The organism is Streptomyces sp. SCA2-17, from assembly GCF_044336695.1.
Genome location: NZ_CP117521.1, coordinates 2,054,402 through 2,164,971, shown reverse-complemented (window position 1 = coordinate 2,164,971; position 110,570 = coordinate 2,054,402). Strand labels below are relative to the sequence as shown.

Annotated in this window: 109 protein-coding genes, 5 tRNA genes and 1 riboswitch (2 of these 115 running past the window's edge); of the genes, 60 read left to right on the top strand and 54 right to left on the bottom strand. The window is 72.3% G+C overall.

Annotated elements, in window-relative coordinates; translation table 11 throughout:
* Window positions 1-267, top strand: partial view of a 4-hydroxyphenylpyruvate dioxygenase gene (gene hppD, locus PS271_RS09690; RefSeq protein ID WP_398381561.1) — the end only. Its footprint begins 876 nt before the window's first position; 267 of the gene's 1,143 nt are visible here — the last part of the coding sequence; its start codon lies beyond the left edge, outside the window; its stop codon occupies window positions 265-267.
* A 63-nt stretch (window positions 268-330) separates the two neighbouring features.
* Window positions 331-1,704: an FAD-binding oxidoreductase gene (locus tag PS271_RS09685; RefSeq protein WP_398381560.1), complete on the top strand. Its 1,374-nt coding sequence runs from the start codon at window positions 331-333 to the stop codon at window positions 1,702-1,704.
* Between the two features lie 34 nt (window positions 1,705-1,738).
* Here PS271_RS09685 and PS271_RS09680 read toward each other — a convergent pair whose 3' ends face one another.
* The gene (locus tag PS271_RS09680; RefSeq protein WP_398381559.1) at window positions 1,739-2,152 is read right to left on the bottom strand and encodes an SsgA family sporulation/cell division regulator; all 414 of its coding nucleotides are present in this window, start codon (window positions 2,150-2,152) and stop codon (window positions 1,739-1,741) included.
* A gap of 342 nt (window positions 2,153-2,494) precedes the next feature.
* Between PS271_RS09680 and PS271_RS09675 the strand changes: the two genes are divergently transcribed.
* Entirely contained in the window at window positions 2,495-3,904 is a 1,410-nt protein-coding gene (locus PS271_RS09675) for an RDD family protein (RefSeq protein ID WP_398381558.1), read from the top strand.
* A gap of 55 nt (window positions 3,905-3,959) precedes the next feature.
* Window positions 3,960-4,664, top strand: a complete 705-nt coding sequence (locus tag PS271_RS09670; RefSeq protein ID WP_398381557.1) for an RDD family protein — start codon at window positions 3,960-3,962, stop codon at window positions 4,662-4,664.
* Here PS271_RS09670 and PS271_RS09665 read toward each other — a convergent pair.
* A complete protein-coding gene (locus PS271_RS09665) occupies window positions 4,650-4,907 on the bottom strand; it encodes a hypothetical protein (RefSeq protein WP_398381556.1) in 258 nt (85 codons plus the stop codon). The genes PS271_RS09670 and PS271_RS09665 overlap by 15 nt on opposite strands.
* 370 nt (window positions 4,908-5,277) lie before the next feature.
* On the opposite strand from PS271_RS09665, the gene PS271_RS09660 reads away from it, so the two are divergent.
* Both PS271_RS09660 and PS271_RS09655 read left to right on the top strand, forming a co-directional pair.
* Window positions 5,278-7,689 carry an immune inhibitor A domain-containing protein gene (locus tag PS271_RS09660; RefSeq protein WP_398381555.1) on the top strand — a complete coding sequence of 804 codons (2,412 nt, stop codon included), beginning with the start codon at window positions 5,278-5,280 and terminating at the stop codon, window positions 7,687-7,689.
* A gap of 135 nt (window positions 7,690-7,824) precedes the next feature.
* A complete protein-coding gene (locus tag PS271_RS09655; RefSeq protein WP_398381554.1) occupies window positions 7,825-8,151 on the top strand; it encodes a hypothetical protein in 327 nt (108 codons plus the stop codon).
* A gap of 196 nt (window positions 8,152-8,347) precedes the next feature.
* Here the strand turns inward: PS271_RS09655 and PS271_RS09650 are convergent, their stop codons facing one another.
* Both PS271_RS09650 and PS271_RS09645 read right to left on the bottom strand, forming a co-directional pair.
* On the bottom strand, window positions 8,348-8,941 hold the full coding sequence (locus PS271_RS09650) for an isochorismatase family protein (RefSeq protein WP_398381553.1): 594 nt from the start codon (window positions 8,939-8,941) through the stop codon (window positions 8,348-8,350).
* A 185-nt stretch (window positions 8,942-9,126) separates the two neighbouring features.
* Window positions 9,127-10,455: a nicotinate phosphoribosyltransferase gene (locus tag PS271_RS09645; RefSeq protein WP_398381552.1), complete on the bottom strand. Its 1,329-nt coding sequence runs from the start codon at window positions 10,453-10,455 to the stop codon at window positions 9,127-9,129.
* A gap of 123 nt (window positions 10,456-10,578) precedes the next feature.
* Here PS271_RS09645 and clpS point away from each other — a divergent pair, with 123 nt between their 5' ends.
* The 7 genes from clpS (at window position 10,579) to PS271_RS09610 (ending at window position 16,197) form a co-directional block, all read left to right on the top strand.
* On the top strand, window positions 10,579-10,890 hold the full coding sequence (clpS, locus tag PS271_RS09640; RefSeq protein ID WP_120758845.1) for an ATP-dependent Clp protease adapter ClpS: 312 nt from the start codon (window positions 10,579-10,581) through the stop codon (window positions 10,888-10,890).
* Window positions 10,890-11,492: a DUF2017 domain-containing protein gene (locus tag PS271_RS09635; RefSeq protein WP_398381551.1), complete on the top strand. Its 603-nt coding sequence runs from the start codon at window positions 10,890-10,892 to the stop codon at window positions 11,490-11,492. The genes clpS and PS271_RS09635 overlap by 1 nt, the downstream gene beginning before the upstream one ends.
* A 318-nt stretch (window positions 11,493-11,810) precedes the next feature.
* Window positions 11,811-13,289, top strand: coding sequence for an amino acid permease (locus PS271_RS09630; RefSeq protein ID WP_398381550.1), 1,479 nt, complete (start codon window positions 11,811-11,813; stop codon window positions 13,287-13,289).
* A gap of 131 nt (window positions 13,290-13,420) precedes the next feature.
* Window positions 13,421-13,843, top strand: a complete 423-nt coding sequence (locus PS271_RS09625) for a M67 family metallopeptidase (RefSeq protein ID WP_398381549.1) — start codon at window positions 13,421-13,423, stop codon at window positions 13,841-13,843.
* A gap of 120 nt (window positions 13,844-13,963) precedes the next feature.
* Complete coding sequence (locus PS271_RS09620) at window positions 13,964-14,245, top strand: MoaD/ThiS family protein (RefSeq protein WP_398381548.1); 282 nt, start codon at window positions 13,964-13,966, stop codon at window positions 14,243-14,245.
* Between the two features lie 15 nt (window positions 14,246-14,260).
* Window positions 14,261-15,211: a PLP-dependent cysteine synthase family protein gene (locus PS271_RS09615; protein WP_398381547.1), complete on the top strand. Its 951-nt coding sequence runs from the start codon at window positions 14,261-14,263 to the stop codon at window positions 15,209-15,211.
* Window positions 15,212-15,444: 233 nt separating this feature from the next.
* Window positions 15,445-16,197, top strand: coding sequence for an MBL fold metallo-hydrolase (locus PS271_RS09610; protein WP_398381546.1), 753 nt, complete (start codon window positions 15,445-15,447; stop codon window positions 16,195-16,197).
* Window positions 16,198-16,287: 90 nt separating this feature from the next.
* Here PS271_RS09610 and PS271_RS09605 read toward each other — a convergent pair whose 3' ends face one another.
* A complete protein-coding gene (locus PS271_RS09605; RefSeq protein ID WP_398386777.1) occupies window positions 16,288-17,499 on the bottom strand; it encodes a PTS transporter subunit EIIC in 1,212 nt (403 codons plus the stop codon).
* 366 nt (window positions 17,500-17,865) lie between these two features.
* Entirely contained in the window at window positions 17,866-19,191 is a 1,326-nt protein-coding gene (locus PS271_RS09600; RefSeq protein WP_398381545.1) for a PTS transporter subunit EIIC, read from the bottom strand.
* 215 nt (window positions 19,192-19,406) lie between these two features.
* Here PS271_RS09600 and PS271_RS09595 point away from each other — a divergent pair, with 215 nt between their 5' ends.
* From PS271_RS09595 to rdgB, 4 genes are all read left to right on the top strand, one after another.
* Window positions 19,407-19,640 (top strand): PTS sugar transporter subunit IIB, encoded by a 234-nt coding sequence (locus PS271_RS09595; RefSeq protein ID WP_367138700.1) that lies wholly within the window; start codon window positions 19,407-19,409, stop codon window positions 19,638-19,640.
* 105 nt (window positions 19,641-19,745) lie between these two features.
* Entirely contained in the window at window positions 19,746-20,477 is a 732-nt protein-coding gene (rph, locus tag PS271_RS09590; protein WP_398381544.1) for a ribonuclease PH, read from the top strand.
* A 111-nt stretch (window positions 20,478-20,588) separates the two neighbouring features.
* Window positions 20,589-20,978 (top strand): hypothetical protein, encoded by a 390-nt coding sequence (locus PS271_RS09585; RefSeq protein WP_398381543.1) that lies wholly within the window; start codon window positions 20,589-20,591, stop codon window positions 20,976-20,978.
* A gap of 28 nt (window positions 20,979-21,006) precedes the next feature.
* Window positions 21,007-21,609, top strand: a complete 603-nt coding sequence (gene rdgB / locus PS271_RS09580) for an RdgB/HAM1 family non-canonical purine NTP pyrophosphatase (protein WP_398381542.1) — start codon at window positions 21,007-21,009, stop codon at window positions 21,607-21,609.
* 53 nt (window positions 21,610-21,662) lie between these two features.
* On the opposite strand, the gene PS271_RS09575 is transcribed toward rdgB, so the two are convergent.
* Both PS271_RS09575 and PS271_RS09570 read right to left on the bottom strand, forming a co-directional pair.
* Window positions 21,663-21,746, bottom strand: a tRNA-Leu gene (locus PS271_RS09575).
* 80 nt (window positions 21,747-21,826) lie between these two features.
* A complete protein-coding gene (locus PS271_RS09570) occupies window positions 21,827-23,359 on the bottom strand; it encodes an MFS transporter (protein WP_398381541.1) in 1,533 nt (510 codons plus the stop codon).
* Window positions 23,360-23,606: 247 nt separating this feature from the next.
* Here PS271_RS09570 and PS271_RS09565 point away from each other — a divergent pair, with 247 nt between their 5' ends.
* A complete protein-coding gene (locus PS271_RS09565) occupies window positions 23,607-24,140 on the top strand; it encodes a hypothetical protein (RefSeq protein WP_398381540.1) in 534 nt (177 codons plus the stop codon).
* A complete protein-coding gene (locus PS271_RS09560) occupies window positions 24,140-25,408 on the top strand; it encodes a sensor histidine kinase (RefSeq protein ID WP_398381539.1) in 1,269 nt (422 codons plus the stop codon). The genes PS271_RS09565 and PS271_RS09560 overlap by 1 nt, the downstream gene beginning before the upstream one ends.
* A gap of 31 nt (window positions 25,409-25,439) precedes the next feature.
* Here PS271_RS09560 and bcp read toward each other — a convergent pair whose 3' ends face one another.
* Window positions 25,440-25,907, bottom strand: a complete 468-nt coding sequence (gene bcp / locus PS271_RS09555; protein WP_398381538.1) for a thioredoxin-dependent thiol peroxidase — start codon at window positions 25,905-25,907, stop codon at window positions 25,440-25,442.
* A 141-nt stretch (window positions 25,908-26,048) separates the two neighbouring features.
* On the opposite strand from bcp, the gene PS271_RS09550 reads away from it, so the two are divergent.
* From PS271_RS09550 to PS271_RS09540, 3 genes are all read left to right on the top strand, one after another.
* A complete protein-coding gene (locus tag PS271_RS09550; protein ID WP_398381537.1) occupies window positions 26,049-26,369 on the top strand; it encodes a DUF3618 domain-containing protein in 321 nt (106 codons plus the stop codon).
* A 160-nt stretch (window positions 26,370-26,529) separates the two neighbouring features.
* A complete protein-coding gene (locus PS271_RS09545; protein WP_058046871.1) occupies window positions 26,530-26,832 on the top strand; it encodes a GroES family chaperonin in 303 nt (100 codons plus the stop codon).
* A 14-nt stretch (window positions 26,833-26,846) separates the two neighbouring features.
* A riboswitch (guanidine-III (ykkC-III) riboswitch) is annotated at window positions 26,847-26,911 on the top strand.
* A 31-nt stretch (window positions 26,912-26,942) separates the two neighbouring features.
* Window positions 26,943-27,263, top strand: a complete 321-nt coding sequence (locus tag PS271_RS09540) for a DMT family transporter (RefSeq protein WP_398381536.1) — start codon at window positions 26,943-26,945, stop codon at window positions 27,261-27,263.
* A gap of 98 nt (window positions 27,264-27,361) precedes the next feature.
* Here PS271_RS09540 and PS271_RS09535 read toward each other — a convergent pair whose 3' ends face one another.
* Entirely contained in the window at window positions 27,362-29,719 is a 2,358-nt protein-coding gene (locus PS271_RS09535) for a transglycosylase domain-containing protein (RefSeq protein WP_398381535.1), read from the bottom strand.
* Between the two features lie 387 nt (window positions 29,720-30,106).
* Here PS271_RS09535 and PS271_RS09530 point away from each other — a divergent pair, with 387 nt between their 5' ends.
* On the top strand, window positions 30,107-30,790 hold the full coding sequence (locus PS271_RS09530) for a DUF1707 SHOCT-like domain-containing protein (protein ID WP_398381534.1): 684 nt from the start codon (window positions 30,107-30,109) through the stop codon (window positions 30,788-30,790).
* 48 nt (window positions 30,791-30,838) lie between these two features.
* On the opposite strand, the gene PS271_RS09525 is transcribed toward PS271_RS09530, so the two are convergent.
* A complete protein-coding gene (locus tag PS271_RS09525) occupies window positions 30,839-32,164 on the bottom strand; it encodes an SGNH/GDSL hydrolase family protein (protein WP_398381533.1) in 1,326 nt (441 codons plus the stop codon).
* 303 nt (window positions 32,165-32,467) lie between these two features.
* Between PS271_RS09525 and PS271_RS09520 the strand changes: the two genes are divergently transcribed.
* From PS271_RS09520 to PS271_RS09500, 5 genes are all read left to right on the top strand, one after another.
* On the top strand, window positions 32,468-33,844 hold the full coding sequence (locus tag PS271_RS09520; protein ID WP_398381532.1) for a DUF445 family protein: 1,377 nt from the start codon (window positions 32,468-32,470) through the stop codon (window positions 33,842-33,844).
* Window positions 33,845-34,038: 194 nt separating this feature from the next.
* Entirely contained in the window at window positions 34,039-34,236 is a 198-nt protein-coding gene (locus PS271_RS09515) for a DUF3311 domain-containing protein (protein ID WP_398381531.1), read from the top strand.
* A gap of 41 nt (window positions 34,237-34,277) precedes the next feature.
* On the top strand, window positions 34,278-35,738 hold the full coding sequence (locus PS271_RS09510) for a sodium:solute symporter family protein (protein WP_398386775.1): 1,461 nt from the start codon (window positions 34,278-34,280) through the stop codon (window positions 35,736-35,738).
* Between the two features lie 345 nt (window positions 35,739-36,083).
* Window positions 36,084-37,190: an amidase domain-containing protein gene (locus PS271_RS09505; RefSeq protein WP_398381530.1), complete on the top strand. Its 1,107-nt coding sequence runs from the start codon at window positions 36,084-36,086 to the stop codon at window positions 37,188-37,190.
* A gap of 125 nt (window positions 37,191-37,315) precedes the next feature.
* Window positions 37,316-38,173 (top strand): fumarylacetoacetate hydrolase family protein, encoded by an 858-nt coding sequence (locus PS271_RS09500; RefSeq protein ID WP_398381529.1) that lies wholly within the window; start codon window positions 37,316-37,318, stop codon window positions 38,171-38,173.
* Between the two features lie 290 nt (window positions 38,174-38,463).
* On the opposite strand, the gene PS271_RS09495 is transcribed toward PS271_RS09500, so the two are convergent.
* Together PS271_RS09495 and PS271_RS09490 are read right to left on the bottom strand one after the other, a co-directional pair.
* Window positions 38,464-38,697 (bottom strand): DUF397 domain-containing protein, encoded by a 234-nt coding sequence (locus PS271_RS09495; RefSeq protein ID WP_398381528.1) that lies wholly within the window; start codon window positions 38,695-38,697, stop codon window positions 38,464-38,466.
* Window positions 38,694-39,734, bottom strand: coding sequence for a helix-turn-helix domain-containing protein (locus PS271_RS09490; protein WP_398381527.1), 1,041 nt, complete (start codon window positions 39,732-39,734; stop codon window positions 38,694-38,696). The genes PS271_RS09495 and PS271_RS09490 overlap by 4 nt, the downstream gene beginning before the upstream one ends.
* Here PS271_RS09490 and PS271_RS09485 point away from each other — a divergent pair.
* The 3 genes from PS271_RS09485 to PS271_RS09475 all read left to right on the top strand — a co-directional run bounded on the left by PS271_RS09485 (window position 39,636) and on the right by PS271_RS09475 (window position 41,873).
* On the top strand, window positions 39,636-40,286 hold the full coding sequence (locus PS271_RS09485; protein WP_398381526.1) for a DUF6255 family natural product biosynthesis protein: 651 nt from the start codon (window positions 39,636-39,638) through the stop codon (window positions 40,284-40,286). The genes PS271_RS09490 and PS271_RS09485 overlap by 99 nt on opposite strands.
* Before the next feature lie 933 nt (window positions 40,287-41,219).
* Entirely contained in the window at window positions 41,220-41,642 is a 423-nt protein-coding gene (locus PS271_RS09480; protein WP_398381525.1) for a peptidase inhibitor family I36 protein, read from the top strand.
* An 84-nt stretch (window positions 41,643-41,726) separates the two neighbouring features.
* Complete coding sequence (locus tag PS271_RS09475) at window positions 41,727-41,873, top strand: hypothetical protein (protein WP_398381524.1); 147 nt, start codon at window positions 41,727-41,729, stop codon at window positions 41,871-41,873.
* A gap of 32 nt (window positions 41,874-41,905) precedes the next feature.
* Here the strand turns inward: PS271_RS09475 and PS271_RS09470 are convergent, their stop codons facing one another.
* The gene (locus PS271_RS09470; RefSeq protein ID WP_398381523.1) at window positions 41,906-42,895 is read right to left on the bottom strand and encodes a helix-turn-helix transcriptional regulator; all 990 of its coding nucleotides are present in this window, start codon (window positions 42,893-42,895) and stop codon (window positions 41,906-41,908) included.
* 93 nt (window positions 42,896-42,988) lie between these two features.
* On the opposite strand from PS271_RS09470, the gene PS271_RS09465 reads away from it, so the two are divergent.
* Complete coding sequence (locus tag PS271_RS09465) at window positions 42,989-43,414, top strand: VOC family protein (protein WP_398386773.1); 426 nt, start codon at window positions 42,989-42,991, stop codon at window positions 43,412-43,414.
* Here the strand turns inward: PS271_RS09465 and PS271_RS09460 are convergent.
* Complete coding sequence (locus tag PS271_RS09460) at window positions 43,408-43,803, bottom strand: winged helix-turn-helix transcriptional regulator (protein WP_398381522.1); 396 nt, start codon at window positions 43,801-43,803, stop codon at window positions 43,408-43,410. The genes PS271_RS09465 and PS271_RS09460 overlap by 7 nt on opposite strands.
* 59 nt (window positions 43,804-43,862) lie before the next feature.
* Between PS271_RS09460 and PS271_RS09455 the strand changes: the two genes are divergently transcribed.
* The 3 genes from PS271_RS09455 to PS271_RS09445 all read left to right on the top strand — a co-directional run bounded on the left by PS271_RS09455 (window position 43,863) and on the right by PS271_RS09445 (window position 45,440).
* A complete protein-coding gene (locus tag PS271_RS09455; RefSeq protein ID WP_398381521.1) occupies window positions 43,863-44,468 on the top strand; it encodes an NAD(P)-dependent oxidoreductase in 606 nt (201 codons plus the stop codon).
* Window positions 44,465-44,896 carry a nitroreductase family deazaflavin-dependent oxidoreductase gene (locus tag PS271_RS09450; protein WP_398381520.1) on the top strand — a complete coding sequence of 144 codons (432 nt, stop codon included), beginning with the start codon at window positions 44,465-44,467 and terminating at the stop codon, window positions 44,894-44,896. Before PS271_RS09455 ends, PS271_RS09450 begins: the two co-directional genes overlap by 4 nt.
* 112 nt (window positions 44,897-45,008) lie before the next feature.
* Window positions 45,009-45,440 (top strand): hypothetical protein, encoded by a 432-nt coding sequence (locus PS271_RS09445; protein ID WP_398381519.1) that lies wholly within the window; start codon window positions 45,009-45,011, stop codon window positions 45,438-45,440.
* 64 nt (window positions 45,441-45,504) lie between these two features.
* On the opposite strand, the gene PS271_RS09440 is transcribed toward PS271_RS09445, so the two are convergent.
* Both PS271_RS09440 and PS271_RS09435 read right to left on the bottom strand, forming a co-directional pair.
* The gene (locus PS271_RS09440) at window positions 45,505-45,942 is read right to left on the bottom strand and encodes a hypothetical protein (protein ID WP_398381518.1); all 438 of its coding nucleotides are present in this window, start codon (window positions 45,940-45,942) and stop codon (window positions 45,505-45,507) included.
* Between the two features lie 138 nt (window positions 45,943-46,080).
* Entirely contained in the window at window positions 46,081-46,476 is a 396-nt protein-coding gene (locus PS271_RS09435; protein ID WP_398381517.1) for a PPOX class F420-dependent oxidoreductase, read from the bottom strand.
* 152 nt (window positions 46,477-46,628) lie between these two features.
* On the opposite strand from PS271_RS09435, the gene PS271_RS09430 reads away from it, so the two are divergent.
* A complete protein-coding gene (locus PS271_RS09430) occupies window positions 46,629-47,792 on the top strand; it encodes an AAA family ATPase (RefSeq protein ID WP_398381516.1) in 1,164 nt (387 codons plus the stop codon).
* A gap of 76 nt (window positions 47,793-47,868) precedes the next feature.
* Here PS271_RS09430 and PS271_RS09425 read toward each other — a convergent pair whose 3' ends face one another.
* The 4 genes from PS271_RS09425 to PS271_RS09410 form a co-directional block, all read right to left on the bottom strand.
* Window positions 47,869-48,807: a phosphotransferase gene (locus tag PS271_RS09425; protein WP_398381515.1), complete on the bottom strand. Its 939-nt coding sequence runs from the start codon at window positions 48,805-48,807 to the stop codon at window positions 47,869-47,871.
* Window positions 48,808-48,884: 77 nt separating this feature from the next.
* On the bottom strand, window positions 48,885-49,541 hold the full coding sequence (locus tag PS271_RS09420) for a hypothetical protein (protein WP_398381514.1): 657 nt from the start codon (window positions 49,539-49,541) through the stop codon (window positions 48,885-48,887).
* A gap of 111 nt (window positions 49,542-49,652) precedes the next feature.
* Window positions 49,653-50,135: a heme-degrading domain-containing protein gene (locus PS271_RS09415; protein ID WP_398381513.1), complete on the bottom strand. Its 483-nt coding sequence runs from the start codon at window positions 50,133-50,135 to the stop codon at window positions 49,653-49,655.
* Window positions 50,132-51,289: a Gfo/Idh/MocA family protein gene (locus PS271_RS09410; protein ID WP_398381512.1), complete on the bottom strand. Its 1,158-nt coding sequence runs from the start codon at window positions 51,287-51,289 to the stop codon at window positions 50,132-50,134. The genes PS271_RS09415 and PS271_RS09410 overlap by 4 nt, the downstream gene beginning before the upstream one ends.
* A 56-nt stretch (window positions 51,290-51,345) precedes the next feature.
* Here PS271_RS09410 and PS271_RS09405 point away from each other — a divergent pair, with 56 nt between their 5' ends.
* Window positions 51,346-52,542 (top strand): ROK family transcriptional regulator, encoded by a 1,197-nt coding sequence (locus PS271_RS09405; RefSeq protein ID WP_398381511.1) that lies wholly within the window; start codon window positions 51,346-51,348, stop codon window positions 52,540-52,542.
* Here PS271_RS09405 and PS271_RS09400 read toward each other — a convergent pair.
* Both PS271_RS09400 and PS271_RS09395 read right to left on the bottom strand, forming a co-directional pair.
* Window positions 52,508-52,951 (bottom strand): hypothetical protein, encoded by a 444-nt coding sequence (locus PS271_RS09400; protein WP_398381510.1) that lies wholly within the window; start codon window positions 52,949-52,951, stop codon window positions 52,508-52,510. The genes PS271_RS09405 and PS271_RS09400 overlap by 35 nt on opposite strands.
* Before the next feature lie 2 nt (window positions 52,952-52,953).
* Complete coding sequence (locus PS271_RS09395) at window positions 52,954-53,166, bottom strand: DUF5988 family protein (protein WP_398381509.1); 213 nt, start codon at window positions 53,164-53,166, stop codon at window positions 52,954-52,956.
* Between the two features lie 256 nt (window positions 53,167-53,422).
* Between PS271_RS09395 and PS271_RS09390 the strand changes: the two genes are divergently transcribed.
* From PS271_RS09390 to PS271_RS09370, 5 genes are all read left to right on the top strand, one after another.
* A complete protein-coding gene (locus tag PS271_RS09390; protein WP_398381508.1) occupies window positions 53,423-54,286 on the top strand; it encodes a hypothetical protein in 864 nt (287 codons plus the stop codon).
* 202 nt (window positions 54,287-54,488) lie between these two features.
* Complete coding sequence (locus tag PS271_RS09385; RefSeq protein ID WP_398381507.1) at window positions 54,489-55,271, top strand: HAD-IIA family hydrolase; 783 nt, start codon at window positions 54,489-54,491, stop codon at window positions 55,269-55,271.
* Between the two features lie 194 nt (window positions 55,272-55,465).
* The gene (locus PS271_RS09380) at window positions 55,466-56,134 is read left to right on the top strand and encodes a hypothetical protein (protein WP_398381506.1); all 669 of its coding nucleotides are present in this window, start codon (window positions 55,466-55,468) and stop codon (window positions 56,132-56,134) included.
* 151 nt (window positions 56,135-56,285) lie between these two features.
* The gene (locus tag PS271_RS09375; RefSeq protein ID WP_398381505.1) at window positions 56,286-56,942 is read left to right on the top strand and encodes a class F sortase; all 657 of its coding nucleotides are present in this window, start codon (window positions 56,286-56,288) and stop codon (window positions 56,940-56,942) included.
* Window positions 56,943-57,094: 152 nt separating this feature from the next.
* On the top strand, window positions 57,095-58,144 hold the full coding sequence (locus PS271_RS09370; RefSeq protein WP_398381504.1) for a glycoside hydrolase family 6 protein: 1,050 nt from the start codon (window positions 57,095-57,097) through the stop codon (window positions 58,142-58,144).
* Between the two features lie 60 nt (window positions 58,145-58,204).
* On the opposite strand, the gene glxA is transcribed toward PS271_RS09370, so the two are convergent.
* The 3 genes from glxA to PS271_RS09355 all read right to left on the bottom strand — a co-directional run bounded on the left by glxA (window position 58,205) and on the right by PS271_RS09355 (window position 62,405).
* Window positions 58,205-60,166: a radical copper oxidase GlxA gene (gene glxA / locus PS271_RS09365; protein WP_398381503.1), complete on the bottom strand. Its 1,962-nt coding sequence runs from the start codon at window positions 60,164-60,166 to the stop codon at window positions 58,205-58,207.
* Window positions 60,163-62,025, bottom strand: coding sequence for a glycosyltransferase family 2 protein (locus PS271_RS09360; RefSeq protein WP_398381502.1), 1,863 nt, complete (start codon window positions 62,023-62,025; stop codon window positions 60,163-60,165). Before PS271_RS09360 ends, glxA begins: the two co-directional genes overlap by 4 nt.
* Window positions 62,026-62,331: 306 nt before the next feature.
* A tRNA-Lys gene (locus PS271_RS09355) sits at window positions 62,332-62,405 on the bottom strand.
* A gap of 166 nt (window positions 62,406-62,571) precedes the next feature.
* Here PS271_RS09355 and PS271_RS09350 point away from each other — a divergent pair.
* A complete protein-coding gene (locus tag PS271_RS09350) occupies window positions 62,572-63,093 on the top strand; it encodes a C40 family peptidase (protein WP_398381501.1) in 522 nt (173 codons plus the stop codon).
* A 342-nt stretch (window positions 63,094-63,435) separates the two neighbouring features.
* Window positions 63,436-64,026: a lytic polysaccharide monooxygenase auxiliary activity family 9 protein gene (locus tag PS271_RS09345; protein WP_398381500.1), complete on the top strand. Its 591-nt coding sequence runs from the start codon at window positions 63,436-63,438 to the stop codon at window positions 64,024-64,026.
* Between the two features lie 274 nt (window positions 64,027-64,300).
* Here the strand turns inward: PS271_RS09345 and PS271_RS09340 are convergent, their stop codons facing one another.
* The 6 genes from PS271_RS09340 to PS271_RS09315 all read right to left on the bottom strand — a co-directional run bounded on the left by PS271_RS09340 (window position 64,301) and on the right by PS271_RS09315 (window position 68,071).
* The gene (locus tag PS271_RS09340) at window positions 64,301-65,137 is read right to left on the bottom strand and encodes a cytochrome c biogenesis CcdA family protein (protein ID WP_398381499.1); all 837 of its coding nucleotides are present in this window, start codon (window positions 65,135-65,137) and stop codon (window positions 64,301-64,303) included.
* Between the two features lie 10 nt (window positions 65,138-65,147).
* Entirely contained in the window at window positions 65,148-66,011 is an 864-nt protein-coding gene (locus PS271_RS09335; RefSeq protein WP_398381498.1) for a DsbA family protein, read from the bottom strand.
* Between the two features lie 76 nt (window positions 66,012-66,087).
* Window positions 66,088-66,507, bottom strand: coding sequence for a hypothetical protein (locus PS271_RS09330; RefSeq protein WP_398381497.1), 420 nt, complete (start codon window positions 66,505-66,507; stop codon window positions 66,088-66,090).
* Between the two features lie 57 nt (window positions 66,508-66,564).
* Window positions 66,565-67,023 carry a hypothetical protein gene (locus PS271_RS09325; RefSeq protein WP_398381496.1) on the bottom strand — a complete coding sequence of 153 codons (459 nt, stop codon included), beginning with the start codon at window positions 67,021-67,023 and terminating at the stop codon, window positions 66,565-66,567.
* Window positions 67,024-67,163: 140 nt separating this feature from the next.
* Window positions 67,164-67,237: transfer RNA gene (locus tag PS271_RS09320), tRNA-Lys, on the bottom strand.
* A gap of 75 nt (window positions 67,238-67,312) precedes the next feature.
* Window positions 67,313-68,071 carry an IclR family transcriptional regulator gene (locus tag PS271_RS09315; protein WP_398381495.1) on the bottom strand — a complete coding sequence of 253 codons (759 nt, stop codon included), beginning with the start codon at window positions 68,069-68,071 and terminating at the stop codon, window positions 67,313-67,315.
* A 257-nt stretch (window positions 68,072-68,328) separates the two neighbouring features.
* On the opposite strand from PS271_RS09315, the gene PS271_RS09310 reads away from it, so the two are divergent.
* Window positions 68,329-69,420: an LLM class flavin-dependent oxidoreductase gene (locus tag PS271_RS09310; protein WP_398381494.1), complete on the top strand. Its 1,092-nt coding sequence runs from the start codon at window positions 68,329-68,331 to the stop codon at window positions 69,418-69,420.
* A 257-nt stretch (window positions 69,421-69,677) separates the two neighbouring features.
* Here the strand turns inward: PS271_RS09310 and PS271_RS09305 are convergent, their stop codons facing one another.
* Window positions 69,678-71,435, bottom strand: coding sequence for an EAL domain-containing protein (locus PS271_RS09305; RefSeq protein ID WP_398381493.1), 1,758 nt, complete (start codon window positions 71,433-71,435; stop codon window positions 69,678-69,680).
* A gap of 407 nt (window positions 71,436-71,842) precedes the next feature.
* Here PS271_RS09305 and PS271_RS09300 point away from each other — a divergent pair, with 407 nt between their 5' ends.
* A complete protein-coding gene (locus PS271_RS09300; protein ID WP_398386771.1) occupies window positions 71,843-73,066 on the top strand; it encodes a M6 family metalloprotease domain-containing protein in 1,224 nt (407 codons plus the stop codon).
* A 73-nt stretch (window positions 73,067-73,139) separates the two neighbouring features.
* On the opposite strand, the gene PS271_RS09295 is transcribed toward PS271_RS09300, so the two are convergent.
* The 7 genes from PS271_RS09295 to PS271_RS09265 all read right to left on the bottom strand — a co-directional run bounded on the left by PS271_RS09295 (window position 73,140) and on the right by PS271_RS09265 (window position 79,836).
* Window positions 73,140-73,213: transfer RNA gene (locus tag PS271_RS09295), tRNA-Lys, on the bottom strand.
* 151 nt (window positions 73,214-73,364) lie between these two features.
* Window positions 73,365-74,009 (bottom strand): hypothetical protein, encoded by a 645-nt coding sequence (locus PS271_RS09290; protein ID WP_398381492.1) that lies wholly within the window; start codon window positions 74,007-74,009, stop codon window positions 73,365-73,367.
* A gap of 188 nt (window positions 74,010-74,197) precedes the next feature.
* Window positions 74,198-74,566: a DUF8844 domain-containing protein gene (locus PS271_RS09285; protein ID WP_120758804.1), complete on the bottom strand. Its 369-nt coding sequence runs from the start codon at window positions 74,564-74,566 to the stop codon at window positions 74,198-74,200.
* 207 nt (window positions 74,567-74,773) lie between these two features.
* Entirely contained in the window at window positions 74,774-76,153 is a 1,380-nt protein-coding gene (locus tag PS271_RS09280; protein WP_398386770.1) for an AAA domain-containing protein, read from the bottom strand.
* 11 nt (window positions 76,154-76,164) lie between these two features.
* Complete coding sequence (locus PS271_RS09275; protein WP_398381491.1) at window positions 76,165-77,706, bottom strand: hypothetical protein; 1,542 nt, start codon at window positions 77,704-77,706, stop codon at window positions 76,165-76,167.
* Entirely contained in the window at window positions 77,697-78,932 is a 1,236-nt protein-coding gene (locus PS271_RS09270; RefSeq protein ID WP_398381490.1) for a PD-(D/E)XK nuclease family protein, read from the bottom strand. The genes PS271_RS09275 and PS271_RS09270 overlap by 10 nt, the downstream gene beginning before the upstream one ends.
* Window positions 78,847-79,836: a phosphatase PAP2 family protein gene (locus PS271_RS09265; RefSeq protein ID WP_398381489.1), complete on the bottom strand. Its 990-nt coding sequence runs from the start codon at window positions 79,834-79,836 to the stop codon at window positions 78,847-78,849. Before PS271_RS09265 ends, PS271_RS09270 begins: the two co-directional genes overlap by 86 nt.
* A 364-nt stretch (window positions 79,837-80,200) precedes the next feature.
* Between PS271_RS09265 and PS271_RS09260 the strand changes: the two genes are divergently transcribed.
* The 5 genes from PS271_RS09260 to PS271_RS09240 all read left to right on the top strand — a co-directional run bounded on the left by PS271_RS09260 (window position 80,201) and on the right by PS271_RS09240 (window position 85,829).
* Window positions 80,201-80,794, top strand: a complete 594-nt coding sequence (locus PS271_RS09260) for a histidine phosphatase family protein (RefSeq protein WP_398381488.1) — start codon at window positions 80,201-80,203, stop codon at window positions 80,792-80,794.
* A 159-nt stretch (window positions 80,795-80,953) separates the two neighbouring features.
* On the top strand, window positions 80,954-82,336 hold the full coding sequence (locus tag PS271_RS09255) for an extracellular solute-binding protein (RefSeq protein WP_398381487.1): 1,383 nt from the start codon (window positions 80,954-80,956) through the stop codon (window positions 82,334-82,336).
* A 19-nt stretch (window positions 82,337-82,355) separates the two neighbouring features.
* Window positions 82,356-83,348: a carbohydrate ABC transporter permease gene (locus PS271_RS09250; RefSeq protein ID WP_398381486.1), complete on the top strand. Its 993-nt coding sequence runs from the start codon at window positions 82,356-82,358 to the stop codon at window positions 83,346-83,348.
* A 189-nt stretch (window positions 83,349-83,537) separates the two neighbouring features.
* Window positions 83,538-84,350: a carbohydrate ABC transporter permease gene (locus tag PS271_RS09245; RefSeq protein ID WP_398386769.1), complete on the top strand. Its 813-nt coding sequence runs from the start codon at window positions 83,538-83,540 to the stop codon at window positions 84,348-84,350.
* A 90-nt stretch (window positions 84,351-84,440) separates the two neighbouring features.
* Window positions 84,441-85,829, top strand: a complete 1,389-nt coding sequence (locus tag PS271_RS09240; protein ID WP_398381485.1) for a GH1 family beta-glucosidase — start codon at window positions 84,441-84,443, stop codon at window positions 85,827-85,829.
* 22 nt (window positions 85,830-85,851) lie between these two features.
* Here PS271_RS09240 and PS271_RS09235 read toward each other — a convergent pair whose 3' ends face one another.
* Both PS271_RS09235 and PS271_RS09230 read right to left on the bottom strand, forming a co-directional pair.
* The gene (locus PS271_RS09235) at window positions 85,852-86,721 is read right to left on the bottom strand and encodes a spermidine synthase (protein ID WP_398381484.1); all 870 of its coding nucleotides are present in this window, start codon (window positions 86,719-86,721) and stop codon (window positions 85,852-85,854) included.
* Window positions 86,722-86,752: 31 nt separating this feature from the next.
* Window positions 86,753-87,199, bottom strand: coding sequence for a hypothetical protein (locus PS271_RS09230; RefSeq protein WP_398381483.1), 447 nt, complete (start codon window positions 87,197-87,199; stop codon window positions 86,753-86,755).
* 221 nt (window positions 87,200-87,420) lie between these two features.
* Here PS271_RS09230 and PS271_RS09225 point away from each other — a divergent pair, with 221 nt between their 5' ends.
* Window positions 87,421-88,749 (top strand): NsdA family TPR-like regulatory protein, encoded by a 1,329-nt coding sequence (locus PS271_RS09225; RefSeq protein WP_398381482.1) that lies wholly within the window; start codon window positions 87,421-87,423, stop codon window positions 88,747-88,749.
* A 100-nt stretch (window positions 88,750-88,849) separates the two neighbouring features.
* Here the strand turns inward: PS271_RS09225 and PS271_RS09220 are convergent.
* The 4 genes from PS271_RS09220 to PS271_RS09205 form a co-directional block, all read right to left on the bottom strand.
* Window positions 88,850-88,922 (bottom strand) — tRNA-His (locus PS271_RS09220).
* Window positions 88,923-89,021: 99 nt separating this feature from the next.
* Window positions 89,022-89,630 (bottom strand): oligoribonuclease, encoded by a 609-nt coding sequence (orn, locus tag PS271_RS09215; RefSeq protein ID WP_356280020.1) that lies wholly within the window; start codon window positions 89,628-89,630, stop codon window positions 89,022-89,024.
* A gap of 5 nt (window positions 89,631-89,635) precedes the next feature.
* Entirely contained in the window at window positions 89,636-91,018 is a 1,383-nt protein-coding gene (locus PS271_RS09210; protein ID WP_398381481.1) for a helix-turn-helix domain-containing protein, read from the bottom strand.
* Between the two features lie 424 nt (window positions 91,019-91,442).
* Window positions 91,443-91,775: a hypothetical protein gene (locus PS271_RS09205; protein WP_398381480.1), complete on the bottom strand. Its 333-nt coding sequence runs from the start codon at window positions 91,773-91,775 to the stop codon at window positions 91,443-91,445.
* A 380-nt stretch (window positions 91,776-92,155) separates the two neighbouring features.
* Here PS271_RS09205 and PS271_RS09200 point away from each other — a divergent pair, with 380 nt between their 5' ends.
* Window positions 92,156-92,677 (top strand): universal stress protein, encoded by a 522-nt coding sequence (locus PS271_RS09200; RefSeq protein ID WP_030369762.1) that lies wholly within the window; start codon window positions 92,156-92,158, stop codon window positions 92,675-92,677.
* Between the two features lie 319 nt (window positions 92,678-92,996).
* Here the strand turns inward: PS271_RS09200 and glmS are convergent, their stop codons facing one another.
* From glmS to PS271_RS09185, 3 genes are all read right to left on the bottom strand, one after another.
* Window positions 92,997-94,817, bottom strand: coding sequence for a glutamine--fructose-6-phosphate transaminase (isomerizing) (gene glmS, locus PS271_RS09195; protein WP_398381479.1), 1,821 nt, complete (start codon window positions 94,815-94,817; stop codon window positions 92,997-92,999).
* A 75-nt stretch (window positions 94,818-94,892) separates the two neighbouring features.
* On the bottom strand, window positions 94,893-95,168 hold the full coding sequence (locus tag PS271_RS09190; RefSeq protein WP_194960160.1) for a hypothetical protein: 276 nt from the start codon (window positions 95,166-95,168) through the stop codon (window positions 94,893-94,895).
* Between the two features lie 86 nt (window positions 95,169-95,254).
* Window positions 95,255-96,166 carry a DUF4429 domain-containing protein gene (locus tag PS271_RS09185; RefSeq protein WP_398381478.1) on the bottom strand — a complete coding sequence of 304 codons (912 nt, stop codon included), beginning with the start codon at window positions 96,164-96,166 and terminating at the stop codon, window positions 95,255-95,257.
* 151 nt (window positions 96,167-96,317) lie between these two features.
* On the opposite strand from PS271_RS09185, the gene PS271_RS09180 reads away from it, so the two are divergent.
* A complete protein-coding gene (locus tag PS271_RS09180) occupies window positions 96,318-97,952 on the top strand; it encodes a beta-N-acetylhexosaminidase (RefSeq protein ID WP_398386767.1) in 1,635 nt (544 codons plus the stop codon).
* Window positions 97,953-98,156: 204 nt separating this feature from the next.
* On the opposite strand, the gene PS271_RS09175 is transcribed toward PS271_RS09180, so the two are convergent.
* From PS271_RS09175 to PS271_RS09160, 4 genes are read right to left on the bottom strand one after another with little or no spacing between them, the layout of a single operon-like run.
* Window positions 98,157-99,317: an acyl-CoA dehydrogenase family protein gene (locus PS271_RS09175; protein ID WP_356280142.1), complete on the bottom strand. Its 1,161-nt coding sequence runs from the start codon at window positions 99,315-99,317 to the stop codon at window positions 98,157-98,159.
* A gap of 9 nt (window positions 99,318-99,326) precedes the next feature.
* Complete coding sequence (locus tag PS271_RS09170; RefSeq protein WP_398381477.1) at window positions 99,327-100,265, bottom strand: hydroxymethylglutaryl-CoA lyase; 939 nt, start codon at window positions 100,263-100,265, stop codon at window positions 99,327-99,329.
* Entirely contained in the window at window positions 100,262-102,313 is a 2,052-nt protein-coding gene (locus tag PS271_RS09165; RefSeq protein WP_398381476.1) for an ATP-binding protein, read from the bottom strand. The genes PS271_RS09170 and PS271_RS09165 overlap by 4 nt, the downstream gene beginning before the upstream one ends.
* Before the next feature lie 8 nt (window positions 102,314-102,321).
* Window positions 102,322-103,953 carry a carboxyl transferase domain-containing protein gene (locus PS271_RS09160; protein WP_398381475.1) on the bottom strand — a complete coding sequence of 544 codons (1,632 nt, stop codon included), beginning with the start codon at window positions 103,951-103,953 and terminating at the stop codon, window positions 102,322-102,324.
* 148 nt (window positions 103,954-104,101) lie between these two features.
* Between PS271_RS09160 and PS271_RS09155 the strand changes: the two genes are divergently transcribed.
* From PS271_RS09155 to PS271_RS09140, 4 genes are all read left to right on the top strand, one after another.
* The gene (locus PS271_RS09155) at window positions 104,102-104,740 is read left to right on the top strand and encodes an SACE_7040 family transcriptional regulator (protein ID WP_398381474.1); all 639 of its coding nucleotides are present in this window, start codon (window positions 104,102-104,104) and stop codon (window positions 104,738-104,740) included.
* A gap of 178 nt (window positions 104,741-104,918) precedes the next feature.
* Window positions 104,919-106,079: an acyl-CoA dehydrogenase family protein gene (locus tag PS271_RS09150; RefSeq protein ID WP_398381473.1), complete on the top strand. Its 1,161-nt coding sequence runs from the start codon at window positions 104,919-104,921 to the stop codon at window positions 106,077-106,079.
* 23 nt (window positions 106,080-106,102) lie between these two features.
* Window positions 106,103-107,047, top strand: coding sequence for an acyl-CoA thioesterase II (gene tesB / locus PS271_RS09145; protein WP_398381472.1), 945 nt, complete (start codon window positions 106,103-106,105; stop codon window positions 107,045-107,047).
* 88 nt (window positions 107,048-107,135) lie between these two features.
* Window positions 107,136-107,333: a hypothetical protein gene (locus tag PS271_RS09140; RefSeq protein WP_398381471.1), complete on the top strand. Its 198-nt coding sequence runs from the start codon at window positions 107,136-107,138 to the stop codon at window positions 107,331-107,333.
* A gap of 15 nt (window positions 107,334-107,348) precedes the next feature.
* On the opposite strand, the gene PS271_RS09135 is transcribed toward PS271_RS09140, so the two are convergent.
* Complete coding sequence (locus PS271_RS09135) at window positions 107,349-108,137, bottom strand: phosphatase (protein ID WP_398381470.1); 789 nt, start codon at window positions 108,135-108,137, stop codon at window positions 107,349-107,351.
* A gap of 181 nt (window positions 108,138-108,318) precedes the next feature.
* Between PS271_RS09135 and speB the strand changes: the two genes are divergently transcribed.
* Both speB and kdpB read left to right on the top strand, forming a co-directional pair.
* Complete coding sequence (speB, locus tag PS271_RS09130; protein ID WP_398381469.1) at window positions 108,319-109,290, top strand: agmatinase; 972 nt, start codon at window positions 108,319-108,321, stop codon at window positions 109,288-109,290.
* A 416-nt stretch (window positions 109,291-109,706) separates the two neighbouring features.
* On the top strand, window positions 109,707-110,570 hold the 5' portion of the coding sequence (gene kdpB / locus PS271_RS09125; protein ID WP_398386766.1) for a potassium-transporting ATPase subunit KdpB. Its footprint extends 1,119 nt past the window's final position; 864 of the gene's 1,983 nt are visible here — the first part of the coding sequence; it begins with the start codon at window positions 109,707-109,709; the stop codon falls past the right edge of the window.

Here is a 110,570-nt window from a genome sequence, read left to right as displayed (position 1 = left end):
GACACCCCCGACTCGTACTACGACACGCTGGGCGAGTGGGTCGGCGAGACCCGCGTCCCCGTCGACACCCTGCGCGAGCTGAAGATCCTCGCCGACCGCGACGAGGACGGCTACCTGCTCCAGATCTTCACCAAGCCGGTGCAGGACCGGCCCACCGTCTTCTTCGAAATGATCGAGCGGCACGGGTCGATGGGCTTCGGCAAGGGCAACTTCAAGGCGCTCTTCGAGGCCATCGAGCGGGAGCAGGAGAAGCGGGGCAATCTCTGATCCGGCTCGCGGGCCGACCTCTGATCCGGTTCACCCGTGGGGAGCCCGGGGAATGAGCTCCCCATGGGTGATCTGATCAAGCTCCTGCGCGAAGGCCTCCCCGGGGAAGCGGTCCTCACCGACCCCGACGTCACGGCCGCGTACGCCAACGACATGGCGAGCTTCTGCGCGGCGGGCGCCCCCGCCGTCGTCACGCTGCCGCGCACCGTGGAGCAGGTGCAGCACGTCATGCGCACCGCCACCGCCCTGCGGGTCCCCGTCGTCCCGCAGGGCGCCCGCACCGGCCTGTCCGGCGCGGCCAACGCCGCCGACGGCTGCATCGTGCTCTCCCTCGTCAAGATGGACCGCATCCTGGAGATCGACCCCGCCGACCGCGTCGCCGTCGTCGAACCGGGCGTCGTCAACGCCGTCCTCTCCCGCGCCGTCGCCGAACAGGGCCTCTCCTACCCGCCCGACCCCTCCAGCTGGGAACAGTGCACCATCGGCGGCAACATCGGCACCGCCTCCGGCGGCCTGTGCTGCGTGAAGTACGGCGTCACCGCCGAGTACGTCCTCGGCCTCGACGTCGTCCTCGCCGACGGCCGGCTGCTGAAGACGGGCCGCCGCACCGCCAAGGGCGTCGCGGGCTACGACCTCACCCGCCTCTTCGTGGGCTCCGAGGGCAGCCTCGGCGTCGTCGTCCGGGCCGTCCTCGCGCTGCGGCCCGCCCCGCCCCGGCAGCTCGCGCTCGCCGCCGAGTTCCCCTCGGTCGCGGCGGCCGGCGACGCCGTCGGGCGGATCATGGCCCGCGGCACCGCCCCGTCGCTGCTGGAGCTCATGGACGGCACGACGATCCGCGCCGTCAACGCCATGGCGAAGATGGGCCTCCCCGAAAGCACCGAAGCCCTCCTGCTCGCCGCCTTCGACACCCCCGACCCGGCCGCGGACCTCGCCGCCGTCGCCGAGCTGTGCACGGCCGCCGGCGCCGACCAGGTCGTCCCCGCCGAGGACGCCGCCGAGTCCGAGATGCTCCTGCAAGCCCGCCGGCTCTCCCTGACCGCCCTGGAGACCCTCCGGCCCGCCACCATGATCGACGACGTGTGCGTCCCCCGCTCCCGCCTCGCCGCCATGCTGGACGGCACCGCGGAGATCGCCCGCAAGTACGGGCTCACCATCGGCGTCTGCGCCCACGCCGGCGACGGCAACACCCACCCCGTCGTCTGCTTCGACCCCGCCGACGCCGACGAGTCGCGCCGCGCCCGCGAGTCCTTCGACGCGATCATGGCCCTCGGGCTGGAGCTGGGCGGCACGATCACCGGCGAGCACGGCGTGGGCGTCCTGAAGAAGGAGTGGCTGGCGAGGGAGCTGGGCCCCGTGGGCCTGGAGATCCAGCGAGGCATCAAAAAGACCCTCGACCCCCTGAACCTCCTCAATCCGGGCAAAGTGCTGGACGTGTAAGGGACTTGACGCGCCGGTACGGGGCGCCGGCGCGTCACGTGCCGAGAATCTCCCGCAGCGCGGCGTCCAGTTCCAGCCGCTCCCGCTCCGACCCCGGCGCCACCACCAGCAGCGTCCGCTCCAGCCACGCCGCCACCGCCGGCGCCGGGGCCTCCAGCAGCGCGGCGCCGTCCGGCGACGACAGCGCCATGCACACCACGTTGCGCCCGTCCGTCCGCGTCGGCCATACCCGCACGTCCCCGCTGCCGCACGGCCGGAACACCCCCTCCACCAGCAGCTCCCGCGCGAACGTCCAGTACACCGGGGCCTCCGAGGTCACGTGGAAGGCGATGTGCACCGCGTACGGGTCGGCCGTCCGGTAGCTCAGCCGCGACGGCACGGGGATGCTGCGCTCGGGCGACAGCACCAGGTCGATCTCCAGCTCTCTTTCCACCACGGTGGTGTGCATGAAGTGCGCCCTCTCTCGCTCTGCTTCCCTCGGTCCGTGGCCCCTCGCGAACGGGCCCGCACCGACAGAGAGCGCAACGACCCCCACACCATTACGCGACTTCGCCGAACCGGTGCGCCGGTCGCACGTGTGAGTGGTCCCGCCCGCGGGACGGCCGCAGAGTGGAGAGCCGTCTGGTAGACCTGTGTGCAGCGCGCCCGGTTGCCTTTTGTGCATAGAGGTCATGAGGCAGGGGAGCAGCGCGCCCCACGTCGCTCGAGTGCGGCAGACTGCTTGTCGTCGCCCGCCCCACCGAGCACCGACACCGCAGTACGGCCGAGCAGATACGGGACATCGGAGACCATGAGCGCCCCTTCCTCAGGATCCGCCGACAACAGCCCCGTGGAAGGGTTTTATCCGGACCCTTCCATTCCTGGCTATATCCGTTACTGGAGCGGCACCGCCTGGGTGCCCGGTACGAGCCGGCCGGCGCCCGCCGAGGGCGAGCCGATGCCCGCGCCGCCCGCCGGTGTCGCCAAGCCCGCGGCGCCCGCCCTCGCCTCGCCCGTGCCGCCGACGCCGCGCCGCTCCGGCCCCGACCGGCAGCCGCCCGCGCAGCGCCCCGACGAGACGGGGCCCATGTTCCTCGACGAGGAGGCCGCCCCGCGCGAGGCCCGCACGGAGCCGGCGCCCGCCTGGCGGGCGGAGCCCGCGCGGCAGGAGGGCTTCGGCGGCGAGCAGGACCGGCGCGTCTCCTGGGGCGAGAGTTCCGGCGCCGCGCTGCCCGGGCCCCGCGACCCGCGCGTCCCCTCTCCCGCCGCCGGTGACCCGGCCCGCTCCGAGCCGCGCCGCCCCGAGCCGCAGCGCGCCGAGGACCCCGCGCCCGCGGGCCGGCCGGAGGGTGGCGTCCCCGCCGTGCGCCCCGGCGGCACGATGCAGCTGCGCACGTCCGGCAAGCCCGTTCCGCCGGCCGGCGCCCAGGGCCGGCCGGACGCCCGCGCGGAAGAGGCGCAGGCCATGCCGCCGGAGCGGCGGGCCCTGCCCGCCACGGCCCCGGCGGCCGCGCTGCCCGCCCCCGCGCGGTCCGCGTCCGCCGCCCTGCCCGAGGCCCGCCCGCAGGAGCAGCCCCGGCCGCGCACCGCGGAGCAGCCCCGGCCCGGGGCGGGCGGCTGGGCCCAGCAGGTGCAGCAGCTCGCCCAGCAGCAGCCCGCGGCCTCCTCCGAGGCGGTCGCGCCGTGGAAGCCCCCGAAGGACGACCCCTTCCTGCGGGCCGCGCAGGAGCAGGGCCGCCCCGCGTCGCTGGGCCGCCGGCTCGCCGCCCGCCTCATCGACACCGTCGTCCTGGGTGCCGTCGTCGGTGCCGTGGCCGTGCCGCTGTGGGCCAAGGCCGTCACCCACATCGACGACAAGGTCGCGCAGGCCAAGCAGTCCGGCGAGACCGTCACGGTCTGGCTCCTCGACGGCACGACCGGCACGTATCTGGCCGTCGTGCTGGGCGTCCTGCTCGTCGCCGGCGTGATCCTGGAGGCGCTGCCCACCGCCAAGTGGGGCCGCACCCTGGGCAAGCGCCTGTGCGGCACGCGGGTCCTGGACATCGAGTCGCACGACAAGCCGGGCTTCGGGGCGGCGCTGCGCCGCTGGCTGGTGTACGGGGGGCTCGGCGCGCTGGGGATCGGCGTGATCGGTGCCCTGTGGTGCGTGTTCGACCGGCCGTGGCGGCAGTGCTGGCACGACAAGGCGGGCCGTACGTTCGTGGCGGCGGGCAAGCGCTGACCCGAACGGCACAACGCCGGATGCGGCGCGCGGAACCCTGCGTTCTACTCGGGCCATGAGCACCGAGCCGCCGCCCGACAACGACCCGTTCCAGAAACGGCCGACGGAACCGCCGTCGCCGGAGCCCCCGCCGGGCACCCCGCCCCCACCGGGCCCCGGCACGGCCCCGGAAGGCGGCGCGTACGCGGGCGGCGGCCGCCCGCCCGGCGCGGAGGCGCCCTACGGCGGCGGCCCGTACGGGGGCGCTCCCGGCCCGGGCGGCGGCCCCGGCAATCCCTACGGAGACCAGTTCGGTGCCGCCGACCCGCTCGCGGGCATGCCCCCGCTCGCGAACCGGTTCAAGCGGCTCGTCGCCCGCATCATCGACGGGCTGCTGGTGTCGATCCCGGTCACCGCGGTCTTCAAGGCCGCGATGTGGGACTGGGACCCGGCGAACTGGAACGACGGCCGGTCCACGAGCCTCGGCATCATCATCGCCGTCGTCTACTTCCTCTACGAGGGGCTGATGCTCACCAAGCGGGGGCAGACGGTCGGCAAGATGGTGATGAGCATCCGGGTGGCGATGCTGGAGAACGGCGCGATCCCCCAGGGGAGCCCGGGCTGGACGCGCGCCGCCGTGTACAACCTGCCGCAGGTGGTGCCCTGCTGCGGCTTTCTCTTCTGGCTGGTCAACGTGCTCTGGTGTACGTGGGACATGCCGTACCACCAGTGCATTCACGACAAGGCGGCCAAAACAGTGGTGGTCTCAACCGTGCACTGAGTGCTCGCTCAGTCTCGGCTCGGCGGGAAGGGGGGCGCGCTCCCGGGGCACCCGGGGCCTGCGGGAGCCGGTGCGCGGTACGGGGAAGGCGACGGCGACGAAGAGGCCGAGCGCAAGCGCGGCGACGGCGATGACCGCGATCCCGAACCCCGAACTCGTCTGCGAGAGCAGCAGCATGGCGAGGGTCGAGAAGACGACGGTGGCCGATCCGTAGGTTATCTGTGCGGGGGTCGGACGCGGCATGGCGGGATCCGTCCTCGGAGCAAAGGTGTGGGGTGCGGAGCCGGCTGGTGCGTGGGGCGTGCGTGGTGCCTGGAGGGCGTGCGTAGTGCGTGCGTACAGCAATGGTGTACACCAAAACGACTCTACGGTCCTGTCTGCCCGAGCGGAACTGCCGGTAAGCGTGACCTAACACACGGTGCCGGAGCACAGGGGGCGCACGGGGTCATCCACCGGTCCAAGCGGTGAGACGCGCGCGCCCGTTGTTGTCCGAAATCCGCAACATAAAGGCCGGATAACGTACTTGCTGTTTCGCTCGTAGTCAAGGTCTGTCTTTTCCGGCGTCACTCCGGTCAAATACCTCCACAGTTGTCACTGGGGAGGACATTCACAAGTGAAGAGCAGCCAACGGAGGCACGCCAGATCCGCCGCCGTGGCCACGGCCGTCGCGCTCGCCGCGACGGCCCTTGTCACGGGGACCACGGCCGGGATCGCGCAGGCGGCCACCACTGCCGGCACGCCGTCGAGCATCGAGCGCCACGACCCGGAGCAGGCCGGGAAGGGCGTCGAGCACGACCTCAAGGGGCCGTACGCGAAGAAGCAGGAGGCGCAGCGCAAGGCCGCCCTCGACAAGGTCATATCCGGCGACGCCCGCGTGGAGCAGCGCGGCGCGTCGAAGGTCGTCCAGCTCGGCAAGGGGAAGTACGTCGAGCTCGCCCGGGAGAAGACCGACCGGATCTTCACGATCCTCGTGGACTTCGGCGACAAGGTCGACGACACCACGATGTACGACCCGGACGGGCCGGACGGGCCCAAGCCGCCGGTGAAGAAGTACGGCGGGCAGGCGGGCCCGGCGCACAACCAGATCAAGCAGCCGGACCGCAAGAACGACAACAGCACGGCCTGGCAGAAGGATTACAACCGGGACCACTTCCAGGACCTGTACTTCTCGCACGACAAGGACAAGGAGTCCCTGGCGAAGTACTACGAGAAGCAGTCCTCGGGCCGCTACTCGGTCGACGGCACGGTCACCGACTGGGTCAGGGTCCCCTGGAACGAGGCCCGTTACGGCTCCAACTACTGCGGCTCCACCAACTGCCCCTCCGCCTGGGACCTGGTGCGCGACGGCGTCAACCAGTGGGTGAAGGACCAGAAGGCGGCCGGCCGCAGCGATGCCGACATCAAGGCGCAGCTGGCCACGTACGACCAGTGGGACCGCAACGACTACAACGGCAACGGCAACTTCAACGAGCCCGACGGCTACATCGACCACTTCCAGATCGTGCACGCCGGCGAGGACGAGTCCGCCGGCGGCGGCGCGCAGAAGACCGACGCCATCTGGGCCCACCGCTGGTACGCCTACGGCTCGGACGCCGGCAAGACCGGCCCCGGCAACAACAAGGCCGGCGGCACGCAGATCGGTGACACCGGCATCTGGGTCGGCGACTACACGATGCAGCCCGAGAACGGCGGCCTCGGCGTCTTCGCCCACGAGTACGGCCACGACCTGGGCCTGCCCGACGAGTACGACACCACCGGCACCGGTGAGTCCTCCGTCGCCTACTGGTCGCTGATGTCCTCCGGTTCCTGGCTGGGCCGCGGCAAGGACACCATCGGTGACCTGCCCGGCGACATGAGCGCCTGGGACAAGCTGCAGCTCGGCTGGCTCAACTACGACAAGGCGAAGGCGGCGACGAAGTCGACGCACAAGCTGGGCGTGGCCGAGTACAACACCAAGGACAAGCAGGCGGTCGTCGTCGACCTGCCCGCCAAGGCGGTCAAGACCGACGTCGTCCGCCCTGCTGAAGGCTCCAAGCAGTGGTGGGGCGGTCAGGCCGACGACCTGAAGAACACGCTCTCCCGCCCGGTCGACCTCACCGGCAAGTCCAAGGCGAGCCTGGACTTCTCGGGCTGGTGGGACATCGAGGCCAACTACGACTACGCCTACGTCGAGGTCTCGACCGACGGCGGTCAGAACTGGACCCCGGTCGACGGCACGGCCGACGGCAAGTCCATCCCGCGCGACGGCGGCGACAAGCCCGCGCTGACCGGCCAGTCCGGCGCGTACAAGAAGCTCGCGTTCCCGCTCGACGCGTACGCCGGCAAGAAGATCGACCTGCGCTTCCGCTACTCCACGGACGGCGGCACGACCGGCAAGGGCTTCACGGCCGACGCCATCACCCTCACCGCCGACGGCGCGGCCCTCTTCACCGACGGCGCCGAGGGCGACGACAACGGCTGGACGGCGAAGGGCTTCTCGCGCATCGGCGAGTCCTTCACCAAGGAGTACGCGCAGTACTACATCGCCGAGAACCGCCAGTACGTCTCGTACGACACGACCCTCAAGTCCGGCCCGTACAACTTCGGCTGGAAGAAGGACCGCCCGGGCTGGGTCGAGCACTACCCGTACCAGAACGGCCTGCTGATCTGGAAGTGGGACACCTCGCAGGCCGACAACAACGTCGGCGTGCACCCCGGTGCCGGCCGCATCCTGCCGGTCGACGCGCACCCGCAGATCGAGAAGTGGGCCGACGGCTCGGTCATGCGCAACCGCTTCCAGGCGTACGACTCGCCGTTCAGCTGGTTCCCGAGCGACGGCTACACCGTCCACCAGGACGGCGTCGCCGCCCGGGTGAAGGCGAAGCTCGGCGCGCCGTCCTTCGACGACCGCAAGGGCACGTACTGGAGCAAGGACAACCCGACCGGCGGTGTGCAGGTTACTGACACCAACACCCGGATCAAGATCCTGTGGCAGGCGCCGAACGGCTCCACGATGACCGTCCAGGTGAGCCCGTCGGGCAAGTAAACCCCGCATGATCTGCTTCTGAGCAGGTCAGAGCCGTGTCGGCCGTCGCCCTCTAGCGGGCGGCGGCCGATCGCGTTTAGATGACTGGCGTGACCCTGTTATTGACACCCCGGCCCGGGGAGAGGTGACGCGGGCATGGCAGGCGGTGGTTTCTGCAAGCTGCCGGGCGGCAGTGTGGTGGTGGCCCTGTACCTTCCCGGGCCGCCCGGCGGGGGCGCGTCGCCCGGGGCCAGGGTGCGGGTGCTGGTGCACGCCGCGAACCGGGCGCGCGCGCTCACGCGCCTGCGGAACCTGGGCCTGCGGGCCGTCTATCTGCGCGGCAATACGGAACCCCCGACGCCGGACGAGATAACCGCGGTCCTCCACCACCCCGACGGCCTGGTCTGGCGAGCGACCCCGGAGGACGACACGGAGTCGTGGCACGGGATAAGGACCCTCCTGCGGAGGGCTCCGGCGGCGTAGGCCTTTGCCTGCACGTACGGCTTGCGGCTGGTCCGGCACCGCCGGTCACGTGCGCGGTGGCTGGTCGCCGCCGCGGCGGAGGTGTGAGGCGAGGCCTCACAACATGGCTACGGGTCGCCGGGCACGTCATTCCGCCGCGACGGCGATCATCCACCGCCGACGTCACCGGCGGTGCCGAACCCCGCTCAGCCGGAGCTCACCCCGTCGCAACGACCGGCTTGCCGCTGAGCTCGACGCCCGCCTCGCGCAGCTCGCCGAGCGCCCGCTCCGTCGTCCCGGGGGCGACCCCCGCCGTGAGGTCGAGCAGCACCAGGGTCGAAAACCCCGCCCGCACCGCATCCAGCGCCGTCGCCCGCACGCAGTGGTCCGTCGCGATGCCGACGACGTCGACCTCCGTCACCCCCCGCTCCCGCAGCCAGTCCGCCAAGGACACCCCGTTCTCGTCGGTACCCTCGAACCCGCTGTACGCGGCCGCGTACGCCCCCTTGTCGAAGACGGCGTCTATCGCCCCGGAGGCGATGACCGGGGCGAAGTTCGGGTGGAACCCGGATCCCTCCGTGCCGGCGACGCAGTGCGGCGGCCAGGTCGTCTCGTAGTCCGGGTCGGCGGAGAAGTGCGCGCCGGGGTCTATGTGGTGGTCGCGCGTGGCGACGATGTGCCGGTACCCGGCTGTGGCCTCGCCGACGAGGTCGGTGATGGCCGCGGCCACGTCCGCCCCGCCCGCGACCGCGAGGCTGCCGCCCTCGCAGAAGTCGTTCTGCACGTCGACGATGATGAGTGCACGCTGCATAGTGCGGATCCTTTGTGGAAGGGCCCTCGGCCGACAGTGCGGATCACGACTGTACGGATGTACGGATGCGCTGATCCGTACGGATCGCCTCTCTGTGACCGAGGGTAGTGACTTCCGTTGCGCAATGGGAGAGGGACCCGGAGCGGACAAGGCCCACCCGGGCGCGCGGGGCCGCGCGCGGAGCGTCAGAGGTACTCGGTGGGGAGTACCGGCTCACCGCGCGAGAGCTGGGTCGCGGAGAGCGGGAGCCCCGCCCGGGCCGCGGCGTGCCGGTCGCGGACGGCGTCCAGGGGCTCGCGGGCGACGACCTCGCCGCCGCGGACGAGCTCCACGATCAGCTGGTGGCCGGCGAGCTCCGCCGGCACCGGTCCGGTGCCGACGACCTCGGCCTCGGCGACCCCGGCCGCGTCGGGCCGGCGCGCGGCCCACTTGCGGCCGCCGCGGGAGGCCTTGCTGCCCATGGACTTCTTGGCGACGGGCCGCAGCGGGGCGTCCGCGCCGGCCTCGTCCGCGCGGGCCACGAGCTTGTAGACCATCGAGCAGGTGGGGTGCCCGCTGCCGGTGACGAGCTGGGTGCCGACCCCGTACGCGTCGACGGGGGCCGCGGCCAGCGAGGCGATGGCGTACTCGTCGAGGTCGCTGGTGACGACGATCTTCGTCTTGGTGGCGCCCAGGTCGTCCAGCTGCTGCCGCACCCGGTGGGCGAGCAGCAGCAGGTCGCCGGAGTCGATGCGGACGGCGCCGAGCTCGGGGCCCGCGATCTCGACGGCCGCCTTGACGGCCTCGGCGACGTCGTAGGTGTCGACGAGCAGGGTCGTGCTGCCGCCGAGCGAGTCGACCTGGGCGGTGAAGGCGTCGCGCTCGCTGTCGTGCAGCAGCGTGAAGGCGTGCGCACTGGTGCCGACGGTGGGGATGCTGTAGCGGAAACCGGCCGCGAGGTCGGAGGTGGAGGCGAAGCCGCCCACGTACGCGGCGCGGGCGGCGGCGACGGCCGCGAGCTCGTGGGTGCGCCGGGCGCCCATCTCGATCAGCGGGCGCCCGCCGGCGGCGACGGCCATCCGGGAGGCCGCGGCGGCGACGGCCGAGTCGTGGTTGAGGATCGACAGGATCACGGTCTCCAGCAGCACCGCCTCGGCGAAGGTGCCTTCGACGCGCAGGATGGGGGAGCCCGGGAAGTAGACCTCTCCCTCGGGGTAGCCCCAGATGTCGCCGCGGAAGCGGTAGTCCGCGAGCCAGGCGAGGGTCGGCTCGTCCACGATCTTCCGGCTCGCGAGGAAGTCCAGGACCCCGCTGTCGAAGCGGAAGTTCTCCACCGCGTCCAGGACGCGGCCGGTGCCCGCCACGACGCCGTAGCGGCGCCCCTCGGGCAGCCGGCGGGTGAAGACCTCGAAGACCGAGCGGCGGTCGGCGGTGCCGGAGCGCAGCGCGGCCTGCAGCATCGTGAGTTCGTACCGGTCGGTGAAGAGGGCCGTCGACGGAACGTCCACCGGCGGCCTCAAGTCCGCAGCGTTCATGAACACAGATGCTACCCCCAATACTCGTCAGATTGACGATTTCTATGCCGTGACCCGGGGCACCCGGCCGACGCGCGCCCCGGCGGCACCCCCTTTGTGCGTCGCAGCCCCCCGAGTGGCAGCATGGGAAGGGTGAGTGTTGCACCGGTCGAGATCGAACGCCCCGAGTCGAGCGAAGCCCCGTACGCGGTGGCCGAGCCCGACGTCCCCTGGGTCACGCTGGTCCACAACGACCCCATCAACCTCATGAGTTATGTGACGTATGTCTTTCAGGCGTACTTCGGCTACTCCAAGGACAAGGCCCACAAGCTGATGCTCGACGTCCACCACAAGGGGCGCGCCACCGTCTCCAGCGGCAGCCGCGAGGAGATGGAGCGCGACGTGCAGGCGATGCACGGCTACGGGCTGTGGGCGACGCTGTCGCAGGACCGTTGATGGCCGGCCACTTCGAGCCGCTCTCCGGCGGCGGGGCCGCCGCGGCCCTGGACGACGTCGAGGTCTCCATCCTCCGCAGCCTGACCGTCCAGCTCCTGGAGCTGATCGGCCCGGGCGACGCCGCGGGCCCCGACGGCGCCGATCCGCTCGCGCGGCTCTTCGCCGAGGGCCCCAGCGAGCCGCCGTCCGACCCCGCGCTCGCCCGGCTCTTCCCCGACGCCTATGGCGACCCGGGCACCGCGCAGGACCCGCAGGAGCGCGCGTACGCCGCGGAATTCCGCCGCTACACCGAGAACGACCTGCGCGACCGCAAGCGCGAGGACGCCCTCGCCGTCGTCCGCTCGCTCGACGCGCTCACGGTGGCCGGAAGCGCCGGGGACGACGTCGCCGTCCTGCGCCTCGCGCCCGAGGACTGCCGCCGCTGGCTGGGCACGCTCAACGACCTCCGGTTGACCATCGGCGCGCGGCTGGAAATCACCCATGAGGACGACGGCGAGGCGCTGCTCCGGCTGCCGGACGACGATCCGCGCAAGCCGATGGTCATGGCCCATCTCTGGCTCGGCGGACTACAGGAAACGCTGGTAGATGCACTGATGGGATGATCGATCAAAAGCGTCCGGGCGCCCGCTCAGGGAACAATCAAGTCCGGATAACGATCGGATCACCGTAACGGTGCCTATTAACGCTCCTTTTCCTTATTGTCCGCATTTCTTTGTGGTGTGGGTCACGAACCCATGATCGTTCTTCGGACGATCTACCGGCCACTCGTGATACATCTTTCCGACCTGCCTCCGTGACGCCACCCATGTTCACGGCGGGAGCGCTGAGCCGGCCGACCGTCGGCATTCGCAGGACTCCATCCGGGGGGATCGGAACCCGATCCGGAGCAACCGGATCGGTATGGAGAAAGGCGCACCACCATGACCTCTGAGCAGGTCGCGGCACGTACCGCGGACGCAGTCGCGGAACCGGGCCACAAGGGAAGCGGCAAGGCAGCTTCCGAGGGTTACGAGCGGGGACTCGGTAACCGCCAGATTCAGATGATCGCCATTGGTGGCGCCATCGGCACCGGCCTCTTCCTCGGCGCGGGGAAGGCCATTTCCAAGGCCGGACCCAGCCTGATCCTGGCTTATGCCATAGCCGGTCTGGTCATCTTCTTCATCATGCGAGCGCTCGGTGAGCTGCTCATGTACCGCCCGGTGTCGGGCTCCTTCTCGGACTACGCCCGGGAGTTCCTCGGCCCCTTCTGGGGCTATGTGACCGGATGGACGTACTGGCTCTTCTGGGTCGTCACCGGAATCGTCGAGGTGACCGCCGCGGCCTCCTATGTGCAGTACTGGAACCATTCCATTCCGCAATGGGTCTCCGCGCTGGTCTTCACCGTCATCCTCTACTTCGCCAACCTGATCTCCGTGAAGCTCTTCGGTGAGCTGGAGTTCTGGTTCTCCATGGTCAAGGTCACCGCCATCATCGGCATGATCCTGATCGGTATCGGCGTGCTGACCATCGGCTTCTCCGACGCCGGTGACACCGCCACCGTCACCAACCTCTGGAACGACGGCGGCTTCTTCCCGCACGGCATCGGCAACACCCTGATGACCCTGCAGATCGTGATGTTCGCCTTCCTCGCCGTCGAGCTCGTCGGCGTCACCGCGGGCGAGGCCAAGGACCCGGAGAAGACGCTCCCCAAGGCGATCAACACCGTGCCGTGGCGCATCGCCGTCTTCTACATCGGCGCGCTGATCATCATCCTGGCCGTGGTCCCGTGGGGCGAGTTCATGCCGGGCGTGAGCCCGTTCGTGGCCGCCTTCCAGAAGATCGGCCTGCCGGCCGGTGCGGGCATCGTCAACTTCGTCGTCCTCACCGCGGCGCTGTCGTCCTGCAACTCGGGCATGTACTCCACCGGCCGCATGCTGCGCGACCTGTCGCTCAACGGCCAGGGCCCGAAGTTCTTCGGCCAGCTGACCAAGCGCGGCCTGCCGCTGCGCGGCACCACCTTCTCGGCCGCGCTGATGCTGGTCGGCGTCGTCATCAACTACGAGTGGCCGGGCAAGGCGTTCGACTACGTCGTCTCCTTCGCGACCATCTCCGGCATGTGGGCGTGGATCGTGATCCTCGTCGCCCAGCTGCGCTACCGCCGCAAGGCGAACCGCGGCGAGCTCCCGCAGTCCGCGTTCCGCGCCCCCGGCGCCCCGTGGACCAGCCTCTTCGCCCTCGCCTTCATCTTCATGGTGATCGTGATGATGGGCATCGACAAGGACGCGCGGATCTCGCTGTACTGCGCCCCGGTCTGGGCCGCGATCATGTGGGTGTCCTACCGCGTCCTCAAGGCCCGCAACCCGCAGGCCTTCGAGCGCAAGGACTACACGCAGGCCGTCGAGGTCGACCAGGCCGCGTAAGCGGACGTCGTCCCTGCCGGAAGCAGTCACCCGCCGGTCCGTCCGGCATCCGGGCCCTCCCGTACCACCCCTCGGTACGGGAGGGCCCTTCCCTTTACTCCGGCGATTCCCGCGTGCCTATCCTGGGCCGCATGCTGACCATCACCCAGGACCTGTACGACCGGATCGTCGCGCACGCCCGCGCGGACCACCCCGACGAGGCCTGCGGCGTGGTCGCCGGGCCGGCCGGCAGCGACCGCCCCGAGCGGTTCGTCCCCATGCTCAACGCCGCCCGGTCGCCCACGTTCTACGAGTTCGACTCCACGGACCTGCTGAAGCTCTACCGCGAGATGGACGACCGCGACGAGGAGCCCGTCGTCATCTACCACTCGCACACCGCCACCGAGGCCTACCCGTCCCGCACGGACCTCACGTACGCCAACGAGCCCGGCGCCCACTACGTGCTCGTGTCCACGGCCGACACCGACGGCGAGGGCCCCTTCCAGTTCCGCTCGTTCCGCATAGTGGACGGACAGGTGACCGAAGAGGACGTCACCGTAGTGCCTGCTTACTGAGCCACGACCCTCCGGCGGTCCACCGCTGTCCGCATGCCGGTACGAACCTCCGGCGGCCGCACACGGAATCGATACGATCGCCCCAGGTGTCCCACCCGTACGCCGACAGGAGCCCGCATCATGGCCATCGAGGTCCGCATTCCGACCATCCTCCGCACCTACACCGACGGGCAGAAGGCCGTCGAGGGCAGCGGAGCCACGCTCGACGAGCTCTTCAAGGACCTCGACGCCCGGCACGCGGGCATCCGCGAGCGCCTCGTCGACGAGTCCGGCGAGCTGCGCCGCTTCGTGAACGTCTACCTCAACGACGAGGACGTCCGCTTCCTGGCCGGCATCGGCACCGAGCTGGGCGACGGCGACAGCGTCACCATCCTCCCGGCGGTCGCCGGCGGATCGGTCTGAGGCTCGGTCCGGAGCATGCGTTACGACAGCCACCTGGCCTCGGTCGGCAACACCCCGCTGGTGCGGCTGCCCCGGCTCTCCCCGTCCGGGTCGGTCCGGATCTGGGCCAAGCTGGAGGACCGCAACCCCACCGGCTCGGTCAAGGACCGCCCCGCCCTGCACATGATCGAGCAGGCGGAGCGGGCCGGGCGGCTGACCCCGGGCTGCACCATCCTGGAGCCCACCTCCGGCAACACCGGCATCTCGCTCGCCATGGCCGCCCGCCTCAAGGGCTACCGCATCGTGTGCGTCATGCCCGAGAACACCAGCGAGGAGCGGCGGCAGCTGCTCGCCATGTGGGGCGCGGAGATCATCTCCTCGCCGGCGGCGGGCGGCTCCAACACCGCCGTCCGCGTCGCCAAGGAGCTCGCCGCCGAGCACAGCGACTGGGTGATGCTCTACCAGTACGGCAACCCCGACAACGCCGGCGCGCACTACGCCACCACCGGCCCCGAGATCCTCGCCGACCTCCCCGAGATCACCCACTTCGTCGCCGGGCTCGGCACCACCGGCACCCTCATGGGCGTCGGCCGCTACCTGCGCGAGCACAAGCCCGGCGTGAGCATCGTCGCCGCCGAGCCGCGCTACGACGACCTCGTCTACGGCCTGCGCAACCTCGACGAGGGCTTCGTCCCCGAGCTCTACGACGCCTCCGTCCTCACCACCCGCTTCTCGGTCGGCTCGGAGGACGCGGTGCGCCGCACCCGCGAGCTGCTCACCGAGGAGGGCATCTTCGCGGGCGTCTCCACCGGCGCCGTCCTGCACGCCGCCCTGGGCGTGGCCCGCAAGGCCGAACGGGCGGGGGAGAGCGCCGACATCGCCTTCGTCGTGGCGGACGGCGGCTGGAAATACCTCTCGACGGGCATCTACACGGCCCCCACGACGGAAGCGGCCGTGGAGGCGCTCCAGGGCCAGCTCTGGGCGTAGCGCCGCCCGGGCCTCGCCGTACGTGGCCGCACGCCGCCGCACGCCGTCGTACGCTCCGGTTCCGGGGGCCGCGGGAGCCCCCGGAACCGCCCGGCGGGCGCGTGCCCAGAAGGGTCCGTACCGGTGACTTCAGCCACAACCCCACCTCACGGAGGAGCGGGCGTCCCCTTCGCGCCTTACGCTCGACGGACCGCATGGCCCCCCGTCACGAGTCAACGGAGGTTCAGGCCCGCATGAAGCTCACCGTCGTCGGATGCTCGGGGTCGTTCCCGTCCACGGAATCGGCCTGTTCGAGCTACCTCGTCGAGGCCGACGGCTTCCGGCTGCTCCTCGACATGGGCAACGGAGCCCTCGGCGAGCTGCAGCGCCACATCGGTCTCTACGACCTCGACGCCATCCTGCTCTCGCACCTGCACCCCGACCACTGCATCGACATGTGCGGCTATTTCGTGGCCCGCTACTACCGGCACGAGGGCGGCCGGGCCGAGGCCATCCCCGTCTACGGCCCGCGCGACACCGAGCACCGGCTGGCCACCGCGTACGGGGACGTGCCCGACGAGTCCTGCATGAGCGAGGTGTTCGACTTCCGCACCCTCGCCCCCGGCACCTTCTCCGTGGGCCCCCTGACCATCCGTACGGACCGGGTGCGCCACCCCGTGGAGGCCTTCGCCTTCCGCGTCGAGCACGACGGCAGCGCCCTCGTCTACTCCGGCGACACGGGCCCCTGCGAGGAGCTGCACGCGCTGGCCGCCGGCGCCGACCTGCTGCTCTGCGAGGCCTCGTTCACGCACGGCAAGGAGGACATCCCGGACCTCCACCTCAACGGCCGCGAGGCCGGGGAGCACGCCGCGCGGGCCGGCGCGGGCCGGCTGGTCCTCACCCACATCCCGCCGTGGACGGACCCCCTGACCAACCTCCGTGACGCGCGCGCCGTCTACGACGGGCCGGTCGAACTCGCCAGGGCCGGCGCGGTGTACGAGTTCTAAGTATTTCCCGGTCCTGCATTCCCAGGCCTGAAAGAAAAATGCCCCCGGAATCCCATGGATTCCGGGGGCATTTCCCTCTTGCTTATGAGGTCAGGCCTTCAATTCGGCCGACTCTTCCTCGGATTCGCGTCCGGGGGTCTTGAGGTCGAACTTCAGGATGGCGAAGCGGAAGACCACATAGTAGATCGCGGCGAAGCACAGGCCCACGAGGACCAGCAGCCACGGCTTCGAGGCGATGCCCAGGTTCAGCAGGAAGTCGATGACGCCGGCCGAGAAGCCGAAGCCGTCCTTCATGCCGAGCGCCCAGGTCAGAGCCATCGAGACACCGGTCAGCACCGCGTGGATCGCGTAGAGCACCGGCGCGACGAACATGAACGTGAACTCGATCGGCTCGGTGACGCCGGTGACGAAGGCGGTGAGCGCGAGGGAGAACATCATGCCGCCGACGACCTTGCGGTTCTCGGGGCGGGCGCAGTGCACGATCGCGAGGCAGGCGGCCGGGAGCGCGAACATCATGATCGGGAAGAAGCCGGTCATGAACTGGCCGGCGTTCGGGTCGCCGGCGAGGAAGCGGGCGATGTCGCCGTTGACGGCGCCCTTGGGGCCGTCGTACGAGCCGGCCTGGAACCACGGGAAGGAGTTCAGCAGGTGGTGCATGCCGACCGGGATCAGACCGCGGTTGGCGACGCCGAAGATGCCCGCGCCGACCGCGCCCGAGCCGACCAGCCACTCACCGAAGTTGTGCAGGCCCGTGCCGAGCACCGGCCAGATGTAGCCGAAGACGACGCCGATGAGCAGACCCGCGAAGGAGGAGAGGATCGGCACCAGGCGGCGGCCGCCGAAGAAGCCCGCCCAGTCCGGCAGCTTGGTGCGGTAGAAGCGCTGGTATATGAGCGCCACCACGAGGCCCATCACGACGCCGCCGAGGACCTTGGCGTCGACGGCCTGCTCCACCATGGCGACCTTGTGGTCGACCACGGCCTCCTTCTTCGGGAGGCTGCCGTCGGTGAAGGTGCCGAGCACCTTGGAGAAGACCAGGTAACCGGCCACGGCGGCCAGGGCCGTGGAGCCGTCCGACTTCTTGGCGAAGCCGATCGCGACACCCACGGCGAACAGCAGCGCCATGTTGTCGAGGATCGCGCCGCCGCCCGCGGACATGAATTCGGCGATCTTGTTGAGGAACGCCGGGAACGACTCCTTGCCCAGCATGTCGCCCTGGCCGAGGCGGACCATCAGCGCCGCGGCGGGGAGCACCGCGACCGGCAGCATGAGGCTGCGGCCGATGCGCTGGGCGACGGCCATGGCACCGGCGCCGAACTTCTTCTTCTCCGCCGGAGCCGCGGCCTTCTTCTTCGCGGAGGTCGCGGCCTTCTTCTCCGCCGCCTTCTTCTCCGCGTCCTTCTTCTCCGGCGAAGCGGCGTCGTCAGGCGCCGCCTTTGCCGCCTTGGCGCTCTTACTCATCGGATTCCTCCAGGTGAGGCGGGCGCTCGGGGGAAGGGGGGTGGCCCGCTTTTGGTCTACACCACTGAGTGGTTTAGACCATGTTGTAGCACGTGAGTCCGGGATAAAGGAATCCGTGCTTCCCGGTGGCTCCGGACACAGCGGAAAGCCCCCGGCCGGTGGCTCCGGGGGCTCGTGACGGGGAGCGATTACCCCTTCACGTCGCGGCTACTCCTTGACGTTGCCGCGCTCGATCTCCTCCGCGAGCTCTTCCGGTTCGCGCCCCGGAGTCGGCAGGTCGAACTTCGTGATCGCGAACCGGAAAATCGCGTAGTAGACGGCCGCGAAGCACAGCCCGATCGGAATGATCAGCCACGGCCTGGTCGCCAGTCCCCAGTTGATCACGTAGTCGATCAGGCCCGCCGAGAAGCTGAAGCCGTCGTGCACCCCCAGCCCCCAGCACACCGCCATCGACACGCCCGTCAGCAGCGCGTGCACCACGTAGAGCGCGGGCGCGATGAAGAGGAACGCGTACTCGATGGGCTCGGTGATCCCCGTGACGAACGAGGTCAGGCCCACCGAGAGCATCATGCCCCCGACCACCTTGCGCCGGTGCGGCTTCGCGCAGTGGGCGATGGCCAGCGCCGCGGCCGGCAGCGCGAACATCATGATCGGGAAGAAGCCGGTGGTGAACTGGCCCGCGTGCGGGTCGCCCGCCAGGAAGCGGTTGATGTCGCCGTGCACCACCGTGCCGTCCGGCTTCGTGTAGTCGCCGAACTGGAACCACATGAAGGTGTTGAGGAACTGGTGGAGCCCCACCACCAGCAGCGCCCGGTTCGCCACGCCGAAGACGCCCGCGCCCGCCGACCCCAGGTCCGACAGCCACTTGCTGAAGCTCGTCAGCGCGTCGCCGACCGGCGGCCAGACGGCCAGGCAGATCACCGCGAAGGCCAGCGCGACGAACGACATCAGGATCGGCACGAGCCGGCGCCCGTTGAAGAAGCCCAGCCAGTCCACCAGCCGCACGCGGTGGAAGCGCACCCAGAACCACGCGCTCAGCAGGCCGATCACGATGCCGCCGAAGACCCCCGGGTTCTGGAAGCTCGCCGGGGACGCCTGCCCGCCCATGGAGACGCACACCCCGCTCCACAGCCCCGCCCCGCCGAACTTCGACTCGCGCGGGCAGTCCTCCGGGAACTGGTGCAGCACGGAGAAATAGACGAGGAAGGCCACGACCGCCGCCAGGGCCGTCGAGCCGTCCGCCTTCTTCGCCATCCCGATGGCCACGCCCACGCAGAACAGCAGCGGCAGCCCGAGCGCCGAGTCCAGCAGCGCGCCGCCCGCGCCCGCGAAGACCTTCGCCACGTCCGTCCAGCCCAGCCCGTCCTTGCCGAAGACGTCCGGCTGGCCGAGCCGGTTCAGGATGCCCGCGGCCGGGAGCACCGCGATGGGGAGCTGGAGGCTGCGGCCCATCTTCTGCAGGTTCGAGAAGAGGGTCTGCCAGCGGGCTCGCCACCGGCTCTGACGCGGCGCGGCCGCGGCGTCCGTGCTCATCTGCGTCCTCCCGGCCGCCGCCCCGGCGGCGGTCCACTCGGTGCTTGCCGCATACTGGTGTAGACCACTTAGGCGCGCGTACGGGTACGCGTGCGGGTGTCGCCATCATTCGTCAGACGGCGGACATTCGCCCGCATAGTTGGGCTGAACGTGGTTTACCGTGGGGAAGCCGCTCGGTGGTACCGCCGAAGGGCCGAAGACAACCAGGAGTGCACATGGCCAGCAAGGCTGAGAAGATCGTCGCCGGCCTCGGCGGCATCGACAACATCGACGAGATCGAGGGCTGCATCACCCGGCTCCGCACCGAGGTGAACGACCCCGAGCTCGTCGACGAGGCCGCCCTCAAGGCCGCGGGCGCCCACGGCGTCGTCAAGATGGGCACCGCCATCCAGGTCGTCATCGGCACCGACGCCGACCCGATCGCCGCGGAGATCGAAGACATGATGTGAGCCGCTGAGGCTCACCGCCGAGGGCCCCGCCCGGAATGCGCGCTCACGCACCGCGATCCGGAACGGGGCCCTTCGCCTGTCCCCGATGCCAGTAGGCTCATCACCATGTCTCGCATCGACGGCCGCACGCCCGACCAGCTCCGCCCCGTGACCATCCAGCGCGGCTGGAGCAAGCACGCCGAGGGTTCCGTCCTCATCTCCTTCGGAGACACCAAGGTCTTCTGCACCGCCAGCGTCACCGAGGGCGTCCCGCGCTGGCGCAAGGGCAGCGGCGAGGGCTGGGTCACCGCCGAGTACTCGATGCTGCCGCGCTCCACCAACACCCGCGGCGACCGCGAGTCCGTCCGCGGCAAGATCGGCGGCCGCACCCACGAGATCTCCCGCCTCATCGGCCGCTCCCTGCGCGCCGTGATCGACTTCAAGGCCCTCGGCGAGAACACCATCGTCCTCGACTGCGACGTCCTCCAGGCCGACGGCGGCACCCGCACCGCCGCCATCACCGGCGCCTACGTCGCCCTCGCCGACGCCATCACCTGGGCCCAGGGCAAGAAGCTCATCAAGCACGGCCGGCAGCCGCTGACCGGCACCGTCAGCGCGATCAGCGTCGGCATCGTCGACGGCGTCCCGCTCCTCGACCTCTGCTACGAGGAGGACGTCCGCGCCGACACCGACATGAACGTCGTCTGCACCGGCGACGGCCGCTTCGTCGAGGTCCAGGGCACCGCCGAGGCCGAGCCCTTCGCCCGCGACGAGCTCAACGCCCTCCTCGACCTCGCCGTCACCGGCTGCACCGCGCTCGACGCGGCCCAGCGCGAGGCGCTCGCGGCGACGCTGTAAGCAGCCGCCGGAGCAACCTCCGGAGGGATCACCGGCGTTCTTACGGGCGTACGGACGGGACGAGCGCCCGGCCGTACGCCCGTAAGCCGTTGTCAAGGGGAGGGAACCCTCATGCCCGCACGCAGAACGCCGCTCGTGCTCGCCGCCACGGCGCTCGCCGCACTCGCCGTCCCGCTCACGGCCGGCTGCTCCACCGCCCAGAAGGCCGTGGACTGCGCCCGCTTCGGCATCGAGATATCGAACGACGTCGACGACCTCCAGCGCAGCGTCACCGGCACCGCGACCGACACCGGCAACGCCGGCAAGATCCTCGACAACCTCGAGAAGGACACGAAGAAGCTCAAGGACAAGAGCGGCAACGTCGACGTCGGCAAGGCCCTCGACCACCTCCAGAAGGCCATCGGCAACGTCCGCGACTCCCTGCGGGAGAACAAGACCCCGGACCTGACGCCGCTGACGGACGCCGCGGGGGAGCTGTCCAAGGTGTGCACGTCGAAGTAGCCCGGGCCCCCTCCGGGATAATCACCCCATGAAGCGCCTGATCCTCGCCACCCGCAACGCCAACAAGGTCACCGAGCTCCGCGCCATCCTGGAGGCCGCCGGCCTCGGCGTCGACCTGGTCGGCGCCGACGCCTACCCCGAGATCCCCGACGTCAAGGAGACCGGCGTCACCTTCGCCGAGAACGCCCTCCTCAAGGCCCACGCCCTCGCCCGCGCCACCGGCTTCCCGGCCGTCGCCGACGACTCGGGCCTGTGCGTCGACGTCCTCGGCGGCGCCCCCGGCATCTTCTCCGCCCGCTGGGCCGGCCGCCACGGCGACGACAAGGCCAACCTGGACCTGCTCCTGGCCCAGCTCGGCGACATCGCCGGCGAACACCGCGCCGCGCACTTCGCCTGCGCCGCGGCCCTGGCCCTCCCGGACGGCACGGAACGCGTCGTCGAGGGCCGCCTGGAGGGCACCCTCCGCCACGAGCCGGCGGGCGGCGGCGGTTTCGGCTACGACCCGATCCTCCAGCCGCTGGGCGAGACCCGCACGTGCGCCGAACTGACGGCGGACGAGAAGAACGCGATCAGCCACCGCGGCAAGGCCTTCCGCGCCCTGGTGCCGGTGGTCCGCGAGCTGCTGGGCTGACGACGCAAGCCGAAGGGCCGTCCCGCTTCGGCGGAACGGCCCTTCGTCGTCTGTGCGGCCGGAGGGACTCGAACCCTCACGGGTGTTACCCCACTGGGACCTAAACCCAGCGTGACTGCCAATTCCACCACGGCCGCCAGGTGCTGACCATGGTATCGGGCGGCCCGCCGGCCCTGTAGCCGGATCGGGCCAAGCCGGCCGAACCGGCCGCCGGTGGTCAGAACTTCGGGTCGGGTGACTGGGATGTCACGATCTCTTCGGCTTCTTCCCGCGTCGCCACCGCCGGCGGCGAGCCCTCCAGCGGCTGCCGGGCCGTCTCGCGCATGAAGGCGACGGCGATCATGCCGATCAGGGCCGCGCCCGCCGTGTAGTACGCGGGCGTCATGTCGCTGCCCGTGGCGTGGATCAGGGCCGTGATCACCAGCGGGGTCGTGCCGCCGAAGAGGGACGTGGAGAGGTTGTAGCCGATGGCGAGGGAGCCGTAGCGGACCTGGGTGGGGAAGAGGGCGGGGAGGGCGGCGGACATCGTGCCCAGGAGGCACACCAGGGGCAGGCCCAGCATCAGCATGCCGCCGAAGACGGCGGGCAGGCTGCCCTGTTTCAGCAGCAGGAACGCCGGGGCCGACAGGACCACGAAGCCGCCCATACCCGCCATCAGCAGCGGCTTGCGGCCGACGCGGTCGCTGAGCCGCCCCACGCACGTGATCACCGTCATCAGCAGCGCCATCGTGGCGATCAGGATCACCAGGCCGTGCGCGTCGTCGTAGCCGAGCTGGTCGGTCAGGTACGTCGGCATGTACGACAGCAGCATGTAGTCCGTGATGCCGTACGCACCGGCCAGGACCACGCACAGCAGCAGCCTCGCCCACTGGGTGGTGAAGATCTGCCTCAGCTCGGTGCCCCCGCCGCCCGCGTCCTCCTCCGCCGCCAGCTTCTGGAACGCCGGCGTGTCCTCCAGCCGCAGCCGCAGGTACAGGCCCACGAGCCCGAGCGGCCCCGCGACGAGGAACGGCACCCGCCAGCCCCAGTCCGCCATCGCCGTGCCGCCGAGCGCCGACGTCATGGCCGTCACCAGGCCCGCCGCGCCGATGTAGCCCGCGAGGGTGCCGCATTCGAGGAAACTGCCGAAGTAGCCGCGGCGCTTGTCGGGCGCGTACTCGGCGATGAACGTCGCCGCGCCCCCGTACTCGCCGCCCGTCGAGAAGCCCTGGAGCATCCGGAAGCAGATCAGCAGCACCGGCGACCAGAAGCCGATCGCCGCGTACGAGGGGATCAGGCCGATGGCGAAGGTGCCGGAGGCCATCAGCACCATCGTCAGGGCCAGGACGCGCTTGCGCCCCACCCGGTCGCCGAGCGGGCCGAAGAACATCCCGCCCAGCGGCCGGACGAGGAAGGCCACGGCGAAGGTCGCCAGCGACGACAGCAGCCGCACCGTGTCGTTGCCCGAGGGGAAGAAGACGTCCCCGAGGGTGACGGCGAGATAGCTGTAGATGCCGAAGTCGAACCACTCCATGGCGTTGCCGAGCGCGGCCGCCTTGACCGCCCGTCTCACCGTCCGCTCGTCCGTGACGGTGATGTCCGTACGCCGCAGCCGGGGGTTGCGGCGGCGGGCGACGGCCCGGAAGAGCGCCGGGTGGCGTCTGACCGCGGCCGGGTCGTGGCCGTTGCCATGCCCGTTGGCATGTCCGTTCGTATGCCCGTTGCCGTTCCCGTTTCCGGTCTCGGCTTCCGTGCTGCTGCCGTTGGGCACGGCTCGGCCCCCTCACGCTTCGGCGGTGACGTACGTACGCGCCTGCGTCTGCGCGCTGCGCCGCCGCTCAAACCGGTGCGCCCCCCGAGAGGGATATTGGTCACGCCCGGCGGCCGCCCCGCCGGGCAGGGGGCGGCGGAAGCTGATATAGGCATGAAGGGAACGCGCGGCCCGATTTCACCGTCCCTCACAGCGGGGACGCACAGCCGGACCCGTAAGACGTGCAGGACACCAGAGAGAGAGGCCGATGGCCGACCGTGTGGCGCCCCGCCGGCCCGGCATGCGCACCGCCCTGGCGATCTTCGCGGTGGTGGCGGTGCCGGCCGTCGGCGGCGTGTGGGTGAGCGCGGCCGGGGAGCGGTCGGACGCGGTGGCCGACGCCCCCAAGACGGCGGCGGCGCAGAAGTCGTACCCGCCCCAGGACCCGCAGCCGGCGAAGGCCGAGGACACGCCGGCGCCGCAGGAGCTGCCGGGCGTGCGTGAGTGCGGGGTCGGCAAGCCGGTCGTCGCGCCGAAGATCATCACGCTGAACTGCTCCAACGCGGGCGTGGTGGCCAGCGACATCAAGTGGGACTCCTTCGACGCCGACGGCGCGGACGGCTCCGGCACCGTGCTGGTCTCGGGCGCGGCGGGCAGCGGCGCCCCGGCCTCCTTCCCGGCGCGGCTGCGGCTGTACGACGTCAAGAAGGTCGACGGCATGACGGCCTTCACGGGCATCGAGGTCAGTTACACGCGGGCCACCCCCCATGCGAAGGCGAAAGAGGTGTACACGATCGCGTGATGGGTATCCGTGGCCGGATCGCCCTCGCGATCTCCTTCGTCACCGCGCTCGCCGTCGTGGTGCTGGGGCTGGCCGTGCACCACATCTCCGCGGCGGAGCGCGACCGGCAGGCCCAGGCCTACCAGGACGACCTGCTGAGCTCGGCCCTCCAGATCTACCAGCGCGACAGCACGCTCGCCCTGGGCGCCCAACTGGACGACGCCGCACTGCCGTTCCCGCTGGCCAAGGCCGCGGCGCGGGGCCGCTCGGGCACGTACATCAGCGGCGGGGAGGACCCGCGGGTGTGGGCGGCCACGGCCGTCGGCGGCGACAAGGTGCTGTCGGTGTCGGCCCCTTACCCGGACCGCGATCCGCTGATGACGGCGCTGGACAGGGCGCTGCTGGTGGCGGGCGCGGCGACGGTGGCGCTGATGGCGGTGGTCGCCTGGTTCGTGGCGCAGAGCCTGTCGCGGCGGCTGCGGCACAGCGCGGCCGCGGCGCGGCGGATCGCGGCGGGCGAGCCGCCGGACGCGGAGGCGCTGGCGGCGGGCGGCCGGGACGAGGTCGCGGAGCTGGGCCGCTCGGTGCACCACATGGCGACGTCGCTGGCGGCGCGGGTGGAGGCGGAGCGCGAGTTCACGGCGGACGTGGCGCACGAGCTGCGCACGCCGGTGGCCGGGCTGGTGGCGTCGGCGGAGCTGCTGCCGCACCCGCGGGCGGTGGAGATGGTGCGCGAGCGCGCGCAGACGATGCGGGTGCTGGTGGAGGACCTGCTGGAGGTCTCCCGGCTCGACGCCGGCCGCGAGCGCGCCCAGCTGGACGCGGTGGAGCTGCCGTCGCTGGTGCGGGGCATCGTCAAGCGGGCGCGGGGCCAGCGCGGGGTGGACGACGTGGCGGTCGAGGTGGTCGGCGAGGGCCGGATCGTGGCGACGGACGCCCGCCGGGTCGAGCGCATCCTCGTGAACATCCTGGCCAACGCGGCGAAGCACGGGAAGCCGCCGATCGAGGTCACGGTGGAGGGCACCCGGATCGTCGTACGGGATCACGGTGACGGCTATCCGCCGGACCTGGTGGACCAGGGCCCGCGCCGCTTCCGCACGGCGGCCCCGGAGCGGGGCACGGGGCACGGCCTGGGGCTGACGATCGCCGTGGGGCAGGCGGTGGTGCTGGGTGCGCGGCTGGAGTTCGGCACGGCGGAGGGCGGGGGCGCGCGGGCGGTCCTGGAGCTGCCGGAGTCGGAGCCGGACGCGGAGTCTCCTACGGAGGACGGGAACGCCGGACGGGCGTGATTCCTCCGCGCGCCCGCCCGGCGGCCGGGATCTACAGCCCCAGATCCTTGATGATCTTGGCGACGTGCCCCGTGGCCTTCACGTTGTAGAGCGCCCGCTCGACCCGGCCGTCCTCGTCGACGATCACGGTCGACCGGATGACGCCCGTGACGGTCTTCCCGTACAGCTTCTTCTCGCCGAACGCGCCGTACGCCTCCAGGACCTTCTTCTCGGGGTCGCCGACGAGCGTGACCTTGAGGTCCTCCTTCTCGCGGAACTTCGCGAGCTTCTCCGGCTTGTCGAGGGAGACGCCGATGACCTCGTAGCCGTGGCCGGCGAGGAAGTCGAGGTTGTCGGTGAAGTCGCAGGCCTGCTTGGTGCAGCCGGGGGTCAGCGCCGCGGGGTAGAAGTAGACGATCACCTTGCGGCCCTTGCGGTCCGCGAGCGAGACCGGGTTGCCGTCGGCGTCGGGAAGGGTGAAGGCGGGGGCGGTGTCGCCGGGCTGCAGTCGCTCGCTCATGGCTCTCCTCGGGTCGTGGGCCTGCGTCCCGAGCGTAGCCACCGGCCTGATCGGGGGTGCCGCGGGGCGCGGGGTCCGGTGAGCTGACAGACTGTCCTAATCAGTCATCATCACTCTTATCGAGACGACGGAGGCAGCGCGGTGTCGGAAGCCAGGACCCCTGCGCAGATCGAGGCGGACATCGCCCGCCGGCGGAGCGAGCTCGCCGTGACGCTCGACGAGATCGGCGTGCGCATGCACCCGGCCACGATCATGGGCGACGCGAAGGCGAAGGTCGCCGCGAAGGTCGACCACACCGCGGGCCGCGCCTGTGCCACGGCGCACCGGCTGGTGGCGGACGTGAAGGCCCGCTTCACGACGGAGGAGGGCGCGCCGCGCCTGGAGCGGATCGTGCCGGTGGCGATGGTCGCGGTGGGCGTGATCGGCCTGATCACGGTGTCCTCGCGCAAGCACAAGGCGTAAGCAGAGGCGTACGCGCGGGGCCCGGGCGGGACGTAGGCGGGCGTGGGCGGGGCGTAGGTCACATCCGCGGATCCGCGATCTATGGCCGCGGGGCCGGGCGCGGGCGGGTACGGTCATCTGCGTGAGTACGAACCCCACCCACGACAAGCTGCCCATCCGGATGCTGCACGACCGCGTGCTGGTCCGGACCGACATCCCGGAGGGCGAGCGCCGGTCCTCCGGCGGCATCGTCATCCCCGCGACGGCGGCGGTGGGCCGCCGGCTGGCCTGGGCCGAGGTCGTGGCGGTCGGGCAGAGCGTACGGACGGTGGAGCCGGGCGACCGGGTGCTGTACGACCCCGAGGACCGCGCGGAGGTGGAGGTCCGGGGCGTGGCGTACGTGCTGATGCGGGAGCGCGATCTGCACGCGGTGGCGGCGGAGCGGCTGGAGGGCTCCGAGGACTCGACGGGCCTGTACCTCTGAGTGTGCTCCGCGTGAGTTTGCTACGGTCGTAGACACCCGACGAGACGCGCCGTACCGGGTCACGACAAGACGACGCACCCCTGGAAGCTCTACTCCACGGAGGTGCCGTCATGGCATGGGTCCTGCTCGCCGTCGCCGGTCTGCTCGAAGTCGGCTGGTCGATCGGCATGAAGTTCACCGAGGGGTTCACGCGGCTGTGGCCGAGCGTGTTCACCATCGCGGGTATCGCCGCCAGCATGCTGCTGCTGTCCCAGGCGGCGAAGACCCTGCCCATCGGGACGGCCTACGGCGTGTGGGTGGGCATCGGCGCGGCCGGTGCTGCGGTCCTGGGCATGCTGGTCCTGGGCGAGCCGGCGACGGCGGCGCGGATCTTCTTCATAGCGCTGCTGCTGGTGGCGGTGGTGGGCCTGAAGGCGACCTCGGGCCACTGACGGGCTGGGGGTCCGGGGGTTACCCCCGGGAGATTGCAGCATAGCGCTGCTGCTGGTGGCCGTGGTGGGCCTGAAGGCGACCTCGGGCCACTGACCGCTCAGTAGTCGAGCAGCCCCCCGTCCAGCCCACCGCCCTTCGGCTCGTTCGGAAGGAACGTGGGCAGCCCCGGGATCGACGGCGGCCCCGTCGGCGGCCGGGTCGGGAAGCCCGTGGGCGGCCCGGTCGGCGGCAGCGGCGGGAACGACGGCTCGGGCGGTGTCGGCGGCGCCGGGATCGAGGGCGGCGCGGAGGTCGTCGGCGGCGCCGGGATCGTCGGCTCCATGGTGGGCATCCGGGCCCCGCTCTCCAGCTCCAGGTCGAAGTCCTTGACCGACGTGCCGGAGAGCGCGGCCCGCGTGTACGAGGCCCAGATGTCGGCGGGGAACCCGCCGCCGTTGATCCGGGCCTGCCCGGCCGCGCCGTAGAGCGATTTGTGCTCGCCGGTGTCGGAGTCCTGGCCCATCACGGCGACGACGGTCGCGAGGTCGGGGGTGAAGCCCGCGAACCACGCCGCCTTGTCGTCCTCCGCGGTGCCCGTCTTGCCGGCCGCGGGCCGCCCCGCGACCTGCGCGCCCCGCCCGGTGCCGTTGTCGACGACGCTCTCCAGGACGGAGGTGGTGGTGTCGGCGGCGGTGCGCGTGACGGCCTGCTTGACGTCCTGGTTCGGCAGCGGCACGACCTCGGCGCCCTTGGTGACCTTGTCGACGAGGGTGTACGCGCCGTGCCGCCCGTGGTTGGCGAGCGTCGCGTACGCCTGGGTCATGTCCAGGACGCTGGCGTTGGCGACGCCGAGCGCGATGGAGGGGTTGGCGTTGAGGTCGGGGGTGTTGGCGGGGATGCCGAGGTCGACGGCGGTGTCCTTGACCTTGGCGGGTCCGACGTCCTGGGCCATCTGCGCGTAGACGGCGTTGACGGACAGGTCGGTGGCCTTGGTGACGGTGAGCTGCCCGTACGAGACGTCGTCCTCGTTGGCGGGGGCGTAGCCGACGGGCCCGTTCGGCCCCTGCACGGGACGCTTGTTCGTGCCGTCGTAGAGGGTGAAGGGGGTGATGGTGCGCCCGTCCTGCGTGGACGCGTCGTTGGCCACGGCCGAGGTGAAGACGAACGGCTTGAAGGTGGAGCCGACCTGGAAGTCGCGGCGGGTGGCGTTGTTGACGAACTGCTTGGTGTAGTCGATGCCGCCGTAGAGGGCGACGACGCGGCCGGTCCGCGGGTCGACGGAGGCCCCGCCGGCCCGTACGTACCGGTCGACCTTGCGGTCGTCGCTGAGTTCGTCCATCAGCTGTTTCTGCACGGCGTTGACGAAGGCGTCCTGCTTCTTCTTCTCCACGGTGGTGGTGATGCGGTAGCCGCCGCGGGCGAGCGTCTGTTCGTCGACGACCTTGTTGGCGGTGAGGTAGTCCTTGACCGCCTCGACCAGATAGCCGCGCTGGCCGGACATGCCGAGCCGGGCCCGGGCCTTGCCGGGCGCCGGGAACTTCATGGCGGCGCGGTCGGCCTGGCTCAGCCACTTCTTCTTGACCATGCCGTCGAGGACGTAGTTCCAGCGGGCGGTGGCGCGCGCCTGGTTCTCGGGGTGGGCGCCGACGTCGTAGAGGCCGGGGGCGTTGAGGAGGGTGGCGAGGTAGGCGCCCTCGGCGGTGTTCAGCTTGTCGGAGTCCTTGCCGTAGTAGGCCTGCGAGGCGGCCTGGATCCCGTAGGCGTTGCGGCCGAAGTAGCTGGTGTTCAAATAGCCTTCGAGGATGTCGTCCTTGCTCTCCTCGCGGTCCAGCTTGATGGCGATGAAGAATTCCTTCACCTTGCGGCTGATCGTCTGCTCCTGGCCCAGGTAGTAGTTCTTGACGTACTGCTGGGTGATGGTGGAGCCGGACTGCTTGCCCTTTCCGGTGACGGTGTTCCAGGCGGCGCGCAGCATCGCCTCGGGGTTCACGGCGGACTCGGAGTAGAAGTCGCGGTCCTCGGCGGCGAGCACGGCGTGCTGCACGTCCCGGGGCACCTTGCTGAGCGGCACGCTCTCGCGGTTGACCTCGCCGTCGCGGGCCAGCTGGCTGCCGTCGGCGTAGAGGAAGACGTTGCTCTCGGCGACCGCGGCCTGGTTGGCGGCGGGGATCTGCACGAGCATGTAGCCGGCGATGAGGCCGGCGGCGATGAGCAGGACGACGAGCAGGATGCCGCCGACCACCATGCGCCAGGTGGGCAGGAGGCGGCGCCAGCCGGTGCGGCGGGGGCGGCCGGTGCCGTTCCCGCCGGGCCCCCGGTCGCCGTTGCCGCCGTCGCCGGGGCGGCGCGGCCGCCCGGGCTCGCCCGGCCTGCCGCCGTGACCGCCGCGACCCGGGCCGTCGCCGGCCCTCGGCGCCCAGCCCGCCGGTGCGCCCCGGCCGCCCCCGGCGGCCCGCTGTGCGTGCTCGTCGCTCATGTCTGTAGGGACTCCTCGGCCGCCGCCGTTGGTTCGGTCACGGCAGCGCGGTCTCGTGTCGGGCGGTCCGCGTGGTGCGCTGTATTTCGTACACGTTGTGCACCGCGTCGAACACTGTCGCATCATGCGTTCCGCGCCAATGGCGCGTACCGCACACAGGCCTGCCCGGCTCGGCCGTCCGGCGGCAGGCCGCCCACTCCGGCGGGTGAAAAACCGGTGGCCGACGCTTTTCCGGTTCAACGACGGGATGCGGTACGAGATGCGCCCGTGCGGGGCCGTTGCGGTGAATGTCCCCTATCGGTCTCAATCGGGCTCCTTTCCGTGTCCTGCCCGTGTCCTGCCGGACGAGGGCCCGGAATCGGGAAATCCGCTCGCTACGCTGTTCGTATGATGAGCGAACTTCCTGACATGCGCGCCTCGGACGCCGAGCGGGAGCGCATCGCCGAGGCCCTGCGCGAGGCCGTCGCCGAGGGCCGGCTGACGATGGAGGAGTTCGAGGAACGCCTGGAAGCGGCCTACAAGGCCCGGACGCACGGCGAGCTGGAGCCGCTCGTACGGGACCTGCCGGCGCCGGGCGGCGGCACGGCCGTCTCCCTCACCAAGGCGGCGAGCGCGCCCGCCCCGGCCGGGGAGGACTGGGCGGGGCGGATCGGCGGCGGGCCCGTGAGCGGCAGGGTGGCCATCGGCGTCATGGGCGGCTTCCAGCGCAAGGGCACGTGGACGGTGCCGCGCCGGTTCACCACGTTCGCCTTCTGGGGCGGCGGCGAGATCGACCTGCGCGAGGCGCGCTTCGAGGACGGCGAGATCGTCATCCGCTGCATCGCGATCATGGGCGGCATGCAGGTCATCGTGCCGCCGGACCTCGACGTGCACGTCGGCGGCGTCGGCATCATGGGCGGCTTCGACGACAAGGCGTCGGGCGCGGGGACGCCCGGCTCCCCGCGCGTACGGATCACCGGCTTCGCCTTCTGGGGCGGGGTGGGGGTGGACCGGAAGGAAACGAAGGGGGAGCGGAGGCGCCGCCTTCGCGAGGAGCGGCGCCAAATCAAGAAAAGCCCGTCCGGCGATTGAGGACACCGCGCGGTAGCGCGGAAGGGGCCCGGGGCAAAGCCCCGGGCGTCACAGCGCCGCCGCGGCCTGACCCTTGAGCGCTTCGAGATCCAGCGCCTGCGCCATCGCCTCGTACCCGGCGTCGCTCGGGTGCAGGTGGTCCCCCGAGTCGTACGCCGGGAGCAGCCGCTCCGGGGCGGCCGGGTCCCGGAGCGTGCGGTCGAAGTCCACGACGGAGTCGAAGACGCCGCCCGAGCGGATGATCTGGTTGACCCCCTGCCGCGTGACCTCCTGCCGCTGCACGGCGCCCTTGTGCCCGTGGAACGGCATCAGCGTGGAGCCGACCACGCGCAGTCCGCGCTCGTGCGCGCGCCGCACCATCGACCGCAGCCCGTCGATGATCTGCTGCGGATTGTCGACCTGCGGCTTGCGCAGGATGTCGTTGACGCCGAGCGCGATGACGACGACGCGGGCGCCCGTACGGCCGAGCACGTCGCGGTCGAAGCGCGAGAGGCCGCTGAGGTTGTTCGCGGTCGGCGAGGGGGAGTTGCTCAGCAGTATGCGGTTGCCGCTGATGCCCTCGTTGAGGACGCCGTAGCGCGGCGCGCCGGGCTCCGTGCGCAGCCGGGCGGCCAGGAAGTCCGTCCAGCGGTGGTTGAGGCCGGGGGAGGACGTCACGCCGTCGGTGATGGAGTCGCCGAGCGCGACGACGGCGCCGTGCGCCTCCTGCGTCCACACGTCGACGCCCGAGACGTAGCGCCAGTACGGCGTCTTGGTCGTGTACGCCGTGCCGAGCGGCTCCTCGGCGTGGTCGCCGCGGGCGATGAAGGAGGTCTGCCGGGCGCTCGCGTGGTAGGTGACCGGGCCGGACGGGGTCGGCGAGTACGTGGTGACCAGCAGGTCGGCCGCGGCGGGCACGGCCATCCTGACCGGGTCGCTGATCAGGGACCCGCCGACCGGCACGGTGGCCGTCGGCTGCCCGGCGAACGTCAGCCGCTGCATGCTGCCGGGCACGGCGGCCGGCGAGCCCGGGGCCGCGGCGACGGCGAGCGAGGCGTGGGTGACGGCGAGCGGCACGGTGCCGTAGAGGTTGGAGAGCTGGATGCGCGCGCCCGTGCCGCCGATGCTGGTGTGGACCACGTTGCGGATGGACATGCCCGCGAAGCCCTTGGCGGTGTTCGGCTCGGCGGCCGCCGGCGCGGTGGCCCAGGAGCCCACCCACTGCCCGGAGGCGGCGGGCTCGGCGGAGCCGCGGTTCTCGTGCGAGCCGGTCATGGTCCGCCCGTCCCGGCCGCCGGTCCCGAGGAATATCGCGGTCGAGATGACGATCACCACGGCCGCCAGCGCGGCGAGTACGGCGTAGGCCGTACCGCGGGGCAGGGGTGGCCTGTTCATTGCGGGTGTCTCCTGCGATGAGGCGGAGCGGGCAGCTCCGGTGCGGAACCGGGGACGAAAACAGCGACTGATCAGCAACAGCGCCCTCGCGGTCCGATCGCCGTTCCATGATCCCACGAGGGCCTCGGGGCGCGCTCGCGGGGAGCGGCCGTCGGTCCGGTGGATCACGCAACGTGTCACATGCGACTTGTCAGACGCGGGGAACTCCCGGTCCGTTCCAGGAGTAGGCCGGGTAAGGAGAAAGCACGGAAGCCGGCCGGGGACGGGCGGCGCAGGTGGAACGGGTGGTAACGGGTGGTGCGGATGAAACGGTCGCCTGAGGGCGAGCGCGGGGGAGGGCCGGGTGGCGGGGGGCCGGACGGCGGAGGGGAGGGCGGTGGAGATACCGCCGAACGGGTGATGCCCGCTCCGCTGGGCGCTCTCACCTACAGCGCCGCGGACGAGGAGAAGCGGCGCGGCGTCCGCCGGATGAAGGCCCTGGCCACGGGCCTGCTGCTGACGGTCGCACTGGTGTACGGATTGGCGAAGTGGGGGCAGTCGGCGGGCGCGGGGGCCTGGACCGGCTACGTGGCCGCCGCGGCCGAGGCCGGCATGGTCGGCGCCCTCGCCGACTGGTTCGCCGTCACCGCCCTCTTCCGGCGGCCGATGGGCCTGCCCATCCCGCACACCGCGATCATCCCCACCAAGAAGGACACGCTCGGCCGCAGCCTCGGCGACTTCGTCGGCGAGAACTTCCTCTCCGGGGACGTCGTCCGCCTCCGGCTGCGCACCGTCGGCATCGCCTCCCGCCTCGGCACGTGGCTGTCGCACCCCGAGCACGCCGACCGCGTCACCGCCGAACTGGCCACGGCGGTGCGCGGCGCGCTCACCGTCCTGCGGGACTCCGACGTCCAGGCCGTCGTCGGCGAGGCCATCACGCGGCGCGCCGACGCGGCCGAGGTCGCGCCCGGCATCGGCGCCATGCTGGAGAAGGTCGTCGCGGACGGGGGCCACCGGCGGGTCGTGGACCTCGTGTGCGTCCGCGCCCACGACTGGCTCGTCGCCCACGGCGACTCCGTCATGGGGGCCGTCACCGGCGGCGCGCCCGGCTGGACGCCCCGCTTCGTCGACCGGAAGGTCGGCGAGCGCGTCTACAAGGAACTGCTGCGGTTCGCCGCGGAGATGCGGGACATGCCGGATCACCCGGCGCGCGGTGCGGTCGACCGTTTCCTCGCGGACTTCGCGCGTGACCTGCAATCCGATACGGACACGCGGGCGCGGGTGGAGCGGCTGAAGTCCGAGATACTCGGCCGGGGCGAGGTCCAGGACGTCATCGCGTCGGTGTGGGCGTCGGTCCGCGCCATGATCGTCGCGGCGGCGGAGGACGAACGGAGCGAGCTGCGGCTGCGGGTGCGGGCGGGGATCCTCTCGCTCGGCGCGCGGATGGCGGGCGACGAACGGCTGCGGGCGAAGGTCGACGGCTGGCTGGAGGACGCGGCGGTCTACGTCGTGACGACGTACCGCGACGAGATCACGTCGCTGATCACGGACACGATCGCGAGCTGGGACGCGGACCACACGTCCCGCAAGATCGAGGCCCACATCGGCCGCGACCTCCAGTTCATCCGCATCAACGGCACGGTGGTGGGTGCACTGGCGGGGCTGTGCATTTACGGCTTGACGCGGGGGTTGGGGGGCTGAGGCGTTGGGGCGGAGGCCGTCGGTCAAGTTCCGGCGGTGGGCCCTCCGGGGTGGGGGGTCGGGGCCGCCCGGTCAAGGGCCGGCCCAGGCCCTTGAATCCGCCGCGACGGCGATCCGCCCCCACCGGGGACACCGGCGGTGCCGGACAACCCCGGGACGTACGTCCCGAAGGCCCGCCCGGTTAGGGTCACCCCGTGTTGAAACGCCCCACCTTGACGTGGCTGCTCGCCCCGTACGCCCTCTTCCTCGCGGCCCTGCCGCTCGTGGACCGCGTGCGTCCCACCGTCCTCGGCCTCCCCTTCCTCTTCTTCTGGCTGCTCGCGGCCACCCTCCTCACCCCCGCCGCCGTCTTCCTCGCCTGGCGGGGCGACCGCAAGCGAGGCCGCGTGTGAGCGGCGACGCGGCGGTCGCGACGACCGTCTTCGGCGTCTTCATGGCGCTCACCGTGGCCCTCGGCCTCCTCGCCGTCCGCGGCCGGGGCCGCACCACCGGCATCGCCGAGTGGTCCGTGGGCGGCCGCAGCCTCGGCACCGTGTTCATCTGGGTGCTGATGGCCGGCGAGGGCTACACCAGCTTCAGTTACCTCGGCGCCGCCGGCTGGGGCTACAACCACGGCGCCCCGGTCCTCTACGTCATCGCGTACATGTCCTGCGGCTACGCGATCGGTTACGTCGTCGGCCCGACCCTCTGGTCGTACGCCCGCCGCCACGGCCTTGTCACCATCACCGACATGGTCGCCCACCGCTACGGCCGCCCCTGGCTCGGCACGGCCGTGGCGATCCTGGCGACGATCTGCCTGCTGCCGTACATCCAGCTCCAGATCACCGGCATGGGCGTCGTCGTCTCCACCATCTCCTACGGCGCCATCAGCCTGAACTGGGCCTACTTCATCGCCTTCGCCGTGACGACCGGCTTCGTCGTGGTCAGCGGCCTCCGCGGCAGCGCCTGGGTGTCGGTGCTCAAGGACGTCCTCGTCATCATCACCCTCGCCTTCCTCGCGCTCTACATCCCGAACCACTACTTCGACGGCTACGGCCCCTTCCTGGACCGCCTCGTCGCGGAGAAGCCGGAGTGGCTGACGCTCAACGGCCACGGCGGCAGCGGCCTCGACGCGACCTGGTTCGCGACCACGAGCTTCCTCAACTCGCTGACGGTCGTCATCTTCCCGACCACCGTCGCCGGCTACCTCGGCGCCCGCAGCGCCGACGCGCTGCGCCGCAACGCGATGCTCCTGCCGTTCTACAACGTGCTCCTGTTCGTGCCGATGCTGCTCGGCATGGCGGCCCTCTTCGTCGTACCGGGCCTGACGGGCGCCGGCTCGAACCTCGCCCTCTTCAAGCTCGTCGTGGACTCGCTGCCGGCGTGGGCGGTCGGCGTCACGGGCGTCGCCGCGGCCCTCTCCTCCATCGTCCCGATGGCCGTCTTCATGCTGGTCATCGGCACGATGTGGGGGAAGAGCGTCCTCGGAACGGTCCCCGCCCTCGCCGGCCGCCCGCGGCGCCAGCGCCTCGCGGCCCAGGTCGTGGTGGTCGTGGCGGGCGCCCTCGCGCTCGTCCTGACGTACCTGACGCCGAACACGCTCGTACGCCTCTCCCTCATCTCGTACGAGGGGATGGCCCAGCTCGTCCCCATGGTCCTGCTGGGGCTGATGTGGCGTCGGCTGACGCTGTGGGGCGCGGTGAGCGGCCTCGTGGCGGGCGGCGCGCTCGTCTGCGCCCTGGTCTTCACGGACCACGACCCGCTGTGGGGCGTGAACGCGGGCGCACTCGCGCTGGGCGTGAACCTGGCGGTGGCCCTGGCCGTCTCCCGGCTCGGCCCGAAGGACGCCGACGACCGCCCGGACGAGGACGTCCTGGCGACGGACCCGCGACCGGAGGAGTCGGTTCCGGCATAACGGGCGAATGACCCGATTGCTTGGGCGGTCACGGCACTCGCATGAGCAAAAGCGAAGGGAAATTTTCGGGCGCTACGGCAAGTAGGCGTCTATGCCCGTGTGCTGACGAATGGAGACCAGACCGACGATCCCGACTCGTCGGTCTGGACCAATTTTGACCGTGCGTGTCCAGGCGTTGTTCGTGCGTGTTCGGGAGATAGCGCACATCCGTCTAATGGTCACCCGTACCACTGGTAATCCAAGGTTTGTGCGAAGATTCCGTCCCCGGTCCGCTCGGACCGGGCGACAAGGGGAAACATCGTGCACATAACGAGATTCAGAGCCGCTGTTGGGGCGGCTGTGACGGTGGCCGCCACGGCCGCTCTCCTGCCCACGTCGGCCGCGTTCGCGGCGGGCAAGCCGGACTCCCGCACCGCGGACAGCGCCACGGTCGAAGCCTTCGGCCGAATAGCCGACGCCGTCCTGAACGACCGCACCTCCGTCCTCCTGGACACCCGCTCGACGGCCGGCCGCAAGGCCACCAAGCTCGACGGCAAGGTCCGTCTCTCCTCCGGCCTCTCCAAGGCCGAGGACACCGGACTGTCCTCGCTGAAGACCCGCAAGGCGTGGCTCGCGGCCCTCGGTGAGGCGTACACGGACGCCGACACCAAGACCTCGGTCGACAAGACCACCGTCAAGGGCAACCGCGCCACCGTCCGTGTCACCGAGACCACGGTGCTCACGTACAAGAAGATCCGTGGTGACGAGCCGTCGACCACCGGCTTCACCGCTCACCACGAGCTCAGCTTCTCCCTCGGCAAGGGCGGGAACTGGGAGCTCACGGGCATCCGCCCGCAGGACGACGGCCCCGGCGCCATCAACGAGCCCCGCACCGCGGTGGCCGCGACCGGCAGCATCGACCTCAACGGCAGCCCGGCTTCCACCCGGTACCCCGGCAGCAGGAACGCCAAGCCGAAGGACCTGACCCCCGCCAAGGGCGGTCTGGACTACAAGGCGATGGCCGCCTACGCCGAGAAGTACTGGCGCAACTACAACCCCGCCTACCGCAGCTTCAACGTCGCGGGCGGCGACTGCACCAACTTCATCAGCCAGTCCCTGAAGGCGGGCGGCTGGAAGGACGTGCCGGGCTCCGACACCTCCGACTACCACAAGTGGTGGTACAACAAGTCGACCCAGACCGACTCCTGGGTCGGCGCCAACGAGTGGGCGTGGCACACGCTCTCCGGCAAGCGGGCGACCAACCTGCCGAACGTCTACCAGATGGACGTCGGCGACATCCTGCAGATGGACTTCGACGGTGACGGGTCCAAGGACCACTCCATGATCACCACGTACCGGAGCCGGATGGGCGTCCCGTACCTGACGTACCACTCCACCAACACCTACCGGAAGTCGGTCGCGAGCATCATCGCGTCCTACCCGGGAGCGGTGTACTACGCCTACCGCACGTGACGCGGCGTGGGCCGTGGCCCGGGGGTACTGCTCCCGGGCCACGGCCCACATGTATTCGCTAACTCACTGTTCGCAGTCCGAAACGTCTCTTGCGGAGACCGGCTCCGCTCTTGGACGATCAAGCGATGAAACTGCTGCGTGTGGGGCCCGCGGGGGCGGAACGCCCGGCGCTGCTGGACGAGGACGGCACGATCCGGGACCTGTCAGCGCTGGTACCGGACATCGACGGCGCCCTGCTGGCCGACCCCTCCGCCCTGGACCGGATCCGCGCCGCGGTCGGCGCCCGGATTCTTCCCGCTCTCGACCCGTCAGGGCTACGGTTCGGGCCGCCCCTCACACGGATCGGCAAGATCGTGGGCGTGGGCCTGAACTACCGCGGCCTGGCCGCGGAGACCCGGTCCGTTGTCCCGTCCGAGCCCGTCCTGTTCCTGAAGGCCGCGGACACGGTCACCGGCCCGGACGACACCGTGCTCATCCCCTGGGGAAGCGAGAAGACGGACTGGGAGGTGGAGCTGGGCGTCGTCATCGGCCGCACGGCGCGCCGCCTGGAGTCGGAGAAGGCGGCGATGCGTGTGGTGGCCGGCTACCTGGCCGCCAATGACGTCTCCGAGCGCGAGTACCAGTTCGACCGCGGCGGCGCGTGGGTCAAGGGCAAGAACTATGAGACGTTCACCCCACTGGGCCCGGTGCTCGCCACGGCCGACGAGATCACCGACCCGCAGGACCTGCGGCTACGGCTGTGGGTCAACGGTCAGCTGAAGCAGGACGGCACGACGGCCGACCAGATCTTCCCGGTGGGAGAGCTGATCCGCTACGTCAGCTCCTTCATGACCTTGCACCCCGGGGACGTCATCCTCACGGGCACGCCGGCAGGCGTGGCCCTGGCCCACCCGGAACCGAAGCCGTATTTGCGGGCGGGGGACGTGGTGGAGCTGGAGATCGAGGGTCTGGGGCGGCAGCGGCAGGTACTGAAGGAGTGCTGAAGGACGCGTAGGCCGCTGCGCTCGGCGTGTACGGCGAGGTTTTTGCTCCCCTTGCGGGCATATTTTTAGATATGCGCAGGAGGAAGACTGCGGCAACGCTGGCCGCGCTGGTGGTGACAGTGGGTGTGGTGCTGGTGTGCGCGTTCACGTTGCCGGGGGCGGCGGCCCCTGCGCCCCGGGCGCGCCACGTCGCCCCCGACGGACGGACACTGGTACGCAACGGCACCCCGACGGGCGGCGACACGCTGCTGACGGGGGCGGCGATGGTGGCGCTGGGCGCGGGGCTGGCCCTAGCGGTCCTGGTGCGCAACCGGCCGCGTCAGCGGGCCGGTTGAGCGTATGGAGTGGATGAAGGTGGTCCACGCGCGGGGGGTGAAGGTGAACGCGCCCCGGGGGCGGTCTTTGCTGTCGCCTATGGCGACGAGCCGCTCCTCGGTGGGCTGCATTTCGATGCAGCCCGCGTTCTGGGCCTCGCTGTAGGAGGACTTGCGCCATCCATGGGCGGGCAGGTCGTGGCGTATCACGTGCGGCTCGCTTCCTGTTCGAAGTCGTTCGCGATCGAGGTAATCAGCTCGATGGAGAGTTGTGCTGACAGGGCCGAGGCTTGGATGTTCCCGAAGACCTTGCGGTATTTCGCCACCTGGGCATCATCCTCCAGGTACAACTCACCGTCGAGTTGGGGAACATGGACGACCTCAAGGTCCATTGGGCCCGGGTACGAGTAGAGGTTGAACGAGCCTCCGGTGCATGCGTACGGGTTCCGCCTGAACGGGATGATGTGGATCGTGATGTGCGGAGACTGGGTCGCGGCCAGTAGGCGTCGGAGCTGGGCAGCCATGATGGCGGTACTGCCCATGTGCTGATGGAGTACGCCCTCCGGCAAAAGGCAGACGTACTGCGGAGGGTTCTCACGCTCGAAGACGCGCTGACGCTCCATACGGAATTTTACGTAGAAGTCGAGTTGCTCGTCGGTCGGCGGATCAGGAGCTCCGGCCATGACCGTCCTGGCGTAATCCGGGGTCTGCAATAGGCCTGGGACAACCTCTGCCTGGTACACCTCGATCTTGGCCGCGTCATTCTCAAGCAGCAGGGTCTCCTTGAACCCTCCGGGCAGCATCTCGTGGTACTGGGTCCACCAGTTCCTCTTTCGCTCCTCGGAAGCCAGCGCGGTCAGCCAGTCCCGGGTTTTCCGCCTCTTCACTCCGTAGAGGTCCATCAGTGCGTTCAGCTGTAGGCGAGTGATGCGCTGACAGCCGGTCTCGATGCGGCTCACCTTGGAGTTGTCGCCGTCGATCGCCTTGGCTGCCTGTGCGACCGTCACGCCCGCTGCCACCCGTGCATCCTTCAGCGCTGCGCCCAGTTTCCGCCGCCTGGCGGTGCGCTGTGCCTGCTGTCCCACCATGACCTCCTGACCTGCAATTTGCAGGGCTGCAATTTGTAGGGCTGCAATTTGGGGTTTGAAATGGCTCTGGAAATAGGTGCATTGTGGGGTGGCGTCCGGGGGAACTCGCGAAAGGATCAGGGGAATGGCATACCGGAACGGGGCGTTCGTCGTAGACACCCGGGATGGCCGGATCGTACAGGTCATCGGGGGAACGGGTGGGCGGGTTCGGGTACGTCCACCCGGTGGAGGTACAGAGACGGAAGTACCGTTCGTCGCACTGCGATTGGCGACCAGCGCGGAGCGGGCCGCCGCACGGCGGAACCCGGAAACGTACAGGCGACCGCGGATGGCGGAATGCCAGGACTGCCCGGCGCTGGAAGCGGCGTGGTGGGAGGCCGAGTCGGGAGGGGACAAGGCCAAAGCGGCGGAGGCACTCGTCGCGGCGAGGCGGCACTGGAGGTCGCACATGGCGGAGGCGGAAGGGGCGCCCGCATGAGGGTCCGTTGTATCCACGCCGAGGGCTGGACGTACCCCGCACCGGGGGAACAGCGTTGCCGAACGTGCGGAACCGTCCGTTTCACGGACTACGGCGCGTTGCGCCCCCCGGGCCTGCCGCAAGCGCTCACCCCGAAACCGCGGGACGCGGACAAGGCGGACCGCACCGCGGCAACGCACATCGCGAACGCGCCCCGCAGCGTGGCGTGGTGGGGGCTGACACCCGTGGCATAGGTGCGGGTCAGAACAGGCTGGCAGCGGGGGGAGGGGTGGGGGGCGCGGGCACGTCGGGTGTCCGACGCCCGGTGGGTGGTGGGCCGCCGTACTCCTGCCGTCACGGATGCACGAGCGTGAGGAGACCTCCCCATCAGCCTGGGCTGATGGGGAGCGGGCTGCTGCCGCGATGTGGTTTCTCCCGTCGTGGGCGTTCCACTCACTTGTTCGCCGTCGTGGCTGAGCGGCCGGGTGCGGGAGGGTGGGGGTTGGCGCCCTCTCGGCGCGGAAATCCACCGGCGGGACGGGACTGCGCGGCGTACAAGTGGCCAGGGAATGGCAGCGGCACGCCTCACCGGTCCCACCCGGCCGCCCGCGCCTCCCTGACCCCAGCCCCACTCCACCTTCCAGTCGCCTGCGCAACCACAAAACCTGGCGCGCCTAGTGGAACGCCCACGACGGCAGGAACCACATCGCGGCAGCAGCCCGCTCCCCCTCAGCCCCATCGCATGCGCACGGTCTCCTCACGCGCCCGCATCAGTGACGGCAGGAGTACGGCGGCCAACCACCCACCGGGCGACGGGCACCCGACAGCCGCAAGCCCCCCACCCTCCCCCGCTGCCAGCCTGTTCTGACCCGCGCCCAACCCACGGATCCCAGCCCACCCCCAACCCGCACTAACCCGCACCCGCCCCACGGATCCCAGCCACTGGCCGGCCACCTCACCCCGGAACTCGGTGGACGCCACGTCCGGGGTCGGAGGTCAGCCTGTTCTCACCCGCACCAACCCACGGACCCCCCCCGCAACCGCGCCCGGCGCCATGCGGCCTGGCTGTCAACGTTGGTTCCGTAGCGCCCCCGTTCGCGTGAGTGGCCACACCCCGCGCTCAGATCAGCGGTTAAGCGGACCGGCAGCGGGAGTCATCCCGAACCGCAACCCATCAGGAGACAGCAATGTTCCAGCGCATGGCCTCGGCGGCGATCGGCGTGGCCCTCGCGGCCGCGGGAGTGCTCGGTACGGCCGGGGCGGCCGGGGCGGCGAGTGCGTACGGGGAGCGCGCGGTGCCGAACAGCGAATGCACCACAGGCAGCATTTGCTTCTGGTCGGAACCGGATTTCCACGGAGAGAAGACGGTGTACAAGTCGGCGCTGGTCGAGTGCACGCGGATCGTCAAGCCGTCCGCGGACGCGCCGGAGCGCCTCATGACCGCCAGGTCGGTGAAGAACCGCACCGACCGCACCGTCGTGCTCGGGTACAAGGACCCGAGCTGCCTGATCCCGGTCAGCCTCACGTCCGCGCACACGCCCCTCCACCTGACGCCGCTGGCCGACAACGCGGACCTGGGCGAGGGGATTGAGTACATTCGCACCACCTGACACCGGCGGCGCTACGCTCGGGCGGGTGACTGATCATGGAATCGCGTTCCCGGTGAACCGCCGGCACTACGGCGAAGAGTCGTGATGACCGGGTCGGACGAAACCACTGACGACGACGTACCCCGCTGGATGCTCGTCGTGTCGGTCGTGGCCGACCTGCTGCTCACCCTGCTGACGTCCGGCGGGCGGAGCCGCAGCGGCGGTGGCAGTGGCGACGGGGGCGACGACTAGGTGTGCCGTCTCATGACATTGATTCCTCGCGGTCAGGCCTGGCGAGCGTAGGACGCGAGGCGGTCGGCGAGCGCGGTGACGAGGCCGCGTAGTTCATCGGGGCGCTCGATGACGAACGGCCGGTCGAGTGAGGCGAGTACGGGAGGCAACCAGTCGAGCCGCTCCGCCCGCAGCTCGACGCGCAGCCAGCGCTCGGCCGCCCGGTCCTGGCCTGCCGCGGGCTCGTGCTCCTCCAGGCTCGCGATGCCGGCGGGCAGGCGGGCGCGGATCTGCTCAGCTGTCCCGTGGATCCGCAGGGTCACCTCATGCCGGTACTCGGCCGTGGCGAACGCTGACAACACGCGCTGTGCCGGGCCGGGACCCACGGGCGCTTCGAATGTGCCGGGCAGGGTCCGCGCGTCTGCGATGCGATCGAGCCGGAGGGTTCGGTCCTCGCCGATCCGGGCGTCCTTGCCCGTGACGTACCACCGGCCCGCATGGGCGACGATCCCGTACGCGTGCAGTGTGCGTTCGCTGCGCCGTCCGTCGCGGTCGGTGTAGCGGATCGAGACCGGTCGGTGGTGGTGCACCGCGTCGGCGATGGTGAGCAGGGTCCCGGCGTCCGGGGTGTCGAACTCTCCGGGCTGTTCCGTGAAGGCGAGGGATTCCAGGAGGGTGTCGAGCCGGCGGGCGATGTGCTGGGGCAGTACCCGCCGGATCTTCGCCGTTGCCGTCTCGTTTGCCGTGTGCTGCGTCGTCGTCAGCCCTGTTCGGCGGCCGGCGACCAGGCCGAGGAGCACGGCCAGCGCCTCGTCGTCGCTGAGCATGAGCGGAGGCAAGCGGTACCCGGGAGCGAGCCGGTATCCGCCGTAGCGGCCGCGCACCGATTCCACGGGCACGTCGAGGTCGATCAGCTGGCCCACGTAGCGCCGCACGGTGCGCCCTTCGACGCCGAGCCGGTCGGCGAGTTCGGCCACCGTCCGGACGCCGCCCGACTGCAGCAGCTCCAGGAGTGTCAGCACGCGGCCGGTGGGTCGTGGCATGTTCGCAGCCTAACGCGAATACAGGACCGATTCTGTCCACTATTTCTCCTAGCCTGCGACGTGCACGCCTCCAGCACGGCCAAGGAGATTCCCATGGACTTCGTCTCGATCCGCATCATCACCAGCGACGTCGCACGCCTCGTCGAGTTCTACGAGCGAGCCACAGGGGCGCGGGCGACGTGGGCCACCGAGGACTTCGCCGAACTCAGTACCGGGGGCGCAACCCTCGCGATCGCCGGCACCCGCACCGTCCCGCTGTTCGCCCCGGGATCTGCCCGCCCGGCGGACAACCACAGCGTGATCACCGAGTTCCTCGTCGACGACGTGGACCGCGTTCACCAGAACCTGACCGGCTTCGTCACCGACTTCGTCACCGAGCCCACCACGATGCCCTGGGGCAACCGGTCGCTGCTGTTCCGCGACCCCGACGGCAACCTCGTCAACTTCTTCACCCCCGTCACCCCGGCGGCCATCGAAAAGTTCGCCCGCCGACGCCACGACCAGAGCGCAGATCAGTGATCAGCCGCCACCGAAAGGCTCGCCTCCTGCGCGTCGATCAGCTCGTCCCAGTGCTCGCGCGTCCACTCGCAGGCCGCGTCCAGGGGGCCCAGCAGGCCCCGGCCGAGCGGGGTCAGGGCGTACTCGACACGGCGCTCCGTGCCCTCGTACTCCTCCCGTGCGACGAAGCCGTCCCGTTCCAGCCTGCGCAGGGACTGGCTGAGCGATTTGGAGGTGACGCCACGCAGCGGGACCTTGAGCTCCGAGAACCGGCGGGGGCCGTCCTGGAGGCAGCGCAGGATCAGCGTGGCCCACTTGTCGCCCACGCGGAACGGCACGAGAGGGGACGGGCAGACGGGGTCGAACATCTCGGGGTCCAAGGGGGCCGTTCCGGCCTGCGGCTTCGTCATGATCCACACCGTAGGGCGGTATCCGATCGGAAACCAGCTCTCGGCCTACGCTCCCGTCCATGGACGCACAGAGCAGCAGAATCATCGTCTTCGGGGCGGGTGGCCGTGTCGGCCGGGCGGCCGTGGCGGAGGCCAGGCGGCGGGGCCACGAGGTCACGGAGGCCGGGCGGGCCGACGGGAAGGTGACGGACCCGGAGGTCGTGGCGCGGCTCGCGGCCGGGCACGATGCGGCGATCGTCGCCGTGTACGACCCGGGGGCGGCTCCCGGCGAGTTCTTCCCCGCCGTGGCCCGCGCCCTCGCGGAGGGACTTCCGGCGGCCGGGGTGAAGCGGCTGGTGTCGGTCGGGCTGGCGTCCGTACTGCCCACCGTGTCCGGGGACTTGCTGATGGACACTGCCGGGTATCCGCAGGAGTGGCGGGAGTTCTACGTCGGCCACGGCGCCGGCACCGAAGCGCTGCGGGCGGCCGCGCCGGAGGCGCTGGACTGGGTGGTGCTGAGCCCGGCGGGGGACTTCGACCACGAGGGGGAGCCCTCGGGCGGGTACGCGCTCGCCCCGGCGGCCGCCGACAGCCGGATCACGCCCGGGGACTTCGCTCGCGCGCTGCTGGACGAGGTCGAAGACCCGGCCCTGCACCGGACCCACGCGGGGGTGTCCGCAGCATGACCGACACGGTCCACGACAGCCCGGCACCCTGGGTCGCCGACCACATCCGCCGCTTCGAGGAGACCGGTGGCCGCCCCCGGCCCGGGGTGGCCGACCTGCTCCTGACCACCCGGGGCCGCAAGTCCGGCCTGCTGCGCCGCACGGCGCTGGCGTACGTCCGGGACGGGGACGCGTACGTCCTGACGGCGTCCAACGCGGGCGCGGACCGTCACCCCGCCTGGTACCTGAACCTGCTGGCCACGCCGGAGGTGACCCTCCAGGTCGGGGCGGACACCTTCCCGGCGACCGCCCGTCCGGCCACGGCGGCCGAATCGGCCCGCCTGTGGCCGGCGGTGGTGGCCGCGATGCCCTCGTATGCGACCTACCGCACCGCGACGAGCCGGGAGATCCCCCTGGTTCTGGTCACCCCGGTGGGCACGGCAATCTGACTGTCCTGACTCCTCGTCAAAAACCGCGCGCACGAAACCTCACCCCCCTCATATGCTCAGCGCACTCCATTCCGGCGATCTTCCGGATGCTCACGACATATGAGGTGGAACGATGATTCTTCGCGCATTACCGCGCACCGCCGCATCGACGCTGACCGCTCTCTCCCTGGCGGGCGCCGCCCTGGCCGGTACCGCCGGCAGCGCCGCGGCGGCCGACGGGGGCGGCTGCACCGGGCCCGCGTCGCGGCAGGCCTGTGTGAGCCTGATCGACGACGGCGGGCGCGGCGGCGACATTCTTTTTACTGCCCGCAGCGACTGGCCCGAGGCCGGGGGCGACTGCCGTATGCGGCTGGTGGCGTTCGACGACACCACCGGCTGGCAGTGGGAGCGCGAGCTGCGCCGGTGCGACCGGCCGGTCGACCAGCACTACAACCTGCCGAACCCGACCGCCGGGCACCGGTACCGGGCCGAACTCCAGATCCTCCCCAACGGGAAGAACTTTGAGTTCGCACAGTTCGTGAAGAGCCCGGTGCTCACGTACTAGTCCCGTACTGGCCCCGTACTGGCCCCGCACTAGTCCCGTACTGGCCCCGTACAGTCCTCCGGCGCTACTTGAACGCGTTCCTGCCGCACATGCCGTGTGCGCTGCCGAGGATCTGCGAGGCCTGCTTCCCGGTGAGCCCGAGTTCTTCCTTGGTCTTGATGGCCTGGTCGACAAGGGCTTTCCCTTGGGCGAGGCAGAGCGCGTTGCCATGAGTGACGAGCACGTCGTCGCTGATGCGGTCCAGGTCCGGAGAGTTGTCCCGGAGCGTCTTGAGGTAGAGCTTGGCCGACAGCCCTGTCAGTCCGCGCAATTCCGCCGACGCTGACGGGCTGCCGGACGGGCTGCCGGACGGGGCGGCAGCCGGGGCGGACGCGGGCGCGGAGGACGCGGCGGTCGGTGTCGCCGAGGCGCTCGCCTCACTGTCGCCGGACGGGCCGCATGCCGAGGCGCCGAAAGCGGCGGCCGTAAGACAGACGGCGAGCAGGGGCAGACGCTTGTGCATGAATCTCCTGGTACGTAAGTGAACCGAGAGATTCTCTCTCATTTCCGGCGTGCTCCACGACGCGGGCCCATTCCCCCCATGGCTCCCCCCATAGCGGCGCCGGTGCCGAGACGCGCTCGGCACCGGCGATCGCCTGCCTCAGGCGCCGAAACCGGTGACCTTCTGCGGGATCACCCGGACGATCAGCCGGAGCGTCTCCTCCGGTTCGGCCGGCGGGTCCTCGCCGAGGTATTTGTGCGAGAGCCTGCGCGGAAGCGACTTCTCCCGGTCCTCGATCAGCTCCACGGTGCCGCGGATGTCCACCGAGTGGTACGGGTTCGCGGTGTCGAAGACGGTGAGACTGACCCGTGGGTCCCTGGCGAGATTGCGCCCCTTCAGGCGCCCCGCCGTGGTGGAGAACAGCACGGTGTCTCCGTCCCGCGCGATCCAGACCACCGAGGTCTGCGGCGCGCCGTCCCGGTTGAGCGTCGCGACGGTGGCGAAGTTCCTCCCGTCCAGCAGCTTGCGCGTCTCTTCGTTGAACGTAACTGACACAGCCTCCCCCTTCTGTTCGGCACCTGTAAGTGCACTGCTCGGAGAGAACAGGAGACAGGGCCGAGGTCTTCCCGGGCGGGCGTTGTCAGTGCCTCTTGGCACACTGGTGGGAACGATGCACCGCTAGGTACCGCTATGTCCCGAGAGGTCCCATGCTCACCACCGTCGCCGTCGAGAACTACCGCTCCCTGCGCCGCCTCATCGTCCCCCTGGGACGGCTGAACGTGGTCACGGGAGCCAACGCCACCGGGAAGTCCAGCCTCTACCGGGCCCTGCGGCTGCTGGCCGACTCGGCGCGGGGCGGGGCCGTCGCGGCGCTGGCGCGGGAGGGCGGGCTGGCGTCCACGCTGTGGGCGGGGGAGCGGAAGGGCTCGGGCCGCTCGCCGGCGGCGAGCCTGCGGCTCGGCTTCGCGGGGGACGAGTTCGGTTACGCGGTCGACTTCGGGCACCCCATACCGACCTCGGGCAGCACGGGCGCGCCGTCCATGTTCAACCTGGACCCGGAGATCAAGCGGGAGTGCACCTGGGCCGGGCCCGTGCTGCGCCCGGCCGCCCTGCTCTCGGACCGCTCCGGCCCCGCCGTCCGCACCCGCACCGCGCAGGGCACGTGGCACAGTTCGGTGAATTCCGTCCGCCCCTACGACAGCATGCTCAGCGAGCTCGCCGACCCGCAGCTCGCCCCTGACCTGCTGCGGCTGCGCGAGCACATGCGGTCCTGGCGGTTCTACGACCACGTGCGGACCGACGCGCACGCGCCCGCCCGCGGCGCGCGGATCGGCACCCGCACCCCCGTGCTCGGGCACGACGGGGCGGACCTCGCGGCCGCGCTCCAGACGATCCGCGAGATCGGCGACCGCGAGGCGCTGGACACCGCCGTGGACGCGGCGTTCCCCGGCAGCGAGGTGGAGGTCGTCAGTGAGGGCGGCCGGTTCGAGCTGAAGCTGTACCAGCGCGGGCTGCTGCGCCCGCTCGGCGCGGCCGAGCTCTCCGACGGCACGCTGCGCTATCTGCTGTGGACGGCGGCGCTGCTCACCCCGCGCCCGCCCGCGCTGCTCGTCCTCAACGAGCCGGAGTCCAGCCTGCACCCGGACCTGCTGGGCCCGCTGGCCGACCTGATCCTGACGGCGGCGCGGGACACCCAGGTCGTGGTGGTGACGCACGCGCCGGGCCTGGCGGAGGCCCTCGGCCGCGGCGCCGGCCGCCACCGCATCGACGTCAGCCCCATCGCCCTCGTCAAGAACGCCCTCGGGGAGACGGAGGTCGCGGGCCGCGAAAGCATGCTGGACGAGCCTCTCTGGCACTGGCCCAAGCGCTGACCACCGGCCCTGGCCCGTACGAGCGGCGCAAGCCCGTACGGGCAGCGACCCCGTACGGGCAGCAACCCCCTACGGGCTAGGCCGCGGCGTCCGGCAGGCTCAGTGGGGCGCGGGTGCGCCAGAGGCCGATGACCGGCTCCAGCGCCGGGGCCAGGTCCGGCTTCAGGGCGGCGAAGGCCAGCGCGCCGACGACCTGGAGGAGCCGCGCGCCCTCCATCACGTCCAGCAGGGCGCGGTCCACCGCCCTGCCGCTCACGCGCTCGTACTCCTCGACGCCCTGCGGGCCCACGAGCGTGAGGTCCCATTCGACGGGGCCGTGGGTGACGTCCTCGAAGTCGCTGAAGAGGTGGCCGTCGGTGGTGCGCAGGGCGTTGTACGCGGGGGAGTCGCCGTGCAGGGTCTGGAGGCGGGCGCCGGGGAAATACGCGGGGAGGTCCTGGACGAGTGTCTCCAGGACGGCGTACTCCGCGTGGGCCCGGTCGAGTTCGGCCGCGGTGAGCATCGGGTGCGGGCTCCTGGCCAGCTCGGCCAGGGTGATGCCCACGGCGGGGACGAGGGGCGACAGGACGGGCAGGTCGTCGCCGGGGTGGTCGGCGAGCAGCGCGTGCAGCTGCGCCGCCCAGCCCGCCTGCTCGACGAAGCGCTGTTCCAGGGCCGCCGGGTCCGTCACGCCGGAGAGGGGGTCCGTCTCGGTGACGAACTCCCAGAAGGTCAGCGACCTTCCGTCCAGTTCGACGGGCTCGCGGGGGACGAGGGGGCTCGGCGCCACGACGGGCGCGCCCCGGTCCGCCAGCCAGCCCGCGACGGCGAGCTCGCGGCGCTGCTTCGCGGCCTGCTCCTCGACCGTGGCGACGGCCAGGGTGGGCACCCGTACGACGACGGGGTGCGGGGCGAGGTGGACCAGGACGTTGAAGACGTTGTGCAGGACGCGCGGTTCCTCCGCGTCCACGCCGAGGCGGCGACCGGCCCTGGTGGCGAGGTCGAGCGCGTACTCGGCGCGCTGGTCCGCGGTCATGGCGTTCTGAGGGGCGGTTTCAGGGGCGGTTTCAGGGGCGTTTCCAGGGGATTTTCCAGGGGCGGTCATACCGGCGATCATGTCCGGGCGCGTGCGGGGCTGTCGACGGGATATCCGCCAGGAGCCGGTAGGGCGGCGCTGTCGGTCCGGCTCAGCGGGGCCAGGGCCAGGAGGAAGAGCGCACTGCCGGCCGGCATCAGGTCGAGGCTCACGCCCATGACGACGATGCCCAGGCATATCGCGCCCAGCGTCCAGCCGGTGACGGGACCCCGGCGGGTGACGAGCGAGCTGACGAGGGCGAGCAGGCCCACGTAGAAGAGGAGCGGGCCGGCGGAGTAGACCACGAGCTTGACGGCGGCGTGCGACTGGACCTGCCCGAAGAGCTCGCTCATCTCGGCGCCGTCCGCGGCCCGGAAGCCCACGACGAGGTCGACGGCCGTCTGCGCGAGGGAGGCGGCGAGGCCGGCGAGGGCGACGGCGGCGCTGACGGCGGCCACGCGGCGCCGCACCGGGGAGCCCGCGGGGGCGAGTCGGCGCAGGCCGAGGAAGACCGGCCCGAACAGGGCCAGGCCGAAGAAGAGGGCCAGGTGGCCCGCGGTCCAGCCCGGGCCGGGCACGCCGGAGGCGGACAGCAGCCGGATCGTTCCGTAGACGGCGAGGAGCGCCGGGGCGGCGACGAGGGATAAGCGGGTCAGCGGCGTGAAGGCCGGCCGTCCCGGTGCGCGTTGGGTCATGCTCCGATCCTCCGCCGCGGGACGGCGAGGATCATCGGTGATCGCCCCGAGACGGCCCTGAGAGCGCCCTGAGGCCGCTCTGAGGGACCCCTCGGGGTTACGGACGGGCCGTCAGGCCTCCGCCAGGAACCGCTCCAGGCCCTCCACCACCAGCGCGTGGTCCTCCGCCTGAGCCAGGCCCGAGACGGCAACCGCGCCCACGACGCCCGTGCCCCGTACACGCAGCGGGAACGCGCCGCCGTGGGCCGCGTAGCGGTCCGGGTCCAGCCGGGAGGACTCCTCGAACGTGCGGCCCTTGGCGCGGAAGCGCGCCCCGACCAGGAACGACGACTCCCCGTACCGCTCCACCACGCGGCACTTGCGCCTGATCCACGCGTCGTTGTCCGCGGACGTGCCGGGCAGCGCGCAGTGGAAGAGCTGCTGCGCGCCCCGCCGGATGCCGATCGTGACCGCCGCGCCCCGCTCCCGGGCCAGGCCGGCGAGCAGGCTGCCCAGCCGCCAGGCGTCGTCATTGCCGAAGCGGTCCAGGGTCAGACGGCGCTCGTCCTCTTCCAGGGCCGCCACCTCGGATACTTCGGATGCTCCGGAGCTCACCGGGCCTCCCCGATCCGCACCATGCGCCCCTCGTCCGCCGACAGCCGCGCCGCTTCCAGCACCCGCAGCGCCGCCGCCGCTTCCCGCGCCGTCACCGGGGGTTCGGCGCCCGTGCGCAGGGACGTCTCGATCGCCGCGTAGTAGGCGGGGTAGTCGCCGGGGAGCGTCGGTACGGGGTCGCCGCCGCCGGTCTGGGGGGACTCGCCGGCGCCGAGGCGGCCCCAGAGGGACTCGGGTTCGACGCCCCAGCCGGAGCTGCCGGCGCCGGGGCGCAGGCCCTCGCGGAGGGCGGCCTCCTGCGGGTCCAGGCCGTACTTCACGTAGCCCGCCGCGCTGCCCAGCACCCGGAAGCGGGGGCCGAGCTGGGCCGTGGTGGCGCTCACCCACAGGTGGGAGCGGACGCCGTTCGCGTGCGTCACCGCGATGAACGTGTCGTCGTCGGCCTCCGATCCGGGGCGGCGCACGTCCGCCTCGGCGTAGACGGCCGTGGCGGGGCCGAAGAGGGCCAGGGCCTGGTCGACGACGTGGCTGCCCAGGTCGTAGAGGAGGCCGCCGATCTCCGCCGGGTCGCCGGACTCGCGCCAGCCGCCCTTGGGCTGCGGCCGCCAGCGCTCGAAGCGGGACTCGAAGCGCAGGACGGTGCCGAGCGCGCCGTCGGCGAGGAGCTGCTGCACGGTGCGGAAGTCGTTGTCCCAGCGGCGGTTCTGGAAGGGGCTCAGCAGCAGGCCGCGCTCCTCCGCGAGACCGGCCAGCGCCTCCGCCTCGGCGGCCGTCGCGGCGAGCGGCTTGTCGACGACGACGGGGACGCCCGCTTCGAGGGCGGCGTAGGCCAGCGGCACGTGGGTCCGGTTGGGGGAGGCGATGACGACCAGGTCGAGCTCCGCGGCGCGCTCGAAGAGGGCGTCGCTGCTCGCGACCGCCCGCACGCCGGGGTGCTCGGCGGCGGCCTGCCGCTGCCGGTCGGGGTTGCCGGTGACGACGGTGTCGAGGACGAGGCCGTCCGTGGCGGCGATGAGCGGGGCGTGGAAGACGGAGCCCGCCAGCCCGTAGCCGATCAGGCCCACCCGGAAGCCGCCGGAGCCACCCTGCGGAGCAGCCCCGCCCGTCCCGCCCGTCCCGCTGTCACTGTTCATGCCGTCCATGCCCTCGCTCATGCACTCCACTTTGGCAACGCTGTTGCGAAACTGCAAGCGGCGGTGACAATGGACCGGTGAACAGCTCGCCCGCCCCCGGCGCCAACCTCGCCGCCCTCCGTGACCACAACACCGCCCTCGTCCTCGGGCTGCTGCGCGACGCCGGGCCGGACGGCGCGAGCCGGGCCGAGCTGGCGGACCGTACGGGCCTCACCCCGCAGGCGGTCAGCAAGATCACCGGGCGGCTGCGGGTCGCGGGCCTGGCCGCCGAGGCGGGGCGCCGGGCGTCCACGGGCGGCAAGCCCGCCACGGCCCTGCGCCTGCTGCCGGAGGCGGCGCACGCGATCGGCGTGCACCTCGACCGCGACGCCCTGACGGTCACCCTCGTCGACCTGTCGGGGGCCGAGGTCATGACCCGCACGACCCCCCTCGACCTCGGGGCGGGCGCGGAGACGGTCCTGGGCGCGGTCACGGCGGAGGTCGCGCGCGTACGGGCCGGGGCCGGCGGTTCCCTCCTCGGCGTGGGCGTCGCCCTCCCCGGCCCCCTCGACCACCGCACCGGCGTCCTGCACCGCGTCACCGGCTTCCCCCGCTGGGACGGCTTCCCGCTGCGCGACGCGCTCGCCGAGCGCCTCGGCCTGCCCGTCGTCGTCGACAAGGACACCAACGCCGCCGCCCTCGGCCTCGTGCTCCGCGGCTGCGCCGGCCCGGCCGGCTCGTTCGCGTACCTCCACCTCGGCACGGGCCTGGGCGCCGGCCTCGTGCTGGGCGGCGCGGTGCACCGGGGCGCGCGGACCGGCGCGGGGGAGTTCGGCCACCAGATCCTCCGGCTGGACGGTCCTCTGTGCCCTTGCGGCGACCGCGGCTGCATCGAGGTGCTGTGCCTGGAGGCCGTCGCCCGCGGCGACGTCGCGGAGGCCGCCCGGCTGCTCGGCACCGGCGCCGCCAACCTCGTACGCCTGCTGGACATCGACCTCGTGCTGCTCGGCGGCGGCATGCTCCTGAAGGACGCCGCCACCTACGCGGCCGGGGTACGGGAGGTGCTCGGCGCCGCCGCTCCGGTGGCCGTCACCCCGGCCGGGGACCGCACCGTCGTCGAAGGGGCCGCGGAGCTCGTCCTGGCCTCGCTGTTCGGGCGCGACCGGCTGTCCGGACGTGACCGGCTGTCCGCGCGCAACCAGCTGTCCGGACGTGACCAGTTGTCCGGGCTGCCGCAAGCCGGCCTCCCGCACCTGCCCGTCACGCACCCGTCCCCAGGAACCGCTCGACCTTGACCGACGCGACCCGTACGGCGAACATCTCGTCCAGCTCCGAGGCGTCGTCGCCCTCCTCGAACCGCATGCTCGTCCCCGTCCCCTCCGGCCCGGTGTAGAGCGTGACCGCCCACCGCGGCTGCGGCCCCTTGCCCGGCCGCCAGCGCCGCGAGGGCACCAGCACGGACCGGACGGGCCCGCCGCGCTCGTACGTGCCGGGGTCCAGCTCCTCCCACCGGCCGCGGAAGTGCGGCGCCGAGAAGAGCGCGGGCAGGTCCTTGCCGGGGTAGTGCCCCAGGAAGGGCTCCAGCAGGTCCCCGACCAGCGGCAGGCCGGCCAGGCCCTTGAGCGGGTTCCTCCGGTACGTCTCGGCGTCGTCCCCGCTCCGCGGGTGCTGCGCCCCGGGCTCGCCGCCGCGTTCCTCCGCCACCGCTACTCCGCCGCCTCCGTGCGGCCCGACCACTCGTAGACCGGCAACCGGCCCCCGGGCGTGTCCCACTGCCGTGAGGTGGCCCGGAAATGTTCGTAACCGCCCCGGAAGGGCACCTTCACGTCCTCACCCGGCGCCGGGGCCGGGACGATGTGCTCCGGGAGGCTCTCCGGCCCGCCCTGGAGGACGCACTTCTCAGCATCAGCAGTGGCCATGCCCCGATCCTGACCGAGCCGCGCCCGCCCGGCACGGCCAGGCACACCGGCTCCACTCGGATGACACGAAAATAGGCTCATCGGGCGGTATGTGACGGCTGGTCGGGGTACGCGGCCGCGCCGGGACGGGACCCGCGAGCGGGCGGTGGGAGGTTCGAGGCAGGCAGCAACCTGACCGTGAACAACCGGCACCTGACCGTGAACCGGCACCTGACCGTGCACCGGCAACAGACCCGACCACCGCAAAGGTTCCGCGATGCCCAAGCCCCGTGTGCTCGTCCTCGGCGCCACCGCGCTCGCGATCGTGTCGACGGCGGCCCCCGCCCCCGCGCACCCGGCGGCCGGACCGGAACCCGTACGCCCCCGCTGCGCCGCCCCCGGCACCCCCGACTTCCCCATCGCCGCGAAGCTGAGCGGCGGCCCCGAGACGTACGAGCGCGGCGCCGCGCCCCGCGTCTGGCGGCTGGAACTGCGCAACGACTCCGGCGCCGAGTGCCGCGCCGTGCACCCCGTCGCGGTCCTCGCCGACCGCGGCCGCGCGCTGGAGCCGGGCGACATCCGGCTCGACTTCTACGACGCCGGGGCGGATCGCTGGCGCCCCGTCCGCTTCGAGCGGACCGAGGAGGCCGAGAACGTCGGCGTCTTCGACGGCACGGTCCCCAGCGGCGCCCCGAACAGCACCCCGAACAGCACCCCGAACAGCACCCCGAGCAGCGCCCCGAGCAGCGGTGCCGCCCGCGCGGACCGCTCCTCCCGCGCCGCGGCAACCCTGGGCTTCGGCGGCTTCTCCGTCCCCGCGCACGGCAGCGTGCCCGTACGCGTCCGCCTGGCCTTCGCCAAGGGCGCCCCGGAAGGGCCCGTGACCGCCAACATCACCGCCGTGCAGCGGCGCGGCGACGACGGCGAGTGGGTGGGGGAGTCCAACGACTACACGTTCGGCATCGGCAAGGCCCCCGCCCGTGCGGGCACCCCCGCCAAGCGTGGCGCCGACGACGGCGAGCAGCCCCTGCTCGCCGACACGGGCTCCCAGCGGCCCCTCCTCGCCATCGCGGCGGCGGCCGGCGCGCTGCTCCTCGCCGGTGCGTCCCTGATCGTGGGGGCGCGGCGCTCGGGGCGCTGAAGACCCGACTCCGGGGCCTCAGGGACCCCAGGGGCTCCGTAGACGCCGAGGGGTTTCCGGGGGCCGTGAGCCGCCTGAGGCGCAGCCGTCACCGGTACGTCACCCGGACGTGTTTACGCTGGAGGAACGAGCCGCGGCACGAAGAGGTGCGACCCGGCGTCCCCGAGCCCCGTGAAGCGGGCGCGTACGGCAGGAGTCCCGTATGGCAGAGCGCAAGCCGATCGAGTCCTGGCTGACCGACATGGACGGTGTCCTGATGCACGAGGGCATCCCCGTCCCCGGTGCGGACACCTTCATCAAGCGGCTCAGAGAATCCGGCAAGCCCTTCCTCGTCCTGACCAACAACTCCATCTACACCGCCCGTGACCTGCACGCCCGCCTCGCCCGCATCGGCCTGGACGTGCCCGTCGAGAACATCTGGACGTCCGCGCTGGCCACCGCCCAGTTCCTGGACGACCAGCGGCCCGGCGGCACCGCGTACGTCATCGGCGAGGCGGGCCTGACCACGGCCCTGCACGACATCGGCTACGTCCTCACCGACGCCGACCCCGACTACGTCGTCCTGGGCGAGACCCGGACCTACTCCTTCGAGGCGCTCACCAAGGCCATCCGGCTCATCAACGGCGGCGCGCGTTTCATCGCGACCAACCCCGACGAGACCGGCCCGTCCGCCGGCGGCCCCCTGCCCGCCACCGGCTCCGTGGCCGCGCTGATCACCAAGGCGACCGGCCGCGAGCCGTACTTCGTCGGCAAGCCCAACCCCCTGATGATGCGGGCCGGGCTCAACGCCATCGGCGCGCACTCCGAGGGCAGCGCCATGATCGGCGACCGGATGGACACCGACATCCTCGCCGGCCTGGAGGCGGGCATGCGGACCTACCTCGTGCTGACCGGGCTGACCCGGCCCGAGGACATCGACCGCTACCCCTTCCGGCCCTCCCGGGTCGCCGACTCGATCGCGGACCTGGTCGACCTCATCGTCTGACGCCGGGTCGGATCGCCTGACGCCGGCCCTGGTCCGAGGGGCCCCCGGTCCGAGCGGCCCCGCCCGATCGGGCCCCGTCCGAACGCCCCTGATCTGAACGGGCCCCGTCCGGCACCGAACGGAGCAACCCGCCCGCGGAGCGGATGCGCCCGCCGGGAACAGCAGGTGAATCTCTGACTGTCAGGAGGTTCACCATGGACTCTGTCCGCCTTGCCCTGTGCGGTGCTCTCGCGGCCGTCGCCGTCTGCGCGCCCCTCGCGCACGCCGACGACGAGCCCGCCACCATGTCCGGAACGATCGAACTCACCCCCGTCAGCAGCCACCCCGGCGGCCAGGTGCAACTGCGCGTCGCCGGCTGCTCGGGCGACCGGGCCACCGCCGCCTCCGAGGCGTTCGTGTCCGACGCCCGGCTCGCCAGGGACTCGGCCGGCCTGTTCGCCGCGGCGGCCGTCCGCTCGTCCGTGGACCCCGGCGTCTACCCCGTACGGGTCACGTGCGACGGCGAGGACGCGGTGGCCGAGGGCAAGCTGACCGTCGTCCCGCACGGCAAGCCCCTGCCGGCCACGCACGCCCACGACCAGGTGGCGCTGCCCTCGCAGTCGCCGCAGGACCGGGAGCGGCAGGACCGGGAGCGCGCGATGGACAGCAGGCCCGCCGTCCACCCGCAGCCGCCGCAGCAGGCGTCGCACGAGCCGCCGGCCCCCGTGGCGCCCGTTCCCGCGGGCGGCGGAGGCACCGCGGCCGAGAACGCCCCCGGCACCCCCGGCCTCGTCCTGGCGGGCATCACGGCGCTCATCGCCACCGGCCTGATCTGGCACCGGCGCCGGACCGAGGCCGCCCAGCGGTCCTCCGGGCAGCAGTGAGGGAGAGCGACCCCAGGCCATGTCCGAACCCGCTTCAACCGAACCCGCTTCAACCGAACCCGCTTCAACCGAACCCCCCTCATCCGCACCCGAGCCCGAGTCCGGGCCGTCCTCCCGCGCCGGCGGCCGCGGGCGGCTCCTGACGGGCGCGGTGTGGGTCGCCCTGCTGGTCGGCCTGTGGCTGTGGGGACGCGAGATCACCGAAGGGCACGGCGCCTCCGTCACCCCGACCGCCGGGGACGTCGCCGCGGCTGGCCGACCGCTCGCCGACCCGCTGCCCCCGGCCCGCGCACCCCTCCCCGCGGCCCCGCCCCGCTCCCTCACCATCAAAGCCCTGGGCGTGAACGCCCCCGTCGAGGCCAGGGGGCTCGACCCGGCGGGCGCCGTCGACCCGCCCCCGTACGCCGAAGCCGGCACCGTCGGCTGGTACCGCCGCGGGCCGCAGCCCGGCGCACCCGGCGCCGCCGTCCTCGTCGGCCACGTCGACACCGACGACGCGCCCGCCGTCTTCTACGACCTCGGCAGCCTCAAGCCCGGCGACACCCTCGCCGTCGGCCGCGCGGACGGCAGCACCGCCGAGTTCACCGTCGAGGACGTCTCCGTCTTCACCAAGGAACGCTTCGACGCCGCCAAGGCCTACGGGCCGCGCGACGGCAAACGCGCCGAACTGCGCCTGATCACCTGCGGCGGCGACTTCGACCGCGCCCGCCGCACGTACAGCGCGAACGTCGTCGTCTCCGCCTACCTGACCGGTGCGACCGGGCCGAAGGGACCGCAGGCGGCACCGGCCGCGCCCGTACGGCGATGAGCGTACGGAGTCGGCCGACCGGGCGAATTGACTGCCTGTCATCCACAGATCACACACGGTCCGGCACCGGGGTGTGCCAGCATTGCAGGGACCGGTCATGTCCCGTGGGGGCGTGGGGACACCCCTACAGGAATGCACCCGAGGGGGAATGGATGTACGGCAGTCACACCGGCCGTGCGCGCAGGGCGCGCGCGGCGCTGAGCAGTGCCGGGGCCGCCGTGGGAGCGATGCTGCTGCTCGCAGGCTGTTCCTCCGCCGAGTCCTCCGCGGCACCCCCCAAGGAAGCCCCGCCCCCGCAGGCCCCCGCCCAGCAGCCCAAGGCCCAGGTGCCCTTCTGGGTCAACCCCGAGTCCACCGCGGCCAAGCGCGCCTCCGAGCTCCGCGGCCACGGCCGGAGCAGCCAGGCCCAGCTCCTCAGCAAGATCGCGGCGCAGCCCGTCGCCGAGTGGATCGGCCCCGACGACCCGGAGGGGCAGGCCCGCGGCTTCACCGAGGCCGCCGCCAGGGCCGACCGCATCGCCGTCCTCGTGCTCTACAACATCCCCCACCGCGACTGCGGTCAGTATTCGCAGGGCGGCGCTTCCGACGGCAACGCCTACCGCGGCTGGCTGGACGGCGCCGTCCGGGGCATCGGCAACCGCGGCGCGACGGTGATCCTGGAGCCCGACGCCCTGCCCCACATCTCCGACGGCTGCACCCCGCAGCAGTACCACGAGGAGCGGTTCGCGCTCCTCAAGGAGGCCGTGGGCCGCCTCAAGGCCCTCCCGCACACCAAGGTCTACCTCGACGCGGGCAACTCCAGCTGGGTCATTCCGGCCGACCGGATGGCGGACCCGCTGCGCCGGGCCGGCATCGACCGTGCCGACGGCTTCGCGCTCAACGTCTCCAACTTCCAGACCACCAAGGCCAACAAGGACTACGGCCACCGGCTGTCCGGCCTGCTGGGCGGCAAGCACTTCGTCATCGACACCAGCCGCAACGGCAACGGCCCGCTGAACGCCCCCGGCCACGAGAAGGCCTGGTGCAACCCGAGCGGCCGCGCCCTGGGCACCCCGCCCACCACCCGCACCGGCGACCCCAAGGTCGACGCGTACCTGTGGGTCAAGCGCCCGGGCGAGTCCGACGGCACGTGCAAGGGCGGCCCGGGCGCGGGCAAGTGGTGGGAGACGTACGCGCTGGACCTCGCGCGCAATGCGCATTGACCCGCGCTGAGGCCGCCGTAGCGCCCGGTCTCCGGGCACTACGGTTTGGCGTCGGCGCTCCTACTTGGGCGAAGCCGCCGGCGGCACCTTCACCCACACCGCCGGTGACGGCACGCCCCGGCCGTCGACGGCGTTGAGCATGTACCACCCGGGGGGCACCAGCGACGGGTCCTTCGGCAGCGTGACCGTGATGCCGTCCGCCGACCTCTTGAACTCCAGGGCGATCGACCGCTGTTCCACATTGGTGACGTGCGTGAACGACCCCGGCCTGATGAGGCGCGCCTTGGCGATGTCCTGAGGGCGGTCCGCGCGGTACGTGGCCGTGCCGCCCAGCGCCACCGTCCGCGGAGCGGTGTCCTTCAGCTCGGGCCGCCCCTTCTTGTAGAGGTACGGCGGGGTGTAGAGGTCGATCTGCTGCTGGAAGACGCCCGGCTTGGAGTTGGCCCTGTCGCCGAAGAGCGAGTCGGAGCCGAAGGTCATCACCCGGCCGTCGGGCAGCAGCAGCGCACCCGAGTGGTAGTTGCGGCCCACCAGCGGATCGGCCACTTCATGCCGGCTGTTGTCCGCGGGGTCGTAGATCTCGGCCTTGAGGACGTTGGAGGCGCTGCGGCCGCGGTAGTCACCGGAGCCGTTGGTGGTCAGCACCGTGTCGTCCGGGAGGATGACGCTGCTGGGATAGCGGGCCTTGGCGTAGAGGTCGGGGCCGTCGCGGAAGCGCGGCCGGTCGGCGTGCAGGTCGACGATGCGGGTCCGGGCGGTGGACCGTGCGTCCTCGCCGACTCCGCCGCCGCCGAGGACCATGTAGCGCTGGTCCTGGGCGGGGGGCAGCAGGACGGACATCGAGGTCTCCAGGATGTCCGGGTCGCTCATGCCGGGCACTTCGGTGAACTCGTTGGTCGACAGGTCCCACAGGCCGGGCACGCGGCCCTTGTCCGCCGGGCCGTAGCCCGCGTTGGAGCCGGTGTAGAAGATCCGCCCCTTGTCGGTGAGGAAGAGCGCGGGATACGTCGGGAAGAAGCGCTCGTTGGGCAGGTAGGTCCACTTCTTGGTCTTCGGGTCGTAGACCTCGTTCTTCCCGGGGACGACCTGGCCGATCTCGTCGAGGCCGGAGACCGACAGGACCCTGCCGTCCTGCAGGGTGGTCAGGGTCGGATACCAGCGGGCCTCGTTCATCGGGTCGACCGTGACGTAGCGCTCGGCGACCGGGTCGAATTCGAAGGAGTCCTTGATCCCCTGGAAGTCCTTCTTGTCGAAGGAGAGTTTGTTGGCGATGCCGTAGACGTTCTGGCCGTCCTTGCCGGAGAGGCCCTCGACCCGGTAGTTGTCGGTGAGGCCGGTCTCGAACTCATGCCCTTTCTGGAGCGCCTCCACATAGACGCGGGAGGTGGAGACCGTGACGGTGACCTTACGGGTCTCCTTGTTCTGCTCCTTCTTGGCGCGGGGGACGAGCACCGCGTCCTTCGACTCGAAGGTCTTGCCGTTCTTGCGGCCGGTGAAGCGGGTGCCCGCGGGCAGCGTCATCGGCTTGTCGGGGTTTTCGTTGTGCACCACCATCAGGCCGCCGGCCTTGGTGATGTCGCCCTCCAGCTTCTCGTACCGCTGGGTGCCGCCGGCCACCAGGAGGCGGCCGTCGGGCAATTGGGTGTGGCCCGCGCAGAACAGGTCCTTCGGGGTGGGGATGTCCTTGTACGTGTCCGCCACCGGGTCCCACAGGACCGTGCGGAAGGACTTCGCGCGGAAATTGGCGGCGTTGTTGCCGGAGCCGGCGACGAGGAGCACCTTCCCGGTGTGCAGCAGGGCCGCGTGGATCGTATTGATCCGGTACCGCTCGGGGACGTCGACCACGTCCCAGTGGCCGTTCCGCTCCTTGTACTCCGGCTGGTTGATCTTGTAGTCGTAGTACTGGTGGGAGGCGTAGCCCCAGATGGCCGGCCCGTTCATGCCCGCCAGGGCGAGCACCACCCCCGACCCCACCGCGAAGCGGCGGGTGCGGCGGCTGACACGGTAACGCCGGAAGTTCATCGGGTGGCCTCCACGGCTCTCTTGGCGCGGTGCGTCGTCCACCACCACGCGACGATCGGAGCGACGGTGATCGCGAGGGCCAGCGTCGCCCAGGTGCGCATCGCGGCGTGGGTGTGACCGAGCCAGAAGGAGGCCGCCAGCGAGCCGCCGAAGACCGCCAGGAAGAACAGGTGGATGCGGAAGGTCCCGAAGAGGGTGTCGGGGCTGGCGGAATCGCCCTTGGGGGTGACGACGAAGCGGCTCTTGCGGCGCAGCACGGCATCCATCAGCGAGCGGGCGTAGACCGGGGCGGAGAGCGCGGACATCACCATGCCGGCCAGCCCGCCCGAGCCCTCGGGCTCGTGCGGCGAGACATTGTGCCGGCGGTTCCAGACGTAGAGCCCGATCTGGAGGGCGGCCGCATCGCTGTAGAGCATCATCCAGACCTCGGAATTGATCTGGATTCCGGAGGCGCCGAGCCCGAGGAAGAGGGCGCAGCTGAGCGCGCCGAGCATCCAGTTGAGTGCGGTCATCGGATAATAGATGACCAGCAGGCTGTAATTGAGGAATTTCCCCGGGGAGAGTGACCAGGGGCCTTTCCAGAACTGCTTGAGAATGGTCTCGTAGGTGCCCCGGGACCAGCGCAGCTGCTGGGTGAAGAAGTCCGTCCAGGCATTGGGGCCCTCGCCCACCGCGAGGACGTCCGGGGTGTAGACCGAGCGCCACTTCCGGCCCGTCGCGGGGTTGCGGTGGCGGTGCAGTTCGAAGCCGGTGGCCATGTCCTCCGTGATCGAGTCGTAGAGGCCGCCGATTCCCTTCAGGGCGCTGATCCGGACGGCATTGTTGGTGCCGACGAACATGGGTGCGCCGTAGCGGTTTCCGGCGCGTTGGATCAGGGCGTGGAAAAGGAACTGCTGGCTTTCTGCGGCCTTGGTCACGGCCGCATCGTAGTTCCCGTAGACCTGAGGACCAACGACAAACGCGATATCGGGGTCGCGGAAGTACCCGAGCATGCGTTCCAGGAAGTTGGGCAGCGGGACGTGGTCGGTGTCGACCGAGGCGAAGAAGTCGTACGCATCGCCGTGGGCGTCCAGCCAGGAGTTGTAGTTCCCGTGCTTGGTCTTGGCGCGGAACGGGCCCTTCGGCCGGTTCCACTTCTCGATGCCCTTGCGGGAGAAGTGGCGCACGCCGAGCCGCCGGCAGACGGCCTTGACGGCGGGGTCGTCGCCCTCGTCGAGCAGCCAGACGTCGAGCGGGCCGCGGTGGCGCAGCCGGACCGCCGCCTCCAGCGTCCGCGTGACCATCTCGAGCGGCTCCTTGCCGGGCACGAACGAGGTGAGGAAGGCGACCTTGGTCCCGGTCTCGGGCACGACCGGGACGGGGTCGCGCGCGACGAGGGTGGCGTGGGCGTTCGAGGCGACGTTCATCGTGCGGAAGAGCTCGATGAGGCCGATCGACACCAGCATCACCGTATCCAGCACCCGCATCAGCGGGGTGGCGTGGTCGCGCTGCGTCCAGTGCGCGGGCTGCATCAGCCAGATCAGCAGGCCGAGCGAGACGACGGGGGCGGCGCCGAGGAGGGCCGCGCCGAGGACGCGGTGCGTCTCCTCGGCGAGCAGGCTGCGGTAGCGCACGCGGTACGGGCGGTCGGGGTCGGGCTGGGTGAGCGGGCCGGCCAGCCGGCTGTAGTGCTCGTAGTCGAACCGGGGCCGGGCTCTCGGCGGGCGCGAGGGCGGGACTCTGACCGGCCCGGTACGGCCGGCCGCCCCGGTATGGCCGGGTTGCTGCGGGATCGTTCCCTGGCGGACGGATGTGCGCGGCCCGGCTGCCGCCGTCTGATCGTGGAGCTGCCGCCGGGCGTCGGCAGGAGTGGACGTCATGTGCATTTCCCCCCGCACGCATGCTGACTGCGTGTGTCAGATCGCGGGTCTCGTCCGGCCCCCCACGAGCCGCACGGACCCCAAGAGCACCGGCCCCCCCGGCGCCACCCAACTCAACTCAATCGTCACTTAGTGATGTTGGGTCATCGCTGTCCGTTCAGGATCTCGGACGCCGGGTCATGATCGCAAGGGTGAAACAAGGTGTTTACCGGGCAAAGTGGTGCGACCCGGCGTGACAGGGCATGCCATTGGCCGGAAAATGACTCAAGGCTCCTCACCGATCGGTGAGGAGCCTTGAGACTCGCGTGCGCCGCCAGGGACTCGAACCCCGGACCCGCTGATTAAGAGTCAGCTGCTCTAACCAACTGAGCTAGCGGCGCCTGCTGACAGAGAAAACTCTACCTGATCCCGAGGGGTGCTCCCGACCACCTCTCCCGCCACCCGCCCGGCCCGCTCCGGCGTGCGGCCCTCCCGGGCCGCTGAGAGGCTGTGCCCGAGTACTGGCAGGACGCCGGGCCGGGCAGCCCGGGGAAAGGTGCAGCGGGCGTGGTGCACATACGCGGCGCGGTCGTGGCGGCCGTCTGGGCGGCCGTGCTGGCCGGGCCCGGAGCGGGCCCTGCGGCCGCCGCAACCTCCCTGCCGGGAGGACCACCCGCCGGGCGCGGCGGCCCGCGGACGGTCCTCCCGGCGGCCCGGCCCGTCGGCGACCGTCTGGAACCGGCCATCCGCTACGCCTTGGCCCATCTGGGCGACCCCTTCGCCATCGGCGGCGCCGGCCCCCGCCGCTGGGACTGCTCCGGACTCGTCCAGCAGGCCTACCGTCGCGCGGGCGTACGGCTCCCGCGCGTCGCCGCCGACCAGTACCGCGCGACGAAGCGCATCGGCCGGCGCGCGCTGCGCCGCGGCGACCTCGTCTTCTGGTCCCGCAACGGGCGCGCCTCCGGCGTCCACCACGTGGCGGTGTACCTGGGCGGGGAGCGCTACATCGAGGCGCCGCGGCCGGGGGGCAAGGTGCGGGTCTCGACGTTCGGCCGCTATCGGCCGAACGCGTACGGGCGCGTGCGGTGATCCCTGCGGGGGCTTCGAGGTGCATGGTGCGGGCAGATCAGGCACCGCTGACCTGCGCCGTTGCACTGCTCGCTGCTGCGGCGGATTCTTCTCGCCCGCGTCAAGGGTGCCTCCTTGAACGGCAAAGGACCGGAGGCCGGGGCGCGGCCTCCGTGCGGGCATGGGCGCAGGGCAGCGGCGGTCCCCATGGAGAGCGGGTGAAGGCGCCCCGTACGGCATGCGACCGGATTGTTGCGACTGTTGGCCTAGACATGCCAAACGGCCGGTACTAGCCTCCGCCTTGGTCTAGACCGCATTTCACTCGGCTCACAGAACCCCCCACGTTCTCCGAGGAGCAAAGGCATGCGCAAAAAGATCAGTGCGGCGATCATCGGCCTCGGCATCGCCGGCACGTCCCTGTTCGCCACCGGCAGCGCGAGCAGCCACGGCTACACCGACACCCCCACCAGCCGGCAGGTGTACTGCGCCAACGGCACCGTCGAGGACTGCGGCGAGATCCAGTGGGAGCCGCAGAGCGTCGAGGGCTCCAAGGGCTTCCCGGCCCGCGGGCCCGCCGACGGCACGATATGCGCCGGCGGCAACAGCCGCTTCGCGGAGCTCGACGACCCGCGGGGCGGGCAGTGGCCCAGCACGAGCGTCAGCTCGGGCCAGAGCTATACGTTCCGGTGGCGGCTCACCGCCCGCCACGCCACGACTGACTTCCGCTACTACCTCACCAAGCCCGGCTACGACCCCAGCCGGCCGCTCACCCGGGCCGACCTCGACCTCCAGCCGTTCCTGACCGTGCCGTACGGCGGCCGGGTGCCCGACGCGACCGTCTCCCACCAGGGCACGCTGCCGGCCGGCCGGAGCGGCAAGCAGCTCGTCCTCGCGGTGTGGACCATCGCGGACACCGGCAACGCGTTCTACGCCTGCTCCGACGTCCGGTTCTGACGGCCTCCCCGAGACCGCACCGGACGCCGGAGCCTCCTGGCGCCTCCCCGGCCCCACCCCGGGGAGGCGCCGTCATCTCGGCCTCCGGCCGATCTGCCTCGGCGGAAGTGCCTTCGCGGCTCCGCCGCGGGGAAGCGCCCCCCCAAGGGGAACGCCTCCCGAAGGAGGCGTCTGTCGAGCTTCCCGCAGGGAGAAACGGTGAAAGGGTGGGGCCGGGGCCTCTCCCTCCGCCGCAGCGGTGATCAGCCCCCACCGGAGGTGACCGGCGGTGCCGTCACTCCCCTTCGGAGTCGTTCTTGCCCGGCCTGAGGGCGAAACGGGCCAAGAACCCCGCCACCACCAGCGCCAGCCCCGCCAGCAGGACGTAGTCCGGGACGGCGTTGCCCACGCGGGAGGCGAGTTCTTCCAGACGGAACTCCTGGTCCGCGTCCAGCAGACCCGGAAGCCCCGTCGTCCCGTCGTACGCGAGGAAGAGCACCCCGATGCCGATGAAGAACAGCCCCGACACCAGCGACGTCGTGTGCAGCCGCAGCCGTCCGAGCCGCAGCTCCCGCCCGCGCAGCCACCGCCGGCTGCCGAGCCGGAAGCGGTCCCAGAAGACCGCCAGGACGAACAGCGGCAGTGCCATCCCGAGGGCGTAGACGGCGAGCATGGAGCCGCCGTAGACGGGGTTGCCGTTGACGGCCGTCACCGTGAGGACCGCCCCGAGGATCGGCCCCGCGCAGAACCCGGCCAGCCCGTACACGCAGCCCAGCAGGAACGTCGACGCGGCCGAGCGCGGCGTGATCCGCCCGGCCGCCGCCTGGGCCTTCTTCGAGGCGAAGCCCAGGCCCAGGATCTGCGCGGCGCCCATGGCGATCACGATCCAGCCGCCGGCGGTCACCAGCAGCTCGCGGTGGCCGTTGAAGAGCCGGCTGGCCGCGGTGGAAGCCACGCCGAGCGGGACGAGCGTGGTCGCGAGGCCCACGTAGAACACGCCGGTGCGGGCGAGCAGCCGGCCGGGGTTCGCGAGGGAGTACGCGAAGAAGGCCGGCAGCAACAGCGCGCTGCACGGGCTGACCAGGGCGAGGGCGCCGCCGAGGAACGCGGCGAGGTAGCCGATGTCGGTCACGGCCGGCCCCTTACTTCCCGCTCTTCTTCGCGGCGGCCGCGGCCCGGGCCTGCTCGATGGCCTCGTCGAAGGCGGCCATCGGCTGGGCGCCGGCGATGGGACGGCCGCCGACGAGGAAGGACGGAGTGGAGGTCACACCGAGGCCGTACCCCTCCTGCTGGTCCTTCTTGACCGCTTCCTCGGCAGCCGACCCGTTCAGATCCGAGCGGAAACGGTCGATGTCGCTCACGCCGGCCTTGCCGGCCATGTCGGCGAGCTTGTCCTCGGCGAGTGCGTCACCCTTGCGCAGCTTGGCGTAGACCTCGCCGTGGAACTGCCAGAACTTCCCCTGCTGCCCGGCCGCCCAGGAGGCGCGGGCCGCGCGCTCGGAGTCCTTGCCGAAGATCGGGAAGTTGCGGAACTCGATCCGGAGGACGCCCTGGTCCACGTACTTCCTGACCAGCTCGGGCTGGCTGTCGCGGGTGAACTTGCCGCAGTACGAGCACTGGTAGTCGGCGTACTCCACGAGCACGACCGGCGCGTCCTTCCGGCCGAGCGCGAGCGGGTCGCCGTCCTTGCGGCGGCTGGTGGCCTGCTCGGCGCGCTCGTACGCGCCCTGCATCGGATCGGCGGAGGGATCGCCGGAGGCGGAGGGCCCGCGCTTGCCGGAGTCGCCGCCGTTCTTGCCGATGGCCATGCCGACGGCGACGACCGCGGCGACGAGCGCGAGGATCGCACCGAGGGCGGCGAGGCGGCGGGGGAGGGAGACGGAGGCCTTGGCCTTGGACCGGGGCCCGGCCTTGGCGCCGGCCTTGGGCCCGCCCTTGGTACTGGCCTTGGGCCCGGCCTTGGCCTTGGGATCGGTCTTCTTGGCCTTCGGGGAAGTAGCAGACATAAAGGAGAAAGCTCCCTGGAACGTACGGAATCCGGATATGCCGAAGCACGGCCCGGCGGGGCCGTGGGGACCGGATCTAGATCCGTAGGACGGGGAGCAGCTCGGCGCAGCCCGCGACGGGGGCGGGTGGCGCGCGCGGCGCGGTCGCCCGGGGCGCGGCGGCCTGGGGGAGCGGGGCGCGGGCGGTGCCCGGCGCGGTGACGGGGTCGGCGTGCCCGGAGGCGACGGCGGTCTCGGCGTCCTTCAGCGGCACGTCCTGCTGCCGGCAGCTGGGGCCGGCGTCCGGGGCCTGCACCTGTACGGGCTCCCCGGCGTGCGCGTGCGCGGCTGCGGCTGCTGCTCGGTCCGATGCCGGTGCCGCATGACCTGCGGAGGGGGCGGTCGTGACCGCGGCGTAGGGCTGCGCGCCGCCCGGGACCGGCCCGAAGAGCACCGCGAGGAGGAGCAGGAGCACGGCCGCGGCCGCCGTCCGGTGACGCCTGGTCGCGCCGGTCACGGTCCTCTCCTCTCCTGGTGCGCGGTGGAAGGGCGGCCTCCATGCTACGGGCCCTGCTCAGGCGCCTTCGGCCGCGAGCGCGCGCAGCGAGACGCGCTGGGCGTACCAGAGCAGGCCGATGGTGGTGGCGGACATCACGGCGGCGAAGGCGAGGTGGCCGGCGGCCGAGACGACGGTGAAGCCGGCGAAGGTGAGGGCCAGGTGGGCGCCGAGCCGCAGGGCGACCAGGCCGATGGCCACCTTGCGGGTGCTCTTGCCGCGCCACATGCGCTTGGCCAGGCGCAGCCGCGAGCGCAGGACGGTCAGGGACACGATGAGGTTGACCACGCCCAGGGCGCCCAGTGCCCACACGAGCCGGTGGTCGGCCTGGAAGAGGTCGTAGGCGGCGGACATCACGCCCTCGAAGGCGAAGAACCAGGTCGGCAGCGGCTTGATCTCCTCGGTGCCGGCGGAGGAGGAGGCGGTCGCGGCGGTGGTGGTGGCGGGAGCGGCGGGGGCGAGCGTCATCGTGTCCATGCCCATAACTCTGTCGTTCCGGGGCTCCGGCGGGCAGATCCACCGATCACAGGTCGCCGATGACATAAGTCATCGGCCGCAAGCCGCCGGAGCAGCACGACGAAGGCCCTCACCTTGCGGTGAGGGCCTTCGTCTGTCTGTGCGCCGCCAGGGACTCGAACCCCGGACCCGCTGATTAAGAGTCAGCTGCTCTAACCAACTGAGCTAGCGGCGCCTGCTGACGAGATAAATATACCTGGTCCGGAGGGGTGCTCCCAACCGCCTCCGGGCCCCCGGCCCCACCGGGGGTCTACAGGGCCATCGACAGCATCAGCGGCGCGGCCCGCCGGTTCAGCGTCTCGGCGGCCTGCCGCAGCCGGTGGGCGTGGGCCAGGGGCAGGGAGAGGGCGACGCAGCCGACCGTGCTCCCCGCGGTGACCGGGACGGCGGCGCAGACCGTGCCGAGCGCGTACTCCTGGAGATCGAGGACGGGGACGGTCGCGGGCTGCCGGTCGAGCGTGCTGAGCAGCACCTGCTCGCTGGTGATCGTCCGCGACGTGAGCCGGGCCGTGCGGTGCCGCGAGAGGTGGTCGCGGCGGTCGTCGTGGTCGAGCTGGGTGAGGAGGCACTTCCCGATCGCGCTGGCGTGGGCGGCGGAGCGGAAGTCGACCCACTCGTTGACCCGGGGCAGGTGCGGCGCGTCCGCGCACTGGGTGATCCGGACCTCGCCGTCGATGTAGCGGCTCAGGTAGACGGCGGCGCCGAGCGAGTCGCGCAGCTCGGACAGCGACTGCTGGAGCTTGTGGCGCAGGGCGGCGGTGCGGTCGCCGCCGGAGCCGAGCAGGGCGAGGGCGTCGCCCGTGACGTAGCCGCCGTCGCCGGTCCGCTGGACGTACTCCTCGTGGTGCAGCATCGGCAGCAGGTGTGCCAGGTGGGCGGGCGGCAGGCCGGTCTCGCGGGCGATCTGGGCTTCGGTGACGCCGCCGGAGTGCCGGGCGACGGCCTCCAGCACCCGCAGGGCGTACTGCACCGAGTGGAACGGCGCGGTCGGGTCGGGCTTCAGCGCCACGGTCTCCCCCTACGGGACGGGCTTCCGGTGAGTCTCCCGCCGACCACGATAACCGTGAAACGCATGGCAGGAAGAGGGTGTTGGCACTACGGCATATGCCGTTGCCATGCCGGCCGGGGTGCGGCCGCGGGGCGCGTACGGGGAGCGGCCGGGAATAACCGGAGAGAGTCTCCGGCTACAGGGAACCGGGAACCGATCAGGAACACGCAGCAGCAGATCGCAGCAGGAACAGATCAGGAAGAGGAAGGCGGACCACCGTGCCCGACGCGCAGGACGACTTCATCCGGGGACAGGCCCTGGGCAGCGCCCCCGTACCCCTGTCCGTACTGGACCTGGCGACCGTCGGCGCGGGCCGCACCGCCCGGCAGGCCCTCGCCACGACCGTCGAGCTGGCCCGGCTGGCCGAGCGCCGCGGCTACCACCGCTTCTGGGTCGCCGAGCACCACTCGATGCCGGGCATCGCCAGCTCCTCGCCGGCCGTCGTCCTCGCCCACCTCGCCGCTCACACCGACCGCATACGCCTCGGCTCCGGCGGCGTGATGCTGCCCAACCACGCGCCGCTCGTGATCGCCGAGCAGTTCGGCACGCTGGAGGCGTTCGCGCCCGGCCGCGTGGACCTGGGCCTCGGGCGCGCCCCCGGCACGGACGGGGCGACGGCGGCCGCGCTGCGCCGCGCGGACCGGCTCAGCGAGGGCGCGGACGAGTTCCCGCAGCAGCTCGCGGAGCTGATCCGCTTCCTCGACGACGACTTCCCCGACGGGCACCGCTACGCCGGGATCCACGCCGTCCCCGGCCCTGTCCAGGGCCGGGTGCCCGGCGGGGTGCAGCGCGCGGACCGGCCCTCGGTCTGGCTGCTCGGCTCGTCCGGCTTCAGCGCGCGGCTCGCGGGGGCGCTGGGCCTGCCGTTCTCCTTCGCGCACCACTTCTCCCCCGCCAACACGGTCGCTGCGCTGGAGCTGTACCGGCAGTCCTTCCGGCCGTCCGGCGTCCTCGACCGCCCGTACGCCAAGATCGGCGTGCAGGCCTTCGCGGCGGAGGACCCGGCGGAGGCCCGGCGCCAGATGCTCACCGGCGCGCTGTCGATGCTGCGGCTGCGCATGGGGCGGCCCGGGCTGGTGCCGACGCCGGAGGAGGCCGAGCACTACGACTACAGCCCGGCGGAGCGGGAGTTCGTGGAGGACCGGCTGGCGAGTGCGGTGTACGGCACTCCCGAGGCGGTCAAGGAGGGGCTCGACCACCTCGTGAAGTCGACCGGTGTCGACGAACTGATGATCACGTCGAGCGCCCACGGCGCGGACGCCCGCCTGCGCAGCTACGAACTCATCGCGGACGCATACGGGTTGAACTAGCGGTTCCGCCCATGCGGGTGGCGCCTCGGCGCCGGGCGCGCCCCCGCTGCGGCGGCGTTCAGCGCGTACGAGGTGAGCCGCCGTTCGCACGCGCACAGGTGCCGTCTCCGTGCCGGGCACGGCAAACTCCCTCCGCCGCGGCGGCGCTCAGCCCGTACGGACCTGTCCGGCGGTGCCCGTCCGGCCCGATGCCGTCGGGCACCGCCGGACCGCGCCGTCGTGGCCGGTCGCCGTCGCGGCGGAAAGGGAGCTCCGGCCTACGGGCGCACCCCCGTCGTCAGCAGTGACGAGATCGAGTCCGCCGGGACCGGGCGGGAGTAGAACCAGCCCTGTCCCGTGTCGCAGCCGATGCGGCCGAGCCGCTCCGCCTGCTCCGCGCTCTCCACGCACTCCGCCGTCACCGTGATCCCCAGCCGGTGCGCGAGCTGGACGAGGGCCTCGACGATCGTCTCGTCCGCCGGGTTCGGCGGCTCCTCCGCGCGGAAGCCCCGTACGAAGGAGCCGTCGAGCTTGAGCGTGGAGACCGGCAGGCGGCTGAGGTAGGCGAGGTTGGAGTAGCCCGTGCCGAAGTCGTCGATGGCGATGGCCACGCCCATGTCGCTGAGCTGGCGCAGCTGTTGCAGGGGGCGGCCGGCCGAGCCCATCACGGCCGATTCGGTGAGCTCCAGCTGGAGGAGCCGCGGCGGCAGGCCCGTCTCGGCGAGGATGGCCGCCACGTCGGAGACGAGGTCGGAGTCCCACACCTGCCGCACCGCGACGTTGACGCTGACGACGATCGGCTCCGTGGGGTGCGCGAGCTGCCAGAGCCTGGCCTGGCGGCAGGCCGTCCCGAGGACCCAGCGGCCGAGGGGGACGATGGCGCCGGTCTCCTCGGCGAGGCCGATGAACCGATTCGGCGGGAGCATCCCGAACTGCGGGTGCCGCCAGCGGACCAGCGCCTCCACCCCGCGGACGACGCCGTCGACCAGGCCGACCAGCGGCTGGTACTGGAGCACGAACTCGCCCCGCTCGACCGCGGGCCGCAGCGTGCTGGACAGGGCCTGACGGGTCATCCGGTGGGCGTTGCGCTCGGGGTCGAAGAGCGTCCAGCGGGCCTTGCCGTCGGCCTTCGCCCAGTACAGCGTGGTGTCGGCGGCCTGCATCAGCTCGGTGGCGTGGGTGCCGGCCGCGGGCCGTTCCACGACGCCGATGCTGGCTGAGACCGACAGCCGCTGGCCGGCCACGTCGAAGGGCCGCTGGAGCCGGTCCTGGACGCAGGCGGCGAGCTCCACGAGCTGCTCGGTGCCCGCCGACTCCTCGACGAGCAGGGCGAATTCGTCGCCGCCGAGCCGGGCGACGAGGTGGCCGCCGGGCGCGGCGCACTCGCTGAGCCGGCGGGCCACCGCGCTCAGGAGTCTGTCGCCGGCCCGGTGGCCCAGGGTGTCGTTGATGGCCTTGAAGCCGTCGAGGTCGAGATAGCAGACCCCGATCCGGCCGGTGCCGCCGTCCGCGGCGGAGGCCGTGGCGAGCGCGGTGGTCAGCCGCTCGAAGAAGAGGCTGCGGTTGGGCAGCCGGGTGACCGGGTCGTGCATCCGCAGGTGCCGCAGGCGGGCCCGCAGGTCGCGCCGGTCGCTGATGTCGGCGACGGACAGGAGGGTGTCGCAGCTGTCGGGCAGCGGCGTGACGATCACCTCGGCCCACACCCCCTGGCCGCCGGTGTGCTTCAGCCGCCGGGTGCAGTGCAGCCGCTCGCGGCGGCCGAGCAGCACTTCGCGGTACGCGCTCCAGGTGCGCGAGTCCTCGCGCAGGCCGGTGAATTCGGCGGCCGGGGCGTCGGCGAGCCGGGCCGGATCGGTGCCGAGCAGCGCCCCGAGGGCGTGGTTGGCGGTGCGCACCAGGCCGTCGCGGCCCACCACGGCCATGGCGAGCTGCGCGGCATTGAACGCGGCACGAAAATCACTGGATTCATTACGTTGCGTGACGACTGTAGGCGTAGGGCCGGGCACGCCGCCCTGGCCATCGAGGGTTCCGCTCACCGCTCGCTCCCGCATGGCATTCGTTCCGCACTGGCTTCGTATGGGTCTCATGGATCTCGTACGCGTGTCCGAACAGGCGGCGGGAGGCCGTCCGCCCGGGGTATCCGTGCTGGAAATGTGGCGATCATAGAGCTCGCGAGAGGACCGTTCCAGCGGCCCTCACGAGCGAGGCCGGGCCGCCGACCCCGGGTTGTCCACTTCTGCACGACCGTGCGCGCTCGTGCCTGAGCCTGTAGTGCCACACCCTCTCGATTGACCATCAGTGACTGAGTGTGATGTACCCAGAAGTCGGCCTAGTCACTCGACCGGAGCAGCGGAATAGGGCATAACACCACAAATCCACCGAGGGTGGATGAGGTGTCCCGAATCCGTCCCGGGAGGTCGACGTGGTGCGTCCGCAGACACCCATGGGAGTGGACCGGCCGCGGCCGCTGCGCCGCGTCGGGGCCGTCCTCACCGTCCTGTGCGCGATCGCGGCGACCACGCTCGTCGCCGTCCCCGCGCAGGCCGTGGGGCCCGGCGGGCCCTGTGCGCTCCCGCGCAGCCAGGCCCACCACTCCGAAGGGCTCGACAGCTGGAACCCCGCCTACCCACGGCCCGTGGGCCGGCTCGACGCCGTCATGATCTTCCTGTCCTTCCCGGACTCCAAGCCCGCGGTGAGCCCCGAGAAGCTCGCGGCCGACCACTTCCCGGCCACCTCCCGCTTTTTCGAACGGGCGTCCTACGGGCGGTTCTCGCTGCGCGCCCACCCGGTGAAGCGGTGGTTCCGGATGCCGCGGTCCGCCACCTCGTACCGGATACAGCGCGACTGGGACGGCGACCGGCGCTCCGACTACCTGCGCGACGCCGTCGCCGCCGCCGACCCCGGCGTGGACTTCAGCCGCTACGACCTCGTCTACCTCGTCGCCGACCCCGACGCCCCCGGCGTCGACTCCGACGCGACCAAGGTCGTCAACCTCGACCGGCCGCTGCAGGCCGACGGCGTCCCGCTGCGCCGCATCGTCACCGTCTTCGAGCACCACCCGCCCGACCGCAACGTCCTCGCCCACGAGACCGGGCACGTCCTGGACCTGCCCGACCTCTACCACCGGCCCACCGACGGCAAGGGCGACTGGGACACCCACGTCGGCGACTGGGACCTCATGGGCAGCCAGTTCGGGCTCGCCTCCGACCCCTTCGGCTGGCACAAGTGGAAGCTCGGCTGGCTCACCCCGGCACAGGTCGCCTGCGCCCGCGGCCCCAGCCGCGCCCTTTACACGCTCCAGCCGCTGGAGACGCCGATGCAGCCGGGCGGCGACAACCGCACCCGCCTGGTCGTCATCCGTACGGGGACGACCACGGCCCTCGCCGTCGAGGCGCGCTCCGCCTTCGGCAACGACAGCGGCGCCTGCACCGAGGGCGTCCTCATCTACCGCGTGCACAGCGATACGGCTTCCGGCGGCGGGCCGGTGCAGGTCCTCGACGGGCACCCGGGCCACCAGGCCTGCTGGGGCGAGTCCGTCTACCCGCCGCTGGCCGACGCGCCGCTGGGCGTGGGGGAGTCGCTCAGCTCGGAGGTGGACGGCGTCCGGGTGACCGTACGGGGGCGGACGGCCGGCGGGTCGTGGACGGTGGGGGTGAGCCGGGCGTAGGCCGTTGCGGTGGGCGCGGCGCAGCGCATACGACGAAGGCCCTCACCTTGCGGTGAGGGCCTTCGCCTGTCTGTGCGCCGCCAGGGACTCGAACCCCGGACCCGCTGATTAAGAGTCAGCTGCTCTAACCAACTGAGCTAGCGGCGCCTGCTGACAGAGAAGACTTTAGCACCCTGATCGGGTGGAACGAAAATCCGGATGTTTCAGCGGGCCACGGGGGTGGTTGTGCAGGTCAGAGGGGTGGCCTGGGCCACACGGGGGAGGGTGCGGCGGGGCGGGCGGCAGGGTGGCCGGCAGCTCACAGCGCGGGCTCGGGCGCACGGTCCGCCGCCCGGAGGGGGAGCTCCGCCAGCGGAGAGCCGGCCTCCGCGCGCGCCACTCGCACGCACGCCCACAGCAGCGCCTCCGCGTTCGGCAGCCACGGGTGCCGCACCTCCGGGGCGACCAACCAGCGGGAGACGGGGGGCGCGGGCTCGTCCGGGCCCGGGGGGTAGAGCGGCGGGATGGTCACGGTGTCCCCCGTGCCGTGGCACAGCAGCGGGGGCATCGCGCGCGCCCACTCCTCCCAGCCGAGCAGCGCGGGCAGGCGCTGGGCGGTGCCGGGGGCCGCGAACAGCTGGAGCCGGCCGCGCTGGACGGCGACCGGGCCCGAGCCCGGCCCCTTCCCCCATAACCGGTCCAGCACCCGGCGGCCGAACAGGGCCGGCGCGCTGACCACGTCGAACGCGACGCCGCACGGCAGCACGACCGGGCCGGCCGGGCAGTCGATCCACAGCGCGTGCACGCTCCGGGGGAAGGGGCTGGCCGAGGCGAGCCAGTCCGCCCCGGCGAGGGTGACGTGGGATGCGGTGCCGGGGAGCCGGGAGGAGACGCCGGGGGCATCGCCGCGCCGGGGGAGCGGCCGGATGAGCGGATCGCGCGGGTCGTACTGCCGAGAGGTCATGGCGCCCATGCTCAGCGGTGCGGCCGCGGCGGATCCGGGTAGTTGCGGAAGTCGGGACAGCGCGGGGTGCGGTGCGCTATTTTGCGCGCCGCATATGCCAACGGCCCATGGTCGTCGTGGTGACCACGGGCCGTCCGGGGTGCGAGAGGTCCCCGGACCGGGGTGCGGCGCGCCTCAAGCGGCGCCGGTCACTCCTCGGTCCCGCCACCGCGCAGCAGGTCACGGCCGAACTCGACCATCTTCTTCGCATAGTCCTCGCTCCACTCGGCGCGCTCGGCGATCACGGCCGTGGACAGCCGGTCGAAGCGCCGGGGGTCGGCGAGCTGGGCCGCCGCCACGGCCTGGAACTCGGTCGCCCGGTCGGCCGCGGCACGGAAGGCCAGCGCGAGCTCCGTGGAACGGGCCAGCAGCTCACGGGGGTCCTCGATCGACTCAAGATCGAAGAAGTGCTCGGGATCGGCGACCGCCTCCGGGGGCTCGAAGAGCAGCTGCGCGGGCTTCAGACGACGCGGCCGGTCGCTCGGACCCGCGTCGGGAGCCGACTGCGGCTCGGACATGTACATACCTCCAGGATCGTCTGCACCGCCCTCCATTGTCCTGCGCACCGCAAGGGGGCCCTGCGGGCGGGCCCGACGGCTTCCCGGCAGGCCCCTTCCTCCGCCGCAGCGGCGGGATCGCCGACGGCGCTGTCCGGCGGTGCCGTGCCACGCTTAACCCCCGCGCGCACGCCAGGTCCGGCACCGCCGGGAGGCCCGCCGCCGTCCTCACGGCCGCCACGCCACCCTGTGCTCGGTCAAGTGCGCCAGCACCGCGTGGTTCGCCTCCCACCCGTCAGGGAACTTCACCGTCACCCCCAGCTGCACCGGCTCGGTCGACGGATGGTCGTCCAGGAGGCGGTCCACGCCCGCGCGGCACACGACGATGCACGCGTGCCGGTGCCGTGAGGCGAGGACGCACAGGCGGCCCGTCTCCAGGTGGAAGGCCGTCGCGTCCGGGCGGCCCGAGAGCGGGTGGAGGACGACCGTCACGTCGAATTCCCGGCCCTGGAGCCGGTTCGCCGTGTCGACCGTGACGCCCTGCACGCCCAGGCCGGCCAGCGCCGTACGGACCGCGGCGGCCTGGTCGCGGTGGGCCGTGCCGACCGCGATCCGGGCGGCCGTGAGCGGCACCGGATCCGGCCCGGCCTCGCTGACCGTCACCCCGCCCCGGTCCAGCAGCCGCCGCACGACGCGCGCGACCGCGCCGACCGCCTCCGGGTCCGTGCGCGGCGTGTGCCGGGCGGGGAGCTCCAGCAGGCCCCAGCCCGAGACGGCCGCCTCGTCCAGCACCCGGTCCGGGCCGGAGCCGTCCGACGCCACGCCGAAGGACAGCCGCCGGGCGCCGTGGTCCGTGCCGCTGCGGAAGGGCGTGTACGGATAGAAGGCGGCGGACACCAGCGGCGCGGCGGACGCGGGCAGCCGCCAGGACACCGGCAGCCGGTGCTGCGGCAGCCGCGGGTTGTGGGCGAGCAGCGTGCTCACCGCGCTCGCCGACGGGTCGTACGACAGCCCGGCCCACTGCGCGACGCCGTCCGCCCCCACCACGCTGAAGGGGTCCAGCTGCCCGGGGTCGCCCACGAACAGCGCCCGCTCGAAGAGCCCGGCCACGGCGAGCAGGGCGTCCGACCGCATCTGGTAGGCCTCGTCCACGATCGCGTGGCCCCACGGCTCGGCGACCTTCGTGTGCGCCCACTTCGCGGCCGTGGACACCACGACCGGCAGCCCCGCCAGCTCGGCGGCCTTCGCGGAGGTCACCACGGAGGGCAGGGCGTCGAGCGCCCGGTCGTACGGGTTCGTGTCGCTGCTGTGCAGCCGCCCCACCGGCAGCTCGGGGTCCTTCGCGGCCAGCCGCAGCACCAGGTCGTCCACCTGGGCGTTGGTCTGCGCGACGACCATCAGCGGGCGGCCCGCCGCGGCCAGCTCCCGCGCGGCCCGGACGACGAGCGTCGACTTGCCCGCGCCCGGCGGCGAGTCGACCACGACGCCGCGCTCCGGGCTGTGCAGGGTGTCGTGCAGGATCCGGCGCGTGACGTCTTCGGCGGCCGCGCCGGGGTCCCAGGCGCGCCCGCGCGGCGGCGGCACCGCCCCCGCGTTCTCCGGGTGCATCGTGGGCGTCCTCACAGCAGGTCCTCCGCGGTCACGGGATCGGGCAGCTCCGCCGCCGGCTCGCCGGGCGGCCCGCCGTGCGTCCACGGCGTCCGCTCGGGATCGGGCAGCTCCGGGCCGCCGCGCGGGGCGTGCTCGAAGAGCGTCCAGCACACGCGGTCCCCCTTCTCCGGCACCGAACCCGGCTCGGGCACCCGGCCCCGGCCCATGCCGCCCGTCAGACGCACCGTCAGGGACCCCGGATCACCGGGCACGTGCCCCGCGAACTCGCCGGGCTGCGCCTTGCCGTCCGGCAGGGCGCGGTACACCTTCGCCCCCTCGGTCAGATACGGGCCGTCGTCCGTGCGCACGGTGACCAGCGGCCTGGGCCGCGGCACCTTCGCCTCCGTGTACTCCATCACCACTTCGGTCACCTCCCCCGCGAACGCCTCGCCCGCCAGCCGCCGGCCGGCCATCACCAGCGGATCGTCCAGCGCCTCCTGAGCCTCCAGCTGCGCCTGGGCCGCCTCCCGCGCCGCGAGCTTGCGGGCGGCCGTCACCGCGTCGTCCCGCCGGGGCTGCGGCGGCTCGCCGGCCCGGACGCGGTCCCGGTGCGCGGTGTAGGACCAGCGGTCCCGCTTCCAGCGCTCGCCGGCCCGCTCCCCCTCGGGCAGCGCCCGCAGCAGGTCGACGCCGCGCCAGACCGCGTCCCACGTGGGGCGCAGCTGCGTCTCCAAGAGCGCGCGGATCTCCTCCGCGGCCCCCGGCAGCCCGGCGTCGTGGCGCGCGACGGCCGGGGCCAGGAGCTTGTTGTCGAAGGCGGGGTCGGTGGCCGGGCCGGCGGGCGGGTGGAGCAGCTGCCCGGCCGCGTCCCGCGCGAGCTCCGCGCGCAGCGCCGCCTCCGCGCCCGTCAGCCCCTCCGGGGGGTCGATCCAGGCGAGCAGTGCCCCCAGGTGCTGGTCCTCCAGAGTGCTCTGGCCGGTGGCCCAGTGGCGGCCGAGGAACTCCGTCATCGGCAGCAGCAGCGACGAGCCGGGCACCCGCGCGCGCTCGCCGAAGTGCGTGAGCCAGCGGCCGAGGAGCGGCACGCGCGGGGGAGCGGGGTGGGGCGCTTCGGGGTCCTGCTCCGCGGTGCGGCGGAAGCGCATGGAGCGCCCGAGCAGCCGTACGTACGAGACGGCCGCCGCGCCCGGCACCAGCAGCTGCGGCGCCCCGGCGCACAGCTCGGCCTGGACCGTGACCTTCTTGCCGGTCTCCGGGTCGGTCTCCTTGCGCTCCTCCAGCGTGATGTCTCCGGCGAACCCCTCGACGTAGGGCAGCATCTCCTCGGCCAGCTCGGCGAGAAACGCGAAGCGCAGGTCACGGTCGCGCGGCTGCGGCACGGCCAGCAGCCGGGGCCGCTCGCGCTCGGTGCCGACGAGCGCGCCGAGCGGGGCGCCGGCCTCGCCCGCCGTGGTCAGTGGGACGAACACCAGCGGCCGTTCGGCCAGATGCCGGTGGCGCACGGTGGTCAGGGGATGTGCGCGCCCGTCCCGTACGGCTTCGAGCCGGGCGAGCGTCGTGATCAGCGACATGCGGCCTCGCTTCCCGTGAACGGCGGGGCCAGGGCCTCCGCGCGGAGGGCCGCGGCGCGGCGCAGCGCGACGACGGTGGGATCGGACGCACCGCCGGGCGCTCCTTCGGGCACGGGAGCGTCCCCGAGCGCGGCGGCGAGCACGGACTCGACGGTCGTCAGCCCGCCCAGCTCCCCGCGCAGCCCCCGGCCGAGGGCGGCGACGGACCCCTCGGCCCGGGCCCGGGCGCGGCAGTGGAAGGCCAGCTCGCAGGCGGCCAGGCACTCCGGCGCGTAGGCGGCGGCGACGGCTTCGACGGCGGCGGCGAGCTCCCCGGCGGGCCTGCGCGCCGTCTTGCCGTCGTCGGCGAGGCACAGGTCGAAGGTGGTGCCGGCGGGCAGCTCCGCGGCGATGTCCTCGACGCGGGCGAGCCGGGCGAGCTGGCGGCGGGTGGTGGCGCGCGGCTTGCGCACGTCGACGAGCCCGGCGACCGGGACGTTGGCGAAGTCCTTGGGGCAGACGAGCAGGATCTCGTGACGTACGCGCGCGGGGTCGCCGTCGCCGACCCGGGCCGCGAGCTCCTCCAGCGCGAGGACGTAGACGGCGGCCTGCCGGGCGGCGGCGCCCACCTTGCCCGGGTCGGCCGCACCGTCGATCACCGGAAAGGACTTGATCTCCACGACCGTCCACGTCCCGTCGGGGTGGACGACCACGGCGTCGGGTTCGAGGAAGGCGGGCGCGCCCGCCACGGGGAGGGCGAGCAGCGGGTGGTCGAGGAGCGCCCAGCGGCCGGCGGCCGTGGCCTCGCGCAGGGCGAGCGCCGTCCGGGCGGTGCGGCCCTCGGGGCCGCCTGCGGTCAGGTCGGGGACATCGACGGAGCCGGGCGCGGGGGCCGGAGCGCCGTCGCGCAGCTGCTCGTGGAGCAGCCGGACGAGCTCCGTGCCGCCGTCGGCCTTGGCGCGGGCCTCGAAGGAATGGCCGCGCGCTATCGCGAACTGCGACTGCCCGAAGGCGGCCGGCGCGCCGAGGGCCCGGGCCAGGGCCGACTTGTCGACTCCGGCGCCGTCCAGCAGGACCCGGCGGCGGCAGCCGGGGTTGGCGGCGAGGGCCGCGAGGGCGCGGGCGTCGAGCGGGCGCTGCGCGCTGCCCGGCCCGCGCAGCTCAGCGAGCCGCTGCCGCAGTGTCGCCGGTGCGGCTTTCGCCGGCCCTGCCGTGGGCCGGCTGTCGGGGGATCTGGTCACTGGCATCCGCCTCGAAGGGTCGCTGCGGCGCTCCCGGACGGCCGTCTCCTGCGGCGGAGCGGGAGGCCGCTGCCCGGGAAAGCGCTGTACCCGCCGAAGTCTCGCACCCGGCACTGACATGCGCGGGCGTCCCGGCCGTTTCCCCGCGTCCCGCGCCGGTCAGGCGGCTCTTGACGAGGTCGGCCAGCCGCAGCGCGGGCTTGGCCAGCAGCAGGCCGGCGACCATCACGGCGGCGCCCGCCACGGCGTCGAGGAAGTAGTGGTTGGCGGTGCCCATCACGACGAGGGTGATGGCCAGCGGGTAGATCACGCCGGCCGCCTTGGCCCAGGCGGTGCGGCCCTGGCGCCAGAGGACGACGCCGCACCACAGGGCCCAGCCGACGTGGAGGCTCGGCATCGCGGCGTACTGGTTGGTCATCCCGCCGAGGCCGCGGGGGGCGCTCGCTTCGCCGCCCCACCAGCCGTACGAGCCGTACTGCGCCATCGTGTCGACGAAGCCCTGGCCGGCGTCGAGGAGCCGGGGCGGGCAGGTGGGCAGCAGGGTGAAACCGACGAGGCCGATGAGGGTGGAGATCATCAGCCAGCTGCGCTGGAGGCGGTATTCGGCGGGGCGGCGCCGGAAGAGCCAGATGAGGATCGCGGGCGTGAGCAGATAGTGCAGCGACGCATACGCGAAGTCGGCGGGTATGCCGAGGGCCGGGTGCTCGGTGAACAGCCGGTTGAGCGGGTGCTCGAAGTTTATTCGGAACGTTTTCTCAAGATCGAGAATGGCCAGGCCGTGGTCGACGGCGGGCTCTACCGTGCCCCGGACGAGCAGCCGGCCGGCGGAGTACAGCCCGTACACCACGGCGATCAGCGGCAGCTCGGTCCACCAGCGCGGCCGCTTCCGAAGCGGTGCAGTGCGGTACATCCGTACGCTCTCCATTTGTCCGTCGGCCAACAAGCGCGCATGCCACCGTACGGTGTACGTCGCATCGATCGCACACCGCCCCGCGACTTCCCGGATGCTCCGAGTTCGTCCGCTGTTCCGCCGTGTGTTATGCCGCTTGTTCTGCCATGTGCTCTGCCGTGCGGACGGGTGCGGTGAGGGAGACGTCCCGGCCCCGGCCCGGGTTGCCTGTGACCGGTGTGAAGAATGCGGCTCTGCGGGTGAGCGATGATGGAGGGCGAGCAGATCGTTTCTGTCGCCGTTCTTTTGAAATCCTTAGTGCGGTGCGGCGCTCTGTGATGAGTTCTGTTGGAAATATCACCGAACACTGATGAAGGGGCGCGTCATGGCACCGCGGATCCTGCTGGCCCGGCACGGACAGACCGCATGGTCGCTGTCCGGCAAGCACACCGGCCGCACGGACATCCCGCTCCTCGACGAGGGCCGGCGCGGCGCCGAGCTCCTGGGCGAGCGCCTGCACCGCGCCCCCTGGAACGGCCTGCCGGACACCGAGATCCGCACCAGCCCCCTGCTGCGCGCCCACGAGACCTGCGAGCTGGCCGGCTTCGGTGACCGGGCCACCCCCTGGGACGCCCTCATGGAGTGGGACTACGGCGCCTACGAGGGCATGACCCCCGCCGAGATCAAGGCGCAGCGCCCCGGCTGGCTGATCTGGCGCGACGGCGTCCCGGAGGGCGAGAAACTCGCCGAGGTCAGCGCCCGCGCCGACGAGGTCGTCGAGTGGGCCCGCTCCGCCGACCGCGACGTGCTGGTCTTCGCGCACGGCCACATCCTGCGCACCATCGCGGCCCGCTGGATGGGCGAGGACATCTTCTTCGGTTCCCGCATCCGCCTCGACCCGACCTCGCTGTCCATCCTCGGCTGGGCCTACGGCGCCCCGGCGCTCGAACGCTGGAACGACACCGGCCACCTCGCCTGACGCCCCCGCCCCGCCCGGGCGCCCCCGCGCGAGCTCCCTCCTACGGGTGAGGAGGGCGCGGCCGGAGCGATGATCGCCTCGTCCGAGGGAATGATCGGATGCCGGGACTGGGCGCGGCGCGGCGTAGCTCCGCGGAGCCGCGCCCCGGAGGAAAGGGCAGTGAGCGATGGCACCTGGCAGCGCGACGGAAACGGGCCCCCGCAGGCACACCGCCCCCGCGCCGTGAGCCGACCCTCGCGCCGCCGCGAGGCGGCCGTCGGGATCGCCGCCACGCTCGCCGCGGTCCTCTTCGCCGCCTGCGCCGAGGACGCCCGCACGGGCGAGGGCGGCGGCAGCGGCGCCGGCGTCCGCAGCACGACCGTCACCGTCGGCACCTTCGGCGTCTTCGGCTACAAACAGGCCGGTCTCTACGCCGAGTACGAACGGCTGCACCCCGAGATCACGATCAAGGAGAGCGTGATCGAGCGGAACGACGCCTACTACCCGCAGCTCCTCACCCACCTCGCCGCCGGCGGCGGCCTCGCCGACATCCAGGCCGTCGAGACGGGCAACATCAATGAGGTCGTCACCACCCAGGCCGACCGCTTCGTCGACCTCTCCCGCGTCAAGGGCATCCACCGGAGCGACTGGCTGCCCTGGAAGTGGGCCCAGGCCACCACGCGCAGCGGCCGCACCATCGGCCTCGGCACGGACATCGGCCCCATCGCCGTCTGCTACCGCAAGGACCTCTTCGCCAAGGCCGGCCTGCCCACCGACCGCGAGAGCGTGGGCCGCCTCTGGGCCGGCGACTGGCAGAAGTACATCGACACCGGCAAGCGGTACATGGCCCGGGCCCCCGCCGGCACCGTCTTCACCGACTCGGCCGCCGGCATCTACAACGCCTCCGTCCACGCCCACGCCGAGCGCTACTACGACCACAGCGGCCGGCCCGTCTACCGCACCAGCCGCGCCGTCAAGGAGTCCTGGGACCTCGCCATGCAGGCCGCCACGGGCGGCCTGACCGCCCGCCTCAAGCAGTTCGAGAAGCCCTGGGACCAGGCCTACGCCAACGGCCGCTTCGCCTCCGTGGCCTGCCCGCCCTGGATGCTCGGCTACATCAAGGAGAAGGCCGGCGCCGAGGGCGCGGACAAGTGGGACGTCGCCGCGGCCCCCCGCCCCGCCAACTGGGGCGGCTCCTTCATCACCGTCCCCAAGGCCGCCCGGCACCGCACCGCGGCCACCGCCCTCGCCGCCTGGCTCACCGCCCCCGAACAGCAGGCCAAGCTGTTCGGCCGGCAGGCCAGCATCCCCTCGACCCCCGCCTCCTACGCCATGCCCCTCGTCCGGGATGCCCGCAACCCCTACTTCTGCGGCGCGCCCACCGGCCGGATCTTCTCCGCCGCGGCCCGCGCCATCCCCACCCTCGTCATCGGCCCGAAGGAGCAGCAGATCGGCACCGCCTTCACCGACATCGGCATCCCCCAGGTCGAGCAGCAGGGCAAGTCCCCCCGGGCCGGCTGGAAGGCGGCGCAGAAGGAGATCGACAACGTGGTGGACACATGACCGGCAATGGGATGGACGCATGACGGCCACGGCCCGCACCCCGGCGGCCGCCGGAACACCCGTGCCCCGCCCGCCCCGTGCCCAGGGCAGCACCGCCCCGGGCCCCTGGCGCAGCCGCCTCTACCGCTGGGACGTGCGCTACAGCCCCTACGCCTTCGTCGCCCCCTTCTTCCTCTTCTTCGGCGCCTTCGGCCTCTTCCCCCTCATCTACACCGGATGGGCCTCGCTGCACCGGGTGGAGCTGGCCTCCCCGGACCACATGGAGTGGGTCGGCCTGCACAACTACGTCCGGCTGCTGGACGACGTGTTCTTCTGGAACGCCCTGCGCAACACCCTCACCATCGGCGTCCTCTCCACCGTCCCCCAGCTGCTGATGGCCCTCTGGCTCGCCCACCTCCTGCACTACCGGCTGCGCGCCGCCACCTTCTGGCGCGTCGCCCTCCTCACCCCGTACGCCACCTCCGTCGCCGCCGCCACCCTCGTCTTCGTCCTCCTCTACGGCCGCGACTACGGCATGGTCAACTGGGCCCTCGGCGCCCTCGGCATCAGCCCCGTCGACTGGCAGAACGGCACCTGGAGCTCCCAGATCGCCGTCTCCTCGATCGTCATCTGGCGGTGGACGGGCTACAACGCCCTGATCTATTTGGCCGCCATGCAGGCCGTGCCCGACGAGCTGTACGAGTCCGCGGCCCTGGACGGCGCCTCCCGCCGGCAGCAGTTCCGCTACGTGACCGTGCCCGCCCTGCGCCCCACGATCCTCTTCACCGTCGTCGTCTCCACCATCGGCGCCACCCAGCTCTTCGGCGAGCCCCTGCTCTTCGGCGGGGCGGGGGGCCAGAAGGGCGGGGCCTCGCACCAGTTCCAGACCCTCGGCCTCTACCTCTACGAACAGGGCTGGTTCAACTTCCACCTCGGGCGCGCCTCCGCCGTCGCCTGGACGATGTTCCTGATCCTGTTGCTGATCGCCGCGGCCAACATGCTGATCGCGCGGCGGCTGAGGAAGAGCCACTGAGGGGCTGCTGCCGTGACGCTCACGACGACCGGACGACCGAAACGCGAAGGCCCCGGCCCCCGGCGGCGGCCCCGGGCCCGCACGGCGGCCCTCCGCAGGCTCCGCCGCCTCGGCCGCCGCCTCCGCCCCCGCCGGCCGGGCAGGCAAGCACTCACCCCCGCCACCGCCCGCACCCGCGCCGGCCGCCAGCTGCACGGCGGCCCCCTCACCTACGCCGTGCTCGCCGTCTTCACCGCCGGCTCGCTCTTCCCCCTCGTCTGGACGGCCGTCACCGCCTCCCGCGACAACATGCGCCTCGCGAAGACCCCGCCGCCCTTCTGGTTCGGCACCCGGCTCGCCGAGAACACCGCCACCGCCTGGACCGAGGCCAACATGGGCCTCGCCCTCCTCAACACCCTGCTCGTCGCCGGCACCGTCGCCCTCGGCACGGTGCTCTTCTGCACCGTCGCCGGATTCGCCTTCGCCAAGCTGAAGTTCCGCTTCAGCGGCGCGCTGCTGCTCCTGACGATCGGCACCATGATGGTGCCGCCGCAGCTCAGCGTCGTCCCCCTCTTCATGGTCATCGCCGAACTCAAGTGGACCGATCAGCTCCAGTCGGTGGTCCTGCCCACCCTCGTCAGCGCCTTCGGCGTCTTCTTCATGCGCCAGTACTTGCTGGAGGCGCTCCCGGGCGAGCTCGTCGAGGCCGCCCGCGTCGACGGCGCCAGCAGCCTCCGCATCATCTGGCACGTCGTCTTCCCCGTCGCCCGGCCCGCGATGGCCGTGCTCGCCATGCTCTCCTTCGTCCAGGCCTGGAACGACTTCTTCTGGCCGATCATCGCCCTCACCCAGGAGAACCCGACCGTGCAGGTGGCCCTCACGGGCCTCGGCCGCGGCTACGTCCCCGACCAGGCCGTGATCATGGCCGGGGCGCTGCTGGGGACCCTGCCGCTGCTGCTCGCCTTCACCCTCTTCGGCAAACAGATCGTCGGCGGCATCATGCGGGGCGCCGTCAAGGGCTGACCGCCCCCCTGACCACCCCACTGGCCTCCGCCCACCCCGCTCCCCCTTCTCCCGTTCCTCCCGGGCCGTCTACCTACTTACGGAGACCCGATGACCGTGAACTTCCCGCCCGGCTTCCTCTGGGGCACCGCCACCGCCGCCTACCAGATCGAGGGCGCACCCCACGCCGACGGCCGCACCCCCTCCATCTGGGACACCTTCTCCCACACCCCCGGCAGGACCCTCGGCGGCGACACCGGCGACACGGCCACCGACCACTACAACCGCCGCCGCGACGACGTCCGCCTGATGGCCGACCTCGGCCTCGGTGCGTACCGCTTCTCCGTCTCCTGGCCGCGCGTCCAGCCCTCGGGCCGCGGCCACCCCAACCAGCCGGGCCTGGACTTCTACCGCGCCCTCGTCGACGACCTCCTCGAACACGGCATCCGTCCCGTCCTGACCCTCTACCACTGGGACCTGCCGCAGGAGCTGGAGACGGCGGGCGGCTGGCCCGAGCGCGGCACCGCCCACCGCTTCGCCGACTACGCCCACCTCGTCGCCGAGGCCCTCGGCGACCGCGTCGACATGTGGACCACCCTCAACGAGCCCTGGTGCAGCGCCTTCCTCGGCTACGGCTCCGGCGTGCACGCCCCCGGCCGGGCCGACGAGCTGGCCGCCCTGCGCGCCGCCCACCACCTCAACCTCGCCCACGGCCTGGGCGCCCAGGCCCTGCGCGCGGCCCTGCCCTCCCACGGGCAGGTGTCGGTCACCCTCAACCCCGGCGTCGTCCGGGCCTTCACCGACGCCCCCCAGGACATCGACGCTCAGCGGCGCATCGACGCCCTGGCCACCCGTATCTTCACGGGGCCCATGCTGCACGGCTCGTACCCGGAGGATCTCTTCGCCGACACGGCGGGCATCACGGACTGGGCGTTCGTGCACGACGGCGACCCGGGCGTCATCAAGCACCCCCTCGACTCGCTGGGCATCAACTACTACACACCCACAGTGGTATCAGCCGCCACTGACAACGGCCTGCCCGGCGAGGCCCCGGAACCCTCGCCCTGGCCGGGCGCCGCCGGCGTCGCCTTCCACCGCCCGCCCGGCAAGCGGACCGCCATGGACTGGTCCGTCGACCCCACCGGCCTGTACGACCTGCTGGTCCGCTTCGCGGAGGAGGTCCCCGGCCTGCCCCTGGTGGTCACCGAGAACGGCGCCGCGTACGACGACAAGCCCGACGGCGACGGCACGGTGCACGACCCCGAGCGCATCGCCTACCTGCACGCCCACCTCGACGCCGTCCGGCGGGCCATCGCCGACGGCGCCGACGTCCGCGGCTACTTCCTCTGGTCGCTGCTCGACAACTTCGAATGGGCCCACGGCTACAGCAAGCGCTTCGGCGCGGTCCACGTCGACTACGCCACCCAGACCCGCACCCTCAAGACCAGCGCCCGCTGGTACTCCCAGGTCGCCCGGACGGGTCAGCTGCCGCTGTATTAGCGGCTGTCCCGCCGGTCCGGGGTCACTCGAAGACCGACGGCGGCGGCTCCGGCGACGGCCGGGCGCTCGCGTCCGTGACCGGAGCCGCGCCGCCCGTGAAGTCCGCCAGCGCCCGCCCGTGTTCGACCCGCCCCTGGTGCGGGTCGGACGCGGCCCGGCGGGTCAGCTCGGCGACCGGCAGGGCGTGGTCGGAGGCGAGCAGCACGGCGTTGCCGAAGCGGCGCCCGCGCAGCACCGCCGGGTCGGCGGTCAGGCAGAGCTCGGGGAAGACCGTGCCTACCGTCGCGATCTGGGACTTCACGTAGGCCAGCGGCGGGCCGTCCGCGAGGTTCGCGGCGTAGAAGCCGCCCGGCCGCAGCGCCCGCCGCACCTCGGCGGCGAACTCGGCGCTGGTCAGGTGCGCCGGCGTGCGGGCGCCGCTGAAGACGTCGGCGATGATCAGATCGGCCCAGCCGTCGGGCACCTTGGCCAGCCCCTCGCGGGCGTCGCAGCCCCGCACCCGGATCCGCCAGCCGCTGTCCAGCGGCAGCTCCCGCCGTACGAACTGCACGAGCGGCGCGTCGATCTCCACGATCTGCTGGGTCGAGCGGGGGCGCGTCGCCGCGACGTACCGGGCGAGGGTGAAGGCGCCGCCGCCCAGGTGGAGCGCCTGGATCGGCTTGCCGGGCGGCGCGGCGAGGTCGGCGATGTGGCCGAGACGGCGCTGGTAGGCGAAGTCCAGGTACGCGGGGTCGTCGAGATCCACGTGGGACTGGGGCGCGCCGTCGATCAGGAGGGTGAACCCCCGGGGCCGGTCACGGTCGGGCACGAGTTCGGCGAGCCCGCCGCCGACCTGCTCCGCGACCGCTTCGGCGGCGCGGCCGCGCCCTTGCTTCTTCTTGACCTTGCCCACCCGGCAAGTATCGCCCAGGGGGGAGGGGCGGCTAGCGGCAGCGGTCGACCGCCGCGATCGTCCGGGCGGCCTCGCCGAGGGCGGCGCGCAGGACCGCCGGGTCCGTGGCGGAGGAGAAGGCGGCCTCCGGGGCGACGAGCCAGCCGGCGCCGGTGAGCAGCACCCCCTCGGGGACCGCGCGGAGCCCCCGGCCGTGGGTCTGGGTGCAGGCGCTACCCGGCACGTCCCAGGCGTCGGCGGTGCCGGGGGGCACCAGGAAGCCGAGGGTGTCGCACTCGTCGTCGTGGAGGACGGGGCCGACGCCGTCGCGCAGCCGGAGGATGTCGACCGCCTCCAGGCCCTGCCGGGCGGGGACGGTGACCAGGTCGCACGCGCCGGCGTCGGGGCCGAGGCCCGCCGCCCGGGGCGCGCAGGGAGAAGGGCTGCGGTCCTGACGCGGCTGGTGCAGGGCCGTCGTCCGCGAGCTGCTGCTGTCCACTCCGGCCTCCACCAAGGGAAACCCCTCCTCCGCCGTGCCACTACGCTCCGCATCGAGCGCGCTCAACGTGCTCAACGCGCGAAGGGCGTCAACGGCAACGGGTACATGCCGTCACAAAGGATGGCACTTCATGGCGGATCGCGGGTGGGATATCCCGTTTGTAGCGAAACGAGGGGCCGAACGGGGGGAACGGGTCACCGATTGCCGGTACGGTCGCGCCCATGGTGTCGCCCCACGCGCCGAACGAGGCGTTCCGGCAGCTGCGGGGCGCCCGTTCGGCGGCCGAGTTCGCGGCGGCCGTACGGCGGGCGGCCCGCGAGATCGGCGAGCAGGTCTCGTGCGACGCGCGCTACATCGGCCGCGTCGAGTCCGGGGAGATCCGCTGCCCCAACTACGCCTACGAGCGGGTGTTCCGGCACATGTTCCCCGGCTGCGAACCGGAGGACATGGGCTTCGTCCCGCGCGAGGTGGTCCGCGGGCGGGGGACCCGTAGCAAGGAGGGCCGGGGGAGCGCACCCTCCGACCGCTCCGACCAGCCCAAGGAGAGCGACGTGTTGCGGCGCGCGTTCATGACCGGCAGTACGGCGGCCGCGGTGGCCGCGGCCTCACTGGGGGCCGCCGCCCCGGCCGCCGCCCTGGTGCGCGCCCCGCGCCGCGCCGGCGAGGCCGAGGCGTCCGCCGTCGAGCAGGCCGTCCGCCGCATCCGGCTGCTGGACGACCGGCACGGCGCCGACGGCCTCTACCGCCGCGCCACGCGGCCGCTCCGGCTCGCCTACGAGCTCCTCGACGCCGGCACCCGCCGCCAGTCCGTCGCCGACCGGCTCCAGGCGGGTGCGGGCGAACTCTCGCTGTCCGTGGGCTGGCTGGCCCACGACTCGGGCCGCTTCGCCGACGCCCGCTCGCACTACGCCGAGGCGCTCGCCACGGCCCGGGTCGCCGGGGACGCGGCCCTGGAGGCCCACGCGTTCTGCAACACCGCGTTCCTCGCGCGCGATGCGGGCCGCCCGCGGGAGGCGGTGCGCGCGGCGCAGGCCGCCCAGGGCGCGGCCAGGGGCCTGTCCTCCGCGCGGCTGATGTCCCTGCTGGCCCTGCGGGAGGCCGGCGGCTGGGCCGGGCTCGGCGACCGGGCCGCCTGTGAAGCCGCCCTGCTGCGGGCGCGGACGCTCTTCGGCCGCGGCCCGGGCGACGCGGACCCCGAGTGGATGAGCTTCTTCGGCGAGGCCGAACTGGAGGGGCTGGAGGCGCAGTGCCGGTCGGCGCTCGGCGACTGGCGGCGGGCGGCCGTGCACGCGCGCCGCGCCGTCGACCTCCAGGACGCCCACTTCGCCCGCAACATCGCCCTCTTCACCGCGCAGCTCGCGGGCGACCTGGCCCGGGCCGGCGCGCCGGACGCGGCGGCCGCCGCCGGGGAGCGCGCGCTGGACCTGCTGGCCGAGGTCCGCTCGGCGCGGATCCGGGCGATGCTCGCCACCACGGCCCGGCTGCTCGGCGGCCGGTACGGCGGGGAGCCGTCGGTCGCGACCTTCCTGGAGCGACACGCCGCGGACTGACACCGGACGGCGTACGCGCGGCCCGCGCCCGGGGGAACGGGAAGGGCCGCACCACGACAAGGGCCCCGGTCCGCTTCCGCGAACCGGGGCCCTCTGTCAGGGTGAGTAACGGGACTTGAACCCGCGACATCCTGGACCACAACCAGGTGCTCTGCCAGCTGAGCTATACCCACCATGTTTGTCCGGCGTGTTTCCCACCGGCCGAGAAGAAGTCTACAGGGTCTTCGGGGGTGCTCGCTCCCGGCTTTCGGCCGAGCCGGGAGCGAGCTGTGTCACACCGCCTTGGCGGGCAGGACGTGCTTGGCCGCGATGGCCTTCGCCGTGTCGGAGTCCGGGCCGGGCTGCGGCACGAAGATCGCCTCGCGGTAGTAGCGGAGCTCGGCGATCGACTCGCGGATGTCGGCGAGAGCGCGGTGGTTGCCGCTCTTCTTGGGGCTGGAGAAGTAGGCCCGCGGATACCAGCGGCGGGCCAGCTCCTTCACCGACGACACGTCGACGATCCGGTAGTGCAGGTGGGACTCCAGGGCCGGCATGTCCCGCGCGAGGAAACCGCGGTCCGTGCCGACCGAGTTCCCGCACAGCGGGGCCTTGCCCGGCTCCGCGACGTGCTCGCGGACGTAGGCGAGGACCTGCTGCTCGGCGTCCTCCAGGGTGGTGCCCGCCTCCAGCTCCGCGAGCAGCCCGGAAGCCGTGTGCATCTGGCGCACCACCTCGGGCATGGTGACGAGGGCCTCGGCGGGCGGGCGGACGACGATGTCCACGCCGTCGCCGAGGATGTTCAGCTCCGAGTCGGTCACCAGGGCAGCCACCTCGATGAGCGCGTCGTCCGACAGCGAGAGCCCGGTCATCTCGCAGTCGATCCACACCATGCGATCGTTCATGCTCCTCACCCTACGGGGCGCTCCCGCTGGCCGGGCAGGCGTGGGGTGTAGAGGTCCGACTCCGGCTTGCCCGGCTCCGTCGCATTCACCCCGTATCCACCGGTATGCCCGCCCGGTACGCCCGGAATGCCCGGATGGGCGCCGTGCGGACCATGGCCCGGGTGCCCGCCGTGCGCCGGCGGCGGCCCGCCGAGGACCCCGCCCCCGCCGGAGGCGGCGTGGGCCGGAGCCATGGCGGCTCGCCGGAGGGCCATCACCGACGGCTCCCCGGTCCGCTGCTCGCCGATCTCCGGCCGGTCGAACCGGTCCGGACGCTCCCGCTCCGTACGCCCCTCGCGCTCGGCCCGCTCGGGGCGGTCGGCCGAGCCGCTATGGGGCCTGCGCGCGCGGTACGCCGCCCGGTAGGCGGCGGGGGAGGACCCCAGCTGCCGGCGGAAGTGCCCGCGCAGCGCCACCGGGGAGCGGAACCCGCAGCGGCCGGCGACCTCGTCCACCGAATAGTCGGAGGTCTCCAGCAGCCGCTGTGCCTGGAGCACCCGCTGGGTGATCAGCCACTGCAAAGGCGCGCTCCCGGTGAGCGAGCGGAACCGCCGGTCGAAGGTCCGGCGGGACATGTACGCGCGGGCGGCGAGCGTCTCCACGTCGAACTGCTCGTGGAGGTGCTCCAGCGCCCAGGCGACGACCTCGGCGAGCGGGTCGGCGCCGATCTCCTCCGGTAAAGACCTGTCGAGGTAGCGCTCCTGCCCGCCGCTGCGGCGCGGCGGGACGACGAGCCGGCGGGCCAGCGCCCCGGCCGCGTCGGCTCCGTGGTCGGTGCGGACGATGTGCAGGCACAGGTCGATGCCTGCCGCGGTGCCCGCGGAGGTCAGTACGTCACCGTCGTCGACGAAGAGCTCCCGCGGGTCCACGTGGACCGACGGATAGCGCTTGGCGAGCGTGGGCGCGTACATCCAGTGGGTGGTGGCGGGCCTGCCGTCGAGCAGTCCCGCCGCGGCCAGTACGAAGGCCCCGGTGCACAGCCCGACGATGCGGGCGCCCTCCTCATGGGCGCGGCGCAGTGCGTCGAGTGCGGCGGTGGGCGGCGGCTGGGTGATCGACCGCCAGGCCGGTACGACGACGGTGCCGGCCCGGGAGAGCGCCTCCAGGCCGTACGGTGCGGTCAATTCCAGGCCGCCGGTTGTTCGCAATGGCACATCTTCGCCCGCGCACACCAGCAAGCGGTAGCGGGGGACTCCGGCGTCCTGTCGGTCGATGCCGAACACGGAGAGCGGAATGGAGCTTTCGAAGATGGGGCCGCCGCTGAAAAGCAGCACTGCGACGATCTCCCGGCGGCGGCGTCCGGAGAGCTTGCGCGTGGTCTCCGGTACGGTCGTGGAGTCCTGGCTCATGGCGCTAAGCCCCCCTCGGCGGTCGAGTCCTCTCGGTCCTGCACGTTTCCCCTCGGTCCTGAACGGTTCCCCCGCCGGTCATGGCCAAGATCGAATCTACTGCGTCGAATGCAGACGCAGTGACCAGTTCACCACTCGGCTCTAAGTCGACATGGCAACTTGGCGCGAAGCGTTCGATCACGAAGCGTTGCACTTGCAGGCCTCGGTGAAAAGTACGCCTCTCGCCCATGCCCAATCCCCGTAGGGTGCAACCGCCCTCCACGGTCCTTTCCTTGCTGGTCGACCGGCTGTTAGGGGGGTCTCAAGCCAAGGTATGGGGTTCGGACTGAAGTTGGCTGAAAAGTGGTGGGTGCGGGTGTGCGAAAGTGTCAAACAGCCCTCGGCCGTCCCTCACGGAGACGCCGGCGCACGGCCTCCGCAGGGGTCAGTCGACCGGCGCTGAGCCACCGGTGTGACGCCCCCCGCGATGCGTCCCCGAGCCCGTCCGGCCGTGCCGTCCGCGGTGCGGGACCGTCTGTTCCGCGAGCGCCCTGGCCGCACTGCGCTCCGCCTGCCGCAGCAGGGCGCGGCAGGCACACGTGACGGCGACGAGCCCGGCCGCCGTGCCCGCGGCGCCGCCGAAGGACTGGCCGCAGATCAACAGGGTCACGGGGACGAGCACGCAGCTGAAGGCGGCCCAGCGGACCACGTCGCTCACCGGATCGGGGGAGTCCTGCGGCGGTGCGCCGTCGCGGGCGTGGTCACGGGTTCCGGGCACGGAGCGCTCCCTGGGGGCGGCGGGCTGGCGGTGGTACAACGCCCGGCCGGGGCCCTCGGTCACTGCGCCGAGCGCATCGGGAGTACGCCCGGAGCGCGGCCGGGGCATTGCGCTACGCGCCGCCCTCGTGCATGCTCCGGGGAACGCCCGCCCGCCTCCAGGCCCACCGGCGGTCCGGGCGGGCACCGCGTGCCACGCCCGTGCGACCCCTGGCTCCGAGCCGCCGGTCGGACTCTGGGCAGGCGGCGAGTGTCGCCGTACCCTGGTGGGTAAGTGATTGAAAAGATGAATCCCGGACGGATTTTGCCTCCAAGATCCGACCCCGGGGGAGCAAGCGCCGACTCTCCCTCCGCCCGAGGACACCCTTCGCCGAGATACCGATGGCCGGTCACGAATTCTCCGAACCTGCGGACCGCAAGCGGGTCGCCGATCACGCGGCGCACCCCGAAGCGGCGGAAGAAACACGCCATTCCTGCGATCCGGCGTTCCAGCACGGCGTCGTGGTGGGCTTCGACGGCTCCACGTCCAGCGAGCGAGCGCTTGCGTATGCAATCGGGATGGCCCGGCGCTCCGGCTCCGGGCTGATCATCGTCCATGTGGCCAACAGGCTGCCGACCACCGTCTGGGCGGGCTGCGAGCCGCCCGTCTTCGTGGACGTCCCCGACCACCGCACCGAGGTCCTGGGCCTGGAGCTGGCCTGTGCGGACTATCTGTCGGAGGTGCCGTGGATCCTCGTCGAGCGCGGCGGCGACATCTGCCACGAACTGGAGGAGGTCGGCCGGGAGTACGCGGCCGACGCGATCGTCGTCGGCTCGACGCACGGCCTGGTCGGCCGGATCTTCGGCTCGGTGGCGGGCCGGCTGGCCCGGCGGGCCCAGCGCCCCGTCGTCGTTATTCCGTAGCCGACTTCCTCACCCTGCGAGGGTGATGGCTCCTGCCCCGGACTTGACGGCCCGTGAATCTACCCGCGCGTAGGGGGTGGATCGCGCCGCGCGGGCGGGTAGGAACCGCCCGATGGCGTGCTGCCGTACGGGAGGTGACGGTTCCCGGAAGCGGCGGCATCCCCGCCTGCGCGAGGGCGAGCGCCGGCGCAGGGGAAAACGGCCTTCCCGCGCGCGTGGTGGCACGTGCGGGAAGGCCGTTGCTCTCGGACCTGTCGCGGACAGGTGCGGACAGGTACGAGAGGGCTGCGGGGGCCCGCCGCGGCGGGCCCTGCGGGGACTACTCGACGGTGACGGACTTCGCCAGGTTGCGCGGCTTGTCGATGTCGCGGCCCATGGCCTTGGCCGTGTAGTAGGCGAAGAGCTGGAGCGGGATGCCCATGAGGATCGGGTCCAGCTCGTCCTCGTTCTTCGGCACCACGATCGTGTGGTCGGCCTTCTCCTGCTCCTGGTGCGCGACGGCGAGGATGCGGCCGCTGCGGGCCTTGATCTCCTCCAGGGCCGCGCGGTTCTTCTCCAGCAGCTCGTCGTCCGGGACGATCGCGACCGTCGGCATGGCCGGCTCGATCAGGGCCAGCGGGCCGTGCTTGAGCTCGGAGGCGGGGTAGGCCTCGGCGTGGATGTACGAGACCTCCTTGAGCTTCAGCGAGGCCTCGCGGGCCACCGGGTAGCCCCGGACGCGGCCGATGAACATCATCGACTTGGCGTCGGCGTACTCGCCGGCCAGCTTCTCGATCTGCTCCTCGTTCGCCAGGATCTCCTCGATCTGGCCGGGCAGCTTGCGCAGGCCCTCGATGATCCGCTTGCCGTCCGCGACGGACAGGTCGCGGGTGCGGCCGAGGTGCAGGGCCAGCAGGCCGAAGGAGACCACCATGTTGGTGAAGCACTTGGTGGAGACGACGCAGACCTCGGGGCCGGCGTGCACGTAGATGCCGCCGTCGGTCTCGCGGGCGATCGCGGAGCCGACCACGTTGACCAGGCCCAGGACGCGGGCGCCCTTGCGCTTGAGCTCCTGGACGGCGGCGAGCACGTCGTAGGTCTCACCGGACTGCGACACCGCGATGTAGAGGGTGTCGGGGTCCACGACCGGGTTGCGGTAGCGGAACTCGGAGGCCGGCTCGGCGTCCGCGGGGATGCGGGCGAGCTCCTCGATCATCTGGGCGCCGATCTGGCCGGCGTGGTACGAGGTGCCGCAGCCGAGGATCTTGACCCGGCGCACGGCGCGGGCGTCGCGGGCGTCCAGGTTCAGGCCGCCCAGGTGCACGGTGGAGAAGCGGTCGTCGATGCGGCCGCGCAGGGCGCGGTCCACGGCGTCGGCCTGCTCGTGGATCTCCTTGTGCATGTACGTGTCGTGGCCGCCCATGTCGTACGACTCGGCCTCCCACTCGACGGTGGTCGGCTGGGCCGAGGTGGAGGAGCCCTCGGTGGTGTACGTGCGGTAGTCGTCGGCGCGCAGGGTGGCCATCTCGCCGTCGTCGAGGGTGACGACCTGGCGGGTGTGGGAGACCAGGGCGGCGACGTCGGAGGAGACGAACATCTCCTTCTCGCCTATGCCCAGCACCACGGGGGAGCCGTTGCGGGCGACGACGATGCGGTCCGGGAAGTCCGCGTGCAGCACGGCGATGCCGTACGTGCCCTCGATGTGCTTGACCGCCTCGCGGACCTTCTCCTCCAGCGTGCCGGCCTCGGAGCGGGCGATCAGGTGCGCCAGGACCTCGGTGTCGGTGTCGGAGACGAAGGTGAAGCCCTCGGCCGTCAGCTTCGTGCGCAGGTCGGAGGCGTTGTCGATGATGCCGTTGTGGACGACGGCGACCTTCTCGTCGGCGTCCAGGTGCGGGTGGGCGTTGACGTCGTTCGGCGCGCCGTGGGTGGCCCAGCGGGTGTGGGCGATGCCCGTGGTGCCGTTGAAGCGCTTGGGAAGGCGGGACTCCAGCTCGCGGACGCGGCCCTTGGCCTTGGCGGACTTCAGGCCACCGGTCTTGCCGCCGGCGTGCAGCGCGATGCCCGCGGAGTCGTAGCCGCGGTACTCCAGGCGCTGGAGCCCCTCGAGCAGCAGCGGCGCGACGTCGCGCTTACCGATGTATCCGACGATTCCACACATGTGGTGACCCTCCCAGAGAAATGATCAGTGGTGCCCGGCGGCCCGGGCGGCGGTGGCGGCGCCGCTCCTGCCGGCTCAGCCGTAGACGATGCGGCGCAGCTGCCGCAGCGAGAGCTCCGGCGGCGCCACCGCACGGTGCGGCAGCTCCGCCGAGATCCGCTCGAAGATCTCCGTGTTGCGCAGTCCGCCGGACTGCAGCTCGCGGTGGCGGCGGCGGACGAAGCTCTCGGTCGTCTCGTCGAAGTACGCCAGGACGTCCAGGACCACCCGGGCGGCCTCGCCGCGCTGAAGCGGCGTGCTGCGCACCAGGTGGTCCACCAGGTCGTCATGATTCATACGGCGTTCGAGCACCCGTCGATACTGAGGGGTATCGCAGACATTCGCAAGAATCCTGCCCGAAATCGGGCAGGGGTGGGTGGATCGAGGGTGCGAAACCGCTAGAAACGCTTCAATACGGCCTGTTTCGCCGCGGTGAACTCCTCCTCGGTCAGGATCCCGGCGCGGTGCAGCTCACCGAGCTCCCGCAGCCGCCGCAGCAGGGCGTCGTGATCGGAATCGCCGGAAGGGGCGCCGTGAGCGGGCCCGGCTAGGGCCGCGGGGGCGTCCGGGGCCTTGGCGAGCGAGGGGGCCCCGCCGCGCGACCCGGCCGCGGACGGGTGCGGCAGCCGGGCCACGACGGCGGCGCCCACCATCGCCATCAGCGGGTCCTTCTTGAAGCCGAAGAGCTCGATCGCGTGCGGATCGTGCTTGGGCGGGGCCTTGGTCGGCTCCCGCAGGACCACGAAGCGGAGGTAGCCGTTCTCCAGGCCCATGGAGGGCATCCACTCCACCGAGCGCACGTCCGCCAGGGCGAGGGACTGCGTACCGGCGGACTTCTTGCCCTCCTCGGTCTTCCAGTTCCACTCCAGGCGGATCCACTCGCCGTCGAAGGTGACCGTGCCGTCGCCCGCGCCCACCGAAACCGGCAGCGTCGGGCCGGGCAGGAGGTAGCGGTCCGAGGGGCCGTCCGGCACCTGGTCCAGGAGGAGGGCGTTGCGCACCTCGTCCACGAAGTACTCGGCGACGCCCGCGCGGTCGGGCTCCACCGTCAGCTGATACGGATCGGCGGCGTCCGGCAGCCGGCCGCGCGCGACCTGGAGCAGGGGGTCGGCCCCGTCGCGCAGCCGCAGCCGCAGGCGCCCGCTCTTGCGGCCCGGCTCGTGGGCGATCCCCGCCACGGCGGACAGCGGAACGGTCAGTTCACCGAGGGTCTGGCGCATCAGGTGCACGCCGCGCTCGCGGCCCGGGACGATCCGTATCGTTTCGCCGTCGAAGGTCCACGTACCGTCCTTCTGGAGGATCTCAGCCATGGGTGGATTCTCTCAGGCACGTACGCTCGGGTGGGCGAGGACCTTGACGCGGGCCGGGGCCGGCGATACCCAAGTGGTCGTTCGTACGCGTGAATTCCCGTGAGCGGCACGCCGAAGGGACTTCCTCTTGAGACGCACGAGCCTCGGACCCGTGGGCTTCGGGCCCGCGAGACGCCTCGCCACCACCGGCATCGCCCTGCTGCTCCTCGCGGCCGCCGCAACGGCCGCCCCGGCCCGGGCCGCGGAGCCCGGCGGCCCCGCCCCGCTCGGCCGGGTCGTGCCCGCCCCCGCGTCCGTGCGGCCCGGCGGGGACCCGTACGAGATCACGGCCCGCACCGTCGTGCGGGTGCCGCCCGGCAAGCCGGAGGCCGCGCGGATCGGCGGCTACCTGGCGGGGCTGCTGCGCCCCTCGACGGGCTACCGGCTGCCGGTCCTGCCCGGCGGGACGGACGGGCCCGGCATCCGGCTGGTGCTCGACGAGGGCGACGACGGGGGCGGCGGGGAGGGGGCCGGGAGCGGCGAGGGCTACCGGCTGTCCGTCACCTCCCGCTCCGTGACGATCTCCGCGCGGGAGGGCGCCGGGCTCTTCCACGGCGTCCAGACCCTCCGGCAGCTGCTGCCCGCCCGCGCCGAGAGCGCCGCCCGGCAGCGCGGGCCCTGGACCGTGGCGGGCGGGGTCGTCACCGACGCGCCCCGCTACGGCTACCGCGGCGCGATGCTCGACGTCGCGCGGCACTTCTTCACCGTCGAGCAGGTGAAGCGGTACGTCGATCAGCTCGCCCTCTACAAGTACAACGCCCTCCACCTGCACCTCTCCGACGACCAGGGGTGGCGCATCGCCGTCGGCGCGTGGCCCCGGCTGGCCGAGCACGGCGGCAGCACGCAGGTGGGCGGCGGCCCGGGCGGCTTCTACAGCAAGGACGACTACCGCGAGATCGTCCGCCACGCGGCGCGCCGCTACGTCACCGTGGTGCCGGAGATCGACATGCCCGGGCACACCAACGCGGCCCTCGCCTCGTACGCCCGGCTGAACTGCGACGGCGTCGCACGTCCCCTGTATACGGGGACGGAGGTGGGCTTCAGCTCGCTGTGCGTGGCGAAGCAGGACACGTACGACTTCGCCGAGGACGTCATCGGCGAGCTCGCGGCGCTCACCCCGGGGCCGTACCTGCACATCGGCGGCGACGAGGCGCACTCGACCAGCCCGGCGGACTACGCGGCCTTCATGGACCGGGTGCAGCCCGTCGTCGCCCGGCACGGCAAGACCGTCATCGGCTGGCACCAGCTGGCGGGGGCCCGCCCGGCGCCCGGCGCGCTCTTGCAGTACTGGGGCTACGGCGGTACCGGCGCTGCCGAGCGCGCCCAGGTCGCCGCCGCGGCGCGGGCGGGCGCGGGGCTGATCCTCTCGCCCGCGGACCGGGCGTACCTCGACATGAAGTACACCAAGGACACGCCGCTGGGCCTGAGCTGGGCGGGCCTGGTCGAGGTGCGGAAGTCCTACGACTGGGACCCCGGCGGCTATCTGACGGGCGCGCCCGCGGCGGCGGTGGCGGGCGTCGAAGCGCCGCTGTGGACGGAGACGATCACGACGAGCGCGCAGCTGGAGTACATGGCGTTCCCGCGGCTGGTGGGACTCGCCGAACTCGGATGGTCCCCACCGGCCACGCACGACTGGGCGTCCTACCGGGCGCGCCTGGCCGCGCAGGCCCCGCGCTGGGACGAGCTCGGCATCACGTACTACCGCTCGCCACAGGTCCCGTGGCCGGGGCGCGACGGCTCGTCGTAGGGCTCGGGCCGGACCGGGCAGAGGCCCGGTGAAGGGGGCGGCCACGCCCCCTTCTTCCGCCGCAGCGGCGATCAGCCACCACGGCGGATTCCGGCGGTGCCGAGCCTGCCTGCCGGTGATCCGGCACCGCCGGTCTCCGCCGCGGGGGCTGAGCGCCGTCGCGGCGGAACGAAGGTGCGTACGGGGCGCCGACCGCCCGGGACGCTAGCCCGCGAAGCCCAGTTCGCGGGCGATCAGCATCCGCTGGACCTCGCTCGTGCCCTCGCCGATCTCCAGGATCTTGGAGTCGCGCCACATCCGGGCCACCGGGTACTCGTTCATGAAGCCGTAGCCGCCGTGGATCTGCGTGGCCTCGCGGGCGTTGGTCACCGCGATCTCCGACGAGTACAGCTTGGCCAGGGCGGCCTCCTTCTTGAACGGCTCGCCGTGCACCAGCCGTGAGGCGGCATCGCGCCAGGCGAGCCGCGCGGTGTGCGCCCGCATCTCCATGTCGGCCAGCTTGAACTGGATGGCCTGGTTGGTGCCGATCGGCCGGCCGAACGCCTGCCGCTCCTTGGCGTACTTCACCGACTCGTCCAGGCAGCCCTGCGCCAGGCCCGTGGCCAGCGCGGAGATCGCGATCCGGCCCTCGTCCAGTATCCGCAGGAACTGGGCGTAGCCGCGCCCCTCCTCGCCGAGCAGGTTGGCCTTCGGGACGCGGACGTCGGAGAAGGACAGCTCGCGGGTGTCGGAGGCGTTCCAGCCGACCTTGGAGTAGGGGGCGGCGACGGTGAAGCCGGGCGTGCCCGAGGGGACGATGATGGAGGAGATCAGCGGCTTGCCCTCGGGCGTGCGGCCGGTGACCGCGGTGACCGTGACCAGGCCGGTGATGTCCGTGCCGGAGTTGGTGATGAAGCACTTGGTGCCGTTGATGACCCATTCGCCGGTGGCCTCGTCCAGCCGGGCCGTGGTGCGCGTGCCGCCCGCGTCCGAGCCGCACTCGGGCTCGGTCAGGCCGAAGGCGCCCAGGACCTCGCCGGAGCACATCTTCGGCAGCCAGGCGCGCTTCTGCTCCTCCGTGCCGAAGCGGAAGACCGGCATCGCGCCGAGCGAGACACCGGCCTCCAGGGTGATGGCGACCGAGGAGTCGACCCGGGCGAGCTCCTCCAGGGCCAGGCCGAGGGCCAGGTAGTCGCCGCCCATGCCGCCGTACTCCTCGGGGAACGGCAGCCCGAACAGCCCCATGCGGCCCATCTCCCGCACGATCTCGTACGGGAACTCGTGGCGCTCGTAGAAGTCGCCGATCTTGGGGGCGACCACGTCGTGTGCGAACTCCTCCACGGTGCGGCGGAGTTCCTCGTGCTCAGGGGTGAGGCGGTGGTCCAGCGACATGGCTCAGGACTCCTGTGGGGAGAGGGCACGGACGGTACGGGAGGGGCTGGGCCGCCCCAGGTGCTCGGCCATCCACACGCTCGTGGCGGTGAGCAGGCCGAGGTCGACCCCGGTGTCGATACCGAGGCCGTCGAGCATCCAGACGAGGTCTTCGGTGGCGAGATTGCCCGTGGCGCTCTTCGCGTACGGGCAGCCGCCGAGGCCGCCGGCGGAGGCGTCGACCGTGGTGACGCCGTGCCGCAGGGCGGCCAGGGTGTTGGCCAGGGCCTGGCCGTAGGTGTCGTGGAAGTGGACGGCGAGCCGGCCGGTCTCCACGCCCGCCTCGTTCAGGGCGGTCAGCAGGGCGGTGACGTGGCCGGGCGTGGCCACGCCGATCGTGTCGCCGAGGCTCAGCTCGCCGCAGCCGAGGTCCAGCAGGCGACGGGCGACCCGGACGACCTGCTCCAGGGGGACGGCGCCCTCCCAGGGGTCGCCGAAGCACATGGACAGATAGCCGCGGACCGTGAGGCCCGCCTCGCGCGCCTCGGCCACGACCGGGGCGAACATCTCCAGCGACTCGTCGACCGTCCGGTTGAGGTTGGCCTTGGCGAAGGACTCCGTGGCGCTGCCGAAGACGGCGACCTCGCGGGCGCCGAGGGCGCGGGCGCGCTCCAGGCCGCGGGCGTTGGGCACGAGGACGGGCAGCCGGGCGGCCACGCCGTCCAGCAGGGGCAGCAGCCGCTCGGCGTCCGCGAGCTGCGGCACCCACTTGGGGTGCACGAAGCTCGTGGCCTCGACCGTGCCGAGGCCGGCCGCGGCGAGGCGGCGGATGAACTCCGCCTTCACCTCGACCGGGACGACCGCCTTCTCGTTCTGCAGGCCGTCGCGGGGACCCACTTCGTGGATCCGGACGCGGGGCGGGAGGCCGGGCTCGGGCACGGCCATGGGCAGTCCGCTGATCATGATTCCTCCGCGGGGCCGGCGGCGGGGGTGACGACGGCCAGGACCTGGTCCATGGCCACGGTGGCGCCGGGCGTCACGTCCAGCTCGGCGACGGTGCCGTCGTGCGGGGCGGAGATGACGTGCTCCATCTTCATGGCCTCCACCACGAGGAGGCTCTGCCCGGCGCTGACGACGTCGCCCACGGCCGCCTTGACGACGGTGACGGTGCCGGGCATGGGGGCGGTGAGGGTGTCGGCCCCGCCGGTCCCGGCCCCGCCGGCCGCGCCCTCGACGGGGTCGTGGCCGCGCAGGTGCCAGGCGTCGCCGTCCCGGCCCAGCCAGGTGCCCTCCGGGCCCGGGGCCCGGTGCAGCGTGTGGGTGAGCCCGTCCAGCTCGAGGACGACGGGGGCCGCCGGCCCCGCGGAGGGCAGCAGCTTCGCGCTGCGGGGCGCCGGGGGCGCCGTCGCGGCTTCGCCCACCAGGACCTGTGCGTCGGAGACGCCACCGCGGACGCGGACCGTCACCGGCTCCTCGCCCGGCGCCCGGAAGTGGTGCGCCGTCCAGGCCGGCTCGCCGCCCAGGCGCCAGCCGTGCGGCACCGAGAAGGGGTCCACCCAGCCGGCGCGCGGCGGCTCCAGGGCCGCCTGGCCCAGCAGGGCGCCGGCCGCGTACACCTCGTCCGGGACGGACGTCCGCACGAGCCCGGCCGCGTCCCGGTCCACCAGGCCGGTGTCCAGCCGGCCCGCCACCACGTCCGGATGCGCCAGCAGCCGCCGCAGGAAGCCCGCGTTGGTGTCGACGCCGAGGACGACCGTGCCGGCGAGGGCGGCGCGCAGGCGGCGCAGGGCCGTGGCGCGGTCCGGGCCGTGGGCGATGACCTTGGCGAGCATGGGGTCGTAGGACGTGCCGACGTCCGTGCCCTCCGCCAGGCCGGAGTCGACGCGGACGCCTTCGCCCGCCGGCTCGCGCAGCAGCCGCACGGTGCCCGCGGAGGGCAGGAAGTCGACGCGGGCGCCGTCACCGCTCACGCGCGCGGTCTCGGCGCAGATGCGGGCCTCGACCGCGTGACCGGTGAGGGTCACGTCCTCCTGACGCACGGTCAGCTCCTCGCCGGCGGCGACGCGGACCTGCCACTCGACGAGGTCCAGGCCGGTGATCAGCTCGGTGACGGGGTGCTCGACCTGGAGGCGGGTGTTCATCTCCATGAAGTAGTACGAGGAGGGGTCGTCGCCCGGCACGATGAACTCGACCGTGCCCGCGCCCGTGTAGCCGCAGGAGCGGGCGGCCTGGACGGCCGCCTCGCCCATGGCGGCGCGCGTGGCCTCGTCGAGGAACGGCGAGGGCGCCTCCTCGATGATCTTCTGGTGGCGGCGCTGGAGGGAGCACTCGCGCTCGCCCAGGTGGATCACGTGGCCGTGGCCGTCGGCCAGGACCTGGATCTCGATGTGGCGGGGCCGGTCGACCCAGCGCTCGACGAGCAGGGTGTCGTCACCGAAGGAGCCGCGGGCCTCGCGCCGGGCGGCGGCGATCTCCTCGCCGAGCAGCGAAGCGTCGCGCACCAGGCGCATGCCCTTGCCGCCGCCGCCCGCGGAGGGCTTGAGCAGGACGGGCATGCCGATGCCGAGGGCGGCGGCCGCGAGCTCCGCGTCGGTCAGGCCGCTGCCGGAGGATCCGGGCACCACGGGCACGCCCGCGGCCTGCACGGTCTCCTTGGCGCGGATCTTGTCGCCCATCAGCTCGATGGCGCCGGCGGGCGGCCCGATGAAGGCGAGGCCGGCGTCGGCGCAGGCCCGGGCGAAGGCGGCGTTCTCGGCGAGGAAGCCGTAGCCGGGGTGGACGGCCTGGGCGCCGGTGCGGGCGGCGGCCTCCAGGAGGCGCGGTATCGACAAATAGCTCTCCGCGGCGGCGGCCGGGCCGATCCGCACGGCGGTGTCGGCCTCGCGGACGTGCCGGGCCTCCGTATCGGCGTCGCTGAACACGGCGACCGAGCGGATGCCGAGCGCGCGCAGCGTACGGATGACCCGTACGGCGATCTCGCCGCGGTTGGCGACAAGGACAGTCTCGAACATGCTCCGCCTCACATCCGGAAGACGCCGTAGCCGGGCGCGGTGGGATCCTTCTCGGGCAGGGGGGCGTTGGCGCAGGCCGTCAGTGCCAGGCCCAGCACCTGCCGGGTCTCCAGGGGGTCGATGACGCCGTCGTCCCACAGCCGTGCGGTGGCGTAGTAGGCGCTGCCCTGGGTCTCGTACTGCTCGCGGACGGGGGCGCGGAACGCCTCCTCGTCCTCGGCGCTCCAGGACTCGCCCCGGGACTCCAGCTGATCCCGCTTGACGGTGGCGAGGACGGAGGCTGCCTGCTCGCCGCCCATGACGGAGATCTTGGCGTTGGGCCACATCCACAGGAAGCGCGGCGAATAGGCCCGGCCGCACATCGAGTAGTTGCCCGCACCGTAGGAGCCGCCGATGACGACGGTGAGCTTGGGGACGCGGGCGCAGGCCACGGCCGTGACCATCTTCGCCCCGTGCTTGGCGATGCCGCCCGCCTCGTACTGCCGGCCGACCATGAAGCCGGAGATGTTCTGCAAGAAGACCAGGGGGATGCCGCGCTGGTCGCACAGCTCGATGAAGTGCGCGCCCTTCTGGGCGGATTCGGAGAACAGGATGCCGTTGTTGGCGACGATGCCGACGGGGTGGCCGTGGATCCGGGCGAAGCCGGTCACCAGCGTCTGCCCGAACTCCGCCTTGAACTCCGCGAACCGCGAGCCGTCGACGACGCGGGCGATGACCTCGCGCACGTCGTAGGGCGTGCGGGAGTCCACCGGCACGGCGCCGTAGAGCCCCGCGGGGTCGACGGCGGGCTCCTCGGCCGGCTCGACGCCCCAGGGGAGCGCGTCCCGCCCGGGCAGCGTGGACACGATCGTGCGGACGATGCGCAGGGCGTGGGCGTCGTCCTCGGCGAGGTGGTCGGTGACGCCCGAGACCTTCGAGTGGACCTCGCCGCCGCCGAGCTCCTCGGCGGTGACGACCTCGCCCGTGGCGGCCTTCACCAGCGGCGGGCCGCCCAGGAAGATCGTGCCCTGGCCGCGGACGATCACGGCCTCGTCGCTCATCGCCGGCACGTAGGCGCCGCCGGCGGTGCAGGAGCCGAGGACGGCGGCGATCTGCGGGATGCCCGCGCCGGACATCCGGGCCTGGTTGTAGAAGATCCGGCCGAAGTGGTCGCGGTCGGGGAAGACTTCGTCCTGCATGGGCAGGAAGGCGCCGCCCGAGTCCACCAGATACAGGCACGGCAGCCTGTTCTCCAGGGCGATCTCCTGGGCGCGCAGGTGCTTCTTGACCGTCATCGGGTAATACGTGCCGCCCTTGACGGTGGCGTCGTTGGCGACGATCACCGTCTCACGGCCGGAGACCCGGCCGATGCCGGCGATCACGCCCGCGGCCGGGGCGGCCCCGCCGTACATCCCCTCGGCCGCCAGCGGGGCGATCTCCAGGAACGGCGAGCCGGGGTCCAGCAGGGCATCCACCCGGTCGCGCGGCAGGAGCTTGCCGCGGGAGGTGTGCCGCTCCCTGGCCTTCGGGCCGCCGCCCAGCCGGGCCGCGGCCAGCCGCTCCCGCAGCCCCGCGGACAGCTCGCGGTGCGCCGCCTCGTTCACCCGCCAGGCGTCGGACGCCGGATCTGCGGCGCTCCCCAGCGCCGGTGCCTGCTGCATGTACTCGAGCTCCCTTGCTCGGCCACTTGCTCGGCCGCCCATGACCACTCGGTCGGCGGGCCCGCTCGGACGGACCCGCTCGGTTAATGAGCGTTAACTCTTCCCTTCAGGTTAACGACCACTAACGCCGCTGTCTAGAATTACTTTCGTGAACGACGCACCAACCCGCACCCCGGCCCAGGCCGCCCCCACCCGCCGCGAGCAGATCCTCAGCGAGGCGGCCCGGCTCTTCGCCGAGCGCGGCTTCCACGGCGTGGGGGTCGACGAGATAGGGGCCGCCGTCGGGATCAGCGGCCCCGGCCTCTACCGGCACTTCGCCGGCAAGGACGCGATGCTCGCCGAGCTCCTGGTCGGCATCAGCGAGCGGCTCTTCGCGGGCGGGCGCCGCCGCGTCATCGAAGCCACCTCGGTCGGCGGGGGCCCGGCCGACGTCCTCAGCTCCCTCATCGACGGCCACATCGACTTCGCCCTGGACGACCGGGCGCTGATCACCCTCCATGACCGCGAGCTGGGCCAGCTGCGCGACAGCGACCGCAAGCAGGTGCGCTCGCTCCAGCGGCAGTACGTGGAGCTGTGGGTCGACGTCGTCCGCCGGCTCCACCCGGACCCGTACGAGGCGGAGGTCCGCGCCGCCGTCCACGCGGTCTTCGGCCTGCTCAACTCCACCCCCCACCTCGGCAGGCCCGGCGCCCTCCCCGACCGCGAGGCCACCGCCGCCCTGCTGCGCAGGCTGGCCCACGGGGCGTTCGCGGCCCTCTCGGACGGCGAGACGCGGCCGGAGGCGTAGCCCGGGGGCGCGGTCAGGGGTGCGGGGGCCCGGCCGCGGGCGCCGCCGGAGGCCGTCACCCGTACGGCTCAACCGGCCCTGGACAGCCCTGGTGACTCCCCGGTAGCTTCGCCTGAGCAAGCGCTTGGCCAGGCATGAGCCCGGGGTCCCCGGGCCCGCACGAGGGGAATGGCAGCCAATGCGTCGCACGGTGTACAACACGGACCACGAGGCCTTCCGCACCACGATCCGCGATTTCATCGCCACCGAGGTCGTGCCCGTCTACGACGAGTGGCGGGAGGCCGGCGCCGTCCCGCGCGAGTTCTACAAGAAGCTCGGGGACCTCGGCGTCTTCGGCATCGAGGTGCCCGAGGAGTACGGCGGCGCGGGCGAGGGCGGCGGCTTCAAGTTCCACGCCGTCATCACCGAGGAGTGCGCCCGCGCGGGCGTCAGCTTCGGCGGCAGCAGCGTGCACACCGCGCTGTGCCTGCCGTACCTCCTCAAGTACGCCACCGACGAGCAGAAGCGGCGCTGGCTGCCGCCCTTCGTCTCCGGCGACATGATGACCGCCATCGCCATGACCGAGCCCGGCACCGGTTCCGACCTCGCCGGCATGAAGACCACGGCCAAGCTCTCCGAGGACGGCACGCACTACGTCCTCAACGGCGCCAAGACCTTCATCACCGGCGGCGTCCAGGCCGACCGGGTGCTCGTCTGCGCCCGCACCGCCCCGCCCGCCGCCGGGGACCGGCGCGCCGGCATCTCCATCCTCGCCGTGGACACCGCCTCCGAGGGGTACGCGGTCGGCCGCAAGCTGGAGAAGCTCGGCCTGAAGACCTCCGACACCGCCGAACTGTCCTTCACCGACGTCAAGGTGCCCGTCGAGGACCTCCTCGGAGAGGAGGGCAAGGCCTTCGGCTACCTGGGGCAGAACCTGCCGCAGGAGCGGCTCGGCATCGCCGTCGCCGCCTACGCCCAGGCCGCGGCCGCCGTCGGCTTCGCCAAGGAGTACGTGCAGGACCGGACGGTCTTCGGCGCGTCCGTCGCGTCCTTCCAGAACACCAAGTTCGTGCTCGCCGACTGCAAGGCCGACGTCGACGCCATGGAAGCGGTCGTCGACCGCGCCCTCGACGCCCACGAGGCGGGCGAGCTGTCCGCCGCCGACGCCGCCTCCGCCAAGCTCTTCACCACCGAGCGGGCCGCCGTCGTCATCGACAAGTGCCTCCAGCTCCACGGCGGTTACGGCTACATGATGGAGTACCCCATCGCCCGCCTCTACGCAGACACCCGCGTCAGCCGCATCTACGGCGGCACCAGCGAGGTCATGCGCTCCATCATCGCCAAGTCCATGGGCCTGTAAGGCCGGTAAGACCCGGAACTCCAATGAACGAGCCCCTTACTCCTCCTTCCCCTTCGCGCATACCGGCGGCCGGCCCGCACACGCCGCTGGACGAGCTCCTCGCCCTCCTCGACCTCGAACCCATCGAGGAGAACATCTTCCGGGGCCGCACCGGCCGCGCCGTCCTCGTCCCGCGCGTCTTCGGCGGCCAGGTCGCCGCGCAGGCCCTCGTCGCCGCGGGCCGCACCGTCCCCGCCGACCGCCCGCCGCACTCCCTGCACTCCTACTTCCTGCGGCCCGGCGACCCCGCCGTGCCCATCGTCTACACCGTCGACCGCATCCGCGACGGCGGCTCCTTCACCACGCGCCGCGTGGTGGCCGTCCAGCACGGGCAGCCGATCTTCCACCTCTCCGCGTCCTTCCAGCGCCACGAGGAGGGCCTGGAGCACCAGGAGGCCATGCCGGCCGCGCCCGCCCCGGAGACCCTCCCCACGGCCGCGGAGACGCTGCGCCGCTACGCCCCGCTGCTCGGCGGCCCGGACGTCGTGGACCGCATCCTGGACGCCCGCTCCGCGGTCGACCTGCGGTACGCGGACGAGCCGCCGTTCGGCAGCGTGGGCGAGCCGCGCGAGCCGAAGTCGCAGGTTTGGTTCCGTACCAACGGCAAACTGGCGGACGATCCGCTGCTCCACATCTGCCTGGCCACGTACGTCTCCGACATGACGCTCCTCGACTCCGTCCTCCTGGCCCACGGCCGTGGCGGCTGGGCCGTCGGCGACGTCGTCGGCGCGAGCCTGGACCACGCGATGTGGTTCCACCGCCCGTTCCGCGCCGACGAGTGGCTCCTCTACGACCAGGAGAGCCCCACGTCCCAAGCCGGCCGCGGCCTGGCCCGGGGCCGCATCTTCACCGAAAGCGGCCAGTTGGCCGTGTCGGTGATCCAGGAGGGGGTCATCCGGGTTCCCCGGCTGCGCTCGACCGACCGGTAACATCGGTGAGTTGACGTAACCGGTGTGAGGGAGGGCCCGGATGGCACGCGCGGCCGCGCGGATGGGAACGGCGCCGAGGATATTGCTCATGGCGGGAGGCGCCTTGAGCGTCGTCCTCGGCGTCCTTGTGGTCGTCCTCTGGCACAGCCCGCTCGTCGAGGCGACGGGAGTGTCCGAGCTGGTGGGCTTCGCCCTGTTCCGAGGGGTCGAAGCCGCCCTCCTCTGGGGCGGCGCATGGCTGTGCGTGCGCGGCTGGAACGGCGGCCCCGGACCGGCCGAAGGCTGACCACGGAGAGCCGGGTCAGCCCTCCGTGAGGAGGCCCGCCGCAGTCAGCAAGTACGCCGTCATCGGCTCGTAGAAGCGCGGGTCCGTCACGTGGTCGTCCATCGGGACCGCCACCTGAAGCGTGCCCTCCGCCTCCGCGAGGAAGAGCGCCGGGTCGTTGGAGTCCGCGTAGCCCACCGCGTCGATGCCGCGCTGCGCCGCGCAGCCCGCCCAGCCGTGGTCGGCGACGACCAGGTCCGGCAGCGGGCGGCCCTCCCGCAGCAGGCCGTCGAGGATCGCGGCCATCGGGTGGGGGGAGTGCGTGTGCCAGAGCGTCGCCCCGCCCTCGTACACCGCCACGTCCGCGAACTGCACCACGCAGCCCTCGTCCGCGCGCAGTCCGCCCGGGATCCGGACGACCTCGCAGCCCGCGGCGCGCATCGCCGCCGCGGTCGCGCGGTGCACGTCGAGCAGGGCGCCGGGGTGGCCGGTCGCGAAGAGCACCCGCTGCCGGCTGTCGGCCGCCTTGCGCAGCACGTTCGCCATCCGGTCCAGGCCGTCGGCGGTCAGCTCGGGGTCGATGTGGTCCTGGCCGGCCCGGTGGTTCAGGTCGTCGCTGACGCCGCAGCGCTCGGCCATGACGGCGAGCACGTCCTGTTCGTCCGTCCAGCGGTCGCCGAGCTCCAGCCCCAGCCAGAAGCGGCGGTCGCCGTTCGCGAGCCTGCGGTAGTGGTCGAGGTTGTTCTCGCGTGGGGTCGCCACGGCGCCGGCGATGCGCGTACGGACGAGGTGGTCGATCAGTTCGCTGCGGGTCGGTATCGGCATGCCGCTCATTGTCTCCCCCGATCACTGCGGTGCTGGACGCGGTGTCCATATGGAGGGCCCGGACCCACTGATACGTACATGTGCGGAATCCGCCGCCCTGCCTACCCTCGGGTACGTCCACCGCAGCCGCCCCGACGTTGGTTCGACCGTAACGCGTCCGTGATTCGAGAGGCTCCCCAGCATGAGCACCCCCGCCCCCCGTGAACCGCGCGGCCCCGTCGACTCCTCCCGCATCCCGCGCTACGCAGGCCCCGCGACCTTCGCCCGCCTGCCGCGCCTGGACGAGGTCGGCACGGCGGACGTGGCCGTCGTCGGCGTGCCCTTCGACACCGGCGTCTCCTACCGGCCCGGCGCCCGCTTCGGCGGCAACGCCATCCGCGAGGCCTCCCGCCTCCTGCGCCCGTACAACCCGGCCCAGGACGCCTCGCCCTTCGCCCTCGCGCAGGTCGCCGACGCCGGTGACATCGCCGCGAACCCGTTCAACATCGACGAGGCCGTCGAGACCATCGAGGACGCCGCGGACGGCATCCTCGGCACCGGTGCCCGCATGATGACCCTGGGCGGCGACCACACCATCGCCCTGCCCCTGCTGCGCTCGGTCGCCAAGAAGCACGGCCCCGTCGCCCTGCTGCACTTCGACGCGCACCTGGACACCTGGGACACCTACTTCGGCGCCGAGTACACCCACGGCACGCCGTTCCGCCGGGCCGTCGAGGAGGGCATCCTCGACACCGAGGCGCTCTCCCACGTCGGCACGCGCGGCCCGCTGTACGGCAAGAAGGACCTGACGGACGACGAGAAGATGGGCTTCGGCATCGTCACCTCCGCCGACGTCATGCGCCGCGGCGTCGACGAGATCGCCGACCAGCTGCGCCAGCGCGTCGGCGACCGCCCGCTGTACATCTCCATCGACATCGACGTCCTGGACCCGGCCCACGCCCCCGGCACCGGCACCCCGGAGGCCGGCGGCCTGGCCTCCCGCGAGCTGCTGGAGATCCTCCGCGGCCTGTCCTCCTGCAACCTGGTCTCCGCGGACCTCGTCGAGGTCGCCCCGGCCTACGACCACGCCGAGATCACCTCGGTGGCCGCGTCCCACGCGGCGTACGAGCTGACGACGATCATGTCCCGGCAGATCGCCGCCTCGCGCGGCTGACGCGACCCCTCCACAGGGCGCGCGCACTGACCGCCGAGCGCCGGGCGGGCCGGGAAACCGGCCGCCCGGCGCTTTCGCGTTCAGGAGGCCGGTCAGGAGGACCGTGCGGCCGCGTCAAAGGTGCGTAAGCCCGGACCCGCCGCCCGACAAGGGCGCGTAAGGATCCGGTGACGGACCGTGCCCGGGCGGTTGGCTGAGGTGATCACCCACCTCCGTCGAAGGCCGGCCCGTTGTCGCTTCACCTGCTGCCCGAACAGTCCGGCCAGTCCGGACAGCCCGAAGAGAACGTCGTCACTCCCCTCCCCGCCCCGCCCCCCGGGCGGAAACGGCACCGGCGGGTGGCGGGTGGTGCCGTCGACCTCCGTCAGCTGGCGGCCTCCCTCCCGGACGCCTTCCGCAAGCTGCACCCCCGGGTCATGGCCAAGCACCCGGTGCTGTTCGTGGTCGAGGCCGGCTCCGTCCTCACCACCCTCTCCGCGCTCCTCGACCCGTCCGCCTTCACCTGGCTCATCAGCGTCTGGCTGTGGCTGACCGTCCTCTTCGCCAACCTGGCCGAGGCCGTCGCCGAGGGCCGCGGCAAGGCCCAGGCCGAGACGCTGCGCCGCACCCGCGACACCACCGTCGCCCGCCGCCTGCGCTCGTGGCGGGTCGGCATGGACCGGCGCGACTGGTACGAGGAGCGCGTGGTCGCCGCGGACCTGCGCCCGCAGGACTTCGTGTGCGTGGAGGCGGGCGGGACCATCCCCGGCGACGGCGAGGTCGTCGACGGCGTCGCGTCAGTGGACGAGTCGGCCATCACGGGCGAGTCCGCGCCGGTCATCCGCGAGGCCGGCGGTGACCGCTCGGGCGTCACCGGCGGGACGAAGGTGCTCTCCGACCGGATCGTCGTCCGCATCACCTCGCGCCCCGGCCACACCTTCCTCGACCGCATGATCGCCCTGGTCGAGGGCACCAGCCGGCAGAAGACGCCCAACGAGCTGGCCCTGAACATCCTGCTCGCCTCCCTGACCGTGATCTTCCTCCTGGCGGTGGTGTCGCTGCAGCCCATGGCGGGCCGGGCCGGCGCCCCGCAGACCATCACCGTCCTCGTCGCACTTCTCGTCACTCTCATCCCCACGACCATCGGCGCCCTCCTGTCGGCGATCGGCATCGCCGGCATGGACCGCCTCGTCCAGCGCAACGTCCTCGCCCTCTCCGGGCGGGCCGTGGAGGCCGCCGGGGACGTCAACACGCTCCTTCTGGACAAGACCGGCACCATCACCCTGGGCAACCGCCGGGCG

Excerpts from the sequence above, each read along its gene's own strand:
- PS271_RS09275 (WP_398381491.1), bottom strand. The coding sequence starts at position 77,706 with ATGTCGCTGATCACGACGCTCGCCCGGCTCGAAGCCGTACGGGACGGG.
- PS271_RS09485 (WP_398381526.1), top strand. The coding sequence starts at position 39,636 with ATGGCTCTGGAAATAGGTGCATTGTGGGGTGGCGTCCGGGGGAACTCG.
- PS271_RS09535 (WP_398381535.1), bottom strand. The coding sequence starts at position 29,719 with ATGAGCGACGAGCACGCACAGCGGGCCGCCGGGGGCGGCCGGGGCGCA.
- PS271_RS09610 (WP_398381546.1), top strand. The coding sequence starts at position 15,445 with ATGAAGCTCACCGTCGTCGGATGCTCGGGGTCGTTCCCGTCCACGGAA.
- PS271_RS09540 (WP_398381536.1), top strand. The coding sequence starts at position 26,943 with ATGGCATGGGTCCTGCTCGCCGTCGCCGGTCTGCTCGAAGTCGGCTGG.
- glxA (WP_398381503.1), bottom strand. The coding sequence starts at position 60,166 with ATGAACTTCCGGCGTTACCGTGTCAGCCGCCGCACCCGCCGCTTCGCG.
- PS271_RS09445 (WP_398381519.1), top strand. The coding sequence starts at position 45,009 with ATGATTCTTCGCGCATTACCGCGCACCGCCGCATCGACGCTGACCGCT.
- PS271_RS09685 (WP_398381560.1), top strand. The coding sequence starts at position 331 with ATGGGTGATCTGATCAAGCTCCTGCGCGAAGGCCTCCCCGGGGAAGCG.
- PS271_RS09270 (WP_398381490.1), bottom strand. The coding sequence starts at position 78,932 with ATGCCAGTGACCAGATCCCCCGACAGCCGGCCCACGGCAGGGCCGGCG.
- PS271_RS09160 (WP_398381475.1), bottom strand. The coding sequence starts at position 103,953 with ATGCAGCAGGCACCGGCGCTGGGGAGCGCCGCAGATCCGGCGTCCGAC.
- PS271_RS09150 (WP_398381473.1), top strand. The coding sequence starts at position 104,919 with ATGCGTCGCACGGTGTACAACACGGACCACGAGGCCTTCCGCACCACG.
- PS271_RS09645 (WP_398381552.1), bottom strand. The coding sequence starts at position 10,455 with ATGAACGCTGCGGACTTGAGGCCGCCGGTGGACGTTCCGTCGACGGCC.
- PS271_RS09425 (WP_398381515.1), bottom strand. The coding sequence starts at position 48,807 with ATGACCGCGGACCAGCGCGCCGAGTACGCGCTCGACCTCGCCACCAGG.
- tesB (WP_398381472.1), top strand. The coding sequence starts at position 106,103 with ATGAACGAGCCCCTTACTCCTCCTTCCCCTTCGCGCATACCGGCGGCC.
- PS271_RS09680 (WP_398381559.1), bottom strand. The coding sequence starts at position 2,152 with ATGCACACCACCGTGGTGGAAAGAGAGCTGGAGATCGACCTGGTGCTG.
- speB (WP_398381469.1), top strand. The coding sequence starts at position 108,319 with ATGAGCACCCCCGCCCCCCGTGAACCGCGCGGCCCCGTCGACTCCTCC.
- PS271_RS09475 (WP_398381524.1), top strand. The coding sequence starts at position 41,727 with ATGACCGGGTCGGACGAAACCACTGACGACGACGTACCCCGCTGGATG.
- PS271_RS09260 (WP_398381488.1), top strand. The coding sequence starts at position 80,201 with ATGGCACCGCGGATCCTGCTGGCCCGGCACGGACAGACCGCATGGTCG.
- PS271_RS09525 (WP_398381533.1), bottom strand. The coding sequence starts at position 32,164 with ATGAACAGGCCACCCCTGCCCCGCGGTACGGCCTACGCCGTACTCGCC.
- PS271_RS09250 (WP_398381486.1), top strand. The coding sequence starts at position 82,356 with ATGACGGCCACGGCCCGCACCCCGGCGGCCGCCGGAACACCCGTGCCC.
- PS271_RS09595 (WP_367138700.1), top strand. The coding sequence starts at position 19,407 with ATGGCCAGCAAGGCTGAGAAGATCGTCGCCGGCCTCGGCGGCATCGAC.
- PS271_RS09605 (WP_398386777.1), bottom strand. The coding sequence starts at position 17,499 with ATGGCCGTCGCCCAGCGCATCGGCCGCAGCCTCATGCTGCCGGTCGCG.
- bcp (WP_398381538.1), bottom strand. The coding sequence starts at position 25,907 with ATGAGCGAGCGACTGCAGCCCGGCGACACCGCCCCCGCCTTCACCCTT.
- PS271_RS09285 (WP_120758804.1), bottom strand. The coding sequence starts at position 74,566 with ATGTCCGAGCCGCAGTCGGCTCCCGACGCGGGTCCGAGCGACCGGCCG.
- PS271_RS09520 (WP_398381532.1), top strand. The coding sequence starts at position 32,468 with ATGAAACGGTCGCCTGAGGGCGAGCGCGGGGGAGGGCCGGGTGGCGGG.
- PS271_RS09600 (WP_398381545.1), bottom strand. The coding sequence starts at position 19,191 with ATGAGCACGGACGCCGCGGCCGCGCCGCGTCAGAGCCGGTGGCGAGCC.
- PS271_RS09480 (WP_398381525.1), top strand. The coding sequence starts at position 41,220 with ATGTTCCAGCGCATGGCCTCGGCGGCGATCGGCGTGGCCCTCGCGGCC.
- PS271_RS09210 (WP_398381481.1), bottom strand. The coding sequence starts at position 91,018 with ATGAGCCAGGACTCCACGACCGTACCGGAGACCACGCGCAAGCTCTCC.
- glmS (WP_398381479.1), bottom strand. The coding sequence starts at position 94,817 with ATGTGTGGAATCGTCGGATACATCGGTAAGCGCGACGTCGCGCCGCTG.
- PS271_RS09335 (WP_398381498.1), bottom strand. The coding sequence starts at position 66,011 with ATGTCTGCTACTTCCCCGAAGGCCAAGAAGACCGATCCCAAGGCCAAG.
- PS271_RS09385 (WP_398381507.1), top strand. The coding sequence starts at position 54,489 with ATGGCAGAGCGCAAGCCGATCGAGTCCTGGCTGACCGACATGGACGGT.
- PS271_RS09635 (WP_398381551.1), top strand. The coding sequence starts at position 10,890 with ATGGCCGGCCACTTCGAGCCGCTCTCCGGCGGCGGGGCCGCCGCGGCC.
- PS271_RS09450 (WP_398381520.1), top strand. The coding sequence starts at position 44,465 with ATGACCGACACGGTCCACGACAGCCCGGCACCCTGGGTCGCCGACCAC.
- PS271_RS09165 (WP_398381476.1), bottom strand. The coding sequence starts at position 102,313 with ATGTTCGAGACTGTCCTTGTCGCCAACCGCGGCGAGATCGCCGTACGG.
- PS271_RS09345 (WP_398381500.1), top strand. The coding sequence starts at position 63,436 with ATGCGCAAAAAGATCAGTGCGGCGATCATCGGCCTCGGCATCGCCGGC.
- PS271_RS09560 (WP_398381539.1), top strand. The coding sequence starts at position 24,140 with ATGGGTATCCGTGGCCGGATCGCCCTCGCGATCTCCTTCGTCACCGCG.
- PS271_RS09265 (WP_398381489.1), bottom strand. The coding sequence starts at position 79,836 with ATGTACCGCACTGCACCGCTTCGGAAGCGGCCGCGCTGGTGGACCGAG.
- PS271_RS09325 (WP_398381496.1), bottom strand. The coding sequence starts at position 67,023 with ATGGACACGATGACGCTCGCCCCCGCCGCTCCCGCCACCACCACCGCC.
- PS271_RS09565 (WP_398381540.1), top strand. The coding sequence starts at position 23,607 with ATGGCCGACCGTGTGGCGCCCCGCCGGCCCGGCATGCGCACCGCCCTG.
- PS271_RS09395 (WP_398381509.1), bottom strand. The coding sequence starts at position 53,166 with ATGGCCACTGCTGATGCTGAGAAGTGCGTCCTCCAGGGCGGGCCGGAG.
- PS271_RS09655 (WP_398381554.1), top strand. The coding sequence starts at position 7,825 with ATGGCAGGCGGTGGTTTCTGCAAGCTGCCGGGCGGCAGTGTGGTGGTG.
- rph (WP_398381544.1), top strand. The coding sequence starts at position 19,746 with ATGTCTCGCATCGACGGCCGCACGCCCGACCAGCTCCGCCCCGTGACC.
- clpS (WP_120758845.1), top strand. The coding sequence starts at position 10,579 with ATGGGAAGGGTGAGTGTTGCACCGGTCGAGATCGAACGCCCCGAGTCG.
- PS271_RS09665 (WP_398381556.1), bottom strand. The coding sequence starts at position 4,907 with ATGCCGCGTCCGACCCCCGCACAGATAACCTACGGATCGGCCACCGTC.
- rdgB (WP_398381542.1), top strand. The coding sequence starts at position 21,007 with ATGAAGCGCCTGATCCTCGCCACCCGCAACGCCAACAAGGTCACCGAG.
- PS271_RS09510 (WP_398386775.1), top strand. The coding sequence starts at position 34,278 with ATGGCGCTCACCGTGGCCCTCGGCCTCCTCGCCGTCCGCGGCCGGGGC.
- PS271_RS09185 (WP_398381478.1), bottom strand. The coding sequence starts at position 96,166 with ATGGCTGAGATCCTCCAGAAGGACGGTACGTGGACCTTCGACGGCGAA.
- PS271_RS09670 (WP_398381557.1), top strand. The coding sequence starts at position 3,960 with ATGAGCACCGAGCCGCCGCCCGACAACGACCCGTTCCAGAAACGGCCG.
- PS271_RS09455 (WP_398381521.1), top strand. The coding sequence starts at position 43,863 with ATGGACGCACAGAGCAGCAGAATCATCGTCTTCGGGGCGGGTGGCCGT.
- PS271_RS09135 (WP_398381470.1), bottom strand. The coding sequence starts at position 108,137 with ATGCCGATACCGACCCGCAGCGAACTGATCGACCACCTCGTCCGTACG.
- PS271_RS09290 (WP_398381492.1), bottom strand. The coding sequence starts at position 74,009 with ATGACCTCTCGGCAGTACGACCCGCGCGATCCGCTCATCCGGCCGCTC.
- orn (WP_356280020.1), bottom strand. The coding sequence starts at position 89,630 with ATGAACGATCGCATGGTGTGGATCGACTGCGAGATGACCGGGCTCTCG.
- PS271_RS09615 (WP_398381547.1), top strand. The coding sequence starts at position 14,261 with ATGCGTTACGACAGCCACCTGGCCTCGGTCGGCAACACCCCGCTGGTG.
- PS271_RS09530 (WP_398381534.1), top strand. The coding sequence starts at position 30,107 with ATGATGAGCGAACTTCCTGACATGCGCGCCTCGGACGCCGAGCGGGAG.
- PS271_RS09585 (WP_398381543.1), top strand. The coding sequence starts at position 20,589 with ATGCCCGCACGCAGAACGCCGCTCGTGCTCGCCGCCACGGCGCTCGCC.
- PS271_RS09545 (WP_058046871.1), top strand. The coding sequence starts at position 26,530 with ATGCTGCACGACCGCGTGCTGGTCCGGACCGACATCCCGGAGGGCGAG.
- PS271_RS09630 (WP_398381550.1), top strand. The coding sequence starts at position 11,811 with ATGACCTCTGAGCAGGTCGCGGCACGTACCGCGGACGCAGTCGCGGAA.
- PS271_RS09300 (WP_398386771.1), top strand. The coding sequence starts at position 71,843 with ATGGGAGTGGACCGGCCGCGGCCGCTGCGCCGCGTCGGGGCCGTCCTC.
- PS271_RS09650 (WP_398381553.1), bottom strand. The coding sequence starts at position 8,941 with ATGCAGCGTGCACTCATCATCGTCGACGTGCAGAACGACTTCTGCGAG.
- PS271_RS09500 (WP_398381529.1), top strand. The coding sequence starts at position 37,316 with ATGAAACTGCTGCGTGTGGGGCCCGCGGGGGCGGAACGCCCGGCGCTG.
- PS271_RS09465 (WP_398386773.1), top strand. The coding sequence starts at position 42,989 with ATGGACTTCGTCTCGATCCGCATCATCACCAGCGACGTCGCACGCCTC.
- PS271_RS09625 (WP_398381549.1), top strand. The coding sequence starts at position 13,421 with ATGCTGACCATCACCCAGGACCTGTACGACCGGATCGTCGCGCACGCC.
- PS271_RS09390 (WP_398381508.1), top strand. The coding sequence starts at position 53,423 with ATGCCCAAGCCCCGTGTGCTCGTCCTCGGCGCCACCGCGCTCGCGATC.
- PS271_RS09420 (WP_398381514.1), bottom strand. The coding sequence starts at position 49,541 with ATGACCCAACGCGCACCGGGACGGCCGGCCTTCACGCCGCTGACCCGC.
- PS271_RS09430 (WP_398381516.1), top strand. The coding sequence starts at position 46,629 with ATGCTCACCACCGTCGCCGTCGAGAACTACCGCTCCCTGCGCCGCCTC.
- PS271_RS09470 (WP_398381523.1), bottom strand. The coding sequence starts at position 42,895 with ATGCCACGACCCACCGGCCGCGTGCTGACACTCCTGGAGCTGCTGCAG.
- PS271_RS09200 (WP_030369762.1), top strand. The coding sequence starts at position 92,156 with ATGGCCGGTCACGAATTCTCCGAACCTGCGGACCGCAAGCGGGTCGCC.
- PS271_RS09675 (WP_398381558.1), top strand. The coding sequence starts at position 2,495 with ATGAGCGCCCCTTCCTCAGGATCCGCCGACAACAGCCCCGTGGAAGGG.
- PS271_RS09280 (WP_398386770.1), bottom strand. The coding sequence starts at position 76,153 with ATGCACCCGGAGAACGCGGGGGCGGTGCCGCCGCCGCGCGGGCGCGCC.
- PS271_RS09360 (WP_398381502.1), bottom strand. The coding sequence starts at position 62,025 with ATGACGTCCACTCCTGCCGACGCCCGGCGGCAGCTCCACGATCAGACG.
- PS271_RS09140 (WP_398381471.1), top strand. The coding sequence starts at position 107,136 with ATGGCGGGAGGCGCCTTGAGCGTCGTCCTCGGCGTCCTTGTGGTCGTC.
- PS271_RS09460 (WP_398381522.1), bottom strand. The coding sequence starts at position 43,803 with ATGACGAAGCCGCAGGCCGGAACGGCCCCCTTGGACCCCGAGATGTTC.
- PS271_RS09225 (WP_398381482.1), top strand. The coding sequence starts at position 87,421 with ATGGTGTCGCCCCACGCGCCGAACGAGGCGTTCCGGCAGCTGCGGGGC.
- PS271_RS09410 (WP_398381512.1), bottom strand. The coding sequence starts at position 51,289 with ATGAGCGAGGGCATGGACGGCATGAACAGTGACAGCGGGACGGGCGGG.
- PS271_RS09370 (WP_398381504.1), top strand. The coding sequence starts at position 57,095 with ATGTACGGCAGTCACACCGGCCGTGCGCGCAGGGCGCGCGCGGCGCTG.
- PS271_RS09380 (WP_398381506.1), top strand. The coding sequence starts at position 55,466 with ATGGACTCTGTCCGCCTTGCCCTGTGCGGTGCTCTCGCGGCCGTCGCC.
- PS271_RS09170 (WP_398381477.1), bottom strand. The coding sequence starts at position 100,265 with ATGATCAGCGGACTGCCCATGGCCGTGCCCGAGCCCGGCCTCCCGCCC.
- PS271_RS09440 (WP_398381518.1), bottom strand. The coding sequence starts at position 45,942 with ATGCACAAGCGTCTGCCCCTGCTCGCCGTCTGTCTTACGGCCGCCGCT.
- PS271_RS09240 (WP_398381485.1), top strand. The coding sequence starts at position 84,441 with ATGACCGTGAACTTCCCGCCCGGCTTCCTCTGGGGCACCGCCACCGCC.
- PS271_RS09620 (WP_398381548.1), top strand. The coding sequence starts at position 13,964 with ATGGCCATCGAGGTCCGCATTCCGACCATCCTCCGCACCTACACCGAC.